Below are 111621 nucleotides of genomic sequence, written 5' to 3' on the forward strand. Positions count from 1 at the left end.
CTGCACGTCGTCGCGTGCGGTGGCGTCGAGGGGCTCGTCCTCGTGCACGGCGTCGACGCGCAGCACGCCGGCCTTGCGGTCGGCGGTGGCGTCGAGCTTGCCGACCAGCCGGTCGCCGTGCAGGATCGGCAGGGCGAAATAGCCCCAGCGGCGCTTCGCGGCCGGTTTGTACATCTCCAGCAGGTACTCGAAGCGGAACAGTTCCTGAGAGCGCACGCGGTCGTGGATGAGGCGGTCGAACGGCGACAGCAGGGCCGTGCGCCCCGAGAACGGCTGCCCCACCGCCTCCGGGTCGACCCGCCAGACCCGGTCGCTGCCCTCGACCCGTGCGGGCACGCCGGCGTCGCCGACGAGCTGCGGACGCGCGATGCCGAGCGCACGCAGGCGACGTTCGTCGCGCAGCGCTGCCGCCTCGGCCTCCGGCACCACTTCGATCTCGGCTGGGTAGACGCGCTCGGCCAGGTCCCACGTGCGCTGCCGGCCGATCCGGCCGGCGACGGCCACCTCGCCGCGCCCCTGCAGCAGCTCCAGCATGTGGGTGACGTTCTTGTCGTGCGTCCAGCCGGTCGAGGTCCACGGCACCTCCGCGGTGTCCGGGATGTCCTTCGACAGCAGCGGACCTGTGTCGCGCAACCGGTCGAGCACGTCGCGCCGGAACCGGGGATTGGCCTCCAGCCAGGCACGCCAGCCGCCGTGCGCGGGGCCCGAGGCCATGCGGTCGAGGTTGAGCGCCAGGTCGGAGACCGGACGGAGCATCGCGAACGGAGGCTGCACCGGGTCGTCCTGCGCCTTCAGCTCGTAGAGCGTCCTGTCGCGTTCGACCGCCGCCTGCAACTGCTCCGGGCGGTACGCGGCGCCGATCCTCGTGTAGGCGATGAGGTCGGCGCTCGGCGCGATCGCGGCCGTCGGGTCCAGCTGCAGGAAGGTGAGGTGCTCCACCAGCGGCACGAGCTCCGTCGGGCGGTCGGCGTCAAGACGCTGCGCACGTACGGCGATGCGGCGCGCTTCGTCCCGGTCGAGAGCGATCTCCATGCCAGAACGCTAGCGGGCGCGACCGACACCGCTCCCTCTTCCCCCGGTCTCGGTTCGGGGATAGCATCCACGAGCACGGTCACCGACGGCGTCGGAAGGGGCGATCATGCGGCGGGAACCACAGCGGATCGTCGGCTGATGGACCTCAACGAGGAGGATGCCGGCGGCGGTGCCACGCGCATCCAGCGGCGGCTGTGGCGGCACTGGGGAACGCCCGCGTCGATCTACGGGACCATCGTGTACGCGAGCGTCGTCGCTGCGGCGTCGGGGGAGCACGACGACCAGACCTCTGCCGTGCGGCTGCTCGTGTTCAGCCTCGTCAGCATCGTCGTGTTCTGGCTGGCGCACGTGTACTCCACTGCGCTCGGCTACCACGGCGACGCCGCGCGCCTGGGCGACCGGGTGAGCGCGTCGATCGGCCACGCATTGCGCGAGTCGGGCGGGATGCTGGAGGCGGCGATCGTGCCGAGCGTGCCGCTCCTACTGGCGGCGCTCGGAGTGCTGCCGGCGGACCTGGGCGTCGCCCTTGCGCTGTGGCTCACCGTCGTCATGCTCGCCGTGCTCGGCTACTCGGTGTTCCTCATGCGCGGGCGGCCATTCCTCGTCTGCCTGGTCGGCGCCCTCATCACCGGCGCGTTCGGGGTCGTCGTCATCCTGCTGAAGAGCGCGCTGCAGCACTGAGCGTGGAGGCAGCCCGCCGTCGGCGGTCGCGAGAGCTCAGCGGTCGGCGATCTCCGCGAGCAGCCGGCCGAGCTCGGTGGGTCGCGTGAACATCGGCCAGTGCCCGGTCGGCAGCTCGACGATGTCGAGCCGTTCCAGCCGCCCGACCTCCGCGAGGACGGGCGAGCCGCCGTCGACCCAGGAGCGGAGGTCGGCCGGCGTGAACTCGCAGGAGACGATCGTCGCGGGCACGGCCAGCCGGCGCGGGTCGTCGGCCAGCTCGATCGCGTCGCCCGGCACCGCGCCGGGCTCCGGGACGGCGCGGCGGCGGAACTCGTCGCGCTGCTCGTCGGTCAGGTCGATCAGGTCGGCGTCGTCGAACTCGTCCCACTCCAGCAGCTCGACCTCGCCGTCGACCGGCGTCATGTCGGGGGCGATCGCCTGGCCCGGGCCGAGCGGCCAGGAGTCGACGTAGACCGTGCGGGCGATCCGCTCGGGTCGCAGACTGGTCGCCGCGTACGACAGCGGGCCGCCGCCGGAGTGCCCGACCAGCACGACGTCGTGAGCCGACGGGTCGCCCACGCGGTCGATCTCCGCCACGATCGCGTCGACCTGCTCCTTCACGCCGATCGCACTGCGGTTGGCGTCGCGCGACTCCAGCCCGGGCAGCGTAATCGGGTGCGGATGGTGGCCCGCCTGCTCGAGAGCGGGCGTCACCTCGCTCCACGCGTCGGCGCCGAGCCAGAATCCGGGAACGAGGATGATCTCCATGCGACGACGCTATCCCGGGGGTCCGACATCAGAGCAGGGCCAGCCTCCCGACGATGCGGTCCACGCGGTTCCTGGGGCCGACCACGCTGACGGCGTAGTAAGGGAGAGCCTCGCCCTCGGTCGCCGTCACCGCCGCGAGGTACTCGTCGTAGACGCGCGTCTGCTGCGCCGCGGCCGGCATGTCGGCGACGAACACGTCATCGGCCGCCGCGGCCTTCGCCCGGATGGCGGCCAGCTGGGCGGCGGACGCACGCAGCACCGAGCAGCCCGCCCACGGAAGCCCGGGGTGCGTGCTGCCGTCGGCGTCCACCGCATCCGGGCCTAGCAGCCCCGCGACCCCGGCGGCGGTCGCGGCGGCGGTGCAGATCGCGGCGTTCGCGGCGAGCCCGGCCGGGAGCGATTCGTCGACGACGACCACCCACTTGAGGCGGGCGGACCGGGTCGGTGCGGAGGTGTCCACCTCGTCCGGTCGGAATCCGACTGCTGCGGTCATCGAGCATCCTTTCGTTCGGTCGATGAGCACTGAACCTAGCCTCTGCGCGCGAGAGTTGCTTAGAATCCGAACGATGTTCGGCGCACGGCCTAGAATCGCCGGTGTGGACGAACTTGATCGGGCGATCCTGCGGGAACTCCAGTCGGATGGGCGGCGCAGCAACCGGGATGTCGCGGCCGCGGTCGGCGTCTCCCCGAGCACCGCACTCGAACGCACGCGGGCGCTGCGGAGGCGCGGCATCATCCGCGGCGCCAGCCTCGACGTCGACCTGGCCGCGATCGGGCGACCGGTGCAGGCGCTAATCGCCGTGCGGGTGCGGCCGCCGTCGCGGCCGGTGATCGAGGGCTTCCGCGACTGGGTGGCCTCGCTGCCGGAGACCATCGGCGTGTTCGTGACCAGCGGCAACGAGGACTTCATCATCCACGTCGCCGTCGCCGACAACGACAGCCTCTACGCCTTCGTCATCGACCGGCTGACGCAGCGACGGGAGATCGCCGACGTGCGCACGTCGATCGTCTACGAGCACCTGCGCGACGGGAGCCCCGAACCGGTGGACTGACCCGCAGGCGGGACTACGATGTGCGGCACCGCATCCCTCGAGAGGAAGACCCCCATGCCCGCTCTGACCGACACCTTCACCCTGTCCAACGGCGTGACCATCCCCAAGATCGGCTTCGGCACCTGGCAGATCCCGGACGGGAACGAGACCTACGACTCCGTCCGCACCGCGCTCGACGCCGGCTACCGGCACATCGACACGGCCCGCGCCTACGGCAACGAGCAGAGCGTCGGCCGCGCGGTCCGCGACAGCGGCATCCCGCGCGAGGAGATCTTCATCACCACGAAGTGCCCCGCCGAGGTGAAGGACGCGGAGGGCGCCCGCCATGCATTCGAGCAGTCCACCAAGCTGCTCGACCTCGGGCCGATCGACCTCTACCTCATCCACGCGCCCTGGCCCTGGAACGCCATCGGCAGCGACCACCGCGCGGGGAACATCGAGGTCTGGAAGGTGTTCGAGGAGGTCTACGAGGAGGGTCTGACGCGCAGCATCGGCGTCAGCAACTTCGAGGTCGCCGACCTGGAGTCGCTCATCGACGCGACCGAGGTCGTGCCGCACGCCAACCAGATCCGCTGGTTCGTCGGCAACACCCAGCCGGAGACGACCGCGTTCAGCCACGAGCACGACATCCTCGTCGAGGGTTACTCGCCGCTCGCGACCGGCCGGCTGCTCGACAACGAGGACATCGCGCGCATCGCGGAGAAGTACGGCAAGTCGGTGGCGCAGGTCAGCATCCGCTACCTGCTGCAGAAGGACATCCTGCCGCTGCCGAAGTCGACCACTCCCGAGCGCATCCGCGAGAACGCCGACGTCGACTTCGAGCTGTCGCCGGAGGACGTGGCCACCCTCGACGCGCTGGACGCCGGGGACCGCTGAGCCGTCATTCGACGGTGAGGTACGCCGCGTAACCGGCGCAGGAGGCCCCGGTGTCGTCGCAGTGGTCCATGGGGCTGCCCTTGACATCGACGACGGCAGGGCCGGTCGGGAAGGTCGGAGGGACGGTGAGCGTCAGACGAAAGCTGCCGTCCTCCGTGACCGCCGTCGTGACCGGCGGCCCCGGCTGTCCCGGGTGGATGAGCCTCACCCGGTAGGTGTGCCCGCGCCCGTACCCGAGCGCGCAGTCCGCCGCCGGGCTCGAGACGGTGATGGACTCGCCGGGCGCGACGGTCTGCGGGCTCACCTGGAGACGGGCGGGCAGGCACCGCGGCGCAGACCGGCCCGACCAGTCGCGGTCCGACACCCCCACAGCCACGAGCGCTGCGACCACGGCGCCGAGCACACCCAGCGTGATGACCGTCCGCAGATGCCGCCGCACCGCCGCCGCCTCAGCGCCGCGAGGCGGCGAGGTTGATCGGGACGCCGTACTTCAGCTGAGTGGGGTCGCCCGCCATCCACGGGTTGAGCCAGAGCAGTTGAACCTCGGTGATCCCGAACCGTCGCGACACCATGTGGACGGTGTCGTACGGGTTCGGTACATAGCCGGTGATCTCGCCGTCCTCGATGGTGGTGGCACCGTGTGCGAAGGTCGCGACGCCGTGGTCGACCGCCTTCAGGCCGGGGTAGGGCGACGGCAGCGTCCAGGTGATGGGCGCAGCGGCGAGAACGGGCCCCTCGCCGGCGACGTTGACCTCCACCGAGTGCAGGAACGTCGGGTCGCCGAAGCTCACCTCGTCGCCGCCCAGCGGAAGGATCAGTTCGCCGTCGGCGGTCGCCGAGCCAAGATCGGAGACGAGGCTGAACGTGAGGTACTCGGTCGGGTCCGGGAGGCCGTCGTGCCGCGTCGTCGAGAGCACGATGTCGAAATCGGTGCTCGCGGTCGGCGCCGCGGCGGGGTCGTCCAGGCGCAGCCTCACCTCGATCCGGCCGGACGAGTCCACGACGATCGTGACCTTCCCGGTCGGGGGATGCTGCGCCCGCGGGTCGTCGAACGGCTCGTGGTCGATGCGCTGCAGGTCGCCCGTACCGATCGTCTGGCCCTTCTTGAGGAGCTGCGGCAGCTGATCCACCAGCGGCACCGGGCTCGGCGTCTCGGTCGGCGCGGCCGTCGTCGGTCTCGCCGCCTGCGCCGGCAGCAGCGAGCAGGCCGACAGTATCAGTCCGGCCACCCCCATCACCATGGCCGCAGCGATGCGACCCGCCCCCATTCGGATCATGTTCCGACCCTAGTGGATGCGCGCTCGCCGCATCCTGGAATAAAGGCGCCCCTCCTGCGTTGGACTTGAGTGCACAAGGCTCAACTTTGAGAAACAGGAGAACACGTGCCTGAGAACTTCACTCCCGACGGTGACGGCAGCAACTCGTTCGACGAGTTCCTTTCCCGGTACCTCGCGGGTGAGCGTGCGCGCAACGCACGCTCCATCGACATCAGCCGCTTCCTCAGCCGGCGCACCCAGGAGCTGCTGGCCGAGGCCGGCCGCTTCGCGCTGCAGCACGGGCACAGCGAGCTCGACGCCCTCCACGTCCTGCGTGTGATGGCCGAGCAGGAGCCCGCGTCCGACGCCATGCGCCGCATCGGCGTCGACCCGGCACGGGTCGCGCAGGCCGCCGAGTCGCGGCTCCCCGCCCCCGGCGACGTCATCCACGCCGACGGGGCCTCGATCACGGGCGCCCTGCAGCGCGCGCTGTTCCACGCGTACCAGGTGGCGCAGGCGTCCGGATCCACGTACATCGACCCCGAGCACCTCTTCTTCGCGCTCGTGATCGGCCGGGACGCCCCCGCCGGTCGCGTGCTGCAGTCCGCCGGCGTGACCCCCGAGGCCCTCACCGAGACGATGCGCGAGAGCGCCACCGTCGGAGCCGGGCAGCCGGGCGAGCAGGAGACTGCGGCGAGCGAGTCGCGGACCCCGATGCTCGACCAGTTCGGCACCGACCTGACCGCGCTCGCACGGGATGGCCGGCTCGACCCGGTCATCGGCCGGCTCGACGAGATCGAGCAGACGGTCGAGATCCTCTCCCGCCGCACCAAGAACAACCCGGTGCTGGTCGGCGAGGCCGGCGTCGGCAAGACCGCGATCGTGGAGGGCCTGGCCCGCGCGATCGTGGCGGGCGACGTCCCGGAGCAGCTGCAGAACAAGAAGGTCGTCTCGCTCGACCTCGCCGGCATGGTCGCGGGCACCCGCTACCGCGGCGACTTCGAGGAGCGGCTCACCAAGCTCATGGACGAGATCAGCGACGGCAAGGACGAGCTGATCGTGTTCATCGACGAGCTGCACACCGTCGTCGGCGCCGGGGGATCCGGCGAGTCGGGCGGCATGGACGCGGGCAACATCCTGAAGCCCCGCCTCGCCCGCGGCGACCTGCACCTGGTCGGCGCGACCACGCTCAAGGAGTACCGCCGCATCGAGAAGGACCCGGCGCTGGAGCGCCGCTTCCAGCCCGTGACCGTGGGTGAGCCGTCCGTCGAGGACGCCGTGCTCATCCTCGACGGCCTGCGCGGCGCCTACGAGGAGCACCACGGCGTCCAGTACACCCCGGACGCGATCCGCGCGGCCGTGGAGCTGTCCGACCGCTACATCTCCGACCGCTTCCTGCCGGACAAGGCCATCGACCTGATCGACCAGGCTGGCGCGCGTCTGCGCCTGTCGCTCGGCAAGCGCGTCGACACCTCCGCCCTGATGGAGCGCCTGGCCACGCTGGAGTCCGAGAAGAACTCCGCCGTCGCGGCCGAGCACTACGAGGAGGCGTCCCGTCTGCGCGACGAGATCGAGGACGTGCAGCGCCGGCTGGACGACCTCGCCACGGCTCCCCGTGTGGAGGCCGTGGTCGGGGAGCCCGAGATCGCGTCGATCGTGTCGCGTGCCACGGGCATCCCGGTGTCTCGCGTCGGCGAGGCCGACCGCGAGCGCCTGGCCCGGCTGGAGTCGGAGCTGCACGAGCGCGTCATCGGCCAGGACGACGCGGTCGTCGCGGTGGCGAAGGCCGTGCGGCGGAACCGCACCGGCCTCGGCGACGAGCGTCGCCCGGTCGGCAGCTTCCTCTTCCTCGGCCCGACCGGTGTCGGCAAGACCGAGCTGGCGAAGTCGCTCGCGTCGTCGCTGTTCGGTTCCGAGAAGGCGATGCTGCGGTTCGACATGAGCGAGTTCGGCGAGCGCCACACCGTCGCCCGCCTGGTCGGCGCCCCTCCCGGGTACGTCGGCTACGACGAGGCCGGTCAGCTGACCGAGCGCGTGCGCCGCAACCCGTACTCGGTGGTGCTGTTCGACGAGATCGAGAAGGCGCACCCGGACGTGTTCAACCTGCTGCTGCAGGTGCTCGATGATGGACGCCTCACCGATGGCCAGGGCCGCACGGTCGACTTCCGCAACACGGTCGTCATCATGACCTCGAACCTCGGTTCGGAGTTCCTGGCGTCCCGCAGCGGCGCGCTCGGCTTCGTGCCGGCCGGGTCGGACGGCTTCGCGTCGGAGAAGGACATCCGCGACCGCGTCATGGGGAAGCTCCGTGAGGCGATGCGTCCGGAGTTCCTGAACCGCATCGACGAGATCGTGCTGTTCCGCAAGCTCGACGCCGAGCAGCTGCGCGACATCGTGCGCCTGCTGCTGAACGCGACCGCCTCCCGGCTGTCCGCCCGTGACATCGCCTTCGAGGCGACGGATGCGGCGGTCGCCTGGATCGCGGAGGCCGGCTACGAGCCCGAGTACGGCGCCCGCCCGCTCCGCCGCGTCATCCAGCGCGAGGTGGACGACCGCATCGCCGACCTGATGGTCGGCGGCGAGGTCGAGGAGGGCGGCCGCGTGATCGTGGACGCCGCCGACGGCGCGCTCCGCGTCGCCGCGGCCCCCGCGTCCCTCCCGGTCGCGGCGTAACGCCCCGTCCCGCCCGTCACGAAGGCGCCGGCCCCTCCAGGGCCGGCGCCTTCGTCCGTCTGGATGACGCAACACGCCGCGCCGCAGTGTCGGGCGGCGGCGTGTCGTGGCAACTGGATGCCGGAACGCCGATGTACGCATCCTGAACACCTCCACACCGATGCACATGCAACCCCCTGGACTCGTCCAGGCTCGGCTGGTTGCCTAAAGGGCGTGCCCGTTCCTGATCGATCCCGCATGCCCTCGCGCCTGGCCGCCCTCGACGAGCGGCTGGAGCCCCTCAAGCGTTTCGAGTTCCGGCCCGCCCGCACCCGCGGAGGCCAGATCGCGCAGTTCCTGGGGCTCGCCCTCGTCGCGGCGGTGCTGAGCTCGCTGCTCGTGCTGCCCGGTTTCCTCGGCGCGGGCGCCACGGCCGCGGCCGGCGCCAACGACTTCAACGCCCTTCCGGCCGACCTGCACATCCAGCAGTTCGCGCAGAACTCGACCGTGTACGCGAAGCAGGGCGGTCAGGATGTGCCGATCGCCACCTTCTACGCGCAGAACCGGCAGGACGTCGGCTGGGACCAGATCGCGCAGACGGTCAAGGACGCGACGGTGTCCGCCGAGGACCCGCGGTTCTACTCCGAGGGCGCCGTCGACATCTGGGGCACCCTCCGCGGCGCGGTGTCGACAGTCGCCGGCGGCGACGTGCAGGGCGGCTCATCCATCACGCAGCAGTACGTGAAGAACGTCGAGGTCGAGAAGTGCGAGGCCCTGACCAGCCAGAAGAAGGTGGAGGCCTGCTACACGGACGCGGCCGGCGTCACCCTGCAGCGCAAGGTGCAGGAGATGCGCTATGCCGTGCAGGTCGAGAAGACGTACAGCAAGAAGCAGATCCTCACCGGCTACCTCAACGTCGTCGGCTTCGGCGGCCAGGTGTACGGCGTGCAGGCCGCGTCGCAGTACTACTTCAACACCACCGCCGCCAAGCTCGACCTGGCGCAGGCGGCCACGCTCGCAGCCATCCTGAACAACCCGGCGAACCTCCGCATCGACCAGCCGGACAACAAGGACAACGGCGCCGCGAACGGCTACAAGCTCACCAAGCAGCGCCGCGACTATGTGCTCGACCGCATGTACATCACGCACACCATCACGAAGCAGCAGCGGGACGCGGCGAAGGCGACCCCGATCGCGCCGACCATCACCCCGACCACGCAGGGGTGCGTCGCCGCGCAGCAGTACAACGCGGCGTTCTTCTGCGACTACGTGCGCGACGTCATCCTGAACGACCCGGCGTACGGCAAGACCGGAGACGAGCGCTGGCAGACCCTCAACCGCGGCGGCCTGAAGATCTACACCACCCTGAACCTCGACCTGCAGCAGGTCGCGCAGGCGTCGCTGAGCAAGTACATCCCGGGGTCGCGGCCCGGCATCGACCTCGGCGCCTCGAACGTCTCCCTGGAGCTCGGCACCGGACGCATCGTCACGATGGTGGAGAACCGCGCGTTCAACAACACCGACACCCCGGCGGACGGCACGACGGCGGTGAACTACAACACCGACGAGGACTACGGCGGGTCGCAGGGCTTCCAGACCGGCTCCACGTTCAAGGCGTTCGACCTGGCCGCGTGGCTGGAGGCCGGGCACAGCCTGTACGAGACGGTGAACGCGTCGCAGCACAACTTCCCCACCTCCGACTTCACCAACAGCTGCGCGAACATCGACGGCCCCAACTGGCAGGTCACCAACGACGAGGGGTCCGCCAGCCGGCTCTCCGTCATGTCGGCGACGGCGCAGTCCGTCAACACGGCGTTCGCCGAAATGGGCACGAAGGTCGACCTGTGCTCCATCCTGAACGCGGCGAAGGGGCTCGGCGTGCACCTGGCCTCCCCGAGCGAGAAGTGGGTGGAGACCCCCTCGCTGATCCTCGGCACGAACTACATCTCGCCGCTCACCATGGCGACCGCGTACGCCGGCATCGCCAACAACGGCACGGTGTGCACGCCGATCGCCATCGACCGCGTGGTGAACCCGGACGGCACCGACCACGCCGTGAGCAAGACCACCTGCACGCAGGGGATGAAGCCGGAGATCGCCGCGGGCGTCGCCTACGCCCTGCAGGGCGTCATCAAGGGCGGCGGGACGGCCGCGAGCGCGAACCCGTACGACGGAACGCCGATCCTGGCGAAGACCGGGACGACGGACGACTCGCTGCAGAACTGGCTGATCACGTCCACCACCAAGGTGGCGACGGCGACCTGGGTGGGCAACGTGTCCGGAAGCACCCCGCTGCGCTCGCTGAGCTTCAACGGCGTCGGCGGCGGCAACGTGAAGTTCTCGATCGCGAAGCCGATCCTGAAGGCGATCGACGCGCTCTACGGCGGCGACGACTTCGCCAAGCCGACCGATGCGGTGCTCTACGGCGACCAGGTCACGATGCCGGATGTCACGGGCAAGGCCCCGGATGTCGCGCAGAAGCTGCTGGAGGGCCTGGGCCTCGACGTCACGATCGACTCGACCCCGGTGGACAGCGACCAGCCGGCCGGGACCGTCGCGAGCAGCGACCCCCAGGCGGGCGCGTCGGTGAGCAACGGCGACTCGGTGACCCTCACGCTCAGCAACGGGTCGAAGGCCTCGGGCGGCTCGACGCCCGGCCCGACGCCCGGCGGCGGGACCACCCCCTCGCCCACGCCGAGTACCGGGAACGGGAACGGCGGTGGTGGAGGCGGCGGCAAGGGCAACGGCTGACCCGTCCGGTCCGTCCGGGTCATGTCAGGCCGCGGCGGTCTCCGCGCCGAGCCACGCCTCCAGGATGCGCTCCCGAAGGGCGGTGGACCGCTCGGCGAACCCGCGCTGCCGCCGCACGTACTCCGCCTTGCCCGCCGGGGTCTCGATCGCGACAGGCTCCGCGCCCCACGGCCGCATGTCGTACGGCGACGCCTGCATGTCGAGCAGCCGGATGTCGCGCGCCAGCTCGAACGCATCCAGCAGCAGCTCGCCCGGCACGAGCGGGCCGAGCTTCATCGCCCACTTGTAGACGTCCATCCCCGCGTGGAGGCAGCCGGGCTGCTCCAGCTGCGGCTGGGTCTCGCGGGTCGGCGTGTACTGGTTCAGCGGCACGGCGTCGGGCGTGAAGAAACGGAACGCGTCGATGTGGGTGCAGCGCAGCTCGTGCGACTCGACCACCGCATCCGTCGCCGCCTGGCCGAGCCGCAGGGGCACGGGATGCCGGTGCTCGTCCTGCCGGTACACCATCGCCCACTCGTGCAGGCCGAAGCAGCCGAACCGTCCCGGCCGGGCGGCCGTCGCCCGCAGGATGCGCTCGACGCCGCGCAGCAGCGGCGCCTTCTCCTGCTCCAGGGCCGCGCGATCCACCGTCAGCGATCCGGCTGCCTCGCCGGGGACGTACCAGCGCCAGGCCGCCCGCGGGTCGCCCGCAGCGCCGGCGAGCTCCACGCCGGGCCCCGGATGCCACCTCCGCAGCTGCGCGGGCGCGTACGAGTAGTAGGTGAACAGGAAGTCCCACACCGGGTGCTTCTCGCCGCGCGACGCCCGCTCGCGGTGGTCGGCCGTGAGCGCGTCGGCCCGCTCCGCGTGGGCGCGCTCGCGGGCGCGCCACACGGACTCGGGCAGCGTGACGCGCTCAGCGGCCGGGGTGGTCATCCTTCGAGGATACGTTCCAGCGGGTTGTCGCGGAGCTTGCGCTGCACACCGCCGTCGACCAGCCGCCGGGCGGACGTGCCCGGCTTGCGCTCCGCCTGGTCGGCGACGCACGCGCCGAACTCGGCCGCGAGCTCCAGCCGCGGGTACTGCGTCAGCACCTCGCGCTGGAACTCCAGCGGCAGCTCATCGGCCCGGGCGCCGGAGATGTCGAGGCCGGTGGCGATCTCGAGAAGGTGGCCTTCGGCGTCCATCCCGGGATCGACCTCCGGCCAGTTGTGCCGCACGATCACCTCGTGCGCGCGGGTGCGCCGCGCGGGCTCCCAGCCGGCGCCGGCCGTCAGCGCGACCGCGACGTGCCCGGCGGCGTCCTCGTAGGCGAGGGTCGCGTTGTCGAACTCGGGCACGATGCCGAGGTCGTGCAGCAGCGCGGAGACGTACAGCAGCTCGTGGTCGGCGCGCCCGGCGAGCCCGCGCTGCACGGCGAAGCCTTCGGCCCACAGCCACGACCGCTGCACGTGGTTCAGCAGCGACGGCGAGTGGTAGGCGGTCGCGATCTGCAGGGCCGCGCGGGCCGCGGCGGTGTCGGGACGATCGAAGTCGGCGATGCGCATGCGTCCATCCTCCCAGGCGTGGAGGGAGTCAGGATCCGGGATGCAGCACCGCGATGCCGGTCGGCGGCGCGCTTTCCGCGGTCTCCAGCAGCCGGGCCGCCTCGGCGAACCCGACGGCTCCGCCCACGAGGTCCTGCGGGCGCAGCCGGCCGGAGGCGACCAGCTGCAGCATGGCCGGGTAGTCGGCCGCGGCCATGCCGTGGCTGCCGAGCACCTCGAGCTCCCACCCGATCACGCGGTCGAGGGGGAGGTCGGGGACGGCCGTGGCGAGCAGGCCCACCTGCACGTGCCGGCCTTGACGGCGCAGGGAGAGCACGCCCGCCCGCGCGGTGTCGGCCGAGCCCACGGCGTCGACCGTCGCGTGCGCGCCGCCGCCGGTCGCCGCGACGACCGCCTCCGGCGCGTCCTCGCCGGCGAGCACCGTCTGCTCGGCGCCGAGCCGCGCCGCGAGGTCGAGGGCGCCGGGGGAGCGGTCGACCGCGACGACCCGGGCGCCGAGCGCGGTGGCGATCATCACGGCGCTGAGTCCGACGCCGCCCGCGCCGTAGACGGCCAGCCACTCGCCGGGCTGGATGCGCGCCCGCGCCGTCACCGCCCGGTACGCCGTCGCGAACCGGCAGCCGAGGCTCGCGGCGGCCGCCGCATCCAGGCCGTCGGGGATGCGGACCAGGTTGGTGTCGGCGGCGCGCACGGTCACCAGCTCGGCGTGCGAGCCCCAGTGGGTGAACCCCGGCTGGGTCTGCTGCGGGCACACCTGCGCCGCGCCCGCGAGGCACCACTCGCACCGGCCGCAGCCGTTCACGAACGGCGCCGTGACCCGGTCGCCCACCCGCCAGCGGGCGACCCCGTTGCCGACCGCGGCGACCACACCGGCGAACTCGTGGCCCGGCACGTGCGGCAGTCGCACCGTGTCGTCGTGACCCACCCAGGCGTGCCAGTCGCTGCGGCAGAGGCCGGAGGCCTCCACGCGCACCACGGCGCCGCCCTCCGGCGCCTCCGGGTCGGGGAGGTCGGCGACGGTCACCGGGCCGCCGAACCGCTCGTAGTACAGGGCCTTCATTCGTCCTCCTCGATCGTCCCGGTCAGCAGCCGCACCGCCGGCCGGTCGGCCTCGGCCCAGTCCAACCCGCCCAGCTCCGCGGGCGGCAGCCAGCGCAGGGCATCGTGGTCGGTGCTGGACGCGGGAGCCGGGCCGTCCAGAGTGCAGTCGTAGCAGGCGAGGTCGATAGCGCGGCCGTCCGCGCGCACCGTCACACTGCGGTCGAGCAGCGCGCCGACGTGGATGCCCACCCCGAGCTCCTCGCGCACCTCGCGCGCGAGCGCGGCGGCCGGCACCTCGCCGGGCTCGACCTTGCCGCCCGGGAACTCCCACTGGCCGGCGGCGTCCCTCCCGGGCGCGCGGCGGCAGACCAGCACCCTGCCGCCGTCGCGGAGGACGGCGGCGACGACGAGAATCGGCTGCACCACTCCATCCTGCCCTCCCGCCGGGGTCGCTTCCGCACCGCTAGCATCCAGATATGTCGCAGACGCCGCCGGTACGCCGCCCGTGGGTGGTCACGGGATTCGTCGCGAGCCTGATCGTGCAACTGGCGATGGTGGTCGTCGGCGTGTGGGTCGTCGTGTTCGTGGAGGACGACACCTCGACCCTGCTGCTCCTCACCCTGTGGTGCGCGATCGGGACGCTCTACGAGCTCGCCGTGCTCATCATCCTGGGCCGCATCGCACAGCAGCGCGTGACCGACGGCCGCCGTCCCGCGCGCTGGGAGACCGGGCGCGTCGCCCGTCTGGTGTCGATGACGGCGACGATCCTGGCCAGCCTGGTCGGCTTCACCGCCGCGTTCGAGGTGCTCGGCCCGCACAACGACGCCGATGTCGGCTCCCTGATGGACATCGTGGGGGTCTGGGCGATGCTGCTGGCGTGGGGCTTCTTCCACTGGGGGTTCGCGCAGATCTACTACCAGCGCTACTGGTCGGCGGACGAGCCGATGCTGCGCTTCCCCGGCACCGAGCATCCCCGGTTCATCGACTTCGTGTACTTCGCCTACACGCTCGGCACCACGTTCGCGGCCTCCGACGTGGAGGTGCTCAGCACCAGGATGCGCTGGACGATCGTCTGGCACTCGGTGCTGAGCTACTTCTTCAACGGCCTCATCATCGTGCTCGCGCTGAACACGATCATGTCGGGCGCGAAGTAGCGGCTAGAGCAGCGTCTCCACGCCGATCCGGACGCGGTCCCCGAGCTCGACGCCCTCCGCGCGCCGCACGGCGCTCTTGATCGGCACGACGTAGGTGCCGTCGGACTCCGGGAAGATGGAGGTCGACCAGCGCGAGGCGCCCAGCGTCACCTGCACCTTCACCGAGTCGAAGCCGGCGGGCGGGTGCGGCTGCAGCCGGATCTCCTCCGACACCTCCAGCGGCAGCCGGGCGAACACCCACAGCTCGCGTCGCGACGCCCAGCGGAAGAGCTCCGCCTCGAATTCGTAGCGGTAACCGGCCATGTCCGCCAAACTACCGGAAGCGGCCGACACCGGCGCGGCCGCACAGCCGCGAGGAGTACGAATGGCCACACGCCCCGGATCGGTCACGTTCGTGGCCGTCCTCACCTACCTCAACGGCGCCCTCGACGTCATCGGCGGCGTCATTCTGCTGATCGCCCGCGACCAGGTCGCCGGAGGCGGCAACTCCGCGGCGATCACCACGTCGGCGATCGTCTCCATCCTGCTCGGGATCGTCACGGTGGTCGTCGCGCGGGGGCTCCTGCGCGGGAGCACGGTGTCGCGCGCGCTCGTCGCGGTCGTCATGGTCATCGACATCCTGAACGGCGTGCTGCTGCTGTTCACATCGCAGGTCGTCACCGGCGTCATCCAGATCCTGTGGTCGATCCTCATCGTCGCGCTGCTGTTCACACGCCGAGCGAACGCGTTCTTCACAGGTCGCTGAACCGCGGGCTCCGATCGGACAGAATAGAGGGGGCGCCGGTTCCGGCGCCTTCGTTCGAGGAGTTCCATGCGCTGGCCGAGGTGGTTCCGCACGCGTGCTGAGAAGACGACGCGCACGCGTCCCTTCGATGAGACAGCCCTGCCCGAACCCGTCGCGCCGACGCTGGAGCAGTCCGTCGAGGAGGGCATGCTTCTCGCGGAATACGCCACCCGCATGTCGGTGAAGAACCACATCGTGGTCGACACCATCCAGTACGGCAACTCCTACGACCCGGTGATGCACTCGATGGAGGCCGCGGCGATGCTGCGCGAGCTGGCCAGCGAGCAGGGCGTGGCCGCCGGCCGCATCGAGGAGGAGCTGGAGGCGGCAGAGAAGCTCGGCGGCGACGCCATGCACCCGCACGACTACCGCAAGGTCGACGTCGACAACCTGCGGCTGCGTCGGGATGCGGCGGTCGCCCTCGCGGCGGCGCTGCGCGCGAAGGCGGACTCGCCCGAAGAGCTGGAGGCCCTCGTCGAACGCGGCAGGAACGACGCGTGGGACGAGGTGCGCCGCGCCATCGAGGCCGGCCTCGACGCGTTCTCCGGCGCGGAGGCGCTCAAGGCCGACTACGAGCGGGAGAAGCCGGCGCGGCTGAAGCTGCTCATCTGGCGCGACCTCGCGCGCCTCGAGGAGCAGCGCACCGGCTACTGACCGCGGAGGCTCACCGGCGGGACCAGGTCGCCGACCTCCGAGCGCACCCAGACGTCCCCGGTCCGTCGTTTCTCCTCGTGCGTGCTGAAGCGGTAGAGGAACATCCGCGCCCGCACCGCACGCGGCCGCTCCCCGTCGAAGGGGTCCCGCCGCAGCAGACGCAGGGTGGGGGCGTCCGCCTCCAGCAGCCGCAGCAGGAACACTTCGAACCAGGGCGAGTCGCGCGAGCCGAGCGCGAGGAACCACATCAGCCAGTCCAGCCGCAGGTGGTACGGCGCGTACTGCCGGGGGACGCGACGCGGATCTCCCGGCTTGCCTTTGAAGGCGTACTCCCGCCACTGCGCGTCCGGGTCGTGCGGGTCATCGGCGGTGCCCTCGACGACCACCTCGTAGCGTTCCTTGGTGACGCTGCCGAAGGCGCCGTAGGCGTTCACCAGGTGCCAGCGGTTGAAGCTGGCGTTCATCAGCTGCCGCCGGGCGAACAGGTTCCTCAGCGGCGGCCAGCTCAGCACGACCAGGAAGACGGTCGCGGCCAGCGCGATCACGGCGTACCAGAGCGGGACGCCGGATGCGCCGATACCGCCGACCGCGGCGCCCCCGAGCAGCCACGACCAGACGCCGTCGGAGATTCCGGCGAAGGCGAGGACGATCGTGATCCAGTTCAGCCACGCGAAGTTGCCGGTGAGCACCAGCCAGAGCTGGGTGAGAATCATGATCGCCGCTGCGACGCTCGCGATCGGCTGCGGGAAGAACAGGAACCAGGGCACGACCAGCTGCGCGAAGTGGTTGCCGAGCACCTCCACGCGGTGCCACCACTTCGGCAGCAGGTGCGCCGTGCGGCTGAGCGGGTTCGGCATCGGCTGCGTCTCGTGGTGGTAGAACAGCGCGGTCAGGTCGCGCCACGAGCGGTCGCCGCGCATCTTGATCATCCCGGCGCCGAACTCCAGCCGGAACACGAGCCAGCGCACGAAGAAGACGATCGTGATCGGGGGAGCCGTGTCCCACGCTCCGAGGAACGCCACCACGAAGCCGGCCTCGCACAGCAGGCTCTCCCAGCCGAAGCCGTAGAAGGTCTGCCCGACGTTCACGATCGACAGGTAGAGGAACCACACGATCAGGAACACCGGCACGAACACGTAGCTCGGCGCGAGCTGCACGACGCCGACGACGATCAGCGCGGAGAGCACCACGCCCGTCCACGCCACCACCCGGAGCAGCCCGTCGGTGTACCTCAGCCGGAACAGCGTCGGCTGCTTCCGGGCGTACGGATGCCGCAGGAACCGCGGCGCGGGCAGCAGACCGTGCTCGCCGAGCAGCGCCGGGAACTGGTTCGCGGCCTGCACGAACGCGATCAGGAACAGCGCCGCGACACCCCTCTCCAGGATCTCGCGGGCGATCGTGTAGTCGTCGCCCGCAAGCCACCCGGTCAGCCAGGCAGGGAACTCCATCACGGCACCTCCCCTCGGCACCACCTCGCCGTCGGGACGCGTTCACCGTACGCCCGGCGCGCGGGATCAGCCAGAGTCGATGGACCCGCGCGGGCTCAGAGGGCGACGGACGCCGCGGGCTCGGCCCCGAACAGCTGGCCCGGGTAGCGCAGTCCGGCGAAGTAACGGTTCGTGTGCGCGACGATCTGCTCTCCGCCGATCTCGACGCCGTCCCACTCGGTGTCCGTCGTGGTGTGCGCGTCCGACACGAGCGTCACGTCGAAGCCGCGCACGGCCGCGCTCTGCGCCGTCGTCCGGATGCAGTAGTCGCTCTGGGCGCCCGCGACGACCAGCCGGCCGACGTCGAGGCGCTCCAGCACCTCGTCCAGGTCGGTGTCGGCGAAGGCGTCGCGGTAGTGCTTCAGGATGCGCGGCTCGCCCTCGGCCGGAACGAGGCCGTCGGCGAGCTGCCAGAGGTCGGTGCCCTCCTCCATCCCGTCCGCCTCGTGCTGCACCCAGACCACCGGCGTGCCGGCGGCGCGGGCGCCGTCCACGAGCGCGATCGTGCGTGCGAGCACGCCGTCGGCGTCTGCGCAGCCGGGCAGCACGCCCTTCTGCAGGTCGATCACGAGCAGGGCGGAGGGCACGGTGTCGGTCACGCGTCCATCCTGCCAGGCCGGGTCAGGCCGCGTCGGCGAGGGGCTCCGCGTCGAGCCGGATCGGCCGGTGGTCGGACGCACCGGCGGGCAGCACATCCACGCGCTCGATCTCGAACCCGGTGGAGGTCACGAAGTCGAAGTAGCCGGAGAAGAACTTGTACCGCAGGTAGGTCGGCTCGGTGGTGCGCTTGAGCGTGTAGCCGGACGTGGTCAGGTGGCGCTCGAGGCCACGGATGAACCACGGGTAGTTGAAGTCGCCGACCATCACGGCGGGGGTGTCGGGGGAGAGCGAGCGCATCCCGTCGTGCGCGGCGGCGATCTGCTTGCGGCGAAGCGAGTTGAGGGCGGTCAGCGGTGCGGCGTGGAAGGAGCCGACGAGGATGTCCTCCCCGCTGTCCCGGTCGCGGAGGTGCACGGCGAGCAGCCGCTCGTTCGCCGGGGCGAGCACCCGGTCGTGCAGCGACTTCTGCACGGCGAAGACCTGCGAGTGCAGGATCTCGTAGCGCTCGTCGCGCACGTAGACGGCGAGGCCGAGCCGGTTGGCGCGCGTGGTGTCGGCGAGCACCAGGTCGTGGAGGCGCTCCGGGAGGGCGTCGCTGTCCACCTCCTGGAGGCACAGGACGTCGATGTCGTACGCCTCGGCGATGCCGAGAAGCTCGCCGCTGGCGGCGTGCTTCCGAAGGTTGTAGCTGACGATCCTCAGGGTCATGCACCTCATCTCGAAGGACCTCGGTCGCGAGCGGCACGGATGCGCGCCCGCCCTGCCATTCTGGCCCACTCCGGCCGCGGCTCAAGCGGACGGGCGTCATCCCACAAGGAATTCACATCGCCGTCACCGGCGGTTCCACGGGTACGGTGGTCGCATGGCAGGCGATGCGGTCGTACTCACCGTCCCCGGTCCGAACGGCGATCGGGAGGTGCGCATCTCGAGCCCCGGGCGCGTCATCTTCCCGGAGGCGGGCATCACCAAGCTCGACCTCGCCACCTATCTGGTGGAGGTGGGCGACGCGTTCGTGCGCGCCAACGGCGACCGCCCGGTGTCGCTGCAGCGGTTCCCGGAGGGGATCGACGGCGAGCAGTTCTTCTCCAAGAACCCGCCGCGAGGCACTCCCGACTACGTGCGTTCGGTCGCGGTCACCTACCCGAGCGGGCGCTCGCACCCGCAGCTCGTGGTCGACGAGCCGGCCGCCGCCGTGTGGGCGGCGCAGATGAACACCGTCGTGTTCCACCCGTGGCCGTCTCGCGCCGAAGACCCGGACAACCCCGACCAGCTGCGTATCGACCTCGACCCGCAGCCGGGCACCGGCTTCTCCGACGCCGTCGCGGCCGCGATCGAGCTGCGGGCGGTGCTGCGCGAGGCGGGGCTGACGGCGTTCATCAAGACCTCCGGCAACCGCGGCCTCCACGTCTTCGCGCCGATCGTGCCGCAGCGCGAGTTCCTCGACGTGCGGCACGCGGTCATCGCAGCGGCGCGGGAGCTGGAGCGCCGGATGCCCGACAGCGTCACGACGGCGTGGTGGAAGGAGGAGCGCGGCGAGCGCATATTCGTCGACTACAACCAGGCGAACCGCGACCGCACGATGGCGGGCGCGTACAGCCCGCGCGCGCTCCCGCACGCGTCGGTCTCCGCGCCGATCACCTGGGACGAGCTGGAGCACGTCGAGCCGCGCGACTTCACCGTCCTGACGATGCCCGAACGGCTGCGTACGGTCGGCGACCCGTGGGAGGACTTCGGCGCCGACCCCGGCACCATCGACGAGCTGCTGGGCTGGTGGGAGCGGGATGTGAACGACGGCCTCGGCGAGCTGCCGTTCCCGCCGGACTACCCGAAGATGCCGGGCGAGCCGCCGCGCGTGCAGCCGAGCCGGGCGAAGAAGGCGTAGGAAGCGGTCAGCCGTTCGCGCTCTTCGCGGCGGTGGCGAGGTCGGTGACGAAGGCGTCGTAGGCGGCGTCCCAGCCCGGGTCGTCGCGTTGCCGCAGCAGGGCGGACGGGTGCGTCGTGACGAGGACCGCCCGGCCGTCGGCGGACTCCTGGATCCGGCCCCTCTCCGCCTGGATGCGAACGGGCCGGCCGAGGACGCTCCGGGCGGCGGTCGCGCCGAGGCAGACGACGACGGCGGGGTCGACGGCCGCGAGCTCGGCCTCCAGCCAGGGGTGGCAGGCGACGATGTTGCCGACGGCGGGCTTCTCGTGGATGCGCCGCTTGCCCTGGCGGTGGAAACGAAAGTGCTTGACGGCGTTGGTCAGGTAGATCGCATCACGGTCGATCCCGGCATCGGCGAGCGCCTTGTCGAGGATGCGGCCCGCCGGTCCGACGAACGGCGCGCCCTCCTCGTCCTCCCGGTCGCCGGGCTGCTCGCCCACGAGCACGATCGACGCGCGCGGGGCGCCCTCTGAGAAGACGACCTGCGTCGCGTCGCGGTAGAGCTCGCAGCCGCGGCACCCTGGCGCCGCGGCGCGCAGGCTCTCCAGGTCGCGCCGCTCGGGCAGGAAGTCCTCGGCGCCCGGCCGTTCCTCGTCCGCCATGCCGCCACGCAACCACCGCGTGCGGCCGGGCGCAACGGCGTCAGCTCAGCACGTCGCCCAGATCGTAGGCGATCGGCCGGTCGAGCTGGTCGAAGGTGCAGGAGCGGGCCTCGCGGTCGGGCCGCCAGCGCTCGAACTGGGCGGTGTGACGGAAGCGCATGCCCTCCATCTGGTCGTAGCGCACCTCGAGCACGCGCTCGGGGCGCAGCCGGACGAAGGAGACGTCCTTGCTGCCGGAGAACCGGCTGCGGTCGGTCGCGCCGGTGACGGCCTCTCCGCTCTCGTCGCGCTCGACCAGCGGCTCCAGCTCGTCGATCAGGGAGAGCCGCTTGGCGTCGCTGAACGCCGACACGCCGCCGACGTTGAGCAGCCGGCCGCTGTCGTCGTAGAGACCGACCAGCAGCGACCCCACGCCCCGACCGCTCTTGTGGATGCGGTAGCCGAGCGCCACGACGTCGGCGGTGCGATGGTGCTTGATCTTGAGCATCGTGCGCTTGTTCGGCGCGTAGCCGCCGGCCAGCGGCTTCGCGACGACGCCGTCGAGCCCGGCCCCCTCGAACTCGACCAGCCAGCGGCGGGCGAGGTCGACGTCGGTGGTGGTGCGGGTCAGCTGGATGGGGTCGGGCAGGTCGCCGGCGAACTCCTCCAGGGCCGCCCGGCGCTCGGCGAACGGACGGTCGAGGTACGACTCGTCGCCGAGAGCGAGCAGGTCGAACGCCACGAACGTCGCCGGCGTCTCCTCCGACAGCAGCTTCACGCGGCTCGCGGCGGGATGGATGCGCTGCGAGAGCGCCTCCCAGTCGAGCCGCTGCGTGCCCGGCTCCCCGGTCGGGACCACGATCTCGCCGTCGAGCACGCACGGGCCGGGGAGGAGGCGCCGGAAGGCCTCCACCAGCTCCGGGAAGTACCGGGTGAGCATCTTGGAGCCGCGGCTGCCGATCTCGACGGCGCCGATGCCGCCCTCGCCGTCGGGCTCGGCGTAGACGATGGCACGGAAGCCGTCCCACTTCGGCTCGTAGCTCAGCCCGCCCTCCACGCTGTCGGGCTCCGGGACGGCCGGGACCGCCTTCGCGAGCATCGGTGCGACGGGGGAGGAGGTGGTGAGCGCCATGCTCCGATCATCCCGCGAACCGCCGACGCCCGGAAGGGCGGCCGAGCCGGCTGTGGATAACCCGCGGATCCATTCGAAGTGAGGTTAGGCATGCCTATACTCGATGGCGATGCACCGTCCCGACCACGCCACCCACACCGCCTCGACCGCGCACCTGGACGACCGCGTCCAGTACCTCGTCGTCGGCGACGAGACGTCGCTCGGCGCGCTGGAGGCGGAGCTCGCGCTGCTGCCGCTGTGCGCCCGCGGCCGGGTCTTCGTGGAGGTCGCGGATGCGTCCCAGATCGTGCCGCTGGCGGCTCCGATGCGTATGACGGTCACCTGGCTGCCGCGCTCCCGCCGCAGCGGCCGCCCGGGCACCGGCGAGGCGTGCGCGCCGGGCGCGGCCGCCTCCCGCGCGGTCCGCGGCTGGTGCGCCGAGATGCTGTGCGAGGGCCCAGGAGCGACGCAGGCGATCGTCGCGGGCGGCTTCAGCCTCGTCGCCGACATCCGTGAGCACCTCGCCGACGAGGTCGGCATGCCCGCCGACGCCCTCACCGTCCTGCGCTGACGCGCATCTATGGGACGCAACACGCCGCAACCGCCGTCGCATAACGGCGTGTTGCGCCCCACGGATCGGCGCTAGACGGGGACGACCAGGCTTTCGGAGGCCGCCCACAGGTCGCGGCCGAGCTGCGCGTTGCGCGCCTGCGGGTGGGTGCGGCCGTTCGCGCGCAACCGGTCGAAGTAGGTGCCGCTCGGCGCGCCGACCGCGGCGGGCCCGGCCAGCCGGACCAGCGGAGCGGCGCCCTCGGCGACCGGGATGCCGAAGGTGCTCCGCGTCACCAGGTGCCCGAACCGCACGAGCGGCGACTGGTTGCCGAAGTTGGTGGGGATGGTCCCGGGATGGAACGAGTACGCGCTCACGCCCGTCCCGGTCAGCTGCTCGGCCAGCTCCACGGCGAACAGGATGGTGGCGAGCTTGGCCGTGCCGTAGGCGCGCCAGCCGCCGCGCCACGGCCGCTTCTCCCAGTCGAGGTCGTCCACCCGTAGATCGCCGAACCGGTTCGCGAGGCTCGCGGTGGAGACCACCCGCACGTCGCGCCCCGACGCCGCCGACTCGATCAGCCGTGGACGCAGCAGCGCGGTGAGCAGGAACGGCGCGAGGTGGTTGGACTGGATGGTGCGCTCGTGCCCGTCGACCGTCAGCGCGTGCTCGTGGTAGAGCCCGCCCGCGTTGTTGGCGAGCACGTCGATCGTGTCGTACCGGTCGAGCAGGGCCTCCGCGAGCGCGCGCACGTCGTCCAGCCGCTCGAAGTCGGCCAGGAACGGCGTCGCGCCGATCCGCTCGGCGATCGACCTGGTGCGCTCGGGGTTGCGGCCGACGACCGCCACCTCGTCGCCTCCTGCGGCCAGCTGCTCCGCGGCGACCGCGCCGATGCCGGAGCTCGCGCCCGTGACGATGACGGTCCTGGTCATCGATATCCGCCCTTCTCGAGGCCCGCCTCGATCTCGAACCGGTTGCGCAGCGGGTCGCGTCCCGCCACGAAGTAGAGCAGCGGGAATAGCATCCCGTAGCGCTGCCACTGCCGCTTGTGCACGGCCTCGTGCTCGAGCACGTCGTCCGTCACGTTGTGGTCGGTGAGGTAGACGCCGCCGACGCACGATCCGCCGCGGCCGAACGTGGCCTTCGGCATGCCTCGGAACACGACCAGCCCGGCCCGGCGCTCGACGCGTCCGGTGCTCCAGAGGAAGCCCCAGGTGAGCCCGACGGCGGTCGCATAGAGGTATCCCAGGCGGCTCAACGGCGAGTCGAGCAGGAGACGGCGGATCACTCCTCGGGCCGCCCGTACGTCTCCAGCAGCCGCAGCCAGACCTCGCTGACGGTCGGGTACGACGGGACCGCGTGCCACAGGCGCTCGAGCGGCACCTCGCCGACGACGGCGACGGTGGCGGAGTGCAGCAGCTCGCCGACGTCCTGCCCGACGAAGGTGACGCCGAGCACCACCTTCCTGTCCTCGTCGACGACCATGCGGGCCGTGCCCTCGTAGCCGTCGGCGACCACGTGTGCGCCGGAGACGCTGCCGATCTCGTAGTCGACGACCCGGATGCGGTACCCGGCCTTCTGCGCGCGCTCGGCGGTCAGTCCGACCGACGCCACCTCCGGGTCGGTGAAGGTCACCTGCGGCACCGCCTGGTGGTCCGCGGTCGCGACGAAGGCGCCCCACGGCGCGAGCGAGACGTCGCGGCCGTGCGCGCGCGCCGCGATGGCGTCGCCGGCGGCCCGAGCCTGGTACTTGCCCTGGTGGGTGAGCAGCGCACGGTGGTTGACGTCGCCGACCCCGTACAGCCAGCCACCGTCGACCGGTTCGCCGTCCGCGCCGAGCACCCGCATGCTGTCGTCGACGTCCAGCCAGGCGCCGTCCTCCAGCCCGAAGGCGTCCAGGCCGAGGCCGGAGGTGCGGGGGAGCCGGCCGGTCGCGACGAGGAACTCGTCGGCCTCCACCACGGTGCCGTCGTCGAGGTGGATGCGGAAGCCGTCCTCGTCGGTCCGCTCCACCCGCTCCGGCTGCACGTCGAGGTGGAGGGTCGCGCCCAGCTTCTTCAGCGACTCCGTCACTTTCTCGCCGGCGAACGGCTCCTGGCCGCCGAGCAGCCCGCTGCGGGCGATCAGGTGCACCTCGGTGCCGAACCCCGCGTATGCGGTCGCCATCTCGGTCGCGACGACGCCTCCGCCGAGGATCGCCAGCGACACCGGCACGCGCTGCACGCTCGTCGCCTCGCGGCTCGACCACGGCTCGCTCTCCCGCAGGCCCGGGATGTCGGGCATCAGGGCCGCAGACCCGGTCGCCACCGCCACCGCATGCTTCGCGCGCAGGACGGTGACCGTGCCGTCCTCCGCGGTCACCGTCACCTCGCGCGGCGCGGTGATGACGCCCCAGCCGCGCACCAGGTCGATGCCCGCGCCGTTCAGCCACTCGACCTGGCCGTCGTCGTTCCAGTTGCTCGTCATGTCGTCGCGGCGCTTGAGCACGGCGGCGACGTCGAGCGGGCCGGTCACGGCCTGGCGCGTGCCGCCGACCCGCTGTGCGGCCCGGAGCAGCGCGCCGCTCCTGAGCAGGGTCTTGGAGGGCATGCACGCCCAGTAGGAGCACTCGCCTCCCACCAGCTCGGCCTCGACGATCGCCGTCTTCATGCCGCCCTGGACGGCGCGGTCGGCGACGTTCTCACCGACCGCGCCCGCGCCGATGACGATGACGTCGTAGTCCCTGGTCTCGCTCATGCCTTCTCCCTCGTCCTCTGCTTCGGATTCGTGCCCGCTCGTGGATCGGATGGCTCAGCGGCCCACGAAGCGCGCCTCGGTGCGGGTGAGGAACGCCTCCATCCCGATCCGTGCGTCCTCGGTGCCCACCAGCCGGACGAGCGCCGGCTGCAGCTCCGCTTCTGCGGCGGCGTCGCCGTCGCGCACCGCCCGCTTGGCGTTGGCGAGCGCGGCCTGCACGGCGAGCGGCGCCTGCGCGGCGATCCGCTCGGCGAGCTCCAGCGCGCGGTCGAACTGCGCCCCGTCGTCGACGACCTCCTGCACCAGGCCCATGCGATGCGCCTCGGCGGCGTCGAACGAGTCCCCGGTGAGGATGTAGCGCATCGCGTTGCCCCATCCCACCGCCCGCGGGAAGCGCAGCGTCGCACCGCCGAAGGGGAGGATGCCGCGCGTCACCTCGATCTGGCCGAACCGCGTGCCCCGCGCGGCGACGGCGATGTCGGAGGCGAGGATCAGCTCGATGCCGAGGGTGAGGCAGGTGCCCTGCACGGCGATCACCACCGGCTTCGTCAGCTGCCGGCCGGAGACCTGCCACGGGTCGATGGCGTCCTCCCCGACGAAGGAGAGGCCGTCGCGACCGATGCGCGGACCGAGGTCGGCGAGGTCGAGGCCGGCGGTGAAGTGCTCGCCGACCGCGTGCACGAGTCCGACGCGCAGCTCGGGGTCGCGCTCCAGCTCGCCGTAGGCGTCGGCCAGTGCGCTGAGCAGCTCGAAGTCGGCGGCGTTGCGCTTCTCCGGACGGTTCAGGCCGATGAGCAGCACGTGCCCGCGCCGCTCGGTGAGGATCTTGGGCTCGCTCATGCTCCCCACGCTACTGCCCTCCGGAGGCCGTCGCGGGAGCGCCGGGAACCGGCCCGGTCAGCGCTCCCAGGATGCGCAGGATCACGGCGAGGTCGCGTCCCGCCGCATCCGGAGACTCCGGCGCGAACTCGGTGACTCCGGCGCCGGCGAAGTCGAAGCGGGCGCGCAGCGCGCGGATCGCGTCCGTGAGACGCTCGGGCATCACACCGAATGGGACGGGCGAGCCGACGCCGTCGATCGTCGACGGGTCGAGCACGTCCAGGTCGATGTGCACGTAGACGGCGGTGGCGCCTGTCGCGGCCACGGCCTCGACGATCCGCCCCGGGTCGTCGAGCTCGTCGACGCCGACCACCCGCACGCCCGTCGCCGCGATGAACTCCGCTTCGCCGTCGTCGAGCTCCCGCGTTCCGGCCAGCACCAGACGCCGGGGGTCGAGACGCGCAGGGCCGGTCGCGGCGAGCCCGTCGGGGGCGTCGCCGAGCAGCGCCCGGACCACCATCCCCGTGAACGCTCCGGATGGCGACGACTCCGCACTGTTCAGGTCGGCGTGCGCGTCGAACCAGACCAGTGCGACCGACTCCTCGGGATGCGCGGCGAGCGCATGCTGGACGCTCGCCAGCTCCACGCCGCAGTCGCCCCCGATCGTGACGACCGGGGCCTCGAGCAGCGCCAGCTCGGCCTCGGCGGCCTCCCGCACCGCGGCGAGGGAGGAGAACCGGTTCACGCCCGTCCCGAGCGACTCGCCCGCGGCCGTCGGCACCGGCACCCGGTGCGTGCGAGCGGCGGGGAGGTCGCCGTGGATGGCTTCGGCTCCGTCGATGAGCCGCATCGCGCGCGACGACCCCGAGCCCTGCCACTGCGGGACGACGAGGAAGGAGGCGCCGCTCACCCCTCGGCGCCCGACGTCACCGCCGCCTGGCCCCCGCCGGACTTGAGGGCCGCGAGCCGCGCCTCCACCTCGGTCATCTCGCCGAGGTCGTCGAGCTGCTCGAACTGGGCGTCAAGGCTGGAGGCCGCGAGCTCCTGCTGGCCGCGGACGCGGGCCTCCTCGCGGCGGATCTTCTCCTCGAACCGGGACACCTCGCTGGTCGGGTCCATGATGTCGACGCTCTTCACCGCGTCGATCACCTGGGACTGCGCCTGGGCGGCCTTTGCACGTGCGATCAGCTCGGCGCGCTTGGTCTTGAGCTGCTCCAGCCGCTCCTTCATGCCGTTGAGGCCCGCCTTGAGCTTCTCGACCACCTCGGTCTGCGCGGCGATCTGCGGCTCCGCGGCCTTCGCCTCGTTCTCCGACGAGATCTGCCGCTGCAGCGCGACCTTCGCCAGGTTGTCGAACTTGTCGGCGTCGGCGGTGTTGCCGGCCGCGCGGTACTGGTCGGCCTGGCGGCTCGCGGCCAGCGCCTTGTCGCCCCACTCGGCGGCGGCCTCCACGTCTTCGCGGTGGTCGTCCTCCAGCAGGCGCAGGTTGCCGATCGTCTCCGCGATGGCGCTCTCGGCGTCCGCGATGCTGTTCGTGAAGTCGCGGACCATCTGGTCCAGCATCTTCTCCGGATCCTCCGCCTGGTCGATCAGGGCGTTGATGTTCGCCCGCAACAGCTGCGAGATCCGTCCGAAGATGGACTGCTTCGCCATGTGCTCTTCCTTTCGCTCCCGCCCCCGATGGGCGCTTGTGGTCGTGTGAGGGTCAGAACCGTCCGCCGCCGCGGCGACTGCGGGTCCCGCCTCCGCCGAAGCTGCCCGCGCTGAAGCCGCCGCCTCCACCGCCGCCGCCCCAGTTTCCGCCGCCGCCCCAGCCGCCGCCTCCGCCCATGCCGCCGCGCAGCACGGAGTCGATCAGGATGCCGCCGAGGATGGCCCCCATCGCGCCGCTCCCGCCGCCGCGACCCGAGGTGCCGCCGCCGAAGATGTCGCCGAGGCCGCCCTGCTGCGGCTGGAAGCCGCCGACGTCCTGCTGGGCGAGCTGCGTCGCCTCGTCGGCGAGCTGCGCGGCGCGCTGCGCCTGCGCGAGAGCGGAGACCGGGTCGGCCGCGGCGGTCTGTTCGGCCTGGACGACGAGCCGCCCGGCCTCCGCGAGCCGTGTCCGCGCCTCGGGGCCGACCGCGCCGCGGCGCGCGGTGATGAAGTCCTCGCAGGCGGAGACGCGTGCCTTCGCGGCGAGCAGGGTCTGCTGCAGCATCGACTGGGCGCGCTGGGCCTGCGCCCGGGCGTCGCGCACCCCCTGCAGCACGCCGTCGATGGACCGGTTGGCCGCATCCAGGCGCTGCGCGATCTCCAGCGGGTTGACGCGACCGGCGGCGAGCTTGGCCTCCACGTCCTGCACCGTCTGCTCCGTACCGGCGACGGCCGCGGCGATGCTGCCGCCGGGGTCGCCCGCGCCGGCGAGAGCCTTCGCTTCGGCCAGGTCGCTGCGGAGCTCGGCCAGGGTCGTGTCGACGGACTGCTGCGCGGCCCCGAGGCCGGAGGCGAGCCGGTCGACCGCGTCGAGCAGGAGACCGGCCTGGTCGGCCGACTCCTCGGCCGCGCGCACCCCGATCGCCGCCGCCCCGGCGTCGCCGGCCGTGGCCTTCTGCGCCGCGCCGGCGAGGGCGGTGTCGGTGAAGTCGAGCCGGTCGGTCGCCTGCTCGACGTTGTCGTGAACGGTCGCGAGCGAGGCGTCGGTGTAGCGCTGCGCCAACCCGTCGAGCGTGGACCGCGTCGTCGCCAGCCGCTGCCGCAGCGCCGCCGCCTGCGTCTGGATCTCGCTGCTCGCCTCCGGGATGCGCTTCTCCAGCGCCCGCAGCTCGTCGAACGCGTCGGCCTGGGCGTCGAGCGCCTGGTTCGCGGCCGTGCACAGCTGCACGATGTGGATGTTCCACTCCCGCCGCTGCTCGTCGGTGTCGGGCTCCGCATCGTCGAGCCGCTGCTTGAGGGTGAAGGCCTCGCGCAGCTGCGCCTTCGCCTGGTCGAGCGCGGTCTGGAACGGGACCACCGCCTCGGCGCCGTACTGCGCGGTGGCGAAGCCGAGCTCCTCCTCGCTCGTCCGGATGGCGTCATCCGTCTGCACCAGGGCCGACCCGGCGCGGCGCTCCAGCTCCTTCAGCGGGATGCTCTGCAGCTCGCTCTGAGGCGTCGTCGGCCCGGCCGCGGCCTGCTTCTTGCGGCTGCTGCGCGAGCGGACGGCGAAGAACACCACGAGCCCGGCGACGATCACGCCGCCGATGAGCACCCAGAAGAACCAGGCGCCGCCTCCGCCGCCGACCGCGTCCCCGAGTCCCGTGGCCGCCGCGACGCCCGCGCCCGCCCAGTCGCCGGCGTGCAGCTTCGGCTCCACGTCGTTCTGCTCGATGCTGTCCAGCTGGTCCGGGCTCACCGGGCCGTCGTCGTCGCCCGAGAGGTAGTAGGTGCGGCCCTGCGTCGACACAGCCAGCAGGTAGTCGCGCTGGCCGAGGCCGTTGCGCGCGGCCGTCTCGTTGGCCCAGTCCGACGCCTCGACCGGGTCGGTGAACCGGTCGACGTAGACCACGTACAGGTCGATGCGGTGCTGGTCGTACAGCTTCTTGGCGGCCGCCGTCACCTCCGCCTCCTGCGCGGCGGTGAGCACCCCGGCCTCGTCGACGACGTGGTTCGGGCCGAGATCGACCGGGTCCTGGGCGGCGGCGGGCGCGGTCACGGCGAACAGGGCACCCGCCACGAGGCCCAGCGCCACCAGGCCACCGGTCAGCAGACGTCGCAAGCGCATGCACCCACTCTCTCGGGTCCGGCTGATACCCAGCCGAGTCTATTGGGGTGCTGTGACAGTGTCACTGTTTCGGCCTGTTACAGGGCGGGATGCGGCCGGCGGCGGCGCCTGGTGGGATGGGGGAGTCCGGTCGAGAGGAGGAGCGCATGTCCCTGCAGCCCACCCTGGCCGTCGTCGAGGCCACGCGGTTCCGCGGCCACGACCCCGCGTACCACGACTACGTCCAGCTGCTGGTGGGCAACGTCATCGCCGCCGCGAACGAGGACGGCTGGAACGTCCGCCGCCTCGCCGCCGACGCCGGGACGGACCGGCTCCTCGAGGCGACCGCCGACGTCGACGCCGTGGTCATCGTGGGCGGGGAGGACATCCACCCCTCGTTCTACGGCGCAGAGACCGGGTACGCGAACGAGTCGCGGCACCTGCCCGAGGCCGACGCGGCGCAGATCGCGCTCGTCCACCGCGCGCTGGAGCGTCGCCTGCCGCTGCTCGGCATCTGCCGCGGCCTGCAGATCGTCAACGTCGCCCTCGGCGGAACCCTCGTGCAGGACCTCGGCCAGGAGTGCGACCACGTCAACCGCGGGGTGCCCATCCCGCAGGTGCTCACCACCCACACGGTGCTCCCGGAGGACGGCAGCCGCGTCGCCGAGCTGCTCGGGTCCGGCCCGGTGCCGGTGCGCAGCGCCCACCACCAGGCGGTCGACGCGCTCGGCGCCGGGCTCGTCGTCACCGCGCGCTCGCACGACGGTCACGTCGAGGCGATCGAGCACGCCGAGGCGCCGGTGCTCGCCGTGCAGTGGCACCCGGAGGACGTCGCGGCCCCCGCAGGCCAGGTCTCCGCCCTCCTCACCGCCCTCGCCCCGCAAGCCACTCGCGTCCCCGCCCTCGCCCTCGCCTGACCCGCCGAGTTGCACGTCGTGGCGGCTATTCGGGTCGAATAGCGACCACGACGTGCAACTCGACGGTCAGGGGACGGGCCAGCCCTGGGCGCCGAGCAGCGGGACGAACGCGACGGAGCCGAGGTTGGTCTCCCGCAGGGAGCCGTCGGGATCGTGCTCGAAGAGCGCGAGGTGCTGCGCCCGCCCCGGACGGCCGACCGGCATGACGATGCGCCCGCCCGGCGCCAGCTGCTCCACCCACGCCCGCGGCACCGACGGACCGGTCGCCGCCGCCACGATCGCATCGTAGGGGGCCGCGGCCGGCCAGCCCAGTGTCCCGTCGCCCGTCACCACCTCGACCCGGTAGCCGAGCGCCTCCAGCGTCGCCGCCGCACCGACAGCGAGATCGGGATGCCGCTCCACACTCACGACCCGGTGGCCGAGCTGCGCGGCGACGGCCGCCGCGTAGCCCGATCCGGTCCCGACGTCGAGCACGCGGTCCTCCGGACCGATACGGGCGGCCTGCAGCATGAGCGCCACGATGTACGGCTGCGAGATCGTCTGCCCGTCGCCGATCGGCATCGGGTGGTCCTCGTACGCGTACGGCGCGGCCGACTCCTCCACGAACAGGTGCCGCGGCACACGTCGCATCGCGTCGAGGACCCGCTGGTCCTCGATCCCGCGGTGGGCGAGCTGCTCCTCGACCATCCGCGCGCGCTCGATGCTGTGGTCGTGGTCCGTGCGCCTATTGAACCACCGCGGCGGGTCGCTGCTCCAGAGTGCTCCTGGCGTTGTCGACCGCCGCCGGATCGGCGCCGGCGGACTCCAGCGCGAGCATCGCGGCGCCCAGGATGGGACGGGCCGTCACGAGCTCCATCCGCGCGGCGGGCGCCCGCTCGGCGAGCAGCCGCTCCACCGTCCCCAGCAGCCGCTCGTCGCGCCCGCCGATGACGCCGCCGCCGAGCACGACAGGCACGGGCCGGTCGAGCAGGTCGAGCCGCCGCAGCGTCGTCACGGCGAGCGTGGCGATCTCCTCCGCCTGCTCGTCGACGAGCGAGCCGGCGATGACGTCGCCCTCCCGCGCGCACGCGAACACGGTCGGGGAGAGCCGGGCGAGGTCGCGGTTCGGGAGGCGCCCGAAGTGCAGCGCCTCGATCACCTCCTGCACGCTGCCCAGGCCGAAGGTCGCCGGGACCGCCTGCTCCAGCGCGGTCTGCGCCCCCCTCCCGTCGGCCGCGCGTGCCGCGAACCACAGGGCGCGCTCGCCGAGGTGCCAGCCGCCGCCCCAGTCGCCCGAGATCGTGCCGAGCGAGGGGTACCGGATGGTGCGGCCGTCGGCGCGCACGCCGACGCCGTTGATCCCGGTGCCGCAGACGACGGCGACCGCATCCGCCTCGTCCGTCCCGGCGCGGAGCAGGGCGAAGAGGTCGTTGTCGACCGTCGCCCCGGCCCACGGCGTCCCGGCGATCGCGGCGCGGAAGGCGTCGATCTCGCTCGGCAGGTCGAGGCCGGAGAGGTAGAGGTTCACCGCCGCGATCGGACGCGGCCCGGTCTGCTCCAGCAGCCGGCCGATCAGGGCGGAGACCAGGTCGGCCGACTCGCGCATCCCGATGAGGTGCGGGCTGGAGGTGGTTCCCCGTGCCTCCGCCACCACGGTCCCGTCGAGCTCGAGGGCGACGGCGTCCGTCTTCGAGCCGCCGCCGTCGACCGCGATCGCGAGGGGAGCGCCGAGCGGCTCCTCCGCGCTTGTCACTTCGCCCACTCCAGGTGCTCCCGGTTGTGCGCGATCAGCAGGTCGGTGAGCCTCTCGGCCTTGTCGTACTGCCCGACCAGGGGATGCGCGAGCATCGCGCGCAGCACCCGGTCGCGGCCGCCGTGCACCGCCGCCTCCAGCGCGAGCCGCTCGTAGCCGGCGACGTGGGCGATCAGCCCGGCGTGGTCGGCGGGCAGCGGGTCGACCGGCAGGGCGGTCACGCCGCGTGCGTCGACCGTGGCCGGCACCTCGATGACGTGGTCGTCCGGCAGGAACGGCAGCGCTCCGTCGTTGCGCAGGTTGACCACCTGCACGTCGCCGCGGTCGCCGGTGAGCGACGCGATCAGGTCGACGGCCGCCTCCGAGTAGAAGGCGCCGCCGCGCTGCGAGAGCTGCTCCGGCTTCGTGTCGACCGCCGGGTCGCCGTACAGCTCCAGCAGCTCGCGCTCCACGCGCTGCACCGCCTCCGCACGCGTGGGGGAGTCGAGCTGCTCGCGCAGCACCTCGTCGTGCGCGTAGTAGTAGCGCAGGTAGTAGCTGGGCACGTCTCCCAGCAGCCGGATCAGCGAGGCGGGCAGCTCGATCTCCTCGGCCAGCTGCTCCAGGCGGTCGTGCAGCAGCTCGGGCAGTGCGTCGCGGGTGCCGGAGGCGTCGGTCACGAAGGCCGCGCGCTCCCAGGTGAGGTGGTTGAGGCCGACGTGGCCGAGCCGCACCTGGCCGGGCTCCACGCCGAGCAGGCCCGCGAACCGGCGCTGGAAGCCGATCGCGACGTTGCACAGCCCGACCGCGCGGTGCCCCTCCTGCAGCAGCGCACGGGTGACGATGCCGACCGGGTTGGTGAAGTCGACGATCCACGCGTCGGGCTTCGCGTGCCTGCGCACCTCCTCGGCGACCCGGAGCACGACGGGGACCGTGCGCAGCGCCTTCGCGAAGCCGCCGGGCCCTGTCGTCTCCTGGCCGATGCAGCCGCACTCGTGCGGCCACGTCTCGTCGCCGTGCCGGGCCGCCTGTCCGCCGATGCGCAGCTGCAGCAGCACGACGTCCGCGTCCGCGACCCCCGCGACGAGGTCGGAGGTCGGGACGATGCGGCCGGGATGCCCGGCGGCGCGGAACATCCGCTCGCTCATCCCGCCGACCAGCCGCAGCCGTTCCGGGTCCGGGTCGACCAGCCACAGCTCCTCGATCGGCAGCACGGCACGCAGCCGCGCGAACCCGTCGATGAGCTCGGGGGTGTAGGTGGAGCCGCCTCCGACGACCGTCAGTTTCACGTGTTATCCCTTCACGCCGGTGAGTGTGATGCCCTCCACGAAGACGCGTTGGGCGAAGAAGAAGATGAGGACGACGGGCACGGTCACCAGCATCGTCATGGCCATGGTGAGCCCCCAGTCGGTGCCGTGCACGCCGCGGAACGACGCGAGGCCGTAGGCCACCGGCCAGGCGGCGGGGTTCTCCGAGGTGTAGAGCAGCGGGCCGTAGTAGTCGTTCCAGGAGGCGAAGAACAGGAAGATCGCGGTGGCCGCGATGCCGGGCTTCGCCATCGGGATGACCACCCGCCACAGCACGCCGAACTCGCCGTTGCCGTCGATGCGCGCCGCGTCCGAGTACTCGCTCGGGATGGTGAGGAAGAACTGCCGGAGCAGGAAGATCGAGAAGGCGTCGCCCAGCAGGTTCGGCAGGATCAGCGGCCACAGCGTCCCGGTCAGCCCCAGCTGCGACCACATGACGTAAATCGGGATGGCGGTCACCTGCGGCGGCAGCAGCATCGCGATGATGATGACGGTGAACAGCACGCCGGAGCCGCGGAAGCGGATCTTCGCGAGCGCGTACGCCGCGGGGACGCTGGAGATCAGCATGAACGCCGTCGCCAGCACCGCGTACAGCGCCGAGTTGGCGAACCACTGCGCCAGCGGGACGGTCGTGAACACCTTGACGTAGTTGTCCCACTGGAACGGCTGCGGCCACAGCGACGCGGTCAGCGTCTGCTCGCTCGACATCAGCGAGGTGAGGAAGACGAAGACCACGGGCGCGATGAACAGCACGGCCAGCACGACGAGCACTGCGTGCTCGGCGATCCAGGCGAGGATGCGGCGTGCGCGGGCCGAGCGCGGCGACGGGAGGCGGCGCGGCGCGGGGGGCCGGGCCGGTGTCGCCGTGTCGGGGGAGAGGGTGGCGGAGGTCATTGGGCGCCTTCCGGGGTGAACGCCTTGAAGCGGCGCAGCAGCAGGACGAGGATGACGGCCGCGACGACGAACAGCAGCACCGCGAGGGCCGAGGCGTAGCCCAGCTGGTAGGTGCCGAAGCCGCGCACGTACAGCCACTGCGTGTAGGTGAGCAGCGAGCCGTCCGGGTAGCCGAGGTTGGTGCTGATGCCCTGGCCGACGACCGCCTTGCCCGATGCGACGGACGAGGCGACGGCCGCCTCCGTGAAGTACTGGATCGCCGCGATCACGCCGGTGACGACGGCGAACAGCAGCACCGGTGCGATGGAGGGCATGGTCACGTAGCGCACCTTCTGGAGGCCGTTCGCGCCATCCAGCGACGCCGCCTCGTACTGCTCGCGCGGCACGTCGAGAAGGGCCGCCAGGAAGATGATCATGATGTCACCCATGACCCAGATGCCGAGCAGCACCAGCGACGGCTTGGACCACGCGGGGTCGTTGAACCAGAGCGGCCCCTTGATCCCGAACCAGGCGAGCACCTGGTTCACCGGTCCCGTTCCCGGGTTGAACAGGAACACGAACGCCACGACGCTCGCCACCGGCGGCACGAGGGCCGGCAGGTAGAAGATCGTCCTCCAGATACCGGAGGCGCGGCGCGCGCGGGCGAGGAGCCCGGCGATCAGGAGCGCGAACGCGGTCTTCACCGGGACCCAGATCACCACGAACCACAGCGTGTTCAGGGTGGCCAGCCAGACGTTCGGGTCCTGGGTGAACAGGTACTCGTAGTTGCGCAGGCCGATCCACTGCGGCGGCGACACCAGGTCGAACCGCGTGAACGAGTAGTAGAGGGACGCGATGAGCGGGTAGACGAAGAAGATCAGCAGCCCGAGCAGCGCCGGTGCGAGGAGCGCGAGGGTGACGAGCGAGCGTCGTCGCCGTGCGCCCGAGCGTGCGGGGCGGGCGGCGACCCGCCCCGCGCGGTCGATGGTGGCGGTCATCTCGGTCGGCTCACGGTCCGGTGCTCAGCGCGAGCGCGTCGTCGATCTGCTTGTCGACCGACTTCAGGCCGGCGTCGAGGTCGCCGCCCTGGCTCTGGTACTTGTTCCAGTAGTCCTCGAAGGTCTGCTGGTAGCCGGCGCCGAGCGGGCTGGCGGGCGTCGTCTGCACGTTCTTGTCCGACGAGATGTCGAGGAACGTCTTGAACTGCTCCGAGACCTCCAGCTTCGGCGAGGCGAGCGCGTCCTTCGTCGTCGGCACGTTCTTCAGGCCGTTGGCGAGCTTCACCACGGCGTCCGTGTCGGTCGTGAGGTACTTGAGCAGTGCCCAGGCGAGCTCGGGATGCGTCGACCCCTTCGAGATGCCGATGATGTTCCCGGTGATGTAGCCGCCGCCGTACAGCTCGGTGTGGTCGTCGGCGGTCGGGAACGGCGCCGTGCCGTAGTTCAGCTTCTTCGCCTGGTCGTCGATGAACGCCGTGCGGTACTCGCCGTCGAGGTTCATCGCCACCTGGCCGGTCTGGAACGCGTTGTCGGCCGAGAACTCCTGGCCGAGGCCGGAGGTGAAGGCGTTCAGCTTGTCCCAGCCGATCTTGTCGACGAAGCCCTTCTGCCACGTCATCAGCTGCTTCCAGCCGTCGCTCGACCCGACAGCGCTCGTGCCGTCGCTCTTCAGCCACTCGGCGCCGGCGGCCGGCCCGTAGTGGGCCGCGGAGTTCTCGTACCAGCCCATGGTCGGGTTGAAGCCGAGCGTCTTGATCGAGCCGTCGCCGTTGAAGGTGGTCAGCTTCTCTGCCATCGACTCCAGCTCGGTCAGGGTCTTCGGCGGCGCGGTGTACCCGGCGGCCTGCAGCAGGTCCTTGTTGTAGTAGAGGCCGTAGACGTCGGCGAGCATCGGCATCGCGCAGCGGGTGCCCTTGTACTCCGTGTACGACTTCACCGTGTCGGAGAACTGGCTCATGTCGACCTTGTCGCGCTCGATCACCTTGTTGAGGCTGCGGAACGCGCCGTTGGAGCAGAAGTTGCCGACGATGTCGGTCGAGTAGGAGAGGCCGACGTCGACCTTGCTGCCGGTGGCGATGGCCTTCTGCAGCTTCTCGTCGTCCTGGCCGGAGTGCACGTCGACCTTGATCTTCGGGTACTTCTTCTCGAAGTCGTCGACGACCGACTGGATGACCTTCGCCTCGCGGTCGGAGAAGAAGTGCCAGAACGAGACCGTGCCGCTGAGGTCGCTCGGCGCGGTGTCGCTGAAGCTGCCGCCTCCGGAGCCGCCGGAGCAGCCGGAGAGGGCGAGTGCTGCGGCCGCGGTGATCGCGGCGGCGGCGATGAGATGACGGTGTTTCACTGTGGCTCCCTCACTGTCTGTGGTGCCTGTGGTGTGAATGCGGGTGGGGTGGATGGTGCGGTGCGGTCGCGGGCGCTACGGTGCGATCCGTGACACTTCGGCGAAGAGCGCCTCGCGTACTTCGCCGATCAGGTGCTCCCGTGCTCCGCGGAGCACGGGGTGGGCGGCGACGCCGGTGGCGACGACGCTCCGCTCGCCCCAGGCGGGGCGGAGTTCTCGGGTGACGAGCTCGGCGAGACGGGGGCCACCGGCGAAGCCGGTCGGTCCGCCCAGCACGACGAGCTCGGGGTCGAGGAGGGCGAGCACGGGCACGACGCCCACGGCGACGCGGCGGGCGAGCTCGCCCAGGAACGCGTCGCGCGCCTCGGGGTCGCCGCTGAGGTCCGCTCCGAGCCCATGGGCGGCCGCGAGTGCTGAGACCGCGGGGCCGCCGATCAGATCCTGCAGGTCGCGCGCGTCCGCATCCAGCTCGGTCGCCTGGCGCGGGATGGGCAGGTAGCCGATCTCGCCCGCGCCGCCCGACGCGCCCCGGTGGACCGTCCCGCCCTGGTCGACCGACAGGCCGAGGCCGTCGCCCATCCAGAGCAGGGCGAATCCGCCGGTGTCGCGTCCGGCGCCGTCCGTGCGCTCGGCGAGCGCCGCGAGGTTCACGTCGTTGTCGATGCGGACGGCCAGCCCGAGCGCGTCCTCCAGCCGACGCCGGATGCCCTGCTTGGGCCAGCCGGGCAGGGTCTCGATGTAGGTCAGCTCGTCGGTGCGCGGGTCGAGCGCGCCCTGCACGCCGATGCACACCGCGCCGACCCGGGCTGCGTCGGCCCCGGCGGCGACGCAGGCGGCGTCGACGGCTGCGCGGACGTCGTCCTCGGGGGAGCGGCCGGCGAGCGGTGTCACCGCGATCGGGCGCTCGTCGCCGGAGGCGTCGACGACCGTGGAGCGCAGCGCCTCGGCGTCGATGTCGATGGCGACGCCGAGCATCCGGTCGGTGCGGACGGCGTAGCTGGCGGCGTTGGGGCCGCGGCCGCCGGAGACCTCGCCGACGGCGTGGATGAGGCCGGCTGTCTCGAGCCGCGCCACCATCTGGGCGGCGGTCGGCTTGGAGAGACCGGACAGCTCGCCGATGCGGTTGCGGGTGAGCACGCCGTGCTCCAGCAGCAGCGACAGCGCGGTGCGGTCGTTGGTCTCGCGCAGCCACCCGGGGGTGCCGCGGACGGGTCCGGCCATCCTCATCCCTTCGTTGGAACGATCCTCGTCCGGAAATGTATCAGGAAAGTTTCTTTATAGTAAAGCTCCTGTTTCGGCCGTTGCGTCTGAGAAGGAGGAACCCGCGGGCGGACACGCCCCGAAAGCAGGAGACGGAGGACATCCGGGCCGTCGACGACCTCGGGTCCTCCGTCTCCTGCGCCGGCCGGTGCCGGGGGAGCGGCTCGGCTCAGCCGAACGCGCGGGCGTGCTCCACGAGCCGGTCGAACGCCGCATCCAGGTCGGGGTCGACACGCTGCCGGTCGGCGTCGGCCAGGTACCACTCCACGATCTCGCCGGCGCCGCGGGCGAACGGCACGCGCGCACTGAAGCCGGGCACGAGCGCCTTCACCTTGCTGTTGTCGAAATGCATTGAGTGCGCCTTGTCTCCGATGAGTCCGGGGCCGAGCTCCGGGACCACCGCGGCGATCGACTCGCTCGCCACGTGCACCAGCTCGGCCTCGACGCCGAGGGCCTCGGCAAGGTAGCAGTAGATCTCGTCCCAGGTCGGGGCCTCGTCGCCGGTGATGTGGAAGCTGTCGCCGACCGCCTCCGGGCGGCCGAGCAGTCCGGTGAAGGCGACCGCGAAGTCCGTGTTGTGGATGATCGTCCACCGGCTCGTGCCGTCGCCGTGCACCACGACGGGTGCGCCGCGGCGCATCCGCTCGAGGTCGGTCCAGTGGCCGGAGGTGGGGATCAGGGTGCGGTCGTAGGTGTGCGACGGACGCACGATCGTGACGGGGAACCCGCGGTCGCGGTACGCCTCGACGAGCACGTCCTCGCACGCGATCTTGTCGCGCGAGTACTGCCAGAACGGGTTGCGCAGCGGAGTGGACTCGGTCACCGGCACGCGCGACGGCGGCTTCTGGTAGGCCGATGCGGAGCTGATGAAGACGTACTGGCCGACCCGACCCTCGAACAGCTCGAAGTCGGTGCGGACGTGCTCCGGGGTGAAGGCGAGGAACTCGGCGGCCACGTCGAAGCTGCGCTCGCCGAGCACGCGGTGGACGCTCTCCGGGTCGCGGATGTCCGCGTGCAGCACCTCCACGCCGTCGGGCAGCGGCCGGGTGGAGCTGGTGCCGCGGTTGACGACCGTGACCTCGTGCCCCTGCTCCAGCGCCTCCGCGACGCAGGCCGAGCTGATCACGCCCGTTCCGCCGATGAAAAGTGTCCGTGTCGCTGCCATTCCCGCTCCTTCACGTCGTGGTCGCGGGTCCGCCGGACACCGCCCGAAGGGCCAGGCTAGTCCGGTCCACCGGCTCCCGCGACCGGCGGCCCCGGGATGTGCGGCGTACACTGCGTGCCGAGTTCCGACCCCCGAGGAGATCCCGCACCCGTGTTCCCCCTGCGCAGCTGGCCCGGCCTCGCGCTCGCGTGCCTCCTGGCCGTCGTCGTCGCGATCGTCGTCACCGCCGTCCTCGCCCTGATCCTGCGGCTGATCGGCCGCCGCAGGCAGTGGCCCGAGCTGCTGATCCGGCACGTCCGCGTCCCGTTCCGGCTGTTCCTCCTCGTCATCGTGCTGTGGATCGCGGTGGCGCTCGCCCTGCCCCCGGACACCACTGCGGCCTGGCGGTCGGGCCTCCACCACACGTTCCTCATCCTGTCGATCGCCACCGGCGTCTGGTTCGCCGCGGCGTTCCTGATCTTCGTGGAGGACTTAGGGCTCGCCCGCTACCGCCTCGACGTGCCGGACAACCGGTACGCGCGGCGCGTACGCACGCAGGTGCTCATCCTGCGGCGGCTGACGGTCGTCGCCGCCGTCGTCATCGGGCTGGGCGCCATCCTGCTCACCTTCCCTGCGCTGCAGGCCGCGGGCGCCAGCCTGCTCGCCTCCGCCGGGATCATCGGTATCATCGCCGGTGTCGCGGCGCAGTCGAGCCTCGCCAACCTGTTCGCCGGCATCCAGCTCGCCTTCTCGGACGCCATCCGGATCGACGACGTCGTGGTCGTGGAGGAGCAGTGGGGCACGATCGAGGAGATCACGCTCACCTACGTGGTGGTGCACGTGTGGGACGACCGGCGGCTGGTGCTTCCCTCGACGTACTTCACCACCAAGCCCTTCGAGAACTGGACCCGCCAGCACAGCGAGCTGCTCGGCTCCGTCGAGTTCGACCTCGACTGGCGCGTCTCGACCGGCGGCATGCGCGCCGAGCTCAACCGCATCCTTGCCACTACCGACCTGTGGGACCACCGCACCGGCATCCTGCAGGTCACCGACGCGGTCGGCGGCTGGGTTCGGGTGCGCGTGCTGGTCACGGCGAAGGACGCCCCGACCCTGTTCGACCTCCGCTGCCTCGTGCGCGAGCGGCTGATCGACTGGATGCAGCGCTACTCGCCCGTGTCGCTGCCGCGTCAGCGTGTGGAGCTCGCCGAGGAGCCGGAGCAGACGGAACGCCCGCCGCGCGCCCGCAGCGAAGAGGAGGGGCGTCTGTTCAGCGGCACGCCCGAGAACGAGCAGCGCGCGCAGCAGTTCACCGACGCCATCCCCGTGATCCGGGATGTGGACGGCCAGCCCGTCGCGGTCGACCCGGACGACCTCCCCGACCGCCAGGCGGGCGCCGGGCATGCCACCATCCCGCCGGTAGAGCCGGCAGACAAGGAGAATCGATGACCGACCGTCCCGACGACGCCCACACCCGACCCGACGGCATGGACGACGCCACGGTGGAGGCGCTCGGCAGCCTCTCCGAGGCGCTCGAGGTGATGGAGCACGCCCGCGGCCTGCTGTACGGGTTCCACCGGCTCACCGGCAAGGCGGACTTCACGCTGGGGGAGGCGGCGGGGAAGCTCCGCGACGCCGGCCATGCTGAGCTGGCGGACCGGATCGAGCGGGAGCTGGTCGGACGGAACGTGATCGAGGGGCGCTGGACGTTCCAGATCGTGGAGGACTTCGACGACGGCTACTACGCGCTGTTCAGAGAGCTGGAGCGGGAGGCGCGCGAGCGGCTCGCCGGCGGCCGCCGCCACCTCTACGAGGCGGAGCTCAAGGAGCAGCGGCGGACGCACGGCGAGCCGGGGCACGAGGCCCGGCCGGCGTCGGCGTCGTAGCGGGCGCGGTCGGAGATTCGGCCGCGGTGCGTTCGAATCTCCGACGTCAGGCGGCCCAGACGGAGATTCGACCGTTCGAGCGCTGACGAACCGCGGCCGGGTGCCGGTGCTCAGCCCAAGGACTCGGCCGCCGCGACGATCATGCCGACGGCCACATCCGGTGCCGAGAGCATCGACACGTGGCTGGAGGGCGTCTCGACGATGGTCGCGTCGGCCCGCTCGGCCATCCTGCGCTGCAGGGCGGGCGGGATGACGCGGTCCTCCGTGCCGATGACGGCCCAGACCGGCAGGCTCCGCCAGGCGGGGGTGCCCGCCGGGGCGGTGTTGGCCGCGAGCGAGATCGGCCGCTGGCCCGCCACGATCTGGTCGCGCGCCTCCTCCTCGAGATCCTGCGCGAAGAACTGGTGCACGGTCGACGGCTTCAGGTAGGCGTCGGCGTTGCCCTCCTCGGCTCCGGGGAAGCCGACGATGTCGAGCACCGTGGTCGGGTCGGGCACGTCGAGCGCCGATCCTGAGCCGCCGAGCAGGCCGAAGACCGTCTCGCCCTCGTCCGGCAGGAATGCGTCGACGTAGACGAGGGCGCGCACGTCGCCGCCGTTCAGTCCGGCGGCGCTGATGACCGCGCCGCCGTACGAGTGGCCGACGAGGACGACGGGCCCCGCGGTGCGCTGGGCGATGAAGGAGGCGACGTAGGCTCCGTCGCCGGCGGCGCCGCGCAGCAGGTTCGGCGGGGCGAGCACCGTGAACCCGCGGTCGCGCAGGTCGGTGATGACGGGATTCCAGCTGGACGCGTCGGCCCAGGCTCCGTGGACGAGGACGATCGTGGGCAAAGCCATGGTGTTCCTGCTCTTTCGCTCGGTGCTGTGAACGGTGCGGGCTCTCGGAACGGCGCCAGGCTAGGGCCTGTGCGGGCGATGCGTCTACCCTCGCGGCTCGCTTCGTTGCTCCGGTCCCGGGCTTCGGTCGGAGATTCGGTCACGGTTCGTTCGAATCTCCGACATCAGGCAGCCCGGACGGAGACTCGGCCGATCGACCGCTGGTGCACACAGGCGCGGTGACCCGCGGGCTTTCCACAGATCCCGGGACCGGGCCGATCGCACCTCCTCCTCGCCGGGATGCTGGACGCATGATCGACGAACGAACCCTGCACCGCCTCGGCGGCATCGCCTCCGTCCTCCAGCTGCGTGCCACGGGCGCCACCTCCGACGAGCTGACGGCGGCCGTCCGCACCGGGCGGCTGCGCCGCCTGCGCCGCGGCGTCTACGCGCTGCCGGAGGCGCCGACCGCTGCGGTCACAGCCGTGCTCGCGCGCGGACGCCTCTCCTGCGTCTCCGCCGCCCGCACCTACGGCCTCTGGGCCGGTCCCGATCCGCGGCTGCACCTGCAGTTCTCAGGGCATGCCAGGGCCGGGCCGGTGGAAAGCCCGCACGTACGCCACTGGCTGCCGACCGAGCGCTCGGCGGAGGTCTGGAGGGTCACGCTCGCCGACTGCCTGCGGTCGGTGGCACGCTGCGCCGACGAGGAGACCGCGGTCGCGGTCTTCGACACCGCGCTGACCGCTGGTCTCGTGACCCTTCGGGTGCTGCGCGCGGTGCTCTCCGGTCAGCCCGTGAACGTGCGGCGGAGGTGGATGCTGGCACGGCCGGGATCCGACTCCGGCGTGGAGTCGATCGTGCGGCAGCGGCTGCAGGCCCGCGGCCATGTCGTCGAGCAGCAGGTGCACGTCGACGGCGTCGGCCGGGTCGACATGCGTTTGGCGGCGCGTGGGTCGCCACGACTGCGGGTCTCCGCAGCACAGGTGACAGAGGACTGGACCGCCGTGCTCGACATCCTGGACCGCATCCTGACCCGTTCCGCGCACTCGGCGAACTCACAGGATCGAAGGGACCAACTGGGTGCTCCGCCGTGTTTCATCCACTGACGGCGTCGCAGCCAGCACGCCGCACGAGGAGGAAACGTGACACAGGACTACCGCAAGGACCCGGAGGCCGTCTCCCGGCTGACGCCGCAGCAGTACGCGGTGACGCAGGAGGCCGCCACGGAGCCGGCGTTCCGCAACAGGTTCTGGGACAACCACGACGAGGGACTGTACGTCGACATCGTGTCGGGGGAGCCGCTCTTCGCGTCCGTGAACAAGTACGACAGCCGGTCCGGCTGGCCGAGCTTCACCGTGCCGGTGGAGCCGGGCAACATCGTCGAGAAGGTCGACCGCACGTACGGGATGGTGCGCACCGAGGTGCGATCCGCCCACGGCGACAGCCACCTGGGGCACCTGTTCGACGACGGGCCCGCCGACGCCGGCGGCCTCCGCTACTGCATCAACTCGGCGGCCCTCCGCTTCGTCCCGCTCGCCGAGCTCGACGAGGCCGGGTACGGCCAGTACCGCACGATCTTCGACAAGTAAGGAGCACGACAATGACAGAGAAGGCCATCCTCGCCGGAGGCTGCTTCTGGGGCATGCAGGACCTCATCCGTAAGCTTCCGGGCGTGACGAGCACGCGCGTCGGCTACACCGGTGGCGACGTCGCGAACGCCACCTACCGCAACCACGGGACGCACGCCGAGGCGATCGAGATCGAGTACGACCCCGAGCGCACCAGCTACCGCGACCTGCTGGAGTTCTTCTTCCAGATCCACGACCCGTCGACCAAGAACCGGCAGGGCAACGACGTCGGCACCAGCTACCGTTCCGCGATCTTCTACGAGGACGACCAGCAGCGCCGCATCGCCGAGGACACCATCGCCGACGTCGACGCGTCCGGTCTCTGGCCGGGCAAGGTCGTCACCGAGGTCAGCCAGGCCGGCCCGTTCTGGGAGGCGGAGCCCGAGCACCAGGACTACCTGGAGCGCACCCCGTGGGGCTACACCTGCCACTTCGTGCGGCCGGGCTGGAAGCTCCCGAGGCGGGAGTCCGCGGCCATCTAGGCGGCGGTCCGCTCCAGCAGAACGGCCACCTCAAGGTGGCCGGTCTGCGGGAACATGTCGAGGACGCGGCCGGTCCGGATGCGGTACGACGGCATCCGGGCCAGGTCGTGGGCGAGGCTCTTGGGGTTGCAGCTGGAGTAGACCACCGACGGCACGCCGGAGTCCTCGAGCCAGTCCGCCAGCTCGGCGCCGATGCCGCGGCGCGGGGGGTTCACGATCACGAGCTCCGGCACAGACTTCGCGTCGCGCGCGAACGCGGTGGCGTCGCCCGCACGGAACGCCACCTGCGGGAGCGCCGCCGCCGAGGCGGTCGCCCGCGCGCTGCGCACGGCCTCCCGGCTGGTCTCCACCCCGACCACGCGGCGACCGGGAGCCGCCACGTTGAGGGCGAAGCCGCCGACCCCGCAGTACAGGTCCCACACGCTGGCGGGCGAGACGGCGTCCACCCAGTCGGCGACCTGGGCGTACAGCGCCTCGGCCACGGCCGTGTTGGTCTGGAAGAAGGACTGCGGGCGCAGCCGCAGCGGCACGGCCCCCACCCGCATCACGAGCGACGCGTCCGGCGTCAGCACGACCTCCCGGTCGCCCTCCACCACGGCCTTGTGCTCCGGCTGGATGTTCGCCGTCACCACCCGGGCCGTCGGCAGCGCGGCGCGCAGCTCCGGCAGCCGGGCGCGGATGCGGGCGACGACATCCTCCGACCGCACCACGAACCGGATCATCAGCTCGTCGTCGGGGGAGAGGGTGACCAGCACGTACTTGAGGTCGCCACGACGCTCCGGGACGCTGTACGGCGCGAGCCGGGTGCGCGTCACGAAGTCCGCGATCGCCGGCAGCGCGGCGCGGATACCCGGGGCGCAGATCCCGCACTCGCGCAGGTCCACCCCGCGGCCGTCCTCGTCGAGGATGCCGATCGTGGGGGAGTCCACGGTGCCGCCGATCACCATCTTCGCCTTATTGCGGTAGCCCGACTCCGCGCTCGCCACCGGCGGCAGCCACACGGCGTCGCCGAAGGCGGCGAGCAGTTCGCGGGCGTGCGCGTCCTTGTCGGCGAGCTGCGCGGCGTACGGCACGCCCATGAGGGTGCACGAACGGCATACGCCGGCGTCGAAGTACGAGCAGTCCATCCCGGCGACGAGTCTACGTGCCGTCGGCCGGGAGCGGGCCGCGCCCGAGCGGGCGCGGCCCTGCCCTCAGCGGACGGCCGCCGCCACGACCTCGAAGGGCGCCGCCAGCAGCGACGACTCCCGCGACGAGGGGCCGACCAGCAGTTCGAACGCACCCGGCTCGACCAGGCGCGTGCCCGCGGCGTCCACGATCGTGCAGTCCGCGACGGGCAGCACGACCCGCGCGCGGGCCGACTCTCCCGGCGCGAGCTCCACCTGGCGGTACGCCTTCAGCTCCCGGTCCGTCCAGCTGACGCTGGTGACCGTGTCCCGCACGTACACCTGCACGGTCTCGCGGACCGGGCGGGCGCCCGTGTTCCGCACCGTCACCTCGGCCACGATCTCGTCCGCGAGGCCGAGCGCCGTGCGCTCCAGCGTGAGGTCCGAATACTCCACGGTCGTGTACGACAGGCCGTCCCCGAAGGCCCACGCGGGCTGCTGGGTGAGGTCCGCGTAGCGGTCGCCGTGCTGCCCGCGCAGCTGGTTGTAGTACGTCGGCTGCTGGCCGGCATGGCGGGCGAACGAGATCGGGAGCCGGCCCGACGGCTCCACCCGTCCGGCCAGGATCTCCGCGATCGCCGTCCCGCCGCGCATTCCGGGGCTCGCCGCCCAGAGCACGGCGGCGGCGCGGGCGACCGACGGCGGCAGCACAAGCGGCTTCGACGCCATCACCACGACGACGACGGGCGTGCCGGTCGCGATCACTGCGTCGAGCAGCGCGTTCTGGCCGCCGATCAGCTCCAGCGTCGCCGTCGAGCGGCCCTCGCCGACGAGCTCGATCCTGTCGCCGACCACCGCGACCACCACATCCGACGCCTCGGCCGCGGCGACGGCCTCGTCGATCAGCTCCCGATCGGGCGGCGACGGCACCACGACCGGCGGCCGGGGCTGGCCGTCCGGGAACGTCGTGCCGCGCGGGTCGTCCTCGAGCGTCAGGATGTCGGCGCCGCGGGCGTGCCGCACCTCCCATCCGGGCAGCGCGCGCAGCCCGTCGAGCACGGTCTCGATCATCTCGCGCGGCTGGCCGTCCAGCCACCCGGCCTGACCGGAACCGCCGGCCCAGTCGCCCAGCTGCGTCTGCGCGTCGTCGGCGAGCGGCCCGACCACGGCGACACGCACCGCGGGCGAGGTCAGCGGCAGCGTCCCGTCGTTCTCCAGCAGCACGATCGAGCGCCGTGCCACCTCCAGGTTGAGCTCGGCGTGCTTCGCGCTCCCGACGACCGCGTCGAGGTCCCGCGACGGCAGCCGCGGGTCCTCGAACAGCCCGAGGTCGAACTTCAGCGTCAGGATGCGCGCGACGGCGGCGTCGAAGGCGTCCTCGTCGAGCAGGCCATGCTCGACGGCCTCCAGAGCCCCCTCGTAGAATCCGGGCGTCGTCATCACCATGTCGTTGCCCGCGCGCACGGCGGCGGCCGCGGCGTGGGCGTAGTCGGGCTGCACCCGCTGCTCCCAGACCATGCGCCCGACGTTGTCCCAGTCGGTGATGAGCGTCCCGGTGTAGCCCCACTCGCCGCGGAGCACGTCGCTGAGCAGCCAGTCGTTGACCGTGATCGGCACGCCGTCGGTGCTCTGGTAGCCGAGCATGAATGTGCGGCAGCCCTCGCGGGCGACACGCTCGAACGGCGGCAGGAACCAGCTGCGCAGTTTGCGTCGTGAGAGGTCGGCCTCGCTCGCGTCGCGTCCGCCCTGCGTCTCCGAGTATCCGGCGAAGTGCTTCGCCGTGGCGAGGATCGCTGTCGGGTCGTCGAGGCCGCCGCCCTGGTACCCGCGGACCATGGCGCTGGCCAGCTCGCCGATGAGGAACGGGTCCTCGCCGAAGGTTTCGCCGACGCGGCCCCAGCGCAGGTCGCGGGCGATGCAGAGCACGGGCGAGAAGGTCCAGTGAACGCCGGTCACCGCGACCTCCTCGGCGCTGGCCCGGGCGACGCGCTCGATCAGCTCGGCGTCCCAGGTCGCCGCCATCCCGAGCTGGGTGGGGAAGATCGTGGCGCCGGGCCAGAACGAGTGGCCGTGGATGCAGTCCTCGCCGACGAGCAGCGGGATGCGCAGCCGGGTCTGCGCGGTGAGCCGGTTCGCCTCCAGGATGCGCTCGGGGGAGGTGTGCAGGATCGAGCCGACGTGACGCCGCAGGACGTGGTCCTTCAGGTCGTCGCGGGCGTCCAGCTGGAGCATCTGCCCCACCTTCTCCTCCAGCGTCATGCGGCCGAGGAGGTCGCGGACGCGGTCGGCGGTCGGCAGGGACGGGTCCCGGAAGGGGAGCGCCTCGCCGTCGGGCGCGGCACTCGTGGACGGCAGGGTCGTGGTCATGCGGTGGTGCTCTCCGGTGCTGATCCGGCCGGACCGGCCGTGGTGGGTTCTGTGCGGACCTGGGTGACGGCCGCGTTGACGTTCATGCCCTTGCGCTTCATCGCCCGTGCGCGCTCGCCCGCCGACCGCAGGCGCGGGTTGACGTACTCGTCGATGCCGAAGTTGATGAGCGCGAGCGCCACGCCGAGCAGCGCGATGCACAGGCCGGCAGGGACGTACCACCACCAGTAGTCGGGGAAGGCGTTGTTCTGCTGGGCCCAGAACAGGATGGTGCCCCAGTTCAGGTTCGACACCGGGATGACGCCGATGAACGCGAGCGTCGTGAGCCCGAGGACCGCGGCGGTCATGGTGCCGACGAAGCTCGACGCGATGATCGCCATCAGGTTCGGCAGCATCTCCACCAGGATGATGCGGTGCAGCGGCTCCCCGTTCGCCCGGGCGGCCTGGATGAAGTCGCGGTTCCGCAGCGACATCGTCTGCGCACGCAGCACGCGGGCGCCCCACGCCCATCCCGTGAGCCCGAGGACGGCGGCGATGAGCGGCAGCGGCGGGTCGTCGAACTGCGACGCGACGATGATCATCAGCGGGAGGCCCGGGATGACCAGGAAGACGTTCGACAGCGCCGACAGCGACTCGCTCTTCCAGCCGCGCAGATAGCCCGCGGTGACGCCGACGACGATGGCCACGACGGTGGCCATGATCGTCGCGAGGAACCCGACCACGAGCACCCCGCGGGTGCCGTAGACGAGCTGGCTGAAGACGTCCTGGCCGATGTGGGTCGTCCCGAGCAGGTGCTGGAACGACGGCGGCTGCAGGGTCTGGTCGAGGTGCTGCGCGTTCGGGTCGTATGGCGCGATCCACGGCGCGAAGATCGCGACGAGCACGAAGACGCCCAGGATGATGAGCCCGGTGGCCGACTTGCGGTTGCCGAACATGGCGAGGGACGCCCTCAGCTGCGACCAGAAGGTCGCCTTGGCGGGCGGGCGCGGACCGACGGCACGGACGAAGGCGGTCTCGGGGCTGCCGACGCCCGCGGGCTGGGCGAGGGTGTCCGACTCTTCGGCGGGGGTTCTCATGGTTCAGGCCTCCGTCTGACGGGTGCGGGGATCGAGGATGGCGTAGGCGATGTCCGCGACGATGTTCGCCACGAGCACGGCCAGTACCAGGACGAGGAAGATGCCCTGCATCAGCGCGTAGTCCTTGGCGTTGGTGGCGTTGAGCAGCAGCAACCCGATCCCGGGGTAGGAGAAGACCATCTCCATCACGATCGTGCCGCTGACGATGAAGCCGAGCGCGAGCGCGAAGCTCTGGATCTGGGGGAGCACGGCGTTGCGCGCCGCGTACCGCCAGAGCACCCGCCGGTCGGGCATGCCCTTCGCCTGCGCGACGGTGATGTAGTCCTCGTCGAGCACGGTGAGCATCATGTTGCGCATGCCGAGCACCCAGCCGCCGAGCGAGACGACGACGATGGTGAGCATCGGCAGCATGGCGTGCGAGACCACCTGGCCGATGAACTCCCCGTTCCAGCCGGGTTCGACGCCCAGCTCGTACGCGTGCCCCGCGGGGAACCAGCCGAGCGTGGTCGAGAACACGGCGATGAAGATCAGGCCGAGCCAGAAGTAGGGGACGGTCCCGAGGAAGGTGGTGACCGGCACGAGCACGTCGAGCCGGCCGCCGCGCCGCCAGCCGATCACGGCGCCGAGGGAGGTGCCGATCAGGAACGAGACCACTGTCGCGAAGCCGACCAGGCCCAGCGTCCACGGCAGGGCCGAGGCGATCGCGTCGCCCACCGGCGCCATGCCGGTGGAGATCGAGACGCCCAGGTTGCCGTGCAGCAGCATGTTCCAGTAGTCGAGGTACTGCTGCCAGAGCGGCACCGAGTGGTCGAGGCCGAACAGGAGCCGCAGCGCCTTCTCGGCGTCCGGGGTCAGCTGGCCCTGGCTGCGCGCCATGTACGCGTCGACCGCATCGCCCTTCATCAGGCGGGGAAGGAAGAAGTTGATGGTGATGGCGGCCCACAGGGTGAACGCGTAGAACGCGACCCTTCCGCCGATGAACCGCCAGGGGACGCGGACGCCGCGGCGCTCCGCCCGGGTCGCGGTGGTGCCGACGAGCGTCGGATCGCTCGGCTGCTCTGCGGGCGCCGGGCCCGTCGTGGTCAGGCCCGTCGTGGTCTGGCCCGTCGTGCTCTGCGCGCTCACAGCGCACCTCCTGCCGTCTGCGTCGCTCCGGCCGGCTGAGCCGCCCGGGCGCCGAAGTGCTTCTCGGGGTCGGGGGACGCCGCACGCAGCTCGCGCGTGTACGGGTCCTGGGGGCGCAGGATGACGTCGTCGGCGGTGCCGTGCTCGACGATCCTGCCCTGGTTCAGCACGATGATCTCGTCGCTGAAGTGCCGTGCCGTGGCCAGGTCGTGCGTGATGTAGAGGACACCGAGGCCCTCCTCGCGCTGCAGGTCGGCGAGCAGGTTGAGCACGCCGAGGCGGATGGACACGTCCAGCATCGACACCGGCTCGTCCGCCACCAGCAGGGCGGGGCGCGAGGCCAGGGCCCTGGCGATGGCGACGCGCTGCCGCTGGCCGCCGGAGAGCTCGTGCGGGCGGCGGTCGATGACGGCGTCGGCGTCGAGCCGGACGCGCTGCAGCAGCCGCCGCACCTCGGCGTCGACCTCAGAACGCGGGACGACATGGTCGAGCCGTAGCGGGCGCTCGATGTGGTGACGGATCGAGTGCGACGGGTTGAGGGAGGCGAACGGGTCCTGGAAGACCATCCGCAGCTGCTGGCGGTACTTCCGCAGCGCCTTCCCCGAGCGGGGGATGGGGGAGCCGTCGAGCAGCACGACGCCGCGGGTCGGGGTCTCCAGCTGGGTGAGGATCTTCGCGATCGTCGACTTGCCGCTGCCGGACTGCCCGACCAGGCCGATGGTCTGCCGCGGGCCGAGCGTGAAGCTGACGTCGTCGAGGGCCGTGAGCTGGCCGGCCCCGCGGACGTTGTAGATCTTGGTGACGTTCCTGAACTCGAGCGTTGTCATCGGACGACCACTCCTCTCTCTCCGGTGAGCCGGGGGAACGACTCCAGAAGGGTGCGGGTGTACTCGTGCTGCGGCGCGTTCCAGATCCGCTCCGCCGGGGCGAGCTCCACGATCTCGCCCTCGCGCATGATCGCGATCCGGTCGCTGATCTCCAGCAGGAGCGGGAGGTCGTGGGTGATGAAGACGACGGAGAACCCGAAGTCGTGCCGCAGCTGCGAGATCTGCTTGAGGATCTCGCGCTGCACGAGCACGTCGAGCGCGGTCGTCGGCTCGTCCATCACCATGAGCTGGGGGCGCAGGGCGAGGGCCATCGCGATCATCACGCGCTGGCGCATCCCGCCGGAGAGCTCGTGCGGGAAGGAGCGGACGCGCTGGCCGCCGACCTTCACGATCTCCAAGAGCTCGATGACCGCCGCACGCCGCTGCGAACGGCTGAGCTCGGGCCGGTGCACCTGGAACACGTCGTCCAGCTGCGAGCCGATGGTGGCCACCGGGTTGAGGGCGTTCATCGCCCCCTGGAAGACCATGGAGATCTTGTCCCAGCGGAACCGGCGCATCTGCTCCGCGTCGAGCGCGTTGATGTCGATGTCGTCCCCGGTCCGGTCGTGGAAGACGACGCTCCCGCTGGTGATGACCGCCGGGGGCTTGAGGAGCCGCTGCACGCCGTAGGCGAGCGTGGTCTTGCCGCAGCCGCTCTCGCCGGCGAGTCCGACGATCTCGCCGCGCTTGATGTCGAGGGTGACGTTCTTGACCGCCGCGACCGGCGGGTCCACGTCGTACACGACCGAGAAGTCGCGTACCGAGAGAAGGGTGTCTGTCATGAGGGCATCGCTTTCGTGCTGCACGCGGGCTCGTCCAGGGCGGGCGCGAGGGCGACTCGCGCCCGCCCCGGACGGGTGGTGGCCGGGTGTTACTTGCCCGCGGGCTTCAGGTTCATCAGCACCTGGACGGCCGACGGCTGGGTCGGGTCCGCGGTGGCGTACTGGTCCTTCTCGCTCGGCCAGCCGGTGAACTTGCGGGTGTTGTACTCGGCCAGCTGCGGGTGCGTGCCGATCGCGATCGCCGGGACGTCCTCGACGAAGATCTTCTGCAGCTTGTTCAGCGCCGCGGTGCGGGCGCTGTCGTCGGACGCCTGCGCGTACTCCTTCAGCAGGGCCGTGGCCTCCGGGTTGCTGTAGCGGCCGAAGTTGTCGGACACCTTGCCGTCGGCGGCCTGGTCGAGGTAGCTCGAGTTCATGACGTCGTCGTAGATGTGCCACGGGTTCGAGCCGGAGCCGGTCCAGTGCAGAGCGGCGTCGAAGTTGCCGGAGGCCATGTTGGCGAACCAGGTGTCGGCGTCCGGGGTGGCGACCTTCGCGTCGGCGCCCAGCGTGCTCTTGATCTGCGTCGCCGCCAGCTGGATGCCGGTGACGTAGTCGTTCCAGCCCTGCGGGTCCTGCAGGGTGAACGAGACGGGGGAGCCCTTCGGGTCGATCAGCGCGCCGTCCTTCCACGTGTAGCCGGCGTCGCTCAGCACCTTCTTGGCGCCGTCGACGTCGATCTTGAAGGTCTTGTCCTTGTACTCGGACGCGATGTACTGGTCGCCGGTCGGCTGCGGGATGCCGGTCACGTTGGTGAGCTCCGGGCCGGCGTTGCTGCGGGCCTTCTCGGCGTGCGCCTTGCGGTCGACGACCATGTTGACGGCCTTGCGGAACGCGACGTCGTTGAACGGCGCCTTGGTGGTGTTGACCACGATCATGTCGGGGCTGAGGACGTTGGCGCCCCAGAACACGTTGTGCTGCGGGTCCTTGTCGACGTAGTTCTTCTGGTAGTCGGTGATGAAGATCTGCGCCCAGTCGGTCTCGCCGCTCTGCAGCGCGCGGAGCAGGCCGGTGTTGTCGTTGTACTCGAGGTACTTGAGCTCGGCCACCGGGACGGTGCCGCCCCAGTAGTCGCTGCGCGACTTCAGGACCACGCCCTGCGAGGAGAAGGTCTTGATCGTGTAGGGGCCGGTGCCGACGGCCTTGGTGACCGGGTCCTTCGTGGGGTCGGAGATGCTCTTCCACTGGTGCTCGGGGACGATCGGCACCTGGAGCACATCGCCCTGCTTGACGAACTTCGACTCGCTGAAGGACAGGACCACGTTGTCCCCGTCCTGCTTGACGTCGCTCAGCTTGAGGCCGCCCAGGTCGAGGGCCGGGGTGGTCTTGATGAGGTTGTACGTGTAGACGATGTCGTCGGCGGTGAACGGCTTGCCGTCGTTCCACTTGACGCCCTTGCGCGGGGTCACGGTGAGCTGCGTGTAGTCGGAGTTCCACTCGACCTTCGACGCGAGCCACGGGGTGGTCTCGTTCTTGCCGACCGGGTTCACGATCGCGAGCGGTTCGTACAGCATCCGGTCGTAGCCGAGCGACATGCCGGAGCCGGTGCTGATGAACGGGTTGTTGATCTGGGTGGCGAGGATGGCGGCGCCGTCCGGCTTCGCCACGGTGAGCGATCCGCCGCTCGCGGAGCTTCCCTTCGAGCCGTCGGACGAGCATCCGGTGAGTGCGATGGCGCTGACGGCGGCGACCGCCGATGCCGTGATCAAGAACTTCTTAAGCCTCATTGCTTCTCCTTCGTGGCGGACACATCCGTTGTGTCCTGGTGCTGCGTGGCCTTCTGGTGACGGGACTTGCTTACTGGTCAGAAAGCACGTTGGAGCGAGGTTACTGGGTGGTAAGCTCGCACGCAAGCGGCACACCAGGGAGCGTGACGGAATGGCTGTTTCCGGCGGCAGTTCGAGCCCGCGCCCCGAGACGGAGCGCAAGCGCAAGGAGATCCTGCGGGCTGCGATCGAGACCTTCGGCACGAAGGGATCGGCGAACGGCACGCTCGCGGACATCGCAGAGCAGGTCGGCATCACGCACGCCGGCGTGCTGCACCACTTCGGGTCGAAGCAGAACCTGCTGCTCGAGGTGCTGGAGTTCCGCGACCAGGACGACGTCGCACACCTGGCCGACCAGCACATCCCGGGCGGCCCCGCCCTCTTCGCGCACCTGGTCGGCACGGCGCAGCGCAACGCGCAGCGGCCGGGCATCGTGCAGGTCTACACCGTGCTCTCGGCCGAGTCGGTCACCGACGACCACCCCGCCAAGACGTTCTTCGAGGACCGCTACCGCGTACTGCGGCGCGAGGTCGACACCGCCTTCCGGGAGCTCTGCGAGCAGGAGGGCGTGACCGACCCTGTCGCGATCGACAAGGCCTCGGCGTCCATCCTCGCGGTCATGGACGGCCTGCAGCTGCAGTGGCTGCTCGACCCCACTGCGATCGACCTCGCGAGTGCGAGCGAGTTCGCCATCCAGGCGATCATGAACGGCGTGCTGCACCCCGGCCCCGCCGTCTCCTCCTACCAGCGCGAGGCCTGATCCCCGGCTCCCGGCACCGCCGTTCGTGACGAATCGCCGCGATTCGTGACGAATCGCTGTGCCTTCGCGCCGCCCATGCGGCGGAACACGCGACGCAAAGCCAACAAAGGCAACACCGTCGGATGTTGTTTTGTGTGGGAACGTGTTGTATCGTGTTCGAAACCAAGGGAGGCCACCGCGTGTATGCAACGGAGCGTCAGGCACTGATCGAGCGACTGCTCGGCGACGAGGGCCGCGTGGCGGTCGTCGAGCTCTCCGACCGGTTCGGCGTCACCACCGAGACGGTGCGCCGCGATCTCGATGCGCTGGAGCAGGCGGGTGCCCTGCGCCGCGTGCACGGCGGGGCCGTCGCCCTCGAGCGCGGCAGCACCGCCGAGGCCTCCGTCTCCGAGCGCACGGCGCTCAACGCCGGCACCAAGCAGCGGATCGCCGCGCGGGCGCTCGACGCGCTCGGCGACGCGTTCCGCGGCTCGCTCTACTTCGACGCCGGCACGACGACCGCCGCGGTCGCGCAGCTCCTCCCGGCGCGGCTCGAGGCGACGCTCGGCGAGGCGGAGGTCGTCACCCACTCCATCACCCTTGCGCCGGCGCTGGCGGGGGCGGAGCGCGTCGGGCTCACCGTGGTGGGCGGCCGTGTCCGCGGCGTCACCGCCGCGGCCGTCGGGGCCGCCGCCGTCCGCTCCATCCAGTCGCTGCGGCCGGACATCGTCTTCATCGGGGCCAACGGCGTCTCGGCCGGCTTCGGCCTAAGCACTCCCGACCCGGAGGAGGCCGCCGTCAAGGAGGCCATCGTCCGGGCCGCGCGCCGCGTCGTGCTGGTCGCCGACGCCAGCAAGTTCGGGCAGGAGTCGCTCGTGGCCTTCGCCGGCCTCGACGCGCTCGACGTGTTGGTCACCGACCGTGCGCCCGCCGGAGAGCTGGCCGAGGCGCTGGCCGCGGCCGGTGTGGAGGTGTGGATCGCATGATCGTCACGCTCACCGCCAACCCCTCCCTGGATCGCACCGTCACCCTCGCCGCCCCGCTGCGGGCGGGTGAGGTGCAGTCGGCCGCTGCGTCCCGCGAGGATGCGGGCGGCAAGGGCATCAACGTGGCGCGCGTCGTGACCGCGGCGGGTGTCCCGGCGGTCGCCGTGCTGCCGCTCGCCGCCGACGACCCCTTCGGCATCGTCCTCAACTCGGCCGGACTCGCCACCCGGCGCGTGGGCATCAAGGGCCACGCGCGGGCCAATCTCACGATCACGGACCCCGCGGGCGTGACCACCAAGCTCAACCTCCCCGGTGCCGTGCTCGACCCGGTCGAGACGTCCGCGCTCGTGGATGCGGTCGTCGAGGCCTGCGCCGGCGCGCGCTGGCTCGTGCTCGCCGGCTCGCTCCCTCCCGGTGCGGCCGACGACTTCTACGTCACCGTGATCCGCGCCGTGCGTGGGCGCTGGGGGAGCGCGGCGCCCAAGATCGCCGTCGACACCTCGGGGGAGGCGCTGCGCGCGGCCGTCTTCGAGGCGCATCCCGACCTCATCAAGCCCAACGAGGACGAGCTCGCCGAGCTCGCCGGCCTCCCGCTCGACGCGACCGACCTGCCGCAGGCCGTGCTCGCCGTCGCGCGGACGCTCGCGCCCGAGCACGTGGGGGCCGCCCTGGTGACCCTCGGCGCGCTCGGCTCGGTGCTCGTCACTTCCGACGGCGGCTACGTCGCCGAGGCGCCGCGCATCCGCGTCAGGAGCACGGTCGGCGCGGGCGACAGCGCCCTCGCCGGCTACCTGCTCGCCGAATCCGCCTCGGCCCCCGAGGCCGAGCGGCTCGTCACCGCCGTGCGCTACGGCTCCGCCGCGGCGTCGCTGCCCGGCACCCAGGCGCCGCGTGCGGCCGATCTCCCCGGCGACGACATCCCCGTCGCCGCTCTCCACCTCTGAACTCCCACCGAAAGACCCCTGGAGGAACCGTGTCACCGAAGACCATCACCCCCGACCTCGTCGGCCTCGACATCGGCGCAGGCGCCGACAAGAGCGACATCATCCGCGCTCTCGCCGCTCGCGTCGCCGCACAGGGCCGCGCGACCGACGCCGAGGCCCTGTTCGAGGATGCCTGGGCGCGCGAGCAGAAGGACGAGACCGGCCTGCCCGGCGGTATCGCCATCCCGCACGCCAAGAGCCCCGCCGTCACCGTGCCGTCGCTCGCGTTCGCGCGGCTGAAGCCCGGCGTCGACTTCGGCGCGCCGGACGGCCCCGCCGACCTGGTCTTCCTCATCGCGGCTCCCGACGATGCGGCAGAGGCGCACCTCGCGGTGCTCTCGAAGCTCGCCCGCAGCCTCATGCTCGACGAGTTCACCGCGGGCCTCCGGGCGGCAACCACCCCCGAGGAGGTCGTCGCGCTGGTTGACGAGGCGATCGGCGAGGGCGACGGTGCCGCCGCGAAGCCGGCCGAGACCGCGGCGCCGGCCGAGCCTGCTCCCGCGTCGACCGCGAACGGCTCCACCCCCGAAGGCCTGCTGATCGACGGCCGTCCCGCCAGGATCGTCGCAGTCACCTCCTGCGCCACCGGCATCGCGCACACCTTCATGGCCGCGGACGCCCTGACCAAGGCGGGCAAGGACTCCGGGATCGACCTGGTCGTCGAGCCGCAGGGCTCCAGCGGCTACCAGGCGCTGCCGCAGAGCGTCATCGACGCGGCCGACGCCGTGATCTTCGCCAACGACGTCGACGTCCGCGAGGAGGCCCGCTTCCGCGGCAAGCCCGTGGTGCGCTCCACCGTCAAGCGCGGCATCGAGCAGCCCGACCGGCTCATCGCCGACGCCGTGGCCGTCGCCCGCGACCCTCAGGGCGCCCGCGTCACCGCGACCGGGGGAGGGTCGGCCGCCTCCGGCGCGCAGCAGCTCTCCTGGGGCCGCAACATCCAGCGCATCCTGCTCACCGGCGTCAGCTACATGATCCCGTTCGTCGCGGGCGGGGGCCTCCTGATCGCGATCAGCTTCCTGCCGTTCCTCGGCGGGTACGGGATCGCGCTGGCCCACGGCAGCTCCGGCGTCAACAACGCCGTGTACACCCTCCAGCACTACGCCATCTGGGACCTCCCGCCGCAGGGCCTCGGCTATTACCTCGGCGCGATCGCGTTCGAGATCGGGAGTGTGAGCCTCGGCTTCCTGGTGCCGGCGCTCTCCGGCTACATCGCGTTCGCCATCGCCGACCGGCCCGGCATCGCCCCCGGATTCGTCGCGGGCGCGATCGCCGTGTTCATGAACGCCGGCTTCCTCGGCGGCCTGATCGGCGGCCTGCTGGCCGGCTTCGCGGCCTGGCTGATCGGGCGTCCGGCGGTCCCGCGCTGGCTGCGGGGACTCATGCCGGTGGTGATCATCCCGCTCGGCGCCTCGATCATCGCGTCGGGGTTAATGCTGCTCATCCTCGGCGCACCCATCGCCTGGCTGATGGCGCAGCTGACCGCCTTCCTCAACGGCCTCACCGGCGCCGGCGCGATCGCGCTCGGCATCATCCTGGGCCTGATGATGACCTTCGACCTGGGCGGCCCGGTCAACAAGGTGGCGTACGCCTTCGCGGTGGCCGGCCTCGCCGCGCAGACCCCGGCCAGCTTCCAGATCATGGCCACGGTGATGATCGCCGGGATGGTCCCGCCGCTCGGCATGGCGCTCGCCTCGACCGTGCTCTACCGCCGCGGCTTCACCCAGGTGGAGCGGGAGAACGGCGCCGCCGCCTGGCTGCTGGGGGCCTCGTTCATCTCCGAGGGCGCGATCCCGTTCGCCGCTGCCGACCCGCTGCGCGTCATCCCCGCGAACCTCGCGGGAGGCGCGGTCGCCGGAGCTCTTGCCATGGCCTTCGGCGTCGAGTCGCGCGCTCCGCACGGCGGCATCTTCGTCTTCTTCGCCATCGACCCGATCTGGGGCTTCCTGCTCGCGCTCGTCGCCGGCACCGCGGTCACCGCGTTCGTCGTCGTCGGCCTGAAGCGCTTCGCCGCCCCGCGCCGGGCGGCCGCGATCGCCGAGGAGGACGCCGTGGACGAGCGCATGGAGACCGCCGTCGTCTGACGCCGGACCACCGCGCCCGCCTGACCCGCCCGAACCACCTGAGGAGAGAACCATGTCAGAACGTCACGCCACCGTCGCCAGCGCCTCCGGCCTGCACGCCCGGCCCGCCAAGCTGTTCGTGCAGGCGGTGCAGGAGAAGGCCATCCCGATCACGATCGCCGTCGGCGACGGGCCGCAGCTGAACGCCGCGAGCATCCTGTCGCTGATGGGCCTCGCCGCGAGCAAGGGCACGGTCGTCACACTGCGGTCGGACGCGCCGGACGCGGACGCGGCGCTCGACGACCTGGCGGCCCTGCTGGAGACGGACCTCGACGCGGTGGACTGACGTCGGCTGAAAGGGTGCCCCCAGTAGGATTTGAACCTACGGCCTTCTGCTCCGGAGGCAGACGCTCTATCCCCTGAGCTATGGGGGCCAGGGTGTCCTCCCAGGCTAGCATCCCGCGGGCCGCGCCCGTGAATCGCGCGGCCCGCGGTGCCGGCGCCTGGTCAGGAGGCGGGGACGCTCTGCAGCACCTTCTCCATCAGCGGTGCGGCGTCGCCCGGCTCCTGGAAGACGGGCGAGTCGGCCACGATCCAGTAGCTCCCGCGGAAGATCTGCACCTGACCGGAGCTCCCGGGGGCGAAGTAGCCCTCGACCTGCGGAGGGACGCCGTAGGTGGGCACGGGGTTGGACGCCGTGATCGCGCTGTTCTTGAGCCCCTCCATCGCGCTGGCCGGGGGCTTCGCGACGGCGACCTGGATCACGTCGCCGCTGGTCTGGTTCAGCCAGGCGCACGCCACGCCCTGCCAGTCGGCGATCTTCTTCTCGAGCGACCCGGCCTTCGGCGCGTAGCCCGGGTCGACGCCGTAGTTCGGGTTGTACGCGTACAGCTGGTCGGGCGTGACGACCTGCTCGCAGGTCAGCCCGACCGGCGTCGGCGGGTCGCTCGGCGTCGGGGTCGCCGAGGGGGAGCTCGCAGCCGTGCTCGTGCCTGTGGCGGCGGCCGAGGGCGACCCGGCCGGCTTCGCGGCGGGGGTGCACCCGGACAGGACGGCGGAGGCGGCGATCCCGGCGGCCACAGCGACGGCCAGGAGCGTGGTGCGGCGGGTGGTGGTCGGCATTGCGGATCCGTCTCTCTGCTCGGCGCGCGCGGTGCGGGAGCGCGCGTCGCGTCGACCCTATCAACCGTGCATGGCCGCCTCGCCCGGCGTGCACCCGCCCGCCCGGTAGAATCGATCCTCATGACTCCCGCTGACCTCTCCGCCGCCCTTCTCGACATCGTGACGACGGTGGTCGAGCGGCGACGAGAGGCCGGCGCCGACATCCCGGAGCTGTCGCTCACCGCGGCCGACGTGCCGCTGGAGCGGCCGAAGAACCGCGACCACGGCGACTGGGCCTCCAACGTCGCGATGCGCCTGGCCAAGAAGGTCGGGACGAACCCGCGGGAGCTGGCGGAGGAGATCGCCGCTGCCGCCGCGGGGATCGACGGCGTGGCCTCGGCAGAGGTGGCCGGCCCCGGCTTCATCAACTTCCGGCTGGAGGCCGCCGCGGCCGGGCAGCTCGCCAAGACGATCGTGGAGGCCGGCGACGGCTACGGCCGTGGCCACGCCTACGACGGGCTCAGCGTCAACCTGGAGTTCGTCTCCGCCAACCCGACCGGCCCTGTCCACATGGGCGGTGCCCGCTGGGCCGCGGTGGGCGACAGCCTCGCGCGCATCCTGCAGGCGGAGGGCGCCGACGTGACCCGCGAGTACTACTTCAACGACCACGGCTCGCAGATCGACCGCTTCGCCCGCAGCCTCCTCGCCGCCTACCTCGGCGAGCCGACGCCGGAGGACGGCTACGGCGGCGCGTACATCGGCGAGATCGCCGAGCGCGTGGTCGCGGCCTACGCCGCGAGTGCCGACGGCGCCGACCTCGCCGCGCTGCCGCGTGAGCAGCAGCAGGAGGTCTTCCGCTCCATCGGCACGCAGCTGATGTTCGAGGAGATCAAGCAGCGCCTGCACTCGTTCGGGGTCGACTTCGACGTGTACTTCCACGAGGACTCGCTGCACGAGTCCGGCGCCGTCGAGCGCGCCATCGAGCGGCTGCGCGAGCAGGGCCACATCTTCGAGGCCGACGGCGCCATCTGGCTGCGCACGACGACGTTCGGCGACGACCGCGACCGCGTGGTCATCCGCTCCAACGGCGAGCCCGCGTACATCTCCGGCGACCTCGGCTACTACCTCGACAAGCGCGAGCGCGGCTTCGAGCAGAACATCATCATGCTCGGCGCCGACCACCACGGCTACATCGGCCGCATGATGGCGATGGTCGAGGCGTTCGGCGACGTGCCGAACGTCAACCTGCAGATCCTGATCGGCCAGCTGGTCAACCTGGTGAAGGACGGCGAGCCGGTCCGGATGTCGAAGCGCGCGGGCACGATCGTCACGCTCGACGACCTGGTGGACGCCGTGGGCGTCGACGCCGCCCGCTACGCCCTCGTGCGGTCGTCGACCGACTCGCAGCTCGACATCGACCTCGACCTGCTCGCCAAGCGCAGCAACGAGAACCCGGTCTACTACGTGCAGTACGCGCACGCCCGCACCCGGTCCGTCGCGGCGAACGCCGAGAAGGCCGGCGTCGACCGCAGCGTGTTCGCGCCCGAGCTGCTGACCCACGAGACCGAGTCGGCGCTGCTCGGCGGCCTCCAGGAGTTCCCGCGCGTGGTGGCCCTCGCGGCCGAGCTGCGCGAGCCGCACCGCGTCGCCCGGTACATCGAGGAGCTCGCCGGCCTGTACCACGCCTGGTACGCGGTGCGGGACGGCTCGACGCGCGTCATCCCGCACGGCGACGAGCCGGTCACCGACGTGCACCGCACGCGGCTGTGGCTGAACGACGCGACCGGCCAGGTCATCCGCAACGGGCTCGGCCTGCTCGGGGTCTCTGCCCCGGACCGCATGTAGCCGCCGGCGGAACGAAGCAGACGAGGGAGGCGACCCGATGAGCGAGAACACGACCCAGGTGCTGCCCGGTGCCGGTGCACCGCAGCGCCGCCGCCGGCCGCGCTGGCTGCGGCTGCTGCTGTGGATCGGCATCCCCGTCGTCGTGATCGTCGTGCTTCTCGTGGTCGTGGACTCGGCCGCGCGCGCCTACGCCGAGCAGCGGGTCTCCGACGAGATCGAGAAGAACCTGCCTGCCGACGTGAAGGGCCAGGTGACGACGCACATCGGGGGCTTCTCCGTGCTGCAGCAGTACCTGTCCGGCACCTTCCAGCGGGTGGAGCTCGACGCGCCGAACGTGGTGGCCAAGGGTGCACCGCTCAGCGCGAAGCTCGTCGCCACCGGCGTCCCGACCGACTTCTCGAAGCCCATCTCGCAGGCGACCGGCACGCTCAGCATCGGCCAGGAGTCGCTCAACAAGCTCGTGCAGATCCCCGGCGCGACCGGCGACATCACCCTCGGCGCGGGCACCATCGGGTACGACGGCAGCATCAGCCTGCTGGGGCTGCCCGTCCAGTACACGGTCACGGCGACCCCGGAGGCCGCGGGCGACCAGGTGCTGCTGAAGCCCGAGAAGGCGAACCTCAAGACCGGCGCGGGCAACGTCAACCTGGATCGGCTGCTGCAGGCGCTCACCTCGCAGGGCCCGTTCCCGGTGTGCGCCGCGCAGTACCTTCCCGACGGCGTTCAGGTCGACGACATCCAGGTGTCGCAGGGGCGCGCGACCGTGCGGCTGACCGCCAGCGACTTCGTGATGAACGAGAAGTTCCTGAACAGCAAGGGCAGCTGCTCCTAGCCGCCCGGATGTAACACACGGAAAGCGCCCACGGCTCCCGGATAGACTTCTCCTGTCCTCTCCACCGGCTTCAGGGGCCAATCCGGGTCCGCTCGCCTAGGAGACCCCCACTCGTCACCACCCGTGAGGTTCCCTATGGCCGATCCGAATCCCCTCGCACCCTCGTGGCTGCATGTCCCGGAGGACGCGAATGCGCTCGTCCCCGGGCTCTGGTCCCGCACCGTCTCGCGTTCCGACGGCGAGCTCGTCGTCGGCGGCGTCGCCGCAGGGGAGCTCGCGGCGCGCTTCGGCACGCCGCTCTACGTCGTCGACGAGGAGCACGCCCGCTCGCGCGCCGTCGAGGTGCGCACCGCCTTCGACCGCGCCTTCGCAGAGATCGGCACGGCCGCGAAGGTCTACTACGCGGGCAAGGCGTTCCTGAGCATCGAGGTCGCGCGGTGGATGGCCGAGGCCGGCCTCCACATCGACGTCTGCAGCGGCGGCGAGCTCGCGGTCGCGCTGGCGGCCGGTGTCGACCCCGAGCGCCTCGGCTTCCACGGCAACAACAAGTCGCTCGCCGAGATCGACCGGGCCGTGCAGGTCGGGGTCGGGGCCATCGTCATCGACAGCCTGCAGGAGATCGACCGGGTCGCCGAGGCGGCCACGCGGCACGGCGTGCGGCAGAGCGTTCGGCTGCGGGTCAACAGCGGGGTGCACGCGCACACGCACGCATTCCTCGCGACCGCGCACGAGGACCAGAAATTCGGGATCGCGCTCGAGGCCGCCGAGGAGGCGGTGGAGCTCATCCGCTCGCGTCCGTCGCTGGCGTTCCGCGGGCTGCACTGCCACATCGGCTCGCAGATCTTCGGCGCGGACGGCTTCGCCGAGTCGGCCGCGCGCCTGCTCACCCTGCACAAGCGGCTGCTGGCCGGGGGAGACGTGCCGGAGCTCAACCTGGGCGGCGGCTTCGGCATCGCCTACACGGCCGCCGACGACCCGGCCCCGATCGAGGTGCTCGCGCGCCGCATCGCGGAGACCGTGGCGGCCGGATGCGAGGAGCTCGACATCCCGACGCCCGTCGTCGCCTTCGAGCCCGGCCGGTCGATCATCGGGACCGCCGGCCTCACCCTCTACACGGTCGGCACCACGAAGGACGTGCCCGTCGCCTTCGAGGACGACGGCGAGACCGCGATCCGCCGTTATGTCAGCGTCGACGGCGGGATGAGCGACAACGCCCGCCCCGCGCTCTACGAGGCCGACTACTCGGCCCGCATCGCGAGCCGTGTCTCCGTCGCCCCGCCCGCGCTCGTGCGCGTCGCGGGCAAGCACTGCGAGAGCGGCGACATCGTGGTCGATGCCGAGTACCTCCCGGCGGACGTCGAGCCGGGCGACCTGCTCGCCGTCCCCGCGACCGGTGCCTACTGCTGGTCGCTCGCGAGCAACTACAACTATCTCGGGAGGCCGCCGGTGGTCGCCGTCCGCGACGGCGACGCGCGCGTGATCGTGCGTGGAGAGACCATCGAGGACCTCCTCGCCAGGGACGCGGCCTACGACCCGTCCGAGCAGACCCCCACCGCGTCGAAGGAGCGCAGCCAGGCATGATCGAGTACCGCAACCTCCGCGTCGCCCTCCTCGGGGCCGGCTCCGTCGGCTCTCAGGTGGCCCGCCTCCTGCTGGAGCAGGGGGACGAGTTCGCCTCCCGCGTCGGCGCCCGGCTCGAGCTGGTCGGCATCGCCGTGCGCGACGTCGACGCCCCCCGCGACGTCGACCTGCCGCGCGAGCTGCTCACCACCGACGCGAGCTCGCTCATCCTCGGCGCCGACATCGTCGTCGAGCTGATGGGCGGCATCGAGCCCGCCCGCGGGTACGTGCTCGAGGCGCTCAACTCCGGCGCCGACGTGATCACCGCGAACAAAGCGCTGCTGGCCACGCACGGCCCCGAGCTGTTCGAGGCCGCGGAGCAGGTCGGCGCGCAGCTCTACTACGAGGCGGCCGTCGCGGGCGCCATCCCGATCATCCGGCCGCTGCGCGACAGCCTCGCCGGCGACCGCATCGAGCGCATCCTCGGCATCGTCAACGGCACCACCAACTTCGTGCTCGACCGGATGGACGTGCACGGCGAGACCCTGCAGGACGCGCTGGCCACCGCCAGCGACCGCGGGTACGCCGAGGCCGACCCGACCGCCGACATCGGCGGCTACGACGCGGCCCAGAAGGCGGCCATCCTGGCGAGCCTCGCCTTCCACACCACCGTGCCGCTCGACCGGGTCTACCGCGAGGGGATCACGGGCGTGACGAAGTCGCAGGTCGACGCCGCGCGCGAGGCCGGCGCCGTCATCAAGCTGCTCGCCATCTGCGAGCGGATGACCGACCCGGAGTCGGGGGAGGAGGGCGTCTCCGCCCGCGTCTATCCCGCGCTCATCAGCCGCGAACACCCGCTCGCGGCCGTTCACGGCGCCCACAACGCGGTCTTCGTGCAGGCGGCCGCCGCCGGCGACCTCATGTTCTACGGCGCCGGCGCGGGCGGGGTCGAGACCGCGTCCGCCGTGCTCGGCGACGTCGTCTCCGCCGCCCGGCGGCACGTCGTCGGCGGCCCGGGCGTCGCGGAGTCGACGCACGCCGACCTCCCGGTGCTCGACATCGGCCGGGTCGTCACCCGCTACCAGATCACCCTGGATGTGGAGGACCAGCCGGGCGTGCTCGCCGCGGTGGCGCGCATCCTGAGCGACGGCGGCGTCAGCGTGGAGACCGTGCAGCAGTCGGTGCCGAGCCTCACCGGGCCGGTCGTCGTGGCCGGTTCGGCGCCGGAGACCGCGGGCCCGCCCGGTGGCCCGATTCACGGCGGCGGCAGGGCCACCGCTACCCTGGTCATCGGTACCCACGAAGCCGAGGAGGCCGCACTCGCGGCCACCGTCGAGGCGCTCGCGGCGAGCGACGTCGTGATCGCCATCTCTTCCGTTCTCCGAGTCGAAGGATCGTAATGCCCCAGCCCAAGGCCTACAGTCGTCAGTGGCGTGGCGTCCTGCGCGAGTACGCGGACCGCCTGAACATCTCCGACGCCACTCCGATCGTCACGCTGGGCGAGGGCGGCACGCCGCTCATCCCCGCGCCCGCGCTCTCCGCGCGCACCGGCGCCGACGTGTACGTGAAGTTTGAGGGGATGAACCCGACGGGATCGTTCAAGGACCGCGGCATGACCATGGCGATCTCGAAGGCCGTCGAGCACGGCGCGAAGGCCGTCATCTGCGCCTCCACCGGGAACACCTCGGCCTCCGCCGCCGCGTACGCCACGCACGCCGGCATCCAGGCCGTGGTGCTGGTGCCGGAGGGCAAGATCGCGATGGGCAAGCTAAGCCAGGCGATCGCGCACAACGCGCAGCTGCTGCAGGTGCAGGGCAACTTCGACGACTGCCTCGACATCGCGCGCGACCTCGCGACGAACTACCCGGTGCACCTGGTCAACTCGGTGAACCCGGACCGCATCGAGGGCCAGAAGACCGCGGCGTTCGAGGTCGTCGAGGCGCTCGGCGACGCCCCCGACTTCCACATCGTCCCGGTCGGCAACGCCGGCAACTACACCGCCTACCACCGCGGCTACACCGAGGAGCTCCAGCGCGGAGAGGCGACGAGGCTGCCCCGGATGTTCGGCTTCCAGGCCGCGGGGAGCGCCCCGATCGTGCTCGGCCACCCGGTCAAGGACCCCGACACCATCGCCACCGCCATCCGCATCGGCAACCCGGCGTCGTGGGAGCTCGCCCTGAACGCGCGCGACGACAGCGAGGGCTACTTCGGCGCCATCGACGACGCGAAGATCCTGGAGGCGCACCGCCTGCTCTCGGCCGAGGTCGGCATCTTCGTCGAGCCGGCCTCCGCGATCAGCGTCGCCGGCCTGCTGGAGCGCTCCGCGGCGGGCGTCATCCCCGCCGGCGCCACGGTCGTGCTGACCGTCACCGGCCACGGCCTGAAGGACCCGCAGTGGGCCCTCCGCACGGCCGACGGCTCCGACGTGCAGCCGACCGTCGTGCCCGTCGACACGACCGCCATCGCCGACGTGCTCGGCCTGCAGCGCGCCGAGGCGACCGCGTGACCTCGCCCGACCTGCGCGGCCGGACCGTCAGCGTCAAGGTCCCGGCCACCAGCGCCAACCTCGGCCCCGGCTTCGACACGCTCGGCCTCGCGCTCGCCCTCTACGACGAGCTCGAGGTCTCCGTCCGCGACGAGCCCGGCGCGACCGTCGAGGTCACCGGTGTGGGCGAGGGCGAGGTGGCCACCGACGAGAGCAACCTCGTCGTCCGCGCGATCGCGCACACCTTCGAGGCGGTCGGCGTGCCGATGCCGGGCCTGAGCCTGCGGGCGCGCAACAGCATCCCGCACGGCCGCGGGCTCGGGTCCTCGGGCGCCGCCATCGTCTCCGGCATCATGGCGGCGAAAGGGCTCCTGGAGGGCGTCGTCGACCTCGACGCCCAGCAGCTGCTCGCCCTCGCGAACGACATGGAGGGTCACCCCGACAACGTCGCGCCCGCCCTCTTCGGCGGACTGACGATCGCCTGGGTCACCCCGGAGGGGCCGCGCTTCAAGAAGCTCATCGTGCACCGCGGCGTCTCGCCGCTCGTGCTGGTGCCGGAGCACGTGATGTCCACGGCCCTGGCGCGCAGCCTCCAGCCGCAGTCGGTGCCCCACGAGGACGCCGTCTTCAACGTCTCCCGCTCCGCACTGCTCGTCGCGGCCCTCATCCAGAGCCCCGAACTTCTGCACGCGGCCACCGAGGACAAGCTCCACCAGAGCTACCGCGCCTCGGCGATGCCCGAGACCGACCGGCTCATCACGCTGCTGCGCGAGAACGGCTTCGCGGCCGTCGTCTCGGGCGCCGGCCCGTCGATCCTGGTGCTCGGGAGCGACCCCAGCCAGCGCCTGGCCGCGGCCAAGCTGGTGGAGGAGGCCGCGCAGACGCGCTGGCAGCCGCTCATGCTCGCGGTCGACTTCAAGGGCGCGACGGTCGCCCGGGTGGAGTCGGCGTCGGCGGACACACCGGCGGCGTAGCGTCCTGAGCGCCACGTCCGAGGTGGTAAACTGCAGTGCACCCGCGAAGAACCCGCGTCACGAGCGAATCCAGCTTCCGGGTGATCTCCTAGCAATCATGCCGTCACTCCTGCCTGCCTTCCCGGCATTCCCCTAACGGATACCCGGGCGGCGACGTAGCGCGGATCAGAACGCAGCACGTACCGGCAGTTCATGTGGCGAAGCTCACAGACGGCGCGCAGACGCGCGTCGGGGGAAAGGATCCTCTTCCGTGACTGATGTCGAACTCCACGCCGGGGGCGTGGACACCAGCGACCTGACCTCGCTCAAGGTGGCGGAGCTGCAGGCTCTCGCCGCCGAGCTCGGGCTCCAGGGCGCAGGCCGGCTCCGCAAGGGCGAACTGGTCGAAGCGATCGCCGCCGCGCGTGCGGCCGCCGCTCCGTCCGACGCCGCTGCCGAGCCGCAGAGCGAGCCGGCGACCGCCGCCTCGCAGGTACTCACCGAGCCGCTCATCGCCGAGCCGGCTGCAGCGCCGGTCCCGACCGAGACGGGAAACCCGGGCATCGCCGAGCCGCTGACGGACGCGCTCATCACTGAGCCGCTGATCGCCGAGCCGGCGGGCGCCGAGCGCGTCGAGCCGACCGTCGGCGACCCGGTGCTTCCGCAGACGGACGCCGCCCAGGGCGGCTCCGAGCCGCGCCGCCGCGGTTCGCGACGCGTCAGCAGCCCGGATGGCACCGGGATCGCGGCCGGCACGCACGTCAACTCCGGCGCCACCGGCGTCGACTCGCTCATCCCCGACGTGGATGCGCTGCTCGACTCCGCGCTCGCGTCCCGCGAGCAGGCGCGCGGCCAGCAGAACGGCCAGAACGCCCAGAACGGCGACCAGGGTCAGGGCCAGGGCAACGGCGGCGGACGTCGTCGTCGCGGCCGCGGCCAGGGCGGCCAGAACGGCGAGCAGCCCCAGGACGCCGCCGCGCAGACCGAGCAGCAGGCCGAGCAGCCCGAGGGCGCTCGCGCCGAGGGGCAGGCCGAGCAGGGCGAGGGTGCGCAGGGCGAGCAGCAGGGCTCCGGCCGCAACCGCCGCAACCGCAACCGCAACAAGAACAATGCCCAGCAGAACGAGCAGGGCCAGGGCCAGCCGAAGGACCTCCAGCAGGGCGGCCAGGGCACTCAGCAGCAGGGCCAGCAGAACCGCGGCCAGAACGCCGAGCAGGCCGAGGGCGAGCGCGCCGGCCGCTACCGCGACCGCAACCGCAAGCGCCGCGGCGGCACCGTCGGAGACGACTTCGAGCCGGAGCTGACCGAGGACGACGTCCTCATCCCGGTCGCCGGCATCCTCGACGTGCTCGACAACTACGCGTTCGTACGCACCACCGGCTACCTGCCGGGCGCGAGCGACGTGTACGTCTCGCTCGGCCAGGTCAAGAAGTACAACCTGCGCAAGGGCGACGCCGTCGTCGGCGCCATCCGCCAGCCGCGCGAGGGCGAGAACAACACCCGCCAGAAGTACAACGCGCTGGTCAAGGTCGACTCCATCAACGGGCAGACCCCGGAGGAGGCGGCCGGCCGCGTCGAGTTCGGCAAGCTCACGCCGCTGTACCCGCAGGAGCGCCTGCGCCTCGAGACCGAGCCGTCCAAGGTGACCCAGCGGATCATCGACCTGGTCGCCCCGATCGGAAAGGGCCAGCGCGGCCTCATCGTCGCGCCGCCGAAGGCCGGCAAGACGATCGTGATGCAGCAGATCGCCAACGCGATCACGGCGAACAACCCCGAGGTGCACCTGATGGTCGTCCTGGTGGACGAGCGTCCGGAAGAGGTCACCGACATGCAGCGCACGGTGAAGGGCGAGGTCATCGCCTCCACCTTCGACCGCCCCGCCGAGGACCACACCACCGTCGCCGAGCTCGCCATCGAGCGTGCGAAGCGCCTGGTGGAGCTGGGCCACGACGTGGTCGTGCTGCTCGACTCCATCACCCGCCTCGGTCGCGCGTACAACCTGACCGCTCCGGCGTCGGGCCGCATCCTCTCTGGCGGCGTGGACGCGTCCGCGCTGTACCCGCCGAAGCGCTTCTTCGGCGCCGCCCGCAACATCGAGCACGGCGGCTCGCTGACCATCCTCGCGTCGGCGCTGGTGGAGACCGGCTCCAAGATGGACGAGGTCATCTTCGAGGAGTTCAAGGGCACCGGCAACATGGAGCTCCGCCTGTCGCGCCAGCTGGCCGACAAGCGCATCTTCCCGGCCGTCGACGTCAACGCCTCCGGCACCCGCCGCGAGGAGATGCTGATGGGCCAAGACGAGGTCAAGATCACCTGGAAGCTGCGCCGCGCCCTCGCCGGGCTCGACCAGCAGCAGGCCCTCGAGATCGTGCTCGGCCGCCTCAAGGAGACCTCGAGCAACGTCGAGTTCCTGATGCAGGTGCAGAAGTCGATGCCGCAGCCGGCCAACGGTCACGGCAACGCGCACTCGCACGGCCACGAGAACGACCACCGCTAGCCCGGTATCGCGCCCGTCCGTCCTACCTCGCGCAGGACGGGCGGGCGCTTCGTCGTTCCCCGGCCTCCCTCGCAGAAAGAAGACCCCATGTTCGAATCGGTGAACGCCCTCATCGCCGAGCACGACGACCTGCAGCAGCAGCTGTCCGACCCGGAGTTGCACAGCGACCCTGTGCGGTCGAAGCGCGTCAACCGCCGCTACGCCGAGCTGTCGCGCATCGTCGCCGCCTACACCGAGTGGAAGCAGCTGTCGGACGACCTGGAGGCCGCCCGCGAGCTCGCTGCAGAGGACGCCGCCTTCGCCGAGGAGATCCCGGGCCTGGAGCAGAGTCTCGCGGACACGTCCGAGAAGCTGCGCCGGCTGCTCATCCCGCGCGACCCCAACGACTCACGCGATGTGATCATGGAGATCAAGATGGGCGAGGGCGGCGCGGAGTCGGCGCTGTTCGCCGGCGACCTGCTGCGGATGTACCTCCACTACGCCGACTCGAAGCGCTGGAAGGCCGAGATCATCGAGCAGACCTCCAGCGACCTCGGCGGCATCAAGGACGTGCAGGTGGCCTTCAAAGGCACCTCCAGCGACCCGGCCGAGGGCGTCTGGGCGCACCTGAAGTACGAGGGAGGCGTCCACCGCGTGCAGCGCGTGCCGGCGACCGAGTCGCAGGGCCGCATCCACACCTCCGCCGCCGGCGTGCTGGTGTTCCCGGAGGTGGACGAGCCGGAGGAGGTCGAGATCAGCCCGAACGACCTCAAGATCGACGTCTTCAGGTCCTCCGGCCCCGGCGGCCAGTCGGTCAACACGACCGACTCCGCGGTGCGCATCACGCACGTGCCGACCGGCATCGTCGTCTCGATGCAGAACGAGAAGAGCCAGCTGCAGAACCGCGAGGCCGCGATGCGCGTGCTGCGCGCACGGCTGCTCGCGCGTCAGCAGGAGGAGGCGGACGCCGAGGCGGCCGAGTTCCGCAAGGGCCAGATCCGCACCATGGACCGGTCGGAGCGCATCCGCACCTACAACTTCCCGGAGAACCGGATCGCCGACCACCGCACCGGCTACAAGGCCTACAACCTCGACGCCGTCATGAACGGCGCCCTGGACCCCGTCATCGACAGCAACATCGCCCTCGACGAGGAGACGCGCCTGGCCAACCTCGCCGACTGACCCCAGCCAACAGCTCCTGAGTTTTTCGGCCTCCGAACGCGGATTCGCTCGAAGAACTCAGGAGCTGTTGGCTGGGGCGGCGGGTCAGCGGAGGGCGGTGGTGGCCCGGTCGCGCGTGGTGAGGTCGCGGTGGGTGGCGGCGGCGCGCCAGCCGTCGGACGTCAGCAGGGCGCGGATCGCGGCGCCCTGCAGCTCGCCGTGCTCGAGCACGAGCGTGCCGCCGGGGTGGAGCAGGCGCCGGGCGACGCGTGAGATCGTGCGCACGACGTCCAGCCCGTCCGGGCCGCCGTAGAGCGCCGCGTGCGGGTCGTGCAGGCGCACCTCCGGGTCGCGCGGGATGGCGTCGTCCGGCACGTACGGCGGGTTCGAGATGACCACGTCCACCGTGCCGTCGAGCTCCGGCAGCGCGTCGGCCAGGTCGATGAACACGGGGGTGAGGTTCTCCGCGCCGACCTCGTCGATGTTGCGCCGGGCCCAGATGTACGCCTCGGGGGAGTTCTCGACGGCGTAGACGCGCGCGTGCGGCACCTCCGTCGCGAGCGCCAGAGCGATGGCGCCGCTGCCCGTCCCCAGGTCGACGGCCACCGGCGTCGGCGACGGGATGGCCCGGAGCGCGTCGATCGCGAGCTGCGCCACCTGCTCTGTCTCGGGTCGGGGGACGAAGACGCCCGGGCCGACGTTCAGCTCCAGCGACCGGAACGGGGCGCGGCCGGTGATGTGCTGCAGCGGCTCGCGGGCGGCGCGGCGCGCGGCCAGGTCGCGCAGGCGTTCGGCGTCCGCAATGCTGACCGCAGAGTCCATCACCACGAGTGCCTGCACGCGTCCACGGCCGACCTCGAGCACGTGGCCGACCAGCAGCTCGGCGTCGACCTCCGGGTCGGGGACGCCGGCGCGCGCGAGCAGGGCGACGGTCTCGTCCCTGAGGGCGCGGACGGACACGGACGAGGAAGGGGATGCGGGGGATTCGGGGCTCATCGCCCGTCGAGCCTAGCTCCTGTCACGAAGCTTCGCCGTGCGGGTGCGGCGTCTAGAGTGGTGAGGCGATCCCATCCACCCCGATCCGAGCGAGGAGAGGCCATGTCAGGTCACATCTACGACAACGTCACCGAGGCCGTGGGGCGGACGCCGCTCGTCCGGCTGAACCGGCTCACCGAGGGGCTGGACGCGACCGTGCTCGCGAAGCTCGAGTTCTACAACCCGGCGGGCAGCGTCAAGGACCGCATCGGCGTCGCGATCATCGACGCCGCCGAGAAGGCGGGCGCGCTGAAGCCCGGCGGCACCATCGTGGAGGCCACCAGCGGCAACACCGGCATCGCCCTCGCCATGGTGGGTGCCGCGCGCGGCTACAACGTCGTGCTGGCCATGCCGGAGACCATGAGCAAGGAGCGTCGCGTGCTGCTGCGCGCGTTCGGAGCGAAGATCGAGCTGACTCCCGGCCCTGACGGCATGCGCGGCGCGGTCGAGAAGGCGCAGGAGATCGTCGAGAGCACCGACAACGCGATCTGGGCCAAGCAGTTCGCGAACGAGGCCAACCCGGCCATCCACCGCGCCACCACGGCCGAGGAGATCTGGGCCGACACCGACGGCGGCGTCGACGTCTTCGTCGCGGGCGTGGGCACCGGCGGCACGATCACCGGCGTCGGCCAGGTGCTCAAGGAGCGCAAGCCCGGCGTGAAGATCGTCGCGGTCGAGCCGATCGACTCGCCCATCCTCAACGGCGGAAAGCCGGGCCCGCACAAGATCCAGGGCATCGGCGCCAACTTCGTCCCCGAGATCCTCGACACCACGGTGTACGACGAGGTGGTCGACGTGTCGTTCGAGGACGCCCTGGAGGTGGCAAAGCGCCTGGCGAGCGAGGAGGGCATCCTCGCGGGCATCTCCTCGGGCGCCATCGTCTGGGCCGCGCTGCAGCTGGCGAAGCGTCCGGAGAACGCGGGCAAGACGATCGTCGCGGTGGTCTGCGACACGGGTGAGCGCTACATCTCGACCCCGCTGTGGGCCGACCTGCTGGACTGAGCGGGTGCCGATCCTCCGCGCGCGCGAAGACATCCGGAATGCGCGCAGGCACGACCCGGCCGCGCGCGGCGGGGTCGAGGTCGCCGTCGTCTACTCCGGCCTGCACGCGATCTGGTCGTACCGCATCGCGCACCGGATGTGGCGCGCCGGCCTGCGGACGCCCGCGCGCATCCTCTCGCAGCTGACGCGGTTCCTGACCGGGATCGAGATCCACCCGGGCGCGCGCATCGGCCGCCGCTTCTTCATCGACCACGGGATGGGCGTCGTGATCGGCGAGACGACGTGGATCGGCGACGACGTCATGCTCTACCACGGCGTGACCCTGGGCGGCCGGGGGAGCGGTCACGGCAAGCGGCATCCCACCGTCGAGGACGGCGTGATCGTCGGCGCGGGCGCGAAGGTGCTGGGCGCGATCACCATCGGCGCCCACTCGGTCATCGGTGCCAACGCCGTCGTCACGCGCGACGCGCCCGCCGACTCGCTCCTCGTCGGCGTGCCCGCCCACCCGCGGCCGCGCTCCGGCCACGAGCAGATCGCCGGCGACGACTGGCTCGACCCCGCCATCTACATCTGACCCGCCCCCAAGCCATCAGCTCCTGAGTTCTTCGACCCAGCCGCGGCGTGTCGCTCGAAGAACTCTGGAGCTGATGGCTTGGGCGGAGGGTCAGCGAGCGGCGAAGGCGTGCGCGGCGGCGAGCATGGCGTCGGTGTCGAAGGTGCCGTCGTCGCGCTTGGTGACGTGGTGCGCGTGCATGCCGCACTCGCGGGCGCCCTCGACGTTCGCCAGCGAGTCGTCGAACAGGATCGCGTCGGACGGCTTCACCCCGAACCGCCCGAGCGCGCGCGTGTAGATGCGCCGCTCGGGCTTCCGCGCGCCCAGCACGGCCGACACCAGGTCGTTGTCCTGGAGCACGCCCACGATCTCCGGCGTGAGCACCGGCAGCGAGTCCTTGAACGGGATGGGGTTGTTCGACAGCAGCGAGACCGTGCCGAGTGTCGCGGCCTCGTGCAGCACGGCGATCGACCCGGGGATGGGCGTCATGGCCGCCTTGCGCGCCTCCTGCCACTGCGAGAGGGTCAGCCGGGCACCGGTCACCTCGGCGAACGCGTCGAGGTACTCCTCGCTTGTGGAGTACTCCCCGATCTCCGCAGCCCGCTCGAAGCCGCCCGCCCACCAGGTGGACGCGAGCCGGTACTGGCTCACACCTCCGAGCTCCGCGAGCTTGGGAAGCCGCTTGTGGAAGTCGTAGTCGTAGAGCGTCTTGTCGCAGTCGAAGAAGTAGACGTCCATCGCCTCCAGTATCGTCCTCCCAGTCTGGGCGTCCGCCCCCCGGCTATCATTGAGCCGTCATGGCTCCCATCTACGACTGCTCGGTCGACTCCGAGCTGCTCACCGGCATGCGCCTCGCCCGTGCGGCGATCGGGCGCGGCGAACTCGTCGTCATCCCCACCGACACGGTCTACGGCGTCGCCGCCGACGCCTTCAGCCCCGCGGCGGTGCAGCGGCTCCTCGACGCGAAGGGACGCGGCCGCCAGTCGCCGCCGCCGGTGCTGGTGCCCGGCATCCCGACGCTCGCGGCGCTGGCCGAGACCGTCCCGGACGAGGTGGACGCGCTCGTCAAGGCCTTCTGGCCGGGCGGGCTGACCATCGTGCTCCCGGCCTCCCCGTCGCTGGTGTGGGACCTGGGGGAGACCAAGGGCACCGTCGCGCTGCGCATGCCCGACAACACCATCGCGCTCGAGCTGCTGAGCGAGACCGGCCCGCTCGCCGTCTCGTCCGCCAACCTGACCGGCCGCCCGGCCGCCCGCACCGCCGTCGAGGCGGAGGGGATGCTCGGCGAGTCGATCTCCGTGTACCTCGACGGGGGAGAGGCGGGCTCCGCCTACGACCGCGTCGAGGGCAAGGACTCGTCGTCCACCATCGTGGACGCGACCGCCCTGGCCGCCGGCGTCGGGGGGCTGCGCATCCTCCGTCACGGCGTCATCTCCGCCGACCGGCTGCGCGAGGTCGTGGGCGACGCCTTGGACGCTCCCGTACCGTGACCCTCCTCCTCGCCCTCGCCCTGATCTCGGCCGTCATCACGTTCGGGATGTCGTTCGTCGTCTACAAGCTGGCGATGCGCTACAAGCTGTACCCGAAGATCCGGGCGCGCGACGTGCACACCCGGCCGACGCCCCGGCTCGGCGGCGTCGCGATGTTCCTCGGCATCCTGGTCGCGTTCGGCGTCTCCTGGCTGCTGTCGAGCCAGTTCGGCGTCCTGTCGCTGATCTTCTCCGATCAGGGTCCGATCCTCGCCATCCTCGGCGCGTCCCTGCTCATCGTCGTCCTCGGTGTCGCCGATGACATCTGGGACCTCGACTGGATGACGAAGCTCGCCGGCCAGTTCGTGGCCGCCGGCCTGATCGCCTGGCTCGGCGTCCAGATCTACTCGCTGCCGATCGGCGGGCTGACCGTGGGGTCGCCCATCATGTCGATCGTCATCACGCTCTTCGCGATCGTGCTCGTGATGAACGCGATCAATTTCATCGACGGACTGGACGGCCTCGTCGCCGGTGTCGCCCTGATCGCGAACGGCACGTTCCTCATCTACACGTATCTGCTGCAGCGCGAGATCAGCCCGCAGAACTACTTCAGCCTCGCCGGCGTGATCGCGGCGATCCTGGTCGGCGCCTGCGCGGGCTTCCTCCCGCTGAACTGGCACCCGGCGAAGATGTTCATGGGAGACGCCGGCGCACTGCTGATCGGCCTGCTGATGGCCACCTCGGCGATCTCCGTCACGGGCACCATCAACCCGGAGACCCTGCAGACGCTCGGCCGGTCGTCGCTGGTGCCCGCGTTCATCCCGATCATCCTGCCGTTCGCCGTGCTGATCGTGCCGCTGCTCGACTTCGGTCTCGCCGTCATCCGGCGCCTCCGGGCGGGCAAGTCGCCGTTCAGCGCCGACCGCAAGCACCTGCACCACCGCCTGCTCGACATGGGGCACACGCACCTGCACGCGGTGCTGATCTTCTACGCGTGGACGGCGGTGCTCTCGATCGGCTGCCTGCTGTTCTTCTTCGACCCGTACTGGATGGCGATCGTGTTCGTCGCCATCGGGCTGGTCGTCTGCACCGCCTTCACGCTGGCTCCGCTGAGCCGGAGGAAGGCGAACGAGGCCGTCGCGGAGCTCGCGCCCGCGGGCAGCCGCGAGGCGGCCGAGACGGCCCGCTACGACCAGCTCGACGCCGCGAGCGAGCGCACGGCCGCGGCAGCGGCCCGCGCGGCCGCCGACGGCCGCACCACCACCACCACCACCGACGAGCAGACGCTCACCGAGGAGACCCGATGACCGACCACCCGGACGGCGCGCCCGCCGGCGCCCGCGCCCCCCGGCCGGCCCGCCCCGCCGCCCAGCCGACCTCGACGCCCGTGCTGCGCGACGTCCTGAAGTACGGCCTCATCCTGGCCGGTGCCATCGCGATCGTCGGGATGCTGCTCGGCGGCCTCTTCGCCGGCTGGGTCGGCGTGACGAGCGCCCTGATCGGCACCGCGATGGCAGCCGTGTTCCTCTCGATCACGGCGCTCAGCATCCTGATCGCGAACCGCTTCATCGGCTCCGACCTCTTCGTCGGCCTGTTCTTCGGCATCGTGCTGGGCGGCTGGATCGTGAAGTTCGTGCTGTTCCTGGTGCTCGCGATCCTGCTGCGGGACCAGCCGTGGATCAACCCCGTCGTGCTGTTCCTCAGCCTCATCGCGGGGGTGATCGGATCGCTCGTCGTCGACATGATCGTGGTGTTCCGATCCCGCGTCCCCTACGCCAGCGACGTCACCCTCCCCGGTGAGAAGCGCTGACCCGTATCCAATTCGTTATGGGCTGAAAACTCTTGTAGAGTTGTCAGTGATCCCCCACCCGTTCGCGCGAAGAAACCCGTAGCGCGAGTAGTGCAGGGTGTCCAAACGTTCGTCGTCGCGAGAGCTCTGAGCTCGACGCCCCGAAACAGGAGATAGCGCTGTTAGCTAACGCTGTGAACCTGCTGGTCCAGGCCGCAAGCTCCGAAGATGGAAGCTTCCAGGGTCCCTCGATCAACGAGTTCTTCCCCCCGACCCTGTTCACCATCGGTGGCCTCGAGTTCAACCGCATCATCGTCGTGCGTCTCCTCGCCACGATCGCGCTGATCCTCATCTTCTGGCTCGGCACGCGCCGGATGAAGCTCATCCCCGGCCGCTTCCAGTCGGTCGTCGAGATGGGGCTCGACTTCGTGCGCGTCAACATCGCGGAAGACCTGCTCGGCAAGAAGGACGGGCGCCGGTTCCTGCCGCTGCTGACCACCATCTTCTTCATGGTGCTGTTCTTCAACATCACCGGCATCATCCCCTTCCTCAACATCGCGGGCACCTCGGTCATCGCGGTCCCGCTGCTGCTCGCGATCGTCGCGTACGTGACCTTCATCTACGCGGGCATCAAGAAGAGCCCGGCGAACTTCTTCAAGAACGCGCTCTTCCCGCCCGGCGTTCCGTGGTTCCTCTACATCATCGTGACGCCGATCGAGTTCGTCTCGACCTTCATCCTGCGTCCGATCACGCTGACCCTCCGACTGCTCATGAACATGGTCGTCGGACACCTGCTGCTCGTCCTGTTCTTCACTGCGACGACGTTCTTCTTCTTCACCGCGGGCGGCTGGTGGTCGCTCTTCGGCATCGGTACCTTCGCCTTCGGGTTCGTCTTCACGCTCTTCGAGATCCTGGTCGCAGTCCTGCAGGCCTACGTCTTCGCACTGCTCACCGCTGTCTACATCCAGCTGGCAGTCGCCGAGGAACACTAAGAACGATCCGCGCACCCGCACGGATCGCCATCACGGAAGGAAACACACAACGTGGACATCGCTGCAATCAACGGCAACATCGCCACCGTCGGTTACGGCCTCGCCGCCATCGGCCCGGCCATCGGCGTGGGCATCGTCGTCGGCAAGACCATCGAGGGCGTGGCCCGTCAGCCCGAGCTGGCCGGCCGTCTCCAGGTCCTGATGTACATCGGTATCGCGTTCACCGAGGCGCTCGCCTTCATCGGTATCGCTACCTACTTCATCTTCGTCTGAGTCCTCTTTTCTCACTCGGTAAGGAGGAACCATGCTCAACGGTGTGGTGATCGCCGCGGCGGAGGAGCAGCACAATCCGCTCATTCCGGCGTGGCCGGACATCATCGGTGCGCTGATTTGCTTCATCGTCATCCTGTTCTTCTTCTGGAAGCTCGTGCTTCCGCGTATGAAGAAGCTGCTGGATGAGCGTGCAGAGGCGATCGAAGGCAACATCGAGAAGGCCGACGAGGCGCAGCGCAAGGCGGAGGAGCTGCTGGAGCAGTACACCGCCCAGCTCGCCGACGCGCGCGCCGAGGCCGCGAAGATCCGCGAGACCGCCCGCAACGACGGTCAGAAGATCGTCGCGGAGGCCCGCGAGACCGCGACGGCCGAGGCCGCCCGCGTGACCGCGCAGGCCCAGGCCCAGCTCGAGGCGGAGCGCCAGACGGCGCTCGTCCAGCTGCGCGGCGAGGTCGGCTCGCTCGCGATCGACCTCGCGTCGACCGTCGTGCGCGAGTCGCTCGACGAGGACAAGCGCGCCCAGGCGATCGTGGACCGCTTCCTCGCGGACCTCGAGGCCGACCAGCAGAAGGCAGGATCGGGCAACTGATGGGAAGCGCCACCAGAGAAGCATTGGCCCGGTCCGTGTCGGCGCTCGCCGACCTGGGATCCAAGGCCGATCTGGCGACGGCCGAGGACCTGTTCGCCGCAGGACGAGTCGTCGCCGACTCCGCCCAGCTCCGAGCCGTCCTCAGCGACCCCACGGCCGACGCGGAGGGCAAGGCCGCGCTCGTGAAGCGCGTCTTCGCCTCGCTGTCGGAGCCCGCCGTCTCGCTGCTGGGCGTGATCGTCGCGCAGCGCTGGTCGTCCCACGACGACCTGCTCGCCGCGATCGAGGAGCTCGGGTTCCGGGCGATCGCCGCCTCCGCGCCGCGGAACGTCGACGTCGTGGGGGAGCTGTTCACCTTCGGAGGCGCCGTGACCTCCGACGCGCAGCTCGAGCTGGCGCTGCGCAGCAAGCTCGCGACGAGCGACTCCAAGGTCGCCCTCGTCGAGCGTCTGCTCTCCGGGCGGGCGTCGAAGGAGACGGTCGCCATCGTGCGGCAGCTCGTCGAGCAGCCGCGCGGTCGCAGCATCCGCGAGTCGCTCCGTGCGGCCGCCCGCGTCGTGGCGGCCCAGGAGGGCCTGACCATCGCGACGGTCTACGCCGCGGCCCCGCTGCCCGACGCCCAGGCCGAGCGCCTGCGCTCCGTGCTCAGCGCCACCTACGGCGACCTCAAGCTCAACCAGGTCGTCGACCCCTCGATCATCGGCGGATTGCGCGTACAGATCGGTGACGACGTCATCGATGGAAGCATCGCATCGCGTCTGGCCGAACTCCGGCTTCAGCTGGCGGGCTGACCGCCTCAAGATAGGAATCACAATGGCAGACATCCAGATCAGCCCCGACGAGATCCGCGACGCGCTCAAGGACTTCGTCAACAAGTACGAGCCGGCCACCGCAGAGGCGACCGAGATCGGTCACGTCATCGACGCCTCCGACGGCATCGCGCACGTCGAGGGCCTCCCCAGCGTCATGGCGAACGAGCTCATCCGCTTCGCCAACGGCACCCTGGGCCTCGCCCAGAACCTCGACGAGAACGAGGTCGGCGTCGTGGTGCTCGGCGAGTACGACGAGATCGTCGAGGGCATGGAGGTGACCCGCACCGGCGAGGTCCTCTCCGTCCCGGTCGGCGACGGCTACCTCGGCCGTGTGGTCGACCCGCTCGGCAACCCGATCGACGGCCTCGGTGAGATCGCCAGCGAGGGCCGCCGCGAACTCGAGCTCCAGGCCCCCGGCGTCATGCAGCGCAAGTCGGTGCACGAGCCGCTTCAGACCGGCATCAAGGCCATCGACGCGATGATCCCGGTCGGCCGCGGCCAGCGCCAGCTCATCATCGGCGACCGCCAGACCGGCAAGACGGCGATCGCGATCGACACGATCATCAACCAGAAGGCCAACTGGGAGTCGGGCGACGTCAACAAGCAGGTCCGCTGCATCTACGTCGCCATCGGCCAGAAGGGCTCGACCATCGCCTCGGTGAAGGGCGCGCTCGAGGACGCCGGTGCGATGGAGTACACCACCATCGTCGCGGCCCCGGCCTCCGACCCGGCCGGCTTCAAGTACCTCGCCCCCTACACCGGCTCGGCGATCGGCCAGCACTGGATGTACGGCGGCAAGCACGTCCTCATCGTCTTCGACGACCTGTCGAAGCAGGCCGAGGCGTACCGGGCCGTGTCGCTCCTCCTCCGCCGTCCGCCGGGACGCGAGGCCTACCCGGGCGACGTCTTCTACCTGCACTCCCGCCTGCTGGAGCGCTGCGCCAAGCTCTCCGACGAGCTGGGCGCCGGCTCGATGACCGGTCTGCCGATCATCGAGACGAAGGCGAACGACGTCTCGGCGTACATCCCGACCAACGTGATCTCGATCACCGACGGCCAGATCTTCCTGCAGTCCGACCTCTTCAACGCCAACCAGCGTCCCGCGGTCGACGTCGGCATCTCGGTCTCCCGAGTCGGCGGCGACGCGCAGGTGAAGTCGATCAAGAAGGTCTCCGGCACGCTGAAGCTGGAGCTGGCGCAGTACCGCTCGCTCGAGGCGTTCGCGATGTTCGCGTCCGACCTCGACGCCGCCAGCCGTCGTCAGCTCGCCCGTGGCGCCCGCCTCACCGAGCTGCTCAAGCAGCCGCAGTACTCGCCGTACCCGGTGGAGGAGCAGGTCGTCTCGATCTGGGCCGGCACCAACGGCAAGCTCGACGAGGTGGCAGTCGAGGACGTCCTGCGCTTCGAGTCGGAGCTGCTCGACCACCTGCGCCGCAACACCGACATCCTGACGACGCTCCGCGAGACCAACGTCCTCGACGACGACACGGTCGCGAAGCTCGACTCCGAGGTGGACGCGTTCAAGCTCGAGTTCCAGACGGGCGAGGGCAAGCCGCTCGCCTCGGTCGGACGCGAGGAGTTCGAGGCCATCGACGAGGACGAGGTCGACCAGGAGCGCATCGTCAAGGCCAAGCGCTGAGCGCGGCCGAGGACAGTTAGGTAAAGAGGAGACACATGGGAGCACAGCTTCGGGTCTACCGGCAGAAGATCAGGTCTGCCCAGACGACCAAGAAGATCACCCGTGCGATGGAGCTGATCTCCGCCTCCCGCATCCAGAAGGCGCAGGCGCGAGTCGCCGCCAGCTCGCCGTACGCCCGCGCGATCACGCGCGCGGTGTCGGCGGTGGCGACGTACTCGAACGTCGACCACGTGCTGACCACCGAGCCCGAGAAGATCGAGCGCGCAGCGATCGTCATCTTCTCCTCCGACCGCGGTCTCGCGGGAGCGTTCAACTCGAACGTGCTCAAGGAGTCGGAGAAGCTCGCCGAGCTGCTGCGCAGCCAGGGCAAGGAGGTCGTGTACTTCCTGATCGGCCGCAAGGCGCAGGGCTACTTCAGCTTCCGCCGCCGCGCGTTCGAGCGGGTCTGGACCGGCAACACGGACGCCCCGGAGTTCGAGCAGGCGAAGGAGGTCGCTGACGCGATCCTGGAGTCCTTCCTGCGCGACGCGTCCGACGGCGGCGTGGACGAGATCCACATCATCTACAACCGCTTCGTCAGCATGCTGACCCAGGAGCCGCAGGTCGTCCGCCTGCTCCCCCTGGAGGTCGTCGAGGGCGTGGAGGAGCCGGACCGCACGCAGGTCCTGCCGCTCTACGAGTTCGAGCCCGACGTGGGGACGGTGCTCGACTCGCTGCTCCCCGTCTACATCGAGAGCCGCATCTTCAACGCGATGCTGCAGTCGGCCGCCTCCAAGCACGCCGCGACGCAGAAGGCGATGAAGGCCGCGAGCGACAACGCCGACAAGCTCATCACCGACTACACGCGTCTTGCGAACAACGCCCGTCAGGCGGAGATCACCCAGCAGATCTCCGAGATCGTCGGCGGCGCGGACGCGCTGAGCTCGGCCAAGTAAAACGTCTACGAGAGAGATAACAATCATGACTACCGCTACCGCCGAAGCCCAGGCTTCGACCGCGCAGCCGGGCGTCGGGCGCATCGCGCGTGTGACCGGCCCGGTCGTCGACATCGAGTTCCCGCACGACGCGATCCCGGGCATCTACAACGCCCTGAAGACCACGATCACGATCGGCGAGGAGTCGACCGAGATCACGCTCGAGGTCGCACAGCACCTCGGCGACGACCTGGTCCGCGCCATCGCGCTGAAGCCGACCGACGGCCTGGTCCGCGGCGGCGAGGTGCGCGACACCGGTGCGCCGATCTCGGTGCCCGTGGGCGACGTGACCAAGGGCAAGGTGTTCAACGTCACCGGCGACGTGCTCAACGCGGAGCCGGGCGAGACGATCGAGATCACCGAGCGCTGGCCGATCCACCGCAACCCGCCGGCGTTCGACCAGCTCGAGTCCAAGACCCAGCTGTTCGAGACCGGCATCAAGGTCATCGACCTGCTCACCCCGTACGTGCAGGGTGGCAAGATCGGCCTCTTCGGTGGTGCGGGCGTCGGCAAGACGGTCCTCATCCAGGAGATGATCCAGCGCGTCGCGCAGGACCACGGCGGTGTGTCCGTGTTCGCCGGCGTCGGCGAGCGCACCCGTGAGGGCAACGACCTCATCCACGAGATGGAGGAGGCGGGCGTCTTCGACAAGACCGCCCTCGTCTTCGGCCAGATGGACGAGCCGCCGGGGACGCGTCTGCGCGTCGCCCTGTCGGCGCTGACGATGGCGGAGTACTTCCGCGACGTGCAGAAGCAGGACGTGCTGCTGTTCATCGACAACATCTTCCGCTTCACGCAGGCGGGCTCCGAGGTGTCGACGCTGCTCGGCCGCATGCCGTCCGCGGTGGGCTACCAGCCGAACCTGGCCGACGAGATGGGTCTCCTCCAGGAGCGCATCACCTCGACCCGTGGTCACTCGATCACCTCGCTGCAGGCGATCTACGTCCCCGCCGACGACTACACCGACCCGGCGCCGGCGACCACGTTCGCGCACCTCGACGCCACGACCGAGCTCTCCCGTGAGATCGCGTCGAAGGGCCTGTACCCGGCCGTCGACCCGCTGACCTCGACCTCGCGCATCCTCGACCCCCGCTACCTGGGCGCCGACCACTACCGCGTCGCGACCACGGTCAAGCAGATCCTCCAGAAGAACAAGGAGCTGCAGGAGATCATCGCGATCCTCGGTGTCGACGAGCTGTCGGAGGAGGACAAGATCACGGTGTCGCGTGCGCGCCGCATCCAGCAGTTCCTCTCGCAGAACACCTACATGGCGAAGAAGTTCACCGGTGTGGAGGGCTCGACCGTCCCGCTGAAGGACACCATCGAGTCGTTCGACGCGATCGCCAAGGGCGAGTTCGACCACGTCGCCGAGCAGGCGTTCTTCAACGTCGGTGCGATCTCCGACGTCGAGGAGAAGTGGGCGCAGATCCAGAAGGAGAACGGCTGACATGGCTGTCCTCAACGTGAGCGTCGTCGCCGCCGACCACGAGGTGTGGTCGGGCGAGGCGAGCATGGTCGTGGCCCGGACCGTGGAGGGGCAGATCGGTATCCTGCCCGGCCACGAGCCGCTGCTGGCCATCCTCGCCGAGGGCGAGGTGCGCGTCACCCTGAACGGGGGCGAGTCGATCGCGGCGAACGCCGACGACGGCTTCCTCTCCGTCGAGAACAACACGGTCACCATCGTGGCCCGTCAGGCCGAGCTGGTCTGACATGCCTGAGCAGGGAGCCCCGCTGGAGCGCCAGTTCGGAGACATGCGTGTCCCGATACTGGTGACGATGGCGGGGCTTCCTGGTTCCGGCAAGTCCACCATTGCGGAGATCGTGGCCGGCCGCCTCGGCGCGACGGTGATCTCGGTGGACCCGATCGAGGCCTCGATCCTCCGCGCGGGGATCGACTCCGACCAGCCGACCGGACTCGCGGCCTACCTGGTGGCGGAGACCATGGCGGAGCAGGTGCTGCTCTCCGGTCACTCCGTCGTCGTCGACGCGGTCAACGCGGTGGAGCCGGCGCGCCTGCAGTGGCGCGACCTGGCGGAGCGGTGCGACGTGAAGCTTCGTGTCGTCGAGACGGTCTGCTCCGACGACGCCCTGCACGAGGAGCGCCTCTCGAAGCGCACCGGCGACGCCGCCGCCTACTCGGGCGTCGCGGTGGAGCAGAGCACCGACGAGTACGACGAGTGGAAGGGCGCCTGCGGCTCGCTGCCGCGCGTCACCCTCGACACCGCTGCCCCGCTCGGCGAGAACGTCGACACGGCGCTGCGCTTCCTGGAGGGCTAGCGTGCTCATCCTGCTCCCGCCCTCCGAGACGAAGAGGGACGGGGGAGCGGGGTCGCCGCTCGCCCTCGACCGTCTGCGTTTCCCGACGCTGAACGCGGTCCGCCGCGAGGTGGTGGACGTGGTCGTGTCGCTCGCGGCCGACCGGGAGGCCGCCGTGCGCGCCCTGAAGCTGGGCCCGAAGCAGGCGGGCGAAGTGGACCGCAACCGCGCCATCCGCGCATCGCCGACGATGCGGGCGCTCGAGCGGTACACGGGTGTGCTCTACGACGCCTTGGACGCCGGCTCGCTCTCGGACGAGGACTGGTCGGTGGCCGCCGAGTCGGTCGCTGTGCAGTCGGCCCTGCTCGGACTGGTGGGTGCGGCCGATCCCGTGCCCGCGTACCGTCTCTCGTTCGACTCCCGGCTGTCGCTCGCCCGCGGAACGCCCTCGCTGAAGAAGCGCTGGGCCGCTGCCGGTGCGGAGGCCCTGGCGGAGCGGGAGGACCTGCTGCTCGACCTGCGGTCTGAGGGCTACGCGGCCCTCGCCCCACTCCCGGATCGGCCGGGGGCGCACTACGTGCGCGTGCTGGCGCGGGATGCGAACGGGCACGTGCGCGCGCTCAACCACTTCAACAAGCAGGCGAAGGGCCTGCTGACCCGGGCGCTCGTGGAGGCCGGCGCCGGGTTCGGCTCGACCGAGGAGCTGCTCGAGTGGGCCGCGGCGGAGGGGTACGAACTGCGGCACGTGAGCGACCCGGCATCCCGGGACCTGGAGCTGGTGGTGCCCGAGGTGCGGGGCAAGCCCGGGCGGCTGATGGCGACTCTTCGCGCGTGAGCGCCCCGGCCGGAAACACGGCGAACTCTCAGTGGTGCACGAACGAAAAATGAGATAAGCTCACAAGCAAGAGAGAGGATCACTGATCCGAGGCGTGGGCGCACCTGGTGCGATCCTGTCGTCCTCACCAGTCGGGCCGACGTGTGGAGGCCGGCGTGTCATCCCCATACGCCGTTTCCGTGCTGGAGCGTGGAGCACCCGAGAATCCGCCTGCGGTCGGGCACGAGCGGTGGCGCTTCACCAGCGAGAATCCGGCGCGGAGCCACATCCGCCGTCGGCCCGACTCTCTCGGTCCATCCGTCGCGGTGACTGCGGTCCGCCGGGACAACGGCGCCTGCTCGCGCACCCGCACTCGTTCCCTAGCACCGCAGTCGCAGTCGCGGTCCGGAGAGGGTAACTGCGGTGCGCGGGAGCGACGGCGCCTGCTCGCGCACCCGCACTCGTTCCCTAGCACCGCAGTCGCGGGCGGGGACGCGGGGGCGACGCGGGCGCGTCAGGAGCGCGCCTCGACCTCCTCGACGACGAAGCAGCCCTCGACGTGGTCGTCGACCATGCCGGTCGCCTGCATGAGGGCGTACATGGTGGTCGGACCGACGAAGCGGAAACCACGACGGCGCAGCTCCTTGCTGAGCGCGGTCGACTCCGGGGTGACGGCCGGGAGGTCGCTCCAGGAGCGCGGGCGGGCGCCCGTGCGCGGCGAGGGAGCGAAGCTCCACATCAGCTCCTCGAGCGGCAGGTCGAGGTCGAGCACCGCGCGCGCATTGGAGATGGTCGCCTCGATCTTGCCGCGGTGGCGGATGATGCGGGCGTCCTGCAGCAGCCGCTGCACGTCGACCTCGGTCATTGCGGCCACCTTCACGGGATCGAACCCGAGGAAGAGCTCGCGGAAGGCCGGGCGCCGGCGCAGGATCGTGATCCACGAGAGGCCCGCCTGGAATCCCTCCAGGCACAGCTTCTCGTAGAGGGCCCGCGGGTCGTGCTGCGGTCGGCCCCACTCCTCGTCGTGGTAGCGGCGGTACTCGGGGTCGCTCGCCGACCAGGCGCAGCGGGCTCGGCCGTCGTCGCCGACGATGAGCACCTCGCGCTCGGCGGTGGCGGGCGCAGCGGGGGCAGAGGGCGCGTCGGGCACGGTGGGTTCGGTCGTCGCGCTCATGCCGCCAGCAGGATCCCTTCGTGCTCGAGCAGCCACAGCTTGGTGGGGACGCCCTCGCCGCCGCTGTACCCGGTGACCCGCCCGCTCGACGAGAGCACCCGGTGGCAGCCGACGATGATGGGGATCGGGTTGGCCCCGACCGCTCCGCCGATCGCACGCCCGTACCCGGCGTGGCCGAGGGACGCGCCCAGCTCGCCGTACGACACGAACGTGCCGAATTCGAGCTCGGCCAGCCGCTGCCACACCGCCTGGCGGAACGGCGTGCCCTGCAGCCGGACCGGCACGTCGAACGCGCGACGCGACCCCGCGAAGTACTCGGCCAACTGTGCCGCGGCGTCGTCGAGCACCGCGGTGCTGCGTTCCGGATGGTCGTCGAGCGGCAGGCTGCCGCCGCGCTCGATCGAGAGCGACGTGACGGCCGTGCCGTCGCTGGTGAGCTCGAGCCGGCCGATGGGGCTGGTCGTGCGGAGGAGGTAGGCGAAGGAACTGCTCATGGGTCGACTCTAGGGCGGACCACCGACCTGGCACTCGCGGGAATCGGACATTGGGGATAACTCGCCGCGGGCGCCGACTGTCGACGGGAAACCGGCGCCGGAGGGCCCCGCCGCCGTGCCTAGACTCGGAGCATGGCGAACATCGAATACCGCACCCTCGGACGCTCCGGACTGATCGTCTCCACAGTCGGCTTAGGCTGCAACAACTTCGGCCGCAAGGACACCGCGACCGAGACGCAGGAGGGCACCGACGCGGTCATCGGCGCGGCCATCGACGCGGGCGTCACGTTCTTCGACACCGCCGACATCTACGGCAAGGAGCGCGGCCTCTCCGAGACGCTCATGGGCAAGGCGCTCGAGGGTAAGCGCGACAGGATCGTGCTCGCCACCAAGTTCGGGATGGACATGGCCGGCGCCAACGGACCGGACTGGGGCGTCCGCGGCTCCCGGCGCTACATCCGCCTCGCGGTCGAGAGCTCGCTGCGCCGCCTGCGCACCGACTGGATCGACCTGTACCAGCTGCACCGTCCCGACCCGCACACTCCGATCGAGGAGACGCTGGCGACGCTCGACGACCTCATCGCCGAGGGCAAGATCCGCTACATCGGGCACTCGAACCTGTCCGGCTGGGAGATCGCCGAGGCCGAGTTCACCGCACAGCTGGGCGGCCACCCGAAGTTCGTCTCGGCCCAGAACGAGTACAGCCTCCTGGTGCGCGACGCCGAGCGCGAGGTGCTGCCGGCGGTGAACCGCTACGGCCTGGGCTTCCTGCCGTACTTCCCGCTCTACAACGGGCTGTTCACCGGCAAGTTCACGCGGGAGGGCGGCCCGGCCGACAGTCGCATCATGCAGCTGCGCAAGCACCTGCTCGACGAGGCTCCGTGGGATCGGATCGAGCGCTTCCAGGCGTTCTGCGACGACCGCGACGTCTCGATGCTGGCCGCCACCTTCGCCTGGCTGCTCGCTCAGCCCGGCCTGACGAGCGTCATCGCCGGCGCCACCAAGCCGGAGCAGATCGTCGCGAACGCCGAGGCCGCGACGGCGTGGCAGCCGACGCCCGACGAGGTCGCCGCGATCTCGGAGATCTTCGCCGTCGCCTAGGTCCAAGGCTTGTGAGTGAGCACTCACTCCGCGTAAAGTGTGCGCGTGACCAGCGACGCCCAGACCGAGGCCCCGCGCACGCGCGCCCAGCCGATGGCGGCCGACGACCGCAAGGCGATGATCGTCGATGCCGTCATCCCGCTGCTCCTGGAGCACGGCCGCGGCATGACCTCGCGCCAGATCGCCGAGGCGGCGGGCATCGCCGAGGGCACGATCTTCCGCGCCTTCGGCGACAAGGAGAGCCTGGTGCAGGCGGCCATCGAGAAGTACCTCGACCCCGAACCGCTGCGCGAGGCCCTGCGGAGCATCGACCCGGCGCTTCCGCTCGAGAACAAGGTGCGCGCCATCCTGTACCTGCTGCGCGAGCGGTTCCAGAAAGTGATGCGGCTGATGCCGGTGATCGGTCCGCAGCGTCCGCCGGTCCCGCAGGAGCGCGGCGAGTTCGCCCGGATCATCGCGCGCGTCCTCGAGCCGGAGACGCGCGAGCTCAACTGGCCGCCCGAGCGCGTGGCGCACCTGCTGCGCCTGATCACCTTCTCGTCGGCGTTCCCGGCGCTCAACGAGGGGATCGAGTTCAGCATCGACGACCTCGCCCGGATGGTGCTCGTGGGCATCGCCGGCACCTCCCCGCACGTCACCTTCCCGATCACCCCGACGGAGGCATCATGCTCCTGAGACTGCTCGGCCGGTTCCTCCGGCCGCACTGGCCCCTCCTCATCGGGGTCGTGTTCTTCCAGCTCGCGCAGTCGCTGCTGTCGCTCTGGCTGCCGACCCTGAACGCCGCGATCACCGACAACGGCATCGCCAAGGGCGACACCGGCTACATCCTGTCGGTGGGGGCGGAGATGCTCGGCGTCACGCTCGTGCAGATCGCCTGCGCCATCACGGCGGTCTACTTCGGCGCGAAGGTCGCCATGCTGGTCGGCCGCGACCTGCGGGAGGCGATCTTCCATCGCGTCGGCGAGTTCTCCGAGCGCGAGGTCTCGGCCTTCGGCGCGCCGTCGCTGATCACGCGCAACACCAACGATGTGCAGCAGGTGCAGATGCTCGTCATGATGACCTGCACGCTGCTGGTCTCCGCGCCCATCCTGGCCGTCGGCGGCATCGTGCTCGCCATGCAGCAGGATCTGGACCTCTCCTGGCTCATCGCCGTCAGCGTCCCGGCGCTGCTGGTGGCGGTGAGCATCATCATCGCGCGCATGGTGCCGCTGTTCCGGCGCATGCAGGACCGCATCGACCGGGTCAACCGCGTGCTGCGGGAGCAGCTGAGCGGCATTCGGGTCGTACGTGCGTTCGTGCGGGAGGACGTCGAGACGACACGGTTCCGGGTCGCGAACGACGAGGTGACCGACACCGCGCTGAAGGCCGGGCGCCTGTTCGCGCTGATGTTCCCCATCGTCATGCTCGTGCTCAACGTGTCGAGCGTCGCGGTGATCTGGTTCGGCGCCTTCCGCGTGCAGGAGGGCTCGCTGCAGATCGGGACGCTGACCGCGTTCCTGCAGTACCTCATGCAGATCCTGATGGGCGTGATGATGTCGACGATGATGGCCGTGCTGGTGCCCCGGGCCTCCGTCTGCGCCGACCGCATCGGAGAGGTGCTCGGCACCGAGCCGTCCGTCCGCGCGGCCGACGACGCGGTCACCGAGGTGAGCGCCCACGGGACCGTGGAGTTCGTCGACGTCGGCTTCTCGTATCCCGGAGCCGAGCATCCCGTGCTCACGGATGTGACCTTCCTGGCGCACCCCGGCAGGACCACGGCGATCATCGGCAGCACCGGCGCGGGGAAGACCACGCTGGTGAACCTCATCCCTCGGCTGTTCGACGCAACCAGCGGCATCGTCCTGGTCGACGGCGTGGATGTCGCCGAGCTCGACCCCGAGCTGCTCTGGTCGCGCATCGGCATCGTGCCGCAGAAGCCCTACCTCTTCTCCGGCACGGTCGCCTCCAACCTGCGCTACGGCAACCCGGACGCGACCGACGACGAGCTGTGGCACGCCCTGGAGGTCGCGCAGGCGCGCGACTTCGTCGAGGCGATGCCCGAGAAGCTGGAGGCGCCGATCGCGCAGGGCGGCACCAACGTCTCCGGCGGACAGCGGCAGCGCCTGGCGATCGCGAGGGCGCTGGTGCGCAAGCCCGAGATCTACGTCTTCGACGACTCGTTCTCGGCGCTCGACACGGCGACGGACGCCCGGCTGCGGTCCGCCCTCGCCCGGGACGTCGCCGGCGCGACCATGATCGTGGTCGCCCAGCGGGTGTCGACGATCGTGGATGCGGACCAGATCATCGTGCTGGAGGACGGCCGGGTGGTCGGCACCGGCACGCACGACGAGCTCGTGGAGAGCAACCCGACGTACGCGGAGATCGTGTCGTCGCAGCTCGCCGCCCAGGACGCGGCGTAAGGAGAGCAGGGGATGAGCGAGAAGACGACGGCACCGGCCCGGACCGCGGGCCCTCCCGGACCCCCCGTCCGCCGCGGACCGGGAGGAGGCGGCCCGTTCGGCGGGATGGGGATGCCCGTCCAGAAGTCGCTGAACTTCGGGCCGAGCGCCAAACGGCTGCTCGGCCGCCTGAGGCCGGAGCGCCTCGCCCTGGTCGCCGTGACGGTGCTCGCGGTGATCTCGGTGGCGTTCGCCGTGCTCGGGCCGAAGCTGCTCGGCAACGCGGTCAACCTCGTGTTCGCCGGCGCCCTCTCGCTGCAGTTCCCGAAGGGGATGACGCAGCAGCAGGTCATCCAGGGTCTCCGTGCGCAGGGCCAGAACCAGTTCGCCGACCTGCTCTCGGGCACCACGTTCACCCCGGGCGCCGGCATCGACTTCACGGCCGTCGGCCAGACGCTGCTCTGGGTGCTCGCCCTCTACGTGCTGTCCTCCCTGTTCAGCTACCTGCAGGCGTACGTGCTGAACGGCATCACCCAGCGCACGGTGTACCGGCTGCGCGCGGACGTGGAGGACAAGCTCCACCGCCTGCCGCTGAAGTACTTCGACGGGATGCAGCGCGGCGAGCTGCTCAGCCGCGTCACGAACGACATCGACAACATCTCGCAGTCGCTGCAGCAGACGATGAGCCAGCTGCTCACGTCCCTCCTGACCGTGGTCGGCGTCGTCGTGCTGATGTTCGTGATCTCGCCGCTGCTCGCGGTCATCGCGCTCGTGACCATCCCGCTCACCCTCGTCATCACGACGTTGATCGCCAAGCGCTCGCAGAAGCTGTTCGTCGCGCAGTGGCGCCACACCGGCGAGCTGAACGGCCAGATCGAGGAGGCCTTCACCGGCCACTCGCTGGTGAAGGTGTTCGGCCGCCATCGCGAGGTGGAGGCGCGCTTCCGGGAGAAGAACCAGGAGATGTACCGGGCGAGCTTCGGCGCACAGTTCATCTCGGGGCTCATCATGCCGTCGATGATGTTCGTCGGGAACCTGATGTACGTCGCGATCGCGGTCGTCGGCGGCCTCCAGGTCGCCAGCGGGATGATGCAGCTCGGCGACGTGACCGCGTTCATCCAGTACTCCCGTCAGTTCACGCAGCCGCTCACCCAGCTCGGGTCGATGGCGAACCTGCTGCAGTCGGGCGTCGCGAGCGCGGAGCGGGTGTTCGAGCTGCTGGACGCGGACGAGCAGTCGGCCGACCCGCAGCGGCCTGCGAGCCCGGAGGGGACGCGCGGACTGCTGGCGTTCGAGGACGTCTCGTTCCGCTACGTCGAGGACACTCCGCTGATCGAGCACCTGTCGCTCGTCGCCCAGCCGGGCCAGACCGTGGCGATCGTCGGGCCCACCGGCGCGGGCAAGACGACACTGGTCAACCTGATGATGCGCTTCTACGAGCTCGACGGCGGCCGCATCACGCTCGACGGCGTCGACATCGCGAGCATGACCCGGCACGACCTGCGCAGCCGGATGGGCATGGTGCTGCAGGACACCTGGCTGTTCAAGGGCACCATCCGCGACAACATCCTGTACGGCCGGCCGGACGCCACGGAGGAGGAGATGCTGGACGCGGCCCGGGCCACCTACGTGGACCGGTTCGTGCACTCGCTGCCCGACGGCTACGACACCGTGCTCGACGACGAAGGCTCGAACATCTCCGCGGGCGAGAAGCAGCTGCTGACCATCGCCCGCGCGTTCCTGGCGCGGCCGAGCGTGCTGATCCTCGACGAGGCGACCTCGTCGGTCGACACCCGCACCGAGCTGCTGGTGCAGAAGGCGATGAGCGCGCTGCGGGCCGACCGCACGTCGTTCGTCATCGCGCACCGGCTGTCGACCATCCGCGATGCCGACCTCATCCTGGTGATGGAGGCGGGCAGCATCGTCGAGCAGGGGACGCACAGCGAGCTGCTGGCGCGCGGCGGGGCGTACTACTCGCTCTACAACGCGCAGTTCGCCGGGGCGGGTGAGTAGAACCGGAGGCTCACGGGTCGGCGAGGCGCGACGCGTAGGCGCGCACGCACCAGAAGACGCCGTAGGCGATCAGCCCGAGCGCGATCAGCACAAGGAGGAACACACCGAACGGCACCTGGATGAGCGCCTTCAGGCTGCCGTCGAGCCCGCCGGCCTTCTCCGGGTCCGATGTGATGGCGCCGAAGACCACGAGGCCGCCGACGATGACCAGGGCGACGCCCTTGGCGACGTACCCGACGCGGCCGAGGGTGGTGGTCACGGTCGCCCAGCGGTTCGGCGGCAGCCGGAGGTCGCGCTCGAAGCGGTGGGTGACGCCGTTGACGACGAAGACGACGCCGACGGCGACGACCACCAGGCCGATCGCGGCGAGCAGGAAGACGCCGCCCGGCATCCCGAGCAGTTGCGCGCTCGCCGTCTTCTCGGAGGACGACGCGTTGTGCCTGCCGCCTCCCGCGATCGAGATCGCGATGCCGGCCAGCGCCGCGTAGACGACGCACTTGGCGGCCTCGGTGACCTTCTGGCCCGGCTTGTGCGCGGTGACGGCCTGCAGGATCTGCCAGAGCGAGAGGAAGATGAGCCCGACGATGACCGCCCACAGCACGAAGAGCCCGCCCGGCACGGCGACGAGTGCCTGAAGGGCGCCCGACTGGTCCGCGTTGCCGCCGGCGCCTGCCGCGACGGCCAGGGCGATCACGCCGATCAGGATGTGCAGGATGCCGATCGCGGCGAGCCCGACGCGGGCGAGGACGCGGACGGCGGGGGAGCGCTCGACTCGGGAGGCGACCCGGGTGGGGGAGGTCATGCTGTGAACGGTACCCGGCGTTCGGGGCGGGCGGAATCCGTCCCGCCCCGAACGCCGGGCGATCAGCGGGTCACAGCGCGGGGATCGTGAACACGGTCAGGTTCTTCCTGGTCTGCTCGTTCGCGAGCGCGGTGTCGACCGCCGCGTCGAGCACCTGGTCCGATGGCGTCGGGAGCGGGATGCTGCGAAGCGCCTTCACGTTCGGGACGTAGGTGGCGTTCATGGCATAGATCACTCTGTCGCAGTCCTGGAGGTCGGCGCCCGCGGCGAAGTCGGCGGCGGTGCGCTCCTTGTAGTCCAGGCCCCGCTCGTGCAGGCAGTAGTACTGCTCGCCCGCCTCGGCGGCGAAGTACACCCAGCCCGGGGTGACCTTCCCCGTGCCGGCGTCCCAGGCGTAGCCGCCGTTCCCCTCGTACAGCGGGAAGACCGTGTCGGTGACCGTCTTCACCGTCTCCGGCTTCGCCACCTCCGTCTTGACGAGCTCGCGGAAGGCGGCCTTGACCCCCGCCTGCAGGTTGGCGCGCTGGACGTCCAGCGACGCCTGCAGGTCCGACTGCAGTGCGGCCTTCGCGACCGTCGCCTCCTCCCGGAGGCTCGTCGCGCGCGCCGGGTCGGCCTTCGCGGCGATCTCGGCATTGCGGTCGAGCGACGCGGCGGCCAGTCCCGCGGCGATCACCTGCTGGCCCTGCGACACGGCGAACGACTCGGACATGACCTTGACGTAGTCGGCGGCCAGGTCGTCGATCATCCGGGCGAACGCCTCGTCGCGGTGCTGCTTGAGGTGTTCCATCGCGATCGGGGACGGATCGGGCATCGAGAACGCGTGGATGAACGAGACGATGAGCAGCCCGACGAGCCCGATCGTCAAAGCGACGGCGGGGTCGGAGGAGGCGAAAGCGAGCACCGACGCCACCAGCGCGACCGCGTTGGCGGCGATCTCGGTCTTGTCGCCGTCCTTGATGGCCACCGCGAGCCCGAGCACCTCCCCGAGGACGGGGATCATGGCGGTTAGGGTCGCGGCCGTCTCCAGGTTGGAGGTGTCCTCGCCGAATGCGGTCCGCAACGACTTCGTCCAACCGACGAACGCGACGCCGTCGAAGAGCACGCCTCCGAAGTCGCCGACGCCGACGGCCTTCGTCGCGTTGAGCACCTCGCGGGTGCCGGGCAGGCCGACGAAGGCCTTGTCGTCTTCTTCGCCGACGCCGCCGTACGAGCCGTTCGCCTGGACGACGGCCTCGAACTGGATCTTGGACCAGTCGAGGAGCTCATCGACGGACATCTGCCGGATGCGGTCCGGCGATATCCAGTGGACGCCGTTCCCGAGAATGATGTCGGCCCGGGCCGGGGGACTGTACTGAACCGTGCCGGCGACGATCACGCCGGCGACTGCGACGCCGGCGATCCAGCGTACGGCGCTCTTCACGCTCCACATGACGAACTCCTCACTGGCGTCCGACATCCTTGACGAACACCTTTCAATATTCATATCAGTTACTAGCTGCCGGTGCATGGTGCGTGTGATCGGTCGCGGGGCGCCGTTCGAGTCGAGGCGAATCTCGGGTACCCTAGAGGTTTGAGTCCGCCGCGTCGCCACGCGGCGGCGAGATCTGAACAGAGGAGGCCGGCATGGACATCGACCTCAGCGTCTTGCGTCTGATGGAGCGCGAGAAGGAGATCCCGTTCGACGAGCTGGTTCAGATCATCGAGCAGGCCATCCTGACCGCGTATCTGAAGCACACCAACCAGGCCGACCACCGGCACGGTCACAGCGACCAGCCGCCGGCCGCGCGCGTGCACCTCGACCGCAAGACCGGGCATGTCACCGTCTACGTCCCCGAGCGGGACGAGGAGGGCAACGTGATCGGCGAGGCCGAGGACAGCCCGAGCGACTTCGGCCGGATCGCGGCCTTCGCGGCCAAGCAGGTGATCAACCAGCGGCTGCGCGACATCGCCGACGACGCGGTGCTCGGCGAGTTCCGCGGTCGTGAGGGCGACATCGTCGCCGGCGTCATCCAGCAGGGGCCGAACCCGCGGATGATCCACGTCGACCTGGGCTCGGTGGAGGCCATCCTCCCGCCGGAGGAGCAGGTGCCGGGCGAGGAGTACGCCCACGGGTCGCGCATCCGCGTGTACGTGACGAGCGTGACGAAGGGGCCGAAGGGTCCGTCGATCACCGTGTCGCGCACCCACCCCGCACTGGTGCGCAAGCTGTTCGCGCTCGAGGTGCCGGAGATCGCGAGCGGGGTCGTGGAGATCGTCTCGCTGGCCCGTGAGGCCGGGCACCGCACCAAGATCGCGGTGCGCGCCACCGAGCCGGGCGTGAACGCGAAGGGCGCCTGCATCGGGGAGCTCGGCCAGCGCGTCCGCGCGGTGACCGCCGAGCTCAACAACGAGAAGATCGACATCGTCGACTACTCGCCCGACCTGGCGACGTTCGTCTCCAGCGCCCTGAGCCCGGCGAAGGTCACCAGTGCGTTCGTCATCGACGAGTCGCTGAAGGCCGTCCGTGCCCTGGTGCCCGACTACCAGCTGTCCCTCGCCATCGGCAAGGAGGGCCAGAACGCCCGCCTCGCTGCGAAGCTGACGGGCGCGAAGATCGACATCCAGCCGGATTCGATCCTCGACCGCGACTGACGACGACTGCGGCCGTTCGGAACGTCTGCGCGTGCTCGATCACGCGCAACTGTTCCGGACGGCCGCAATCGCTTTTCGGAAGGAGTAGGATGGAACCCGTCAGAACGTGCGTCGGATGCCGTTCTCGCGCTCCCCGGTCCTCTCTTCTGAGGGTCGTCGTCCAGCAATCGGTACTCGTGGCGGACCCGTCCGCCACCCAGCCGGGACGGGGCGCGTGGATGCATCCGGTCGTCGAGTGTCTCGACCTCGCAGAGAAGCGCCGGGCCTTCGGGCGGGCGCTTCGCGTGGAGGGGACCATCGACACCGCGGCCATCCGGTCGCAATTCATTAGAACAGGCTGAAGAAGTTGACTTCACATGAGTGACAACCGATGAGCGGCTCGAAATGAGATCCGTCCGCTACTAACGCCTGCCCCTGTCCGGGGTGGGCCCCAGACAGGAGAATTGTGGCTGCAAAACCACGCGTACATGAGGTCGCGAGCGAGCTCGGCGTCGACAGCAAGGTCGCGCTCGCGAAGCTCAAGGAGATGGGCGAGTTCGTCAAGGGACCGTCCTCCAGCATCGAGCCCCCGGTAGCCCGCAAGCTGCGTGCCGCCCTGGAGGCCGAGGGTGCGAAGCCGTCCGCCGACAAGGCGACCGCCGCACCGAAGGCGCCGTCCCAGGCGCCGCGTCCCGCGGCTCCCCGCCCGCAGGCGCCCAGCGCGCCCGAGGCGGACGCCGGCCCGAAGCCGCAGGCGCCGATGTCGGTCGCCGAGCGGCAGGCCGCTGCCGAGAAGGCCGCCGCCGAGAAGGCCGCTGCCGACAAGGCTTCTGCGGGCACGTCCGGCGCTCAGGCGAAGGCCGCGACCCCCGACGCCACGAAGCCCGCGGCGCCGCGCCCCGGCGGGAGCAGCATCCCGCGCCCGAGCGCTCCGCGCCCCGGCAACAACCCGTACTCGTCGAACCAGGGGATGGGGCAGCGCCCGCCGCGCCCCGGCAACAACCCCTTCTCGTCGTCGCAGGGCATGGGCCAGCGCCCGAGTCCCGGCAACATCCCGCGTCCGACCCCGCCGCGTCCCGGTGCGCCCCGTATCGGCGCGCCCGGCCAGGGCGGCGGCAACCGTCCCGGTCGTCCCGGCGGCGGTGGCGGCGGTCGTCCCGGCTTCCAGCAGCGCCCCGGCAGCGGCGGCGGTGCGGGCGCAGGGGCCGGCGGCTTCCAGCGTCCGGGCGGCGGCTTCGGCGGCCCGCGCCCCGGTGGCGGCGGCGGTCGCGGTCGTGGACCGGGCGGCGGCACGGCCGGTGCGTTCGGCCGCGGTGGCGGCAAGAGCAAGGCCCGCAAGTCGAAGCGCGCGAAGCGCCAGGAATTCGAGATGCGGGAAGCTCCGTCGCTGGGCGGCGTGAGCGTTCCCCGCGGCAACGGCGACACCGTCATCCGGCTGCGTCGTGGCTCCTCGATCTCGGACTTCGCCGACAAGATCGACGCGAACCCCGCGTCGCTGGTCACCGTCCTCTTCCACCTGGGCGAGATGGCGACCGCGACCGAGTCGCTCGACGAGGCCACCTTCGAGGTGCTCGGCGAGGAGCTGGGCTACAAGATCCAGGTCGTCTCGCCCGAGGACGAGGACCGCGAGCTGCTCGAAGGCTTCGACATCGACCTCGACGCAGAGCTCGAGGGGGAGTCCGACGACGTCCTCGAGATCCGGCCCCCGGTCGTCACCGTCATGGGTCACGTCGACCACGGTAAGACGCGCCTCCTCGACGCCATCCGCAACGCGAACGTCGTCGCGGGCGAGGCCGGCGGCATCACCCAGCACATCGGTGCGTACCAGGTGTGGACGGAGCACGACGGTATCGAGCGTGCCATCACCTTCATCGACACCCCGGGTCACGAGGCGTTCACCGCCATGCGTGCCCGCGGTGCGCAGGTCACCGACATCGCGATCCTCGTGGTCGCGGCGGACGACGGCATCATGCCGCAGACCATCGAGGCGCTGAACCACGCCCAGGCGGCGAACGTGCCGATCGTGGTCGCGGTGAACAAGATCGACAAGCCCGACGCCAACCCGGCGAAGGTCCGTCAGCAGCTCACCGAGTTCGGCCTGGTGGCGGAGGAGTACGGCGGCGACGTCCTGTTCGTCGACGTCTCGGCCCGCAACAACGTCGGCATCGACGACCTGCTCGACGCCGTGCTGCTGACCGCCGACGCCGGTCTCGATCTTCGTGCGAACCCGAACAAGGACGCACGCGGTGTCGCGATCGAGGCGAAGCTCGACAAGGGCCGCGGCGCCGTGGCGACCGTGCTCATCCAGTCCGGAACGCTCCGGGTCGGCGACGCGATCGTGGCGGGTACCGCCTACGGCCGTGTGCGTGCGATGGCCGACGAGAACGGCGACGCCGTCTTCGAGGCCGCCCCGTCGCGTCCGGTGCAGGTGCAGGGTCTCTCCAGCGTCCCGCGCGCCGGCGACGTCTTCATCGTCACCGAGGAGGACCGCACGGCCCGGCAGATCGCCGAGAAGCGCGAGGCCGCGGAGCGCAACGCGCAGCTGGCGAAGGCCCGCAAGCGCATCTCGCTCGAGGACTTCACCCGGGCCCTGGAGGAGGGCAAGGTCGAGGCGCTCAACCTCATCATCAAGGGCGACGTGTCCGGTGCCGTGGAGGCGCTGGAGGAGTCGCTCATGAAGATCGAGGTCGACGAGTCGGTGTCCCTGCGCATCCTGCACCGCGGTGTCGGCGCGATCACCGAGTCGGACATCGACCTGGCGACCATCGACAACGCGATCGTGATCGGCTTCAACGTCCGCCCGGACGTGAAGGCGCGCGAGCGTGCGGCCCGCGAGGGTGTGGACGTCCGGTTCTACTCGGTCATCTACAACGCCATCGAGGACATCGAGAACTCGCTCAAGGGCATGCTCAAGCCCGAGTTCGAAGAGGTCCAGTCCGGTGTGGCCGAGATCCGCGAGGTGTTCCGCTCCTCGAAGTTCGGCAACATCGCCGGTGTCATCGTCCGGTCCGGAACGATCACGCGCAACGCCAAGGCGCGCGTCATCCGCGACGGCGTCGTGGTGGGGGACAACCTCGCCATCGAGTCGCTGCGCCGGTTCAAGGACGACGTCACGGAGGTCCGTACGGACTTCGAGGCCGGTATCGGCCTCGGCAAGTACAACGACATCCAGGTGGGCGACGAGATCGAGACGACGGAGCTTCGCGAGAAGCCTCGGGTGTAATCGGAGCGAAGGCCGGTGGCTGAAGCCACCGGCCTTCTTGCCCCGAAAGGAGATACAGAACCATGGCCGATCCGGCACGCGCGAGGAAGCTCGCGGACAGGATCAAGGAGATCATCGCCAAGCGGCTCGACCGCGGCCTGCGCGACCCGCGCCTCGGCTTCGTGACCATCACGGACGTCCAGGTGACCGGCGACCTGCAGCACGCGACCGTCTTCTACACGGTGTACGGCACCGAGCAGGAGCGCGAGGACAGCGCCGCCGCGCTCAAAGCGGCCACCGGGATGCTGCGCAGCGAGGTGGGCAAGAACATCACCGCGCGCCTCACGCCGACGCTGGAGTTCCAGCTCGACGCGATCCCGGAGAACGCGGCCCACATCGAGGACCTGCTCCGGGAGGCGCGCGAGCGCGACACCGAGGTGGCCGGGCTCGCCGCGTCCGCGTCCTACGCGGGCGACGAGGACCCGTACGTGAAGCCGCGGGTCATCGGCGACGAGGACGACGAGGAGGAGTGACCTCCCCGCCGGCGTCGGGCCGGTCGTAGCATGTCGGCATGTTCGCCGTCTCGTTCTACGACGCCGACCCTGACGCCGGTCCTGAGCACTTCCAGCGCCTGGTGGAGGCCTACCCCCGGCACCGCGCCTACCTGGACGAGTTCGCGAAGGGCGGCGAGGTGCTCATGATCGGGACGTTCGGCGACCCGGCCACCCAGGGCTCGATGGCGATCTTCCGTTCGCGGGAGGCCGCGGAGCGGTTCCGGGAGGGCGACCCGTTCGTCACGGAGGGCCTCGTCCACCGTTCCCGCATCCAGGACTGGGATCCGCTCGTCTTCGGGTGACAGATCTCCGTGCGCCGGTATTCTGGCATGCGTGACTCTCAGGAACGCCGTCCGGAACACGCTGTCGCCGGTGATCGGGCGGGAGCGGGTCGACCGCCTCGTCAACGCCGAGAGCTCCGCCCGCGCATCGCTCGCCCGCTGGATCGCCCCGAAGGAGCGGCCGCCGGCAGCGGCGGACGAGGCCCCGGCCGGATACGAGATCGCCCCGAGCGGCTATCCCTTCTACCCCTGGGACGAGACGCAGTTCCCCACCCCGAGCCTCAGCCGGCACGAGTTCCTCGCCGGACTCCACGCGGCCCTCCGGCCCCGCAGCTACCTGGAGATCGGGGTCGACGACGGGCGCTCGCTCACCCTCTCGACGGCCAAGACCATCGGCGTCGACCCGGCGTTCCACATCACCAACCCGCTGCACGCGGACCTGCTGCTCGCGCGGGACACGAGCGACGACTTCTTCGCCTCCGGACGCGCGAAGAAGCACCTGGACGGCGTCCCGCTCGACTTCGCCTTCATCGACGGGATGCACCTGGCGGAGTTCGCGTACCGCGACTTCCTCAACGTCGAACGCCTGACCTCCCCGACGAGCATCATCGTCCTCGACGACATGATGCCGCGGTCGGTGCACGAGGCCGCGCGCGACCGGTACACCGACTCGTGGGCGGGCGATGTCTACAAGGTCGTCGAGCTGCTCCGCGCCGAGCGGCCGGACCTGGTCGTCATCCCGGTCAACACCGCGCCCACCGGCGTCGTGCTGGTGGCGCGGCTGGACCCGTCGTCGCGGGTGCTCGCGGAGCGCTACGACGCGCTGCTCCCCACGCTGCAGGCGGCCGACCCGCAGCAGGTTCCGGAGCACGTCCTCCGCCGCACGCTCGCCGTCGACGCGAAGGACCTGCTCGCCTGGGACGGCTGGGAGACGCTGACGGGCCTTCGCACGCGCCCGCGGGCGCTGGCCGAGCGCCGGAAGCTGTTCGACGCCCTCTCCGCAGCGTTCGCGCGGACGCCGGAGCAGCCCTGACCGGCTACGGCAGCGTGTAGCCGCCGAGCGTCTCGACGGCGAGGCCGTCCTTGACGAGCCCCTGGAGCGCCCGCTCGCCCTGCTCGGCATCCGGCCACAGTGCAGCCAGGTCTCCGGCCGCGACGGGCGTGTGCGACGCCCGCAGCTCCGCGAGGATGCGTCCGCGCGCCTGGCGGTCGCTTCCCTCGTAGCGCTTCTGCCTGCCCTTCGTCGGCCCCTCGTAGTCCGGGTAGCCGGCCTGACGCCAGCGGCAGCGGTCGGAAAGCGGACAGGAGTCGCAGCGCGGCGTGCGCGCCACGCACGCGATCGCGCCGAGCTCCATCATCCCGGCGTTGAAGGCGGCGGCCGCGTCGCGGTCCTCCGGGAGCAGGGCCTCCATCGCGGCCAGGTCGCGGCGCGTGCTCGGCGGACCGGGCTCCGCCTGACCGTCGACCGTGCGGGCGATCACCCGGCGGATGTTGGTGTCGACGACCGGATGCCGCTCCCCGTACGCGAAGGCCGCCACCGCCCGTGCCGTGTAGTCGCCGACCCCGGGGAGCGCGAGCAGGGCGTCCACGTCGTCCGGAACGACGCCGCCGTGCCGCTCCGTGATCGTCACGGCCGCCGCGTGCAGCCAGAGCGCGCGCCGCGGGTAGCCGAGCGACTTCCAGGCGCGGACGGCCTCGCCCGGCGGCACCGAGGCGAGGTCGGCCGGCGTCGGCCATCGGCTCAGCCACTCCTCCAGGTGCGGGATGACACGGCTCACCGGGGTCTGCTGCAGCATGAACTCGCTGACCAGCGTGCCCCACGGGGTGAAGCCCTCGCGGCGCCACGGGAGGTCCCTGCGGTTCTCCTGGTACCAGGCCACCACCGTCCCGGCGTAGTCGTGCATGCATCGAGGCTAACCGGTGCCGCGGCCTATGCTCGTCGCATGATGCTTCCGCCGACGCCGCGCGTGCTGTTCCTCCGGCAGCTCGTGGCCGCCATCCGGCGCGACGCGCCCGCGGGACGCGTGGCGGTCGCGGTCGACGGCGGGCGGATCGGCGGGACCGCGTTCGCGGACGACCTGGCGGCGGTGTTCCGGGAGGCGGGGGCGGACGCGTTCCGTGCCTCCCTGGCCGGCTTCCACACCTCCCGTGCCTACCGCACGCGCCTGGGGCCCGAGACGCCGCAGAGCCACTACCGAGACGCGTACGACCTCGTCGCCCTGCGCCGGGTGCTGCTCGACCCGTTCCGGCTCGGCGGGAGCGCCGGGTTCCAGACGGCGGCGTTCGACGAGGCGCGCGACCAGCCCGTCGAGGCGCGCTGGCTGACGGCGGGACCGGATGCGGTGCTCGTCGTCGACGGCGAGTTCCCGCTGCGGCCGTCGCTGCGCGGCGACTGGAACGCGTCGGTGCTGCTCGTGAACATCCCGCAGCCCGAGGCGTACGTGGAGGACGCGCACCCGCGCGAGCACGCCACGTTCCTGGTCGACGAGTCGGATCCGGCGCAGCCGCGGTGGGCGCCCCGCTGACTCAGGCCTCGAGGACCGACCGCATCCGCTCGGCCACCTCGTGCGGCGCGAGGAAGGCGCCCGACCGCTCCACCTCGTGCACCAGCGCGGTGATCGCCGCGTTGACCGGTGCGCCGACGCCGGCGGCCTCGGCCTCCGCGACGACAGCCCCGTTGAGGTAGTCGATCTCGGTCAGCTGCCCGCGCCGCAGGCTCTGCAGTGTCGAGCCCGGGTTGGGGGTCGCGCCCATCCGCCGCTTCATCAGCAGCGGCACTGCCTGCGCGGCCCAGCGCGGCGCGCGGGCGACGAAGCGCAGGATGCGGTCGTCGAGCCCCTGGATGCTGCCGTAGCGCACGCCCCGGGCGAAGCCGACGCGGGTGGCCTCCTGCAGGCTCGCGGTCACGATGGCGCGCAGCCGGCGGTCGCCGAGGACCTCTTGCGCGCTCAGCCCGGTGATCGCGGGGAGGGCGTTGATCTGGTTGACCATCAGCTTCGTCCACTGCGCGCCGGTGAAGTTGTCGATCGCGAAGGCGGGCATGGCCGCGTCCAGGATGCGCGCGGCGTCGACGGCGGCCCGAGGCGCCGCGCCGTCGCCGGCGCCGAGGTAGGTATTCGCCGTCGTCGTGACGGTGACGCGGCCGGGGGAGAGGTAGCTCGTGGCGTAGAGGGCGAGAGCGCCGACGCAGTCGGACCCGGGGAGCAGCCGCTCGGCCTCCGCGAGGCCGGCGAGCCCGTTCTGCACCACGACGACGGTGATGCCGTCGAGCAGGGCGGCGTTGGCGCGGATGGCGGCGGGGGCGTCCTGCGCCTTGGTGCAGACGAAGGCGAGCTCCGGCCGGGTCTGCAGCGTCTCTGCGGCGGCCACCCGCGCGGTGTGGGAACCCCAGCCTCCGTCGAGCCGGATGCCGGACTCCCGGATGGCGGCGAGCTGCTCCCCGCGGGCCGTCACCTCGACGAGGTGCCCGACGCGGTCGAGCAGCGCCGCGATCGTGCCGCCGATGGCTCCCGCTCCGATCACGCCGATACGCACGCGTTCCAGCCTATCCGCGCGCGGTGCCTCGCCTGGTTGACGCGACACGCCGCCGCGTCCGCCACCGGGACGGCGTGTCGCGTCAACCAGATGAATCCGTGGGACGCAACACGCCGCCATCCCGGCGGGAAAGCGGCGAGTTGCGTCCCATGGACGGGGTCAGTCGGCGAGGACGGGAGCCGGCTCGGCGGTGGCGAGGGCCTCGGCGGCGGCGGTTGCCGGTGACTCGGCGGCGGGCGCAGCGGCCGCGGCGGCGGCGCGCGCGGCCCGGCGGCTCGGCAGCGCGAGGGCGATCACGGCAGCGGCTGCTAGCACGCCAGCGCCGACCCAGACCGCGGGGACCGCCGCATCCACATAGCCCGTCGGCGTCAGCGTGCCGCCCGCGCCGGTGAACACCGCGGTGAGCACGGCGACGCCGAGCGCTACCCCGACCTCCCGCAGCGTCGAGTTCGTTCCGGAGGCCTTCGCGTGGTCGGCCGGGCGCATGTTGGCCAGCACGGCCGTCGAGCTCGGCGCGAAGACGAGGCCCATGCCGATGCCCGCGAGCAGGAACGGCGGCCACATCTCCGAATAGGGGAGCGTCGCCGACAGGGTCGCCGCGATCCAGCCCATGGACACGGCCAGCAGCACGAGCCCGGCCACGACCGGCAGCCGCGTGCCCGTGCGGGAGGAGAACAGGCCGGTGAGCGGTGCGACCACCATCGGGGCGAGCGTCCACGGCATCGTCATCACGCCCGCCTCGAGCGGGGTGTGCCCCTGCACCACCTGGAGGAACTGGATGAGGATGAAGATCGCCCCGAAGATCCCGAAGCTGAAGGTGACGCCGACCAGGTTGGCGACGGTGAAGCTGCGGTCGCGGAACAGCCGCAGCGGCAGCAGGGGGGCCGTCGCGCGTCCCTCCCAGAGCACGAAGGCCACCAGCAGGGCGGCGCCCGCGATCAGGGGGATGAGCACTTCGGCGCTGCCCCATCCTGCGTCGTTGCCGCGCACGATGCCCCAGACGACGCCGAGCACGCCGGGCGCGGCGAGCAGCAGGCCGACGACGTCGGCGCGCACGCGCTCACCGAAGCTGTTCGGCAGGGCGAGCAGCACGAGCGGGACTGCGATCACTCCGAGCGGGACGTTGAGCCAGAAGATCGCCTGCCAGTTCCAGCCCTCGACCACCGCGCCGCCGATGAGCGGCCCGAGGGCCACACCGAGGCCGGAGATGCCGCCCCAGATGCCGATCGCCGCCGGTCGCAGGCGCTCGCTGACGCTGCCGGCGAGGAGGGTGAGCGAGAGCGGGAGCAGGGCCGCTGCTCCTGCGCCCTGCACCGCGCGGGCGGCGATCAGCTGCCACGGCTCGGTCGAGAGCGCCGCAGCGGCGCTGGCGAGCGTGAAGACGGCGATGCCGGCGAGGAACACCGAGCGCCGGCCGAGCCGGTCGCCGAGGCCCACCGCCATGAGCATGAGGGTCGCGAAGGTGAGCGTGTAGGCGTTGACCACCCACTGCAGCTCCTCGATGGAGGCGCCGAGGTCGCGGGCGATGACCGGCAGCGCGCTGGTCACGACGAGGTTGTCGAGGGTCGCCATGAACATCGGCAGCGAGGCCGCGACGATCGCGAGCCAGACCGGGATGCGCCGGGCGACGGCGAGGGGTGCGGACATGCGCGCCTCCAGTTGTTGTTATCGAATGATTACAAGAGCTGACAGTAGTAATCGACTGATAACCTGTCAAGCGTGACGGACAAGATCAGCGAAAGGATCCCCTCGGCCGAGCGCCGCGAGCAGATCCTCGAAGCCGCCAGCCGGGTGTTCGGCGAGCGCGGCTACTTCGGCGCGACCACCGACCAGATCGCGAAGGCGGCCGGGATCAGCCAGCCCTACGTCGTCCGCATGTTCGGCGGCAAGGAGAACCTCTTCGTCGGCGTCCTCACCCGCTCGCTCGACCGCCTGCTCGTCGCCTTCACCGAGACCATCGCGCAGTGGAAGGCCGACGGGTCTCCCGCCGCGACCGATCCCGGCTACCCCATCGGCAAGAACCCGAAGCACGGGGAAATCGGCCGCCGCCTGGGGCTCGCCTACGTCAACCTGATCGAGGACCGCGGGCTGCTGCTCTCGCTCATGCAGGCCTTCAGCATGGGCCAGGATCCGAGCATCGGCGCGAAGGCCCGCGGCGGCTTCCTGACCATCTACCGGCTGCTGCGCGAGGAGGCCGGCTTCGACCCGGAGGAGGCGCGCGGGTTCCTCGCCGAGGGGATGTTGCTGAACACCCTGCTCGGCCTCCGGCTCACCGACGACTACGGCAAGGACGACGCCGCCACCGAGCTGATCGAGTGCACCTTCCGCACCAAGCTGCAGCTGGTGCTCGAGGTGCAGGGCGACGAGGGCGAGCGCGCGTGATTGGCAGCGGACTCATCCTGATCGACAAGCCCGCGGGTCTCACCAGCCATGACGTCGTCGCGCGCGTGCGCAGGGCCGCCGGCACGCGCAAGGTCGGCCACGCCGGGACGCTCGACCCGATGGCGACGGGCCTGCTCATCGTCGGCCTGAACTCCTCCACGCGGCTGCTCACCTACATCGTGGGCGCCGATAAGGAGTACTTCGCGACCATCCGGCTCGGCGCAGCGTCCACGACCGACGACGCCGAGGGCGAGCTGCTCGAGCCCGCGGGCCAGGAGGCGCTCGACGCGGTCGCGGCCGACGCGATCGCCACGGGCATCGCCGGGCTCACGGGCGAGATCGACCAGGTGCCCAGCTCGGTCAGCGCGATCAAAGTGGACGGCAAGCGGGCCTATGCGCGGGTGCGGGCCGGCGAGCAGGTGGAGCTGAAGGCGCGAGCCGTCACCGTCGCCGAGTTCGAGCTGCTCGAGACGAGGCGGGAGGCGGGCGCGATCGACCTCGACGTGCGCGTCGTCTGCTCCTCGGGCACGTACATCCGCTCGCTCGCGCGCGACCTGGGCGCAGGCCTCGGCGTCGGCGGGCACCTCACCGCGCTCCGGCGCAGCCGGGTCGGCGCCTTCCACGTGCGGGACGCGCACGACCTCGCTACGCTCGATCCTGCGGCGGCGCTCGTGCCGGCGGTGGATGCGGCCACCCGGCTGTTCGAACGGCTCGACCTCACCGAGCAGCAGGCCATCGACCTCACGCACGGGAGGCGCATCCACGTCGCCGACCGGGAGGGACCCGGCGGCGAGCCGGTCGCCGCGGTGGCGCCGAACGGCGCGCTGGTGGGACTGGTCGAGTTCCGCGGAAAGGAAGCAAGGACCCTCGTGAACTTCCCGACGGACGAAGCGGTCAGCCCCGCATGATCGAGTGGTTCACGACGGTGCAGGTGGTCGTCGCCTGCGCCGCGGGCATCCTGTGCCTGATCCTCGGCCTCGCGGGCCGGCTGCCCGGAGACGTCTCGATGGGCGCCGTCGCGGTCGTCGAGCTGCTGCTGCTGGTGCAGCTGGTGATCGCGATCGTCGCCCCGCTGGCCGGCAACCCGCCCTCCGGCAGCCTCGCGGAGTTCTACATCTACCTCATCTCGGCGATCGTCCTGCCGCTCGCCGGCGGGTTCTGGGCCCTCGTCGAGCGCAACCGCTGGAGCACCGTGATCCTGGGCGGCGTCTGCCTCGCCATCGCCGTCATGGTGTACCGGATGGGGCAGATCTGGTTCGTGCAGGGCGCGTGAGCGCTCCGGACGCAAATAGAATCGAAGCGATGTCCCACCACACCATGTCCGCGCGCACGAACTCCGACCCAGAGCCTCCCCGGCGGCGGATGTCCGGCGTCGGCCGCGTGCTGGTCTTCGTCTACGGCGTGCTGGCGCTGGCGGCGACGGGGCGCAGCGTGTTCCAGATCATCGACCGCTTCCACGAGGCGCCCGTCGCGTTCACGCTCTCGGCGCTCTCCGCCGTCGTCTACATCGTCGCGACCATCGCCCTCGTCGCCCCGGGCCGCGTCTGGTACCGGGTGGCCTGGATCACGATCGGCTTCGAGTTCGCCGGCGTGCTCGTCATCGGCACGCTCAGCCTGTTCGCACCCGCCGTGCTCGGCCTGCACGACATCGACCCGTTCGGCCGCGACGCCACGGTGTGGTCGGTGTACGGGATGGGCTACCTGTTCATCCCGCTGGTGCTCCCGGTGCTCGGGATGCTGTGGCTGAGCCGCCACCGGCCGGACGACGGCCGGGCCGTGGCGGACCGCGCGGGAGCGGGCTCGTGAGGGTCTTCCACGCGGTCGCAGAGATCCCGGACGGGTGGGGTCCGAGCGCGGTCACGATCGGCAAATTCGACGGCGTCCACACCGGCCACCGTGCGGTGATCGACCGCCTGCGGGCCGTCGCCGCCGAGCGCGGGCTGACCTCGACGATCATCACCTTCGACCGCAACCCGCTCGAGCTGCTCGCGCCCGAGAAGTGCCCGGCGTCGCTCGTCAGCAACGCTCAGAAGCTCGACCTGCTCGCCTCCACCGGCGTCGACGCGACGCTGATGGTGGCCTTCGACCGGGCGCTCGCCGGGCTCGACCCGGAGGACTTCGTCCACACCATCCTGGTCGACCGGCTGCACGCGGCCGCCGTGCTGGTCGGCAGCGACTTCCGGTTCGGCGCGCGCGGGGCGGGCGATGTGGCGATGCTGCGGCGGCTCGGCGAGAAGTACGGCTTCGACGTGGAGCTCATCGACGATGTGCGGCCCGAGCACGGCCGGCGCGTGTCGTCCACCTGGATCCGCGAGCTGCTCGCCGACGGCGACGTGCGGCACGCGACCGAGCTGCTCGGCTCGGCCCCGACCGTGCGCGGGCTCGTCGTGCACGGGGCGGCGCGCGGGCGGGAGCTGGGGTTCCCGACCGCGAACCTCTCGCCGGAGTCGGAGGGCCTCATCCCCGCCGACGGCGTCTACGCCGGCTGGCTGACGGACGCGGGGGAGCGGTACCCCGCCGCCATCTCGGTCGGCAACAACCCGACGTTCGAGGGCGTGCCGCACAAGCAGGTGGAGGCGTACGTGCTCGACCGCGACCTCGACCTCTACGACCACACGGTGGAGGTGTCGTTCGTCGAGCGCATCCGCGGCATGGTCGCCTACACCGGCGTCGAGCCGCTGATTGCGCAGATCGCCGACGACGTGCAGCGCGCGCGCGAGCTCCTCGGCGCCGCACAGCCCGACGACGCGGGCGAACCCGCCTGATGACGGACGACCCGCGGGCCGCCGGGGCGCGGCCGCTCTGGCGCGGGCGCGCCATCGCGCTGCTCGGCATCCTCCTGGTGGCGGCGAACCTGCGCACCGCCGTCGCCGCGCTCTCGCCGATCTTCGCCGAGATCCGCACCGAGTTCGCCGTGTCGAGCATCGGCGTCGGGCTGCTCGGGATGCTGCCGCCGGTCTGCTTCGCCCTGTTCGGCCTGATCGCGCCGCGCTTCACGCGGCGGCTCAGCCTCGAGGCGGTCGTGGTGATCGCGCTCGCGGTCATGCTGGCCGGGCACCTCGTGCGTGCGTCCGCCGGCTCCTTCGCCGTGCTCGCGATCGGCTCCGCCGTGACCTTCGCCGGGATGGGCGTGGGCAACGTCCTGCTACCGCCGCTGGTGAAGCGCTACTTCCCCGACCGGATCGGGCTGGTGACCTCGCTCTACGCGACCGTCATGTCGGTCTCCACGCTGCTGCCGCCGCTCGTCGCGGTACCGGTGGCGGATGCGGCCGGCTGGCACGTCTCGGTCGGGATGTGGGCGCTCGTGACGGTGCTCGCGATCCTGCCGTGGCTGCGCATCCTGATCTCGCACCGGCCGGCGCACCCGGACAGCGATGTGGAGGTCGAGACCGCGCAACCGGCGATGGCGGGGCGGGTCTGGCGGTCGCCGCTGGCGTGGGCGATGGCGGTGCTCTTCGCCGTGTCGAGCCTCAACGCGTACGCGATGTTCGCCTGGCTGCCGCAGATCCTGCACGACGTCGCAGAGGTCCCGCCGCTCGACGCCGGCGCCCTGCTCTCGGTGTATGCCGGGATGGGCATACCCGCCGGGCTGCTGGTGCCGCTGCTGGCCGCGCGGATGCGGAACGTGGCTCTTCTGATCTACGTCGCCGTCGCGTTCTTCGTGGTCGGGTACCTCGGCCTCATCCTGGTGCCGGCGACGGCGACTTGGCTGTGGGTGGCGCTCGCCGGTCTCGGGCCGCTGCTGTTCCCGCTCTGCCTCGTGCTGATCAACATGCGCACGCGGACGCACGCCGGCTCGGTCGCCCTCAGCGGCTTCACGCAGGGGCTCGGCTACACCCTCGGCGCGCTCGGCCCGCTCGCGGTCGGCGTGCTGCACCAGCTCACCGCCTCCTGGACGCTCGCCCTCGCAGTCCTCACCGCCACGGCGCTGGCCGCCGCCGTCGCCGGCTCCATCGCCGCCCGCCCCCACTACCTCGAGGACTGACCCCCCCATCATCGCTTCCTCGGTTAATCCGCCGACACGCCATCGTCGAGTGGATTAAGTGAGGAATCGACGGTGGGGGTCAGGGGAGGAGGTGGGCGCGGTGGATGAGGGCGGCGGCGCCGATCAGGGGGCCCTCGGAGGAGAGGGCGGACGGGACGATGCGCACCTTGCGGACGAACGGGAAGTAGTGGTTCGCGATCACCGCGCGCATGTGGTCGAACAGGTCGGGCGTCGAGTGCGAGAAGCCGCCGCCGATGGCCACGAGCTCGAGGTCGAGCAGGGCCGTCGCGGAGGCGATGGCGTGCCCGACGGCGGTCCCGGTGCGGGCGATCGCCTCGCGCGCGACCGGGTCGCCGGCGGCGTAGGCGGCCGCCAGGTCTTCGCCGGTCGCACCCGCGAAGCCCTGGTGCTGCGCCCAGGCGACGGTGTGCGGACCGGACGCCATGGCCTCCAGCGCGTACCGGCTGCCGAAGGTGTCCTCGCCCTCGATGTCACCGACCTCGACGTGGCCGATGTGCCCCGCGTTGCCGGTCGGGCCGGTGATGACGCGGCCGTCGACGATGAGGCCGCCGCCGATCCCGGTCGAGATGACCATGCCCATGACGTTGTCGACGCCCTGCGCCGCACCGACCCAGTGCTCGGCCATGGTGATGGCGACGCCGTCCATCTCGAGCGTCACAGGCACGTCGAGGCCGAGCCCGGCCGCGACGCCGGCGACGAAGTCGCGCATCGGGTAGTCGCGCCAGTGCGGCACGTTCAGCGGCGACACGAGGCCGCGCGTGCGGTCGATGGGGCCGGCGCTGCCGATCCCGACACCGATGACACGAGCGCCTTCCGGCAGTGCGGCGAACGCGGCGCGCACGACGCCGCCGACGGAATCCTCGAGCTCCGGCACCGTGGCGTTCCGGCCGGTCGGCCGGCGGTGACGGGAGCCTTCGACCAGGCGCCCCTCCGAGTCGACGAGGGCGGCCTCGACCTTGGTGCCGCCGAAGTCGACGGCGAGGACGTAGGCAGGGGCGATGGCGGGGGAGTCTGCGGGCACGACCCAACGATAAACGAAAGCGTCTCTGCTCATTTGAGCACACACCACGCAAGTGTTGCTCGCCTGCGTGGCGCTTCCTAAGCTGGACGGGTGGCCCTGAACGATTCGGACGAGATCCTCGCCGTCAAAGCCGCAGAGCTCTACTACGAGGCCGGCAAGACGCAGGACGAGATCGGCGTCGCGCTCAACGTCTCCCGCTGGAAAGTCGGCCGTCTGCTCGTCGCCGCCCGGGAGCACGGCTTCGTGCGCATCGAGATCGTGCACCCCAGCGCCCGCCGCTTCTCGCTCGAACGCGAGCTGTGCGGCTTCTACGGGCTGGACGACGCCGTCGTCGTGCCGGCCGCCGAGTCCGACTCGGAGGTGCAGGGCCGCGTAGCCCAGGCCGCGGCCGACTACCTCACCACGCTCCGCCCCGTCCCGCGCACGCTCGGCGTCAGCTGGGGCCGTACGCTGCACGCGGTCGCCGCGCGCCTCCGCCCCGGCTGGGCGGTCGGGGTCAACCCGGTGCAGATCAACGGGAGCGTCTCCTCCACCCGCCAGGCCACCGCGGCCGCCGACACCGCCGTGGTCATCGCGCGCAAGGCGCAGGGCACGGCGACGCTGCTGCCCAGCCCCGCGATCTTCGAGCATGCCGCCACCCGCCGCGCGATCGAGGCCGACCGCTCGGTGCAGAGCGTGCTGGAGCTCGCCCGCAGCGCGAACGCCTACCTGTTCAGCGCGGGCGTCGTCGACACCAGCTCGGTGCACGTCGACTCCGGCTACCTGTCGGTGGAGGATGTTGCGGGGCTCGCCGAGAAGGGCGCCGTCGGCGACGTGGTGGGCCGCTTCATCACCGACGACGGCCAGGTCGCCGATCCCGAGCTGAACTCCCGCACCCTCGGCCTCAGCCTCGACGAGCTGCGCGCGGCCCGCACCTCCATCGCGGTGATCGCGGGCGAGGCCAAGCACCGCGTCGCGCACGCCGTGGTCGCCAGCGGTCTGTGCACCGCGCTCATCACCGACGAGGCGACCGCCAACGACCTGCTCGGCCGCACGCACCCGGGCTCCGCGGCGCAGGCGACGCCGGCCGCGACGCAGAACATCCTGTAGCAATGGAGGAACACGTGACCATCGAGACAACGCCGCCCGTGCGCACCCTCGCGCCGGCGGCCCGCGCCGTCGAGGTGCTCGGCGGCGACCTGACGGAGGGTTCGCTCCGGCGCTACCTCAACGGCATCGCCGGCGTCGACGCGGTCGGCCTGGAGCAGCGCGCGGCCGGGCTGGGCACGCGGTCCATCAAGACGTCGAGCAAGAAGTGGGCGCTCGACACCGTCATCGAGCTGATCGACCTGACCACGCTGGAGGGCGCGGACACGCCGGGCAAGGTCCGCTCGCTCGTCGCCAAGGCACTGACCCCCGATCCGTCGGACCCTGGCACGCCGCGTCCCGCCGCCGTCTGCGTCTACGGCGACATGGTCCCGTACGCGG

112 protein-coding genes and 1 tRNA gene (2 of these 113 cut by a window edge) are annotated in these 111621 nt (G+C 71.2%); 63 read left to right on the forward strand and 50 right to left on the reverse strand.

Translation table 11 applies throughout. The features are described 5' to 3' along the window. Positions 1–1032, reverse strand: partial view of a DNA glycosylase AlkZ-like family protein gene (locus P5G59_RS15985; RefSeq protein ID WP_301219997.1) — the 5' portion only. The gene continues 60 nt to the left of window position 1, outside the view; 1032 of the gene's 1092 nt are visible here — the first part of the coding sequence; the start codon lies at positions 1030–1032; its stop codon lies beyond the left edge, outside the window. 138 nt (positions 1033–1170) lie between these two features. Here P5G59_RS15985 and P5G59_RS15990 point away from each other — a divergent pair, with 138 nt between their 5' ends. Further along, positions 1171–1713 carry a hypothetical protein gene (locus tag P5G59_RS15990; RefSeq protein WP_301219998.1) on the forward strand — a complete coding sequence of 181 codons (543 nt, stop codon included), beginning with the start codon at positions 1171–1173 and terminating at the stop codon, positions 1711–1713. Between the two features lie 36 nt (positions 1714–1749). Here P5G59_RS15990 and P5G59_RS15995 read toward each other — a convergent pair whose 3' ends face one another. Then, entirely contained in the window at positions 1750–2463 is a 714-nt protein-coding gene (locus P5G59_RS15995; protein ID WP_301219999.1) for an alpha/beta fold hydrolase, read from the reverse strand. Positions 2464–2491: 28 nt separating this feature from the next. Beyond that, complete coding sequence (locus P5G59_RS16000) at positions 2492–2956, reverse strand: DUF2000 domain-containing protein (RefSeq protein ID WP_301220000.1); 465 nt, start codon at positions 2954–2956, stop codon at positions 2492–2494. A 103-nt stretch (positions 2957–3059) separates the two neighbouring features. Here P5G59_RS16000 and P5G59_RS16005 point away from each other — a divergent pair, with 103 nt between their 5' ends. Beyond that, a complete protein-coding gene (locus tag P5G59_RS16005; RefSeq protein WP_301220001.1) occupies positions 3060–3515 on the forward strand; it encodes an Lrp/AsnC family transcriptional regulator in 456 nt (151 codons plus the stop codon). Between the two features lie 54 nt (positions 3516–3569). Next, positions 3570–4391 (forward strand): aldo/keto reductase, encoded by an 822-nt coding sequence (locus P5G59_RS16010; RefSeq protein ID WP_301220002.1) that lies wholly within the window; start codon positions 3570–3572, stop codon positions 4389–4391. Between the two features lie 4 nt (positions 4392–4395). On the opposite strand, the gene P5G59_RS16015 is transcribed toward P5G59_RS16010, so the two are convergent. Continuing rightward, positions 4396–4830, reverse strand: coding sequence for a hypothetical protein (locus tag P5G59_RS16015; protein WP_301220003.1), 435 nt, complete (start codon positions 4828–4830; stop codon positions 4396–4398). A gap of 10 nt (positions 4831–4840) precedes the next feature. Further along, positions 4841–5668: a hypothetical protein gene (locus tag P5G59_RS16020; protein WP_301220004.1), complete on the reverse strand. Its 828-nt coding sequence runs from the start codon at positions 5666–5668 to the stop codon at positions 4841–4843. 105 nt (positions 5669–5773) lie between these two features. Between P5G59_RS16020 and P5G59_RS16025 the strand changes: the two genes are divergently transcribed. Both P5G59_RS16025 and P5G59_RS16030 read left to right on the forward strand, forming a co-directional pair. Beyond that, positions 5774–8320: an ATP-dependent Clp protease ATP-binding subunit gene (locus P5G59_RS16025; protein ID WP_301220005.1), complete on the forward strand. Its 2547-nt coding sequence runs from the start codon at positions 5774–5776 to the stop codon at positions 8318–8320. A 237-nt stretch (positions 8321–8557) separates the two neighbouring features. Further along, positions 8558–11050: a transglycosylase domain-containing protein gene (locus tag P5G59_RS16030; protein ID WP_301220006.1), complete on the forward strand. Its 2493-nt coding sequence runs from the start codon at positions 8558–8560 to the stop codon at positions 11048–11050. Between the two features lie 24 nt (positions 11051–11074). On the opposite strand, the gene P5G59_RS16035 is transcribed toward P5G59_RS16030, so the two are convergent. The 4 genes from P5G59_RS16035 to P5G59_RS16050 are packed head-to-tail and all read right to left on the reverse strand — an operon-like array spanning position 11075 to position 14040. Next, a complete protein-coding gene (locus P5G59_RS16035) occupies positions 11075–11965 on the reverse strand; it encodes a 3-methyladenine DNA glycosylase (RefSeq protein ID WP_301220007.1) in 891 nt (296 codons plus the stop codon). After that, complete coding sequence (locus P5G59_RS16040; protein WP_301220008.1) at positions 11962–12576, reverse strand: HD domain-containing protein; 615 nt, start codon at positions 12574–12576, stop codon at positions 11962–11964. Before P5G59_RS16040 ends, P5G59_RS16035 begins: the two co-directional genes overlap by 4 nt. Before the next feature lie 28 nt (positions 12577–12604). Then, positions 12605–13636, reverse strand: a complete 1032-nt coding sequence (locus P5G59_RS16045; protein ID WP_301220009.1) for a zinc-dependent alcohol dehydrogenase family protein — start codon at positions 13634–13636, stop codon at positions 12605–12607. Next, entirely contained in the window at positions 13633–14040 is a 408-nt protein-coding gene (locus P5G59_RS16050; RefSeq protein ID WP_301220010.1) for a (deoxy)nucleoside triphosphate pyrophosphohydrolase, read from the reverse strand. Before P5G59_RS16050 ends, P5G59_RS16045 begins: the two co-directional genes overlap by 4 nt. Positions 14041–14093: 53 nt before the next feature. On the opposite strand from P5G59_RS16050, the gene P5G59_RS16055 reads away from it, so the two are divergent. Further along, positions 14094–14771, forward strand: coding sequence for a DUF1345 domain-containing protein (locus P5G59_RS16055; protein WP_301220011.1), 678 nt, complete (start codon positions 14094–14096; stop codon positions 14769–14771). 3 nt (positions 14772–14774) lie between these two features. On the opposite strand, the gene P5G59_RS16060 is transcribed toward P5G59_RS16055, so the two are convergent. Continuing rightward, positions 14775–15074 carry a DUF1905 domain-containing protein gene (locus P5G59_RS16060; RefSeq protein ID WP_301220013.1) on the reverse strand — a complete coding sequence of 100 codons (300 nt, stop codon included), beginning with the start codon at positions 15072–15074 and terminating at the stop codon, positions 14775–14777. A 61-nt stretch (positions 15075–15135) separates the two neighbouring features. On the opposite strand from P5G59_RS16060, the gene P5G59_RS16065 reads away from it, so the two are divergent. Further along, positions 15136–15516: a DUF7144 family membrane protein gene (locus P5G59_RS16065; RefSeq protein WP_301220014.1), complete on the forward strand. Its 381-nt coding sequence runs from the start codon at positions 15136–15138 to the stop codon at positions 15514–15516. A 66-nt stretch (positions 15517–15582) separates the two neighbouring features. Then, complete coding sequence (locus P5G59_RS16070) at positions 15583–16209, forward strand: hypothetical protein (protein WP_301220015.1); 627 nt, start codon at positions 15583–15585, stop codon at positions 16207–16209. On the opposite strand, the gene P5G59_RS16075 is transcribed toward P5G59_RS16070, so the two are convergent. The 3 genes from P5G59_RS16075 to P5G59_RS16085 form a co-directional block, all read right to left on the reverse strand. Continuing rightward, complete coding sequence (locus P5G59_RS16075; RefSeq protein WP_301220016.1) at positions 16203–17657, reverse strand: lipase maturation factor family protein; 1455 nt, start codon at positions 17655–17657, stop codon at positions 16203–16205. The genes P5G59_RS16070 and P5G59_RS16075 overlap by 7 nt on opposite strands. A gap of 95 nt (positions 17658–17752) precedes the next feature. Beyond that, positions 17753–18295: a cysteine hydrolase family protein gene (locus P5G59_RS16080; protein ID WP_301220017.1), complete on the reverse strand. Its 543-nt coding sequence runs from the start codon at positions 18293–18295 to the stop codon at positions 17753–17755. A 22-nt stretch (positions 18296–18317) separates the two neighbouring features. Then, a complete protein-coding gene (locus P5G59_RS16085) occupies positions 18318–19004 on the reverse strand; it encodes an endonuclease/exonuclease/phosphatase family protein (protein WP_301220018.1) in 687 nt (228 codons plus the stop codon). Positions 19005–19158: 154 nt separating this feature from the next. Between P5G59_RS16085 and ligD the strand changes: the two genes are divergently transcribed. After that, positions 19159–20178 (forward strand): non-homologous end-joining DNA ligase, encoded by a 1020-nt coding sequence (gene ligD, locus P5G59_RS16090; RefSeq protein WP_301220019.1) that lies wholly within the window; start codon positions 19159–19161, stop codon positions 20176–20178. A gap of 7 nt (positions 20179–20185) precedes the next feature. Here the strand turns inward: ligD and P5G59_RS16095 are convergent, their stop codons facing one another. Beyond that, positions 20186–20821 carry a UdgX family uracil-DNA binding protein gene (locus P5G59_RS16095; RefSeq protein ID WP_301220020.1) on the reverse strand — a complete coding sequence of 212 codons (636 nt, stop codon included), beginning with the start codon at positions 20819–20821 and terminating at the stop codon, positions 20186–20188. A gap of 40 nt (positions 20822–20861) precedes the next feature. Then, positions 20862–21932 carry an ATP-dependent DNA ligase gene (locus P5G59_RS16100; protein ID WP_301220021.1) on the reverse strand — a complete coding sequence of 357 codons (1071 nt, stop codon included), beginning with the start codon at positions 21930–21932 and terminating at the stop codon, positions 20862–20864. Between the two features lie 109 nt (positions 21933–22041). Here P5G59_RS16100 and P5G59_RS16105 point away from each other — a divergent pair, with 109 nt between their 5' ends. After that, on the forward strand, positions 22042–22482 hold the full coding sequence (locus tag P5G59_RS16105) for an SIP domain-containing protein (protein WP_301220022.1): 441 nt from the start codon (positions 22042–22044) through the stop codon (positions 22480–22482). Between the two features lie 71 nt (positions 22483–22553). On the opposite strand, the gene P5G59_RS16110 is transcribed toward P5G59_RS16105, so the two are convergent. The 7 genes from P5G59_RS16110 to P5G59_RS16140 are packed head-to-tail and all read right to left on the reverse strand — an operon-like array spanning position 22554 to position 29752. Then, the gene (locus P5G59_RS16110) at positions 22554–23390 is read right to left on the reverse strand and encodes an SDR family NAD(P)-dependent oxidoreductase (RefSeq protein WP_301220023.1); all 837 of its coding nucleotides are present in this window, start codon (positions 23388–23390) and stop codon (positions 22554–22556) included. Then, on the reverse strand, positions 23387–23785 hold the full coding sequence (locus P5G59_RS16115) for a Fe-S oxidoreductase (protein WP_435871279.1): 399 nt from the start codon (positions 23783–23785) through the stop codon (positions 23387–23389). The genes P5G59_RS16110 and P5G59_RS16115 overlap by 4 nt, the downstream gene beginning before the upstream one ends. Then, positions 23743–25194 (reverse strand): dihydrolipoyl dehydrogenase family protein, encoded by a 1452-nt coding sequence (locus tag P5G59_RS16120; protein WP_301220025.1) that lies wholly within the window; start codon positions 25192–25194, stop codon positions 23743–23745. Before P5G59_RS16120 ends, P5G59_RS16115 begins: the two co-directional genes overlap by 43 nt. 54 nt (positions 25195–25248) lie before the next feature. Then, positions 25249–26034, reverse strand: coding sequence for a crotonase/enoyl-CoA hydratase family protein (locus tag P5G59_RS16125; RefSeq protein WP_301220026.1), 786 nt, complete (start codon positions 26032–26034; stop codon positions 25249–25251). Positions 26035–26044: 10 nt separating this feature from the next. Continuing rightward, positions 26045–26923, reverse strand: coding sequence for an arginase family protein (locus P5G59_RS16130; protein WP_301220027.1), 879 nt, complete (start codon positions 26921–26923; stop codon positions 26045–26047). Continuing rightward, positions 26920–27666, reverse strand: a complete 747-nt coding sequence (locus P5G59_RS16135; protein ID WP_301220028.1) for a PspA/IM30 family protein — start codon at positions 27664–27666, stop codon at positions 26920–26922. Before P5G59_RS16135 ends, P5G59_RS16130 begins: the two co-directional genes overlap by 4 nt. 52 nt (positions 27667–27718) lie before the next feature. Continuing rightward, on the reverse strand, positions 27719–29752 hold the full coding sequence (locus tag P5G59_RS16140; protein WP_301220029.1) for a TPM domain-containing protein: 2034 nt from the start codon (positions 29750–29752) through the stop codon (positions 27719–27721). A gap of 146 nt (positions 29753–29898) precedes the next feature. On the opposite strand from P5G59_RS16140, the gene P5G59_RS16145 reads away from it, so the two are divergent. Next, positions 29899–30648 carry a gamma-glutamyl-gamma-aminobutyrate hydrolase family protein gene (locus P5G59_RS16145; protein ID WP_301220030.1) on the forward strand — a complete coding sequence of 250 codons (750 nt, stop codon included), beginning with the start codon at positions 29899–29901 and terminating at the stop codon, positions 30646–30648. 66 nt (positions 30649–30714) lie between these two features. Here the strand turns inward: P5G59_RS16145 and P5G59_RS16150 are convergent, their stop codons facing one another. The 8 genes from P5G59_RS16150 to P5G59_RS16185 form a co-directional block, all read right to left on the reverse strand. Further along, entirely contained in the window at positions 30715–31437 is a 723-nt protein-coding gene (locus tag P5G59_RS16150; RefSeq protein WP_363324707.1) for a protein-L-isoaspartate(D-aspartate) O-methyltransferase, read from the reverse strand. Then, complete coding sequence (locus tag P5G59_RS16155; RefSeq protein WP_301220031.1) at positions 31373–32380, reverse strand: N-acetylglucosamine kinase; 1008 nt, start codon at positions 32378–32380, stop codon at positions 31373–31375. The genes P5G59_RS16150 and P5G59_RS16155 overlap by 65 nt, the downstream gene beginning before the upstream one ends. Then, complete coding sequence (locus tag P5G59_RS16160; RefSeq protein WP_301220032.1) at positions 32377–33648, reverse strand: 6-phospho-beta-glucosidase; 1272 nt, start codon at positions 33646–33648, stop codon at positions 32377–32379. The genes P5G59_RS16155 and P5G59_RS16160 overlap by 4 nt, the downstream gene beginning before the upstream one ends. Before the next feature lie 3 nt (positions 33649–33651). Then, complete coding sequence (locus P5G59_RS16165; RefSeq protein ID WP_301220033.1) at positions 33652–34560, reverse strand: carbohydrate ABC transporter permease; 909 nt, start codon at positions 34558–34560, stop codon at positions 33652–33654. Next, positions 34557–35537: a carbohydrate ABC transporter permease gene (locus P5G59_RS16170; protein ID WP_301220034.1), complete on the reverse strand. Its 981-nt coding sequence runs from the start codon at positions 35535–35537 to the stop codon at positions 34557–34559. Before P5G59_RS16170 ends, P5G59_RS16165 begins: the two co-directional genes overlap by 4 nt. Positions 35538–35547: 10 nt before the next feature. Beyond that, positions 35548–36879 (reverse strand): ABC transporter substrate-binding protein, encoded by a 1332-nt coding sequence (locus tag P5G59_RS16175; protein ID WP_301220035.1) that lies wholly within the window; start codon positions 36877–36879, stop codon positions 35548–35550. 75 nt (positions 36880–36954) lie between these two features. Beyond that, positions 36955–38100: an ROK family transcriptional regulator gene (locus tag P5G59_RS16180; protein WP_301220036.1), complete on the reverse strand. Its 1146-nt coding sequence runs from the start codon at positions 38098–38100 to the stop codon at positions 36955–36957. 208 nt (positions 38101–38308) lie between these two features. Then, on the reverse strand, positions 38309–39304 hold the full coding sequence (locus P5G59_RS16185; RefSeq protein ID WP_301220037.1) for an SDR family oxidoreductase: 996 nt from the start codon (positions 39302–39304) through the stop codon (positions 38309–38311). A gap of 150 nt (positions 39305–39454) precedes the next feature. Between P5G59_RS16185 and P5G59_RS16190 the strand changes: the two genes are divergently transcribed. Next, positions 39455–40729 carry a mechanosensitive ion channel family protein gene (locus tag P5G59_RS16190; RefSeq protein WP_301220038.1) on the forward strand — a complete coding sequence of 425 codons (1275 nt, stop codon included), beginning with the start codon at positions 39455–39457 and terminating at the stop codon, positions 40727–40729. Then, positions 40726–41166 carry a hypothetical protein gene (locus P5G59_RS16195; protein ID WP_301220039.1) on the forward strand — a complete coding sequence of 147 codons (441 nt, stop codon included), beginning with the start codon at positions 40726–40728 and terminating at the stop codon, positions 41164–41166. The genes P5G59_RS16190 and P5G59_RS16195 overlap by 4 nt, the downstream gene beginning before the upstream one ends. Positions 41167–41276: 110 nt before the next feature. On the opposite strand, the gene P5G59_RS16200 is transcribed toward P5G59_RS16195, so the two are convergent. After that, complete coding sequence (locus tag P5G59_RS16200) at positions 41277–42002, reverse strand: alpha/beta fold hydrolase (RefSeq protein WP_301220040.1); 726 nt, start codon at positions 42000–42002, stop codon at positions 41277–41279. A 290-nt stretch (positions 42003–42292) separates the two neighbouring features. Between P5G59_RS16200 and P5G59_RS16205 the strand changes: the two genes are divergently transcribed. Genes P5G59_RS16205 through msrA form a run of 3 tightly spaced genes read left to right on the forward strand, consistent with a single transcriptional unit; the run spans position 42293 to position 44091 of the window. Beyond that, positions 42293–43087, forward strand: a complete 795-nt coding sequence (locus tag P5G59_RS16205) for a type IV toxin-antitoxin system AbiEi family antitoxin domain-containing protein (protein WP_301220041.1) — start codon at positions 42293–42295, stop codon at positions 43085–43087. Positions 43088–43123: 36 nt separating this feature from the next. Beyond that, positions 43124–43570 (forward strand): peptide-methionine (R)-S-oxide reductase MsrB, encoded by a 447-nt coding sequence (msrB, locus tag P5G59_RS16210; protein ID WP_301220042.1) that lies wholly within the window; start codon positions 43124–43126, stop codon positions 43568–43570. Positions 43571–43581: 11 nt separating this feature from the next. After that, on the forward strand, positions 43582–44091 hold the full coding sequence (gene msrA, locus P5G59_RS16215; RefSeq protein ID WP_301220043.1) for a peptide-methionine (S)-S-oxide reductase MsrA: 510 nt from the start codon (positions 43582–43584) through the stop codon (positions 44089–44091). On the opposite strand, the gene rlmC is transcribed toward msrA, so the two are convergent. The 7 genes from rlmC to P5G59_RS16250 all read right to left on the reverse strand — a co-directional run bounded on the left by rlmC (position 44088) and on the right by P5G59_RS16250 (position 53179). Continuing rightward, positions 44088–45218: a 23S rRNA (uracil(747)-C(5))-methyltransferase RlmC gene (gene rlmC, locus P5G59_RS16220; protein WP_301220044.1), complete on the reverse strand. Its 1131-nt coding sequence runs from the start codon at positions 45216–45218 to the stop codon at positions 44088–44090. The genes msrA and rlmC overlap by 4 nt on opposite strands. 66 nt (positions 45219–45284) lie before the next feature. After that, positions 45285–47564 (reverse strand): exo-beta-d-1,3/1,6-glucosidase, encoded by a 2280-nt coding sequence (locus tag P5G59_RS16225; protein ID WP_301220045.1) that lies wholly within the window; start codon positions 47562–47564, stop codon positions 45285–45287. After that, positions 47561–48640, reverse strand: a complete 1080-nt coding sequence (locus P5G59_RS16230) for an ABC transporter permease (protein ID WP_435871274.1) — start codon at positions 48638–48640, stop codon at positions 47561–47563. Before P5G59_RS16230 ends, P5G59_RS16225 begins: the two co-directional genes overlap by 4 nt. 3 nt (positions 48641–48643) lie before the next feature. Beyond that, the gene (locus P5G59_RS16235; RefSeq protein ID WP_435871275.1) at positions 48644–49765 is read right to left on the reverse strand and encodes an ABC transporter permease; all 1122 of its coding nucleotides are present in this window, start codon (positions 49763–49765) and stop codon (positions 48644–48646) included. Further along, positions 49762–50592: an ABC transporter ATP-binding protein gene (locus P5G59_RS16240; protein WP_301220046.1), complete on the reverse strand. Its 831-nt coding sequence runs from the start codon at positions 50590–50592 to the stop codon at positions 49762–49764. The genes P5G59_RS16235 and P5G59_RS16240 overlap by 4 nt, the downstream gene beginning before the upstream one ends. Next, positions 50589–51413: an ABC transporter ATP-binding protein gene (locus P5G59_RS16245; RefSeq protein ID WP_301220047.1), complete on the reverse strand. Its 825-nt coding sequence runs from the start codon at positions 51411–51413 to the stop codon at positions 50589–50591. The genes P5G59_RS16240 and P5G59_RS16245 overlap by 4 nt, the downstream gene beginning before the upstream one ends. Before the next feature lie 89 nt (positions 51414–51502). After that, positions 51503–53179 carry an ABC transporter substrate-binding protein gene (locus P5G59_RS16250; RefSeq protein WP_301220048.1) on the reverse strand — a complete coding sequence of 559 codons (1677 nt, stop codon included), beginning with the start codon at positions 53177–53179 and terminating at the stop codon, positions 51503–51505. Between the two features lie 151 nt (positions 53180–53330). On the opposite strand from P5G59_RS16250, the gene P5G59_RS16255 reads away from it, so the two are divergent. From P5G59_RS16255 to P5G59_RS16275, 5 genes are all read left to right on the forward strand, one after another. Further along, the gene (locus tag P5G59_RS16255; RefSeq protein ID WP_301220049.1) at positions 53331–53978 is read left to right on the forward strand and encodes a TetR/AcrR family transcriptional regulator; all 648 of its coding nucleotides are present in this window, start codon (positions 53331–53333) and stop codon (positions 53976–53978) included. 179 nt (positions 53979–54157) lie between these two features. Continuing rightward, positions 54158–54943, forward strand: coding sequence for a DeoR/GlpR family DNA-binding transcription regulator (locus P5G59_RS16260; RefSeq protein WP_301220157.1), 786 nt, complete (start codon positions 54158–54160; stop codon positions 54941–54943). Further along, positions 54940–55887 carry a 1-phosphofructokinase family hexose kinase gene (locus tag P5G59_RS16265; RefSeq protein ID WP_301220050.1) on the forward strand — a complete coding sequence of 316 codons (948 nt, stop codon included), beginning with the start codon at positions 54940–54942 and terminating at the stop codon, positions 55885–55887. The genes P5G59_RS16260 and P5G59_RS16265 overlap by 4 nt, the downstream gene beginning before the upstream one ends. Positions 55888–55916: 29 nt before the next feature. After that, entirely contained in the window at positions 55917–58010 is a 2094-nt protein-coding gene (locus tag P5G59_RS16270) for a PTS fructose transporter subunit IIABC (RefSeq protein ID WP_301220051.1), read from the forward strand. A gap of 52 nt (positions 58011–58062) precedes the next feature. Next, complete coding sequence (locus P5G59_RS16275) at positions 58063–58335, forward strand: HPr family phosphocarrier protein (RefSeq protein WP_301220052.1); 273 nt, start codon at positions 58063–58065, stop codon at positions 58333–58335. A 15-nt stretch (positions 58336–58350) separates the two neighbouring features. Here the strand turns inward: P5G59_RS16275 and P5G59_RS16280 are convergent. Together P5G59_RS16280 and P5G59_RS16285 are read right to left on the reverse strand one after the other, a co-directional pair. Next, positions 58351–58423, reverse strand: a tRNA-Arg gene (locus P5G59_RS16280). Positions 58424–58496: 73 nt separating this feature from the next. After that, positions 58497–59111, reverse strand: a complete 615-nt coding sequence (locus tag P5G59_RS16285; RefSeq protein WP_301220053.1) for an iron ABC transporter ATP-binding protein — start codon at positions 59109–59111, stop codon at positions 58497–58499. A gap of 120 nt (positions 59112–59231) precedes the next feature. On the opposite strand from P5G59_RS16285, the gene argS reads away from it, so the two are divergent. The 8 genes from argS (at position 59232) to prfA (ending at position 70423) form a co-directional block, all read left to right on the forward strand. Next, a complete protein-coding gene (gene argS, locus P5G59_RS16290; RefSeq protein WP_301220054.1) occupies positions 59232–60935 on the forward strand; it encodes an arginine--tRNA ligase in 1704 nt (567 codons plus the stop codon). A 37-nt stretch (positions 60936–60972) separates the two neighbouring features. Beyond that, a complete protein-coding gene (locus P5G59_RS16295) occupies positions 60973–61767 on the forward strand; it encodes an LmeA family phospholipid-binding protein (RefSeq protein WP_301220055.1) in 795 nt (264 codons plus the stop codon). Between the two features lie 135 nt (positions 61768–61902). Further along, a complete protein-coding gene (lysA, locus tag P5G59_RS16300) occupies positions 61903–63348 on the forward strand; it encodes a diaminopimelate decarboxylase (protein WP_301220056.1) in 1446 nt (481 codons plus the stop codon). Further along, positions 63345–64727: a homoserine dehydrogenase gene (locus P5G59_RS16305; protein ID WP_301220057.1), complete on the forward strand. Its 1383-nt coding sequence runs from the start codon at positions 63345–63347 to the stop codon at positions 64725–64727. The genes lysA and P5G59_RS16305 overlap by 4 nt, the downstream gene beginning before the upstream one ends. Further along, a complete protein-coding gene (gene thrC / locus P5G59_RS16310) occupies positions 64727–65833 on the forward strand; it encodes a threonine synthase (RefSeq protein ID WP_301220058.1) in 1107 nt (368 codons plus the stop codon). The genes P5G59_RS16305 and thrC overlap by 1 nt, the downstream gene beginning before the upstream one ends. Then, positions 65830–66786, forward strand: a complete 957-nt coding sequence (thrB, locus tag P5G59_RS16315; RefSeq protein ID WP_301220059.1) for a homoserine kinase — start codon at positions 65830–65832, stop codon at positions 66784–66786. Before thrC ends, thrB begins: the two co-directional genes overlap by 4 nt. Before the next feature lie 250 nt (positions 66787–67036). Continuing rightward, the gene (rho, locus tag P5G59_RS16320) at positions 67037–69262 is read left to right on the forward strand and encodes a transcription termination factor Rho (RefSeq protein WP_301220060.1); all 2226 of its coding nucleotides are present in this window, start codon (positions 67037–67039) and stop codon (positions 69260–69262) included. Between the two features lie 87 nt (positions 69263–69349). Beyond that, a complete protein-coding gene (prfA, locus tag P5G59_RS16325; protein WP_301220061.1) occupies positions 69350–70423 on the forward strand; it encodes a peptide chain release factor 1 in 1074 nt (357 codons plus the stop codon). A gap of 84 nt (positions 70424–70507) precedes the next feature. Here prfA and prmC read toward each other — a convergent pair whose 3' ends face one another. Beyond that, positions 70508–71398 (reverse strand): peptide chain release factor N(5)-glutamine methyltransferase, encoded by an 891-nt coding sequence (prmC, locus tag P5G59_RS16330; protein WP_301220062.1) that lies wholly within the window; start codon positions 71396–71398, stop codon positions 70508–70510. A 102-nt stretch (positions 71399–71500) separates the two neighbouring features. Between prmC and cysK the strand changes: the two genes are divergently transcribed. Both cysK and epsC read left to right on the forward strand, forming a co-directional pair. Further along, positions 71501–72439, forward strand: a complete 939-nt coding sequence (gene cysK / locus P5G59_RS16335) for a cysteine synthase A (RefSeq protein WP_301220063.1) — start codon at positions 71501–71503, stop codon at positions 72437–72439. A gap of 4 nt (positions 72440–72443) precedes the next feature. Further along, positions 72444–73013, forward strand: a complete 570-nt coding sequence (gene epsC / locus P5G59_RS16340; protein ID WP_301220064.1) for a serine O-acetyltransferase EpsC — start codon at positions 72444–72446, stop codon at positions 73011–73013. Between the two features lie 90 nt (positions 73014–73103). On the opposite strand, the gene P5G59_RS16345 is transcribed toward epsC, so the two are convergent. Then, positions 73104–73730 (reverse strand): HAD family hydrolase, encoded by a 627-nt coding sequence (locus P5G59_RS16345; protein ID WP_301220065.1) that lies wholly within the window; start codon positions 73728–73730, stop codon positions 73104–73106. Between the two features lie 59 nt (positions 73731–73789). On the opposite strand from P5G59_RS16345, the gene P5G59_RS16350 reads away from it, so the two are divergent. The 13 genes from P5G59_RS16350 to P5G59_RS16410 all read left to right on the forward strand — a co-directional run bounded on the left by P5G59_RS16350 (position 73790) and on the right by P5G59_RS16410 (position 84620). Next, the gene (locus P5G59_RS16350) at positions 73790–74482 is read left to right on the forward strand and encodes an L-threonylcarbamoyladenylate synthase (protein WP_301220066.1); all 693 of its coding nucleotides are present in this window, start codon (positions 73790–73792) and stop codon (positions 74480–74482) included. Next, positions 74479–75768: an MraY family glycosyltransferase gene (locus tag P5G59_RS16355; protein WP_301220067.1), complete on the forward strand. Its 1290-nt coding sequence runs from the start codon at positions 74479–74481 to the stop codon at positions 75766–75768. Before P5G59_RS16350 ends, P5G59_RS16355 begins: the two co-directional genes overlap by 4 nt. After that, positions 75765–76271, forward strand: coding sequence for a Cg1360 family ATP-synthase-associated protein (locus tag P5G59_RS16360; protein WP_301220068.1), 507 nt, complete (start codon positions 75765–75767; stop codon positions 76269–76271). Before P5G59_RS16355 ends, P5G59_RS16360 begins: the two co-directional genes overlap by 4 nt. Positions 76272–76444: 173 nt before the next feature. Beyond that, complete coding sequence (gene atpB, locus P5G59_RS16365; RefSeq protein WP_301220069.1) at positions 76445–77242, forward strand: F0F1 ATP synthase subunit A; 798 nt, start codon at positions 76445–76447, stop codon at positions 77240–77242. A gap of 51 nt (positions 77243–77293) precedes the next feature. After that, positions 77294–77515 carry an ATP synthase F0 subunit C gene (gene atpE, locus P5G59_RS16370; protein WP_064111451.1) on the forward strand — a complete coding sequence of 74 codons (222 nt, stop codon included), beginning with the start codon at positions 77294–77296 and terminating at the stop codon, positions 77513–77515. Positions 77516–77546: 31 nt separating this feature from the next. Continuing rightward, entirely contained in the window at positions 77547–78104 is a 558-nt protein-coding gene (locus tag P5G59_RS16375) for a F0F1 ATP synthase subunit B (protein ID WP_175336470.1), read from the forward strand. Next, positions 78104–78895, forward strand: a complete 792-nt coding sequence (locus P5G59_RS16380; RefSeq protein WP_301220070.1) for a F0F1 ATP synthase subunit delta — start codon at positions 78104–78106, stop codon at positions 78893–78895. Before P5G59_RS16375 ends, P5G59_RS16380 begins: the two co-directional genes overlap by 1 nt. A 22-nt stretch (positions 78896–78917) precedes the next feature. Next, a complete protein-coding gene (gene atpA / locus P5G59_RS16385; RefSeq protein ID WP_301220071.1) occupies positions 78918–80555 on the forward strand; it encodes a F0F1 ATP synthase subunit alpha in 1638 nt (545 codons plus the stop codon). A gap of 35 nt (positions 80556–80590) precedes the next feature. Further along, entirely contained in the window at positions 80591–81490 is a 900-nt protein-coding gene (locus P5G59_RS16390) for a F0F1 ATP synthase subunit gamma (protein ID WP_064111457.1), read from the forward strand. A gap of 25 nt (positions 81491–81515) precedes the next feature. Next, complete coding sequence (atpD, locus tag P5G59_RS16395) at positions 81516–82976, forward strand: F0F1 ATP synthase subunit beta (protein ID WP_301220072.1); 1461 nt, start codon at positions 81516–81518, stop codon at positions 82974–82976. A 1-nt stretch (position 82977) separates the two neighbouring features. Then, complete coding sequence (locus P5G59_RS16400) at positions 82978–83238, forward strand: F0F1 ATP synthase subunit epsilon (RefSeq protein WP_121259883.1); 261 nt, start codon at positions 82978–82980, stop codon at positions 83236–83238. A 1-nt stretch (position 83239) separates the two neighbouring features. Beyond that, a complete protein-coding gene (locus P5G59_RS16405) occupies positions 83240–83806 on the forward strand; it encodes a P-loop nucleotide/nucleoside kinase family protein (RefSeq protein WP_301220073.1) in 567 nt (188 codons plus the stop codon). A 1-nt stretch (position 83807) separates the two neighbouring features. Then, positions 83808–84620, forward strand: coding sequence for a YaaA family protein (locus P5G59_RS16410; RefSeq protein ID WP_301220074.1), 813 nt, complete (start codon positions 83808–83810; stop codon positions 84618–84620). Between the two features lie 493 nt (positions 84621–85113). On the opposite strand, the gene P5G59_RS16415 is transcribed toward P5G59_RS16410, so the two are convergent. Continuing rightward, complete coding sequence (locus tag P5G59_RS16415) at positions 85114–85773, reverse strand: DNA-3-methyladenine glycosylase I (protein ID WP_301220075.1); 660 nt, start codon at positions 85771–85773, stop codon at positions 85114–85116. Then, positions 85770–86267: a methylated-DNA--[protein]-cysteine S-methyltransferase gene (locus tag P5G59_RS16420; RefSeq protein WP_301220076.1), complete on the reverse strand. Its 498-nt coding sequence runs from the start codon at positions 86265–86267 to the stop codon at positions 85770–85772. The genes P5G59_RS16415 and P5G59_RS16420 overlap by 4 nt, the downstream gene beginning before the upstream one ends. Before the next feature lie 132 nt (positions 86268–86399). On the opposite strand from P5G59_RS16420, the gene P5G59_RS16425 reads away from it, so the two are divergent. From P5G59_RS16425 to P5G59_RS16440, 4 genes are read left to right on the forward strand one after another with little or no spacing between them, the layout of a single operon-like run. Beyond that, positions 86400–87368, forward strand: coding sequence for an aldo/keto reductase (locus tag P5G59_RS16425; protein WP_301220077.1), 969 nt, complete (start codon positions 86400–86402; stop codon positions 87366–87368). A gap of 45 nt (positions 87369–87413) precedes the next feature. Next, the gene (locus tag P5G59_RS16430) at positions 87414–88043 is read left to right on the forward strand and encodes a TetR/AcrR family transcriptional regulator (protein ID WP_301220078.1); all 630 of its coding nucleotides are present in this window, start codon (positions 87414–87416) and stop codon (positions 88041–88043) included. Then, positions 88034–89767, forward strand: coding sequence for an ABC transporter ATP-binding protein (locus tag P5G59_RS16435; RefSeq protein ID WP_301220079.1), 1734 nt, complete (start codon positions 88034–88036; stop codon positions 89765–89767). Before P5G59_RS16430 ends, P5G59_RS16435 begins: the two co-directional genes overlap by 10 nt. A gap of 12 nt (positions 89768–89779) precedes the next feature. Then, positions 89780–91759 (forward strand): ABC transporter ATP-binding protein, encoded by a 1980-nt coding sequence (locus P5G59_RS16440; protein ID WP_301220080.1) that lies wholly within the window; start codon positions 89780–89782, stop codon positions 91757–91759. 10 nt (positions 91760–91769) lie between these two features. Here P5G59_RS16440 and P5G59_RS16445 read toward each other — a convergent pair whose 3' ends face one another. Together P5G59_RS16445 and P5G59_RS16450 are read right to left on the reverse strand one after the other, a co-directional pair. Beyond that, on the reverse strand, positions 91770–92561 hold the full coding sequence (locus tag P5G59_RS16445) for a DUF1206 domain-containing protein (protein ID WP_301220081.1): 792 nt from the start codon (positions 92559–92561) through the stop codon (positions 91770–91772). 70 nt (positions 92562–92631) lie between these two features. Beyond that, positions 92632–94020 (reverse strand): hypothetical protein, encoded by a 1389-nt coding sequence (locus P5G59_RS16450; protein ID WP_301220082.1) that lies wholly within the window; start codon positions 94018–94020, stop codon positions 92632–92634. 167 nt (positions 94021–94187) lie between these two features. On the opposite strand from P5G59_RS16450, the gene nusA reads away from it, so the two are divergent. The 6 genes from nusA to P5G59_RS16480 all read left to right on the forward strand — a co-directional run bounded on the left by nusA (position 94188) and on the right by P5G59_RS16480 (position 100244). Then, positions 94188–95195 carry a transcription termination factor NusA gene (gene nusA / locus P5G59_RS16455; protein ID WP_301220083.1) on the forward strand — a complete coding sequence of 336 codons (1008 nt, stop codon included), beginning with the start codon at positions 94188–94190 and terminating at the stop codon, positions 95193–95195. A gap of 89 nt (positions 95196–95284) precedes the next feature. Then, complete coding sequence (locus P5G59_RS16460) at positions 95285–95536, forward strand: YlxR family protein (RefSeq protein WP_301220084.1); 252 nt, start codon at positions 95285–95287, stop codon at positions 95534–95536. A 104-nt stretch (positions 95537–95640) separates the two neighbouring features. Continuing rightward, complete coding sequence (gene infB, locus P5G59_RS16465) at positions 95641–98397, forward strand: translation initiation factor IF-2 (protein WP_301220085.1); 2757 nt, start codon at positions 95641–95643, stop codon at positions 98395–98397. 62 nt (positions 98398–98459) lie between these two features. Further along, positions 98460–98909: a 30S ribosome-binding factor RbfA gene (rbfA, locus tag P5G59_RS16470; RefSeq protein WP_301220086.1), complete on the forward strand. Its 450-nt coding sequence runs from the start codon at positions 98460–98462 to the stop codon at positions 98907–98909. A 38-nt stretch (positions 98910–98947) separates the two neighbouring features. Continuing rightward, on the forward strand, positions 98948–99232 hold the full coding sequence (locus P5G59_RS16475) for a YciI family protein (RefSeq protein WP_301220087.1): 285 nt from the start codon (positions 98948–98950) through the stop codon (positions 99230–99232). Between the two features lie 31 nt (positions 99233–99263). Beyond that, on the forward strand, positions 99264–100244 hold the full coding sequence (locus P5G59_RS16480; protein WP_301220088.1) for a class I SAM-dependent methyltransferase: 981 nt from the start codon (positions 99264–99266) through the stop codon (positions 100242–100244). 4 nt (positions 100245–100248) lie between these two features. On the opposite strand, the gene P5G59_RS16485 is transcribed toward P5G59_RS16480, so the two are convergent. Then, positions 100249–101115 (reverse strand): HhH-GPD family protein, encoded by an 867-nt coding sequence (locus tag P5G59_RS16485; protein ID WP_301220089.1) that lies wholly within the window; start codon positions 101113–101115, stop codon positions 100249–100251. A gap of 39 nt (positions 101116–101154) precedes the next feature. Between P5G59_RS16485 and P5G59_RS16490 the strand changes: the two genes are divergently transcribed. Then, positions 101155–101736: a nucleoside/nucleotide kinase family protein gene (locus P5G59_RS16490; RefSeq protein WP_301220090.1), complete on the forward strand. Its 582-nt coding sequence runs from the start codon at positions 101155–101157 to the stop codon at positions 101734–101736. A 1-nt stretch (position 101737) separates the two neighbouring features. On the opposite strand, the gene P5G59_RS16495 is transcribed toward P5G59_RS16490, so the two are convergent. Further along, on the reverse strand, positions 101738–102745 hold the full coding sequence (locus P5G59_RS16495) for a ketopantoate reductase family protein (protein ID WP_301220091.1): 1008 nt from the start codon (positions 102743–102745) through the stop codon (positions 101738–101740). Positions 102746–102904: 159 nt separating this feature from the next. Continuing rightward, a complete protein-coding gene (locus tag P5G59_RS16500) occupies positions 102905–104392 on the reverse strand; it encodes a DHA2 family efflux MFS transporter permease subunit (protein ID WP_301220092.1) in 1488 nt (495 codons plus the stop codon). Positions 104393–104464: 72 nt separating this feature from the next. Between P5G59_RS16500 and P5G59_RS16505 the strand changes: the two genes are divergently transcribed. From P5G59_RS16505 to P5G59_RS16530, 6 genes are read left to right on the forward strand one after another with little or no spacing between them, the layout of a single operon-like run. Continuing rightward, positions 104465–105127 (forward strand): TetR/AcrR family transcriptional regulator, encoded by a 663-nt coding sequence (locus P5G59_RS16505; protein ID WP_301220093.1) that lies wholly within the window; start codon positions 104465–104467, stop codon positions 105125–105127. Continuing rightward, positions 105124–106035, forward strand: a complete 912-nt coding sequence (gene truB / locus P5G59_RS16510) for a tRNA pseudouridine(55) synthase TruB (protein ID WP_301220094.1) — start codon at positions 105124–105126, stop codon at positions 106033–106035. The genes P5G59_RS16505 and truB overlap by 4 nt, the downstream gene beginning before the upstream one ends. Further along, positions 106032–106400 (forward strand): hypothetical protein, encoded by a 369-nt coding sequence (locus P5G59_RS16515; RefSeq protein ID WP_301220095.1) that lies wholly within the window; start codon positions 106032–106034, stop codon positions 106398–106400. Before truB ends, P5G59_RS16515 begins: the two co-directional genes overlap by 4 nt. A 29-nt stretch (positions 106401–106429) precedes the next feature. Continuing rightward, positions 106430–106933 carry a hypothetical protein gene (locus tag P5G59_RS16520; protein WP_301220096.1) on the forward strand — a complete coding sequence of 168 codons (504 nt, stop codon included), beginning with the start codon at positions 106430–106432 and terminating at the stop codon, positions 106931–106933. Beyond that, positions 106930–107892, forward strand: a complete 963-nt coding sequence (locus P5G59_RS16525) for a bifunctional riboflavin kinase/FAD synthetase (protein ID WP_301220097.1) — start codon at positions 106930–106932, stop codon at positions 107890–107892. The genes P5G59_RS16520 and P5G59_RS16525 overlap by 4 nt, the downstream gene beginning before the upstream one ends. Then, positions 107892–109112: an MFS transporter gene (locus P5G59_RS16530; RefSeq protein WP_301220098.1), complete on the forward strand. Its 1221-nt coding sequence runs from the start codon at positions 107892–107894 to the stop codon at positions 109110–109112. The genes P5G59_RS16525 and P5G59_RS16530 overlap by 1 nt, the downstream gene beginning before the upstream one ends. A 79-nt stretch (positions 109113–109191) precedes the next feature. Here P5G59_RS16530 and P5G59_RS16535 read toward each other — a convergent pair whose 3' ends face one another. Beyond that, positions 109192–110154, reverse strand: a complete 963-nt coding sequence (locus P5G59_RS16535; protein ID WP_301220099.1) for an ROK family protein — start codon at positions 110152–110154, stop codon at positions 109192–109194. Positions 110155–110244: 90 nt separating this feature from the next. On the opposite strand from P5G59_RS16535, the gene P5G59_RS16540 reads away from it, so the two are divergent. Together P5G59_RS16540 and deoC are read left to right on the forward strand one after the other, a co-directional pair. Then, on the forward strand, positions 110245–111243 hold the full coding sequence (locus P5G59_RS16540) for a sugar-binding transcriptional regulator (protein WP_301220100.1): 999 nt from the start codon (positions 110245–110247) through the stop codon (positions 111241–111243). A gap of 2 nt (positions 111244–111245) precedes the next feature. Then, a protein-coding gene (gene deoC / locus P5G59_RS16545; protein WP_301220101.1) for a deoxyribose-phosphate aldolase crosses the window boundary here: on the forward strand, positions 111246–111621 show its beginning. 689 nt of this gene lie beyond the right edge of the window; only the first 376 of its 1065 coding nucleotides appear in the window; it begins with the start codon at positions 111246–111248; its stop codon lies off the right edge, out of view.

The organism is Leifsonia virtsii, from assembly GCF_030433675.1.
Taxonomy (GTDB): Bacteria; Actinomycetota; Actinomycetes; order Actinomycetales; family Microbacteriaceae; genus Leifsonia; species Leifsonia virtsii.

Bases quoted from the DNA above. Each gene is read 5' to 3' on its own strand.
- P5G59_RS15990 (WP_301219998.1), top strand. From the start codon at position 1,171: ATGGACCTCAACGAGGAGGATGCCGGCGGCGGTGCCACGCGCATCCAG.
- P5G59_RS15995 (WP_301219999.1), bottom strand. From the start codon at position 2,463: ATGGAGATCATCCTCGTTCCCGGATTCTGGCTCGGCGCCGACGCGTGG.
- P5G59_RS16000 (WP_301220000.1), bottom strand. From the start codon at position 2,956: ATGACCGCAGCAGTCGGATTCCGACCGGACGAGGTGGACACCTCCGCA.
- P5G59_RS16010 (WP_301220002.1), top strand. From the start codon at position 3,570: ATGCCCGCTCTGACCGACACCTTCACCCTGTCCAACGGCGTGACCATC.
- P5G59_RS16020 (WP_301220004.1), bottom strand. From the start codon at position 5,668: ATGATCCGAATGGGGGCGGGTCGCATCGCTGCGGCCATGGTGATGGGG.
- P5G59_RS16030 (WP_301220006.1), top strand. From the start codon at position 8,558: ATGCCCTCGCGCCTGGCCGCCCTCGACGAGCGGCTGGAGCCCCTCAAG.
- P5G59_RS16035 (WP_301220007.1), bottom strand. From the start codon at position 11,965: ATGACCACCCCGGCCGCTGAGCGCGTCACGCTGCCCGAGTCCGTGTGG.
- P5G59_RS16040 (WP_301220008.1), bottom strand. From the start codon at position 12,576: ATGCGCATCGCCGACTTCGATCGTCCCGACACCGCCGCGGCCCGCGCG.
- P5G59_RS16045 (WP_301220009.1), bottom strand. From the start codon at position 13,636: ATGAAGGCCCTGTACTACGAGCGGTTCGGCGGCCCGGTGACCGTCGCC.
- P5G59_RS16055 (WP_301220011.1), top strand. From the start codon at position 14,094: ATGTCGCAGACGCCGCCGGTACGCCGCCCGTGGGTGGTCACGGGATTC.
- P5G59_RS16060 (WP_301220013.1), bottom strand. From the start codon at position 15,074: ATGGCCGGTTACCGCTACGAATTCGAGGCGGAGCTCTTCCGCTGGGCG.
- P5G59_RS16065 (WP_301220014.1), top strand. From the start codon at position 15,136: ATGGCCACACGCCCCGGATCGGTCACGTTCGTGGCCGTCCTCACCTAC.
- P5G59_RS16070 (WP_301220015.1), top strand. From the start codon at position 15,583: ATGCGCTGGCCGAGGTGGTTCCGCACGCGTGCTGAGAAGACGACGCGC.
- P5G59_RS16075 (WP_301220016.1), bottom strand. From the start codon at position 17,657: ATGGAGTTCCCTGCCTGGCTGACCGGGTGGCTTGCGGGCGACGACTAC.
- P5G59_RS16085 (WP_301220018.1), bottom strand. From the start codon at position 19,004: ATGACCCTGAGGATCGTCAGCTACAACCTTCGGAAGCACGCCGCCAGC.
- ligD (WP_301220019.1), top strand. From the start codon at position 19,159: ATGGCAGGCGATGCGGTCGTACTCACCGTCCCCGGTCCGAACGGCGAT.
- P5G59_RS16095 (WP_301220020.1), bottom strand. From the start codon at position 20,821: ATGGCGGACGAGGAACGGCCGGGCGCCGAGGACTTCCTGCCCGAGCGG.
- P5G59_RS16100 (WP_301220021.1), bottom strand. From the start codon at position 21,932: ATGGCGCTCACCACCTCCTCCCCCGTCGCACCGATGCTCGCGAAGGCG.
- P5G59_RS16105 (WP_301220022.1), top strand. From the start codon at position 22,042: ATGCACCGTCCCGACCACGCCACCCACACCGCCTCGACCGCGCACCTG.
- P5G59_RS16110 (WP_301220023.1), bottom strand. From the start codon at position 23,390: ATGACCAGGACCGTCATCGTCACGGGCGCGAGCTCCGGCATCGGCGCG.
- P5G59_RS16120 (WP_301220025.1), bottom strand. From the start codon at position 25,194: ATGAGCGAGACCAGGGACTACGACGTCATCGTCATCGGCGCGGGCGCG.
- P5G59_RS16125 (WP_301220026.1), bottom strand. From the start codon at position 26,034: ATGAGCGAGCCCAAGATCCTCACCGAGCGGCGCGGGCACGTGCTGCTC.
- P5G59_RS16135 (WP_301220028.1), bottom strand. From the start codon at position 27,666: ATGGCGAAGCAGTCCATCTTCGGACGGATCTCGCAGCTGTTGCGGGCG.
- P5G59_RS16140 (WP_301220029.1), bottom strand. From the start codon at position 29,752: ATGCGCTTGCGACGTCTGCTGACCGGTGGCCTGGTGGCGCTGGGCCTC.
- P5G59_RS16145 (WP_301220030.1), top strand. From the start codon at position 29,899: ATGTCCCTGCAGCCCACCCTGGCCGTCGTCGAGGCCACGCGGTTCCGC.
- P5G59_RS16165 (WP_301220033.1), bottom strand. From the start codon at position 34,560: ATGACCTCCGCCACCCTCTCCCCCGACACGGCGACACCGGCCCGGCCC.
- P5G59_RS16170 (WP_301220034.1), bottom strand. From the start codon at position 35,537: ATGACCGCCACCATCGACCGCGCGGGGCGGGTCGCCGCCCGCCCCGCA.
- P5G59_RS16180 (WP_301220036.1), bottom strand. From the start codon at position 38,100: ATGGCCGGACCCGTCCGCGGCACCCCCGGGTGGCTGCGCGAGACCAAC.
- P5G59_RS16185 (WP_301220037.1), bottom strand. From the start codon at position 39,304: ATGGCAGCGACACGGACACTTTTCATCGGCGGAACGGGCGTGATCAGC.
- P5G59_RS16195 (WP_301220039.1), top strand. From the start codon at position 40,726: ATGACCGACCGTCCCGACGACGCCCACACCCGACCCGACGGCATGGAC.
- P5G59_RS16200 (WP_301220040.1), bottom strand. From the start codon at position 42,002: ATGGCTTTGCCCACGATCGTCCTCGTCCACGGAGCCTGGGCCGACGCG.
- P5G59_RS16205 (WP_301220041.1), top strand. From the start codon at position 42,293: ATGATCGACGAACGAACCCTGCACCGCCTCGGCGGCATCGCCTCCGTC.
- msrA (WP_301220043.1), top strand. From the start codon at position 43,582: ATGACAGAGAAGGCCATCCTCGCCGGAGGCTGCTTCTGGGGCATGCAG.
- rlmC (WP_301220044.1), bottom strand. From the start codon at position 45,218: ATGGACTGCTCGTACTTCGACGCCGGCGTATGCCGTTCGTGCACCCTC.
- P5G59_RS16225 (WP_301220045.1), bottom strand. From the start codon at position 47,564: ATGACCACGACCCTGCCGTCCACGAGTGCCGCGCCCGACGGCGAGGCG.
- P5G59_RS16230 (WP_435871274.1), bottom strand. From the start codon at position 48,640: ATGAGAACCCCCGCCGAAGAGTCGGACACCCTCGCCCAGCCCGCGGGC.
- P5G59_RS16240 (WP_301220046.1), bottom strand. From the start codon at position 50,592: ATGACAACGCTCGAGTTCAGGAACGTCACCAAGATCTACAACGTCCGC.
- P5G59_RS16245 (WP_301220047.1), bottom strand. From the start codon at position 51,413: ATGACAGACACCCTTCTCTCGGTACGCGACTTCTCGGTCGTGTACGAC.
- P5G59_RS16250 (WP_301220048.1), bottom strand. From the start codon at position 53,179: ATGAGGCTTAAGAAGTTCTTGATCACGGCATCGGCGGTCGCCGCCGTC.
- P5G59_RS16255 (WP_301220049.1), top strand. From the start codon at position 53,331: ATGGCTGTTTCCGGCGGCAGTTCGAGCCCGCGCCCCGAGACGGAGCGC.
- P5G59_RS16265 (WP_301220050.1), top strand. From the start codon at position 54,940: ATGATCGTCACGCTCACCGCCAACCCCTCCCTGGATCGCACCGTCACC.
- P5G59_RS16275 (WP_301220052.1), top strand. From the start codon at position 58,063: ATGTCAGAACGTCACGCCACCGTCGCCAGCGCCTCCGGCCTGCACGCC.
- P5G59_RS16285 (WP_301220053.1), bottom strand. From the start codon at position 59,111: ATGCCGACCACCACCCGCCGCACCACGCTCCTGGCCGTCGCTGTGGCC.
- argS (WP_301220054.1), top strand. From the start codon at position 59,232: ATGACTCCCGCTGACCTCTCCGCCGCCCTTCTCGACATCGTGACGACG.
- P5G59_RS16295 (WP_301220055.1), top strand. From the start codon at position 60,973: ATGAGCGAGAACACGACCCAGGTGCTGCCCGGTGCCGGTGCACCGCAG.
- lysA (WP_301220056.1), top strand. From the start codon at position 61,903: ATGGCCGATCCGAATCCCCTCGCACCCTCGTGGCTGCATGTCCCGGAG.
- P5G59_RS16305 (WP_301220057.1), top strand. From the start codon at position 63,345: ATGATCGAGTACCGCAACCTCCGCGTCGCCCTCCTCGGGGCCGGCTCC.
- thrC (WP_301220058.1), top strand. From the start codon at position 64,727: ATGCCCCAGCCCAAGGCCTACAGTCGTCAGTGGCGTGGCGTCCTGCGC.
- prfA (WP_301220061.1), top strand. From the start codon at position 69,350: ATGTTCGAATCGGTGAACGCCCTCATCGCCGAGCACGACGACCTGCAG.
- prmC (WP_301220062.1), bottom strand. From the start codon at position 71,398: ATGAGCCCCGAATCCCCCGCATCCCCTTCCTCGTCCGTGTCCGTCCGC.
- cysK (WP_301220063.1), top strand. From the start codon at position 71,501: ATGTCAGGTCACATCTACGACAACGTCACCGAGGCCGTGGGGCGGACG.
- P5G59_RS16345 (WP_301220065.1), bottom strand. From the start codon at position 73,730: ATGGACGTCTACTTCTTCGACTGCGACAAGACGCTCTACGACTACGAC.
- P5G59_RS16350 (WP_301220066.1), top strand. From the start codon at position 73,790: ATGGCTCCCATCTACGACTGCTCGGTCGACTCCGAGCTGCTCACCGGC.
- P5G59_RS16360 (WP_301220068.1), top strand. From the start codon at position 75,765: ATGACCGACCACCCGGACGGCGCGCCCGCCGGCGCCCGCGCCCCCCGG.
- P5G59_RS16375 (WP_175336470.1), top strand. From the start codon at position 77,547: ATGCTCAACGGTGTGGTGATCGCCGCGGCGGAGGAGCAGCACAATCCG.
- P5G59_RS16380 (WP_301220070.1), top strand. From the start codon at position 78,104: ATGGGAAGCGCCACCAGAGAAGCATTGGCCCGGTCCGTGTCGGCGCTC.
- atpA (WP_301220071.1), top strand. From the start codon at position 78,918: ATGGCAGACATCCAGATCAGCCCCGACGAGATCCGCGACGCGCTCAAG.
- P5G59_RS16390 (WP_064111457.1), top strand. From the start codon at position 80,591: ATGGGAGCACAGCTTCGGGTCTACCGGCAGAAGATCAGGTCTGCCCAG.
- atpD (WP_301220072.1), top strand. From the start codon at position 81,516: ATGACTACCGCTACCGCCGAAGCCCAGGCTTCGACCGCGCAGCCGGGC.
- P5G59_RS16400 (WP_121259883.1), top strand. From the start codon at position 82,978: ATGGCTGTCCTCAACGTGAGCGTCGTCGCCGCCGACCACGAGGTGTGG.
- P5G59_RS16405 (WP_301220073.1), top strand. From the start codon at position 83,240: ATGCCTGAGCAGGGAGCCCCGCTGGAGCGCCAGTTCGGAGACATGCGT.
- P5G59_RS16415 (WP_301220075.1), bottom strand. From the start codon at position 85,773: ATGAGCGCGACGACCGAACCCACCGTGCCCGACGCGCCCTCTGCCCCC.
- P5G59_RS16420 (WP_301220076.1), bottom strand. From the start codon at position 86,267: ATGAGCAGTTCCTTCGCCTACCTCCTCCGCACGACCAGCCCCATCGGC.
- P5G59_RS16425 (WP_301220077.1), top strand. From the start codon at position 86,400: ATGGCGAACATCGAATACCGCACCCTCGGACGCTCCGGACTGATCGTC.
- P5G59_RS16435 (WP_301220079.1), top strand. From the start codon at position 88,034: ATGCTCCTGAGACTGCTCGGCCGGTTCCTCCGGCCGCACTGGCCCCTC.
- P5G59_RS16440 (WP_301220080.1), top strand. From the start codon at position 89,780: ATGAGCGAGAAGACGACGGCACCGGCCCGGACCGCGGGCCCTCCCGGA.
- P5G59_RS16445 (WP_301220081.1), bottom strand. From the start codon at position 92,561: ATGACCTCCCCCACCCGGGTCGCCTCCCGAGTCGAGCGCTCCCCCGCC.
- P5G59_RS16450 (WP_301220082.1), bottom strand. From the start codon at position 94,020: ATGTCGGACGCCAGTGAGGAGTTCGTCATGTGGAGCGTGAAGAGCGCC.
- nusA (WP_301220083.1), top strand. From the start codon at position 94,188: ATGGACATCGACCTCAGCGTCTTGCGTCTGATGGAGCGCGAGAAGGAG.
- P5G59_RS16460 (WP_301220084.1), top strand. From the start codon at position 95,285: ATGGAACCCGTCAGAACGTGCGTCGGATGCCGTTCTCGCGCTCCCCGG.
- rbfA (WP_301220086.1), top strand. From the start codon at position 98,460: ATGGCCGATCCGGCACGCGCGAGGAAGCTCGCGGACAGGATCAAGGAG.
- P5G59_RS16475 (WP_301220087.1), top strand. From the start codon at position 98,948: ATGTTCGCCGTCTCGTTCTACGACGCCGACCCTGACGCCGGTCCTGAG.
- P5G59_RS16485 (WP_301220089.1), bottom strand. From the start codon at position 101,115: ATGCACGACTACGCCGGGACGGTGGTGGCCTGGTACCAGGAGAACCGC.
- P5G59_RS16490 (WP_301220090.1), top strand. From the start codon at position 101,155: ATGATGCTTCCGCCGACGCCGCGCGTGCTGTTCCTCCGGCAGCTCGTG.
- P5G59_RS16500 (WP_301220092.1), bottom strand. From the start codon at position 104,392: ATGTCCGCACCCCTCGCCGTCGCCCGGCGCATCCCGGTCTGGCTCGCG.
- P5G59_RS16515 (WP_301220095.1), top strand. From the start codon at position 106,032: ATGATCGAGTGGTTCACGACGGTGCAGGTGGTCGTCGCCTGCGCCGCG.
- P5G59_RS16520 (WP_301220096.1), top strand. From the start codon at position 106,430: ATGTCCCACCACACCATGTCCGCGCGCACGAACTCCGACCCAGAGCCT.
- P5G59_RS16530 (WP_301220098.1), top strand. From the start codon at position 107,892: ATGACGGACGACCCGCGGGCCGCCGGGGCGCGGCCGCTCTGGCGCGGG.